Source organism: Acinetobacter sp. D009 (genome assembly GCF_038562025.1).
Classification (GTDB): domain Bacteria; phylum Pseudomonadota; class Gammaproteobacteria; order Pseudomonadales; family Moraxellaceae; genus Acinetobacter; species Acinetobacter pittii.
In genome coordinates this window covers 1,844,087-1,959,429 of the sequence record NZ_CP151886.1, presented here as the reverse complement: position 1 = coordinate 1,959,429, position 115,343 = coordinate 1,844,087, and the positions used below count along the sequence as shown (strand labels likewise).

Below are 115,343 nucleotides of genomic sequence, written 5' to 3'. Positions count from 1 at the left end.
TTTAATAAGGTGAGGGAAATTTCCGACCTTGCTTTGAGTTAAATTAAAGTTTTCTAGAGCACGTAATGTTTGAACTCCGTAGTAGTCGTTATTATTGATCTCTCTATAACCAATAAGATCCTTCTCAATACGGGTGGTAATTTCAGCGTTCATCATTAAACTTCGAATTAGTAAAGAAGATAATTCATATTAGATTTCGAAATGCTTCACTTCTAATGCATTTATCAAGTTAATTATGCATTTTTTGCATATCAATTTTTTAATTTTATAGTCAACTAACTAGGAGAGTTCATTTTTAACTATTAATTTAACTTTATAAATTAATAACTTAATATTGAGATGAAGTTGATTTCAAAATTTGCTTGATACAATGAATGGTCATCTAATTTTTGAAAGAAACCCATTGTAAAAATTAAGACTGATTAATTTAAATGAAATATCAACTTAATTATCTTTATTATTAGCTTTTAAAGTGAAGCTTATCTAACAAATTCATATAAAATGTGATGCATTTCACATAAAAAACACTATAATACGAAAAAATCTTAGTTTTAAGTTTATGTTAAAAGTCACAGCCGCATTAATTATTTTGGGAAGTTTTACATACTATGTGCTTTTCCACGGTGAAGAGAAAAGTGAGTCTAAAACTTCTCGTCTGCTTAAAGAAGCAGAGCAATCAATCGCTTCTGCTGAAACCTCGGTAAACAAGGCTAATAGTATTGTGCCCATATCTTACAAGTAGCCTCAGTTCTTAGGTTAACCATTCCATATTATCCATCAAAATATTGTTTTATCTAGATTTTCTTAGAATTTGGGTAAAAGACTGTATGTATAGAGACAAAATTCATGAGAATGAAGTTTATCGCCTATGATCCCAATTCTGGGGAAAAATTAAGCTTAAAAGAGCATATCCACCATATGGATAAATACACCACTTATATCTTTTTTAGTGATGAAAATGACAATATGGTGTTCAATCCCCAGAAAAAGCAAGTTTTTGAAATTACTCAATATACTTCTAATATGATGGTTGAAATTTCAAGAAAATTATATTACCTCATTGGCGAATATTAGAAATTCGGTTTTTATTCAATCTTAAGTTAAATACTTTAGTAGAATAGTCAGGTTTTATGGACTGAGCTATACTGCAAGCATATCTTCTGATTTAAATGAATTTATTGAGTCAGAGAGCTTAATTCCTGAAATAAGCTAGATAGTCATTTTCAGTTTTACAGTCCGTATTCTTCCCCAAGGTGCGGACTTTTTTTATAAAAAATAAAACATGAGTAAAGCATAGGATTATTTCTTTTTTTATTAACTTAAAACTTGTTATTTACTTGCGTTATATGCTCCTTACTTTTTGATTTAAAATAATTTTTAAAGTAATAATTTTATATTTGTATGAGTTGTTGAGTTAAATCAAAGTCTTTTATTCTCTTACGCTCTTTTCTATGTCAGAATTATTTAAATACTTACTTTTATTGTTTGGCTTTGCCAACCCTCCATCGCATTTTTGCAGGTACTCCCATGTTTTATAGTTTTTATTCATCTATTCAGTTATTTATTCAGCTTCCCAACCAGACAGATTAAGGACATAAATATAAAAAGGGAATGCATAAAATGAACTTAGAAGTACGTTGGGTAGAAGACCTTTTGACACTTGAGCGTGAGCGTTCTATTTCAAAAGCAGCCGAAAAACGATTTATTAGTCAATCCGCGTTTACGCGTAGAATTCAGCAAATAGAAGAGATGATCGGAGCTGAAGTTATTATTCGAAATAATAAAAATAATATTGAATTTACAGACATTGGGCGGATTATGCTGGTTATGTCTAAAAATATTGAAAAGCAGGTAGAAGAAACAGCAAAGCTGATTAAAAACATCAAAAATGAAACCGAATCTACGATTCGTTTCTGTGTTGTACACTCATTAGCCTCAGGTTTTTTAACCACTTTTTTAAAAAAATTCCCAACATTTATGCGCGATTTAAAAATCGAAATTGTCGCGACGAATAGTGGTGAAGGCTTATCTCTCTTAAAAGAAGGTGCCTGCGATTTTATGATTTGCTATGCAGATCGATCTAATATTAATCGAGTTGGCGATGATATTTTAAGTGGTATCAAGATCGCTGAAACAGAGATTGTTCCAGTGTCAGCTACCGAAGCAGATCATACGCCTAAGCATACAATTCAGAGTAATTTTTCATTACTTGCTTATAGTAAACATGCATATTTGCGCAAATTGGTCGATCAATTGATTGAAGGTAAACTGATCTATAAAACCTTATATGAAACTGACAATGCCACCAACTTGAAAGAGCTTGTATTACAAGGTTTAGGTGTAGCATGGATTCCAAAAATTAATGTAGAGGAAGATCTCGCTACCGGAAAATTGGTCATGTTGGACCATAACGAATATTGTCTGCCACAGGATATTTATATTTTTAAAAATAACTTGAGTGATAACAAATCAGTTCAGCAAATCTGGAAGGGCTTTCAAACTCAGCATGATTAAAATTTATCATGATATGTGATGTCTTAAAGGTATTTACATACAAAGTAATCAATTAAAGAGTTCATACCTTTGTCTTTATGATGAAAGGCTTTATAAAGCATTGCTCATGGTCTAGATTCTTTGTTAATTTAGACCATATATCAATAATTCAGAAATCTAGTGAGCATTTTTATATATGCTGTGCCTGATTTCATTCCTTTTGAATGGATTATTTGATCCAGACGGAGACAATTTTGTTTGATCTAGATAGTAGATTACTAAATATTTTTTATCATATTTATCGGTTTAAAAGTGTTTCAATGGCTGCTGATGCTATTGGCCTTACACAACCGAGTGTTAGTAATGGACTGAACAAAATCCGTCAGCATTTTAATGATCCACTTTTTATTCGTGTTGGGAATGAGATGATCCCAACCGAATTAGCAAAAGAGATTTTTCCACTCATTAGTGAAGTTATTGATAAAGTAGAAAGCATTAATAATTTTAGCGTGAATTTTGATCCGCTAACTTCAGATCAGCTTTTTACAATTGCCATGACAGATGTATCTCATCTGGTTTTATTACCGCAATTAACAAACTATTTAAAAGAGAAAGCACCTTTAATTCGCTTGAATATTAGGCCGATTACACCAGAAACCAGCTATCAAATGGCAAATGGTGAGATTGATCTTGCAATTGGTTTTTTACCCCAATTAGAAGAAGGCTTTTATCAACAAAAGTTTTTTAAACAGCATTATGTGGTGATTAGCTCTAAGAGTCATCCTCGTTTAGACCCAAATAATTTTACTTTAGATGATTATATGCGCGAGTATCATATCGACATTGATGCGGGAATCGGGCACTACCATATTAAAAATGAATTGCAGAACAAAGGTTTAGATCGAAATATTTTAATTCGATTACCGAGCTATCTTGGAGTGGGTTTAGTCGTTCAAGAAACAGATGCGATCGCAACGGTACCGTATTATTTAAGCCAAGTCTTATTGGTGAGAGAAAATTTACAGATTTTACCAGCACCTCTAGACTTCCCAACTTATGATGTTAAACAACATTGGCATATGTCTTGCCATCATAAAAGTAGCCATAAATGGTTCCGTCAAACCTGTTATGAACTTTTTAAAGTCTAAAAAAAGAAGATGTAAAAAGAATTCTTACATCTTCCGTGCACTTTAATTTTTAGATTTCAATTGCAACAGCTGTAGCTTCACCACCACCAATACATAATGCAGCAACACCTTTCTTCTTACCAAGGCGTTTTAAAGCATAGATAAGAGAAAGAATAATTCTTGAACCAGTTGCGCCAATTGGATGGCCTAAAGCACAAGCACCACCATGGACGTTTACTTTTGCCTCATCAATGCCGAGTTCATGAATTGGCGCCATTGCGACCATTGCAAAAGCTTCATTAATTTCCCAAGCATCTACCTCGTCAACTGACCAACCAGCGCGCTCAAGCACTTTTTGAATTGCACTAATTGGAGCAATGGTAAATTCGCTTGGATGCTGGGAGTGCGTAGAAGTTGCAACAATTTTTGCTAAAGTATTTAAACCATGGCTTTGAGCATATTCTTCAGTGGTGAGTACTAATGCAGCAGCGCCATCAGAAATTGAGCTTGAGTTAGCTGCTGTAATTGTACCGTCTTTACTAAAAGCAGGACGTAAAGTTGGAATTTTCTCAAGATTAGCTTTTAATGGCTGTTCATCTTGATCGATAACTTCAACACCTTTACGTGTTTTTACTTCAACAGGAACAATTTCTTCTTTGAAGTAACCTTCCGTAATCGCAGTTTGCGCTTTTTTAAGTGAAGAAATCGCAAAGTTATCCATTTGCTCACGGGTAAAGCCTTTGGTATTTGCCATGTCTTGAGCAAAAGAACCCATTAAGCGGCCTGTTTCTGCATCTTCAAGACCATCTAAAAACATATGGTCCTTAATTTCACCGTGACCCATACGGTAACCACCGCGAGCTTTAGGTAAAATATAAGGCGCATTGGTCATAGATTCCATACCGCCAGCTACAATAATATTGGCACCGCCTGCTTTTAGAGTATCAGATGCCATTAACACCGCTTTCATGGCAGAGCCACAAAGTTTATTAATGGTGACAGCGCCGACATGATCAGGTACACCAGCTTTACGCATCGCCTGACGAGCAGGACCTTGGCCTATGCCTGCACTCAATACACAACCAAAAATAACTTCATCTACTTGTTCAGGTGCAACACCTGCACGTTGGATCGATTCACGGATAACAGTAGCGCCAAGTTCTGGTGCAGTTAAAGCCGATAGGCTGCCTTGAAAACCGCCCATTGCAGTACGGCTACCTGAAACTATAACAATTGAACTCATCTTAATATCTCTTATTGATGTATTTGCTAAATTTGCCTTTAGCCGAAACTAAAGGCGCCAGTAAATTAAAAAGTAGGTGGGGTGTAGCTAAGTGTTCTTCCAAAGAACCATAATAAAAATAAAACTAACGGAAAATGCACAACGAGCTGAGTGACTGTAAAACCAATCACATCTTTTGCTTTTAGTTTTAAAATGCCTAACATTGGAAGCATAAAGAACGGATTGATTAAGTTCGGTAAAGCTTCGGCTGCATTATAAATTTGTACAGACCAGCCTAAATGAACTTTCAAATCATTTGCTGCTTGCATTACATATGGGGCTTCAATAATCCATTTTCCACCGCCAGATGGCACAAAGAACCCAAGGATGGCAGAGTAAATTCCCATCACAATTGCGAAGGTTTCTTTTGAGGCGATTGAAACGAAAAACTCAGCTATATAATGCGACAGCGATAAATCTTGACTGTTTAAAGCTTGCGTCATAATAAAAGCGATGCTTCCGTAAAGTGGAAACTGAATTAAGATTCCTGATACAGCCGGAACTGCCTTTGAAACAGCATTTAAAAAGTTTCGTGGTGTGCCATGCAATGCTAGTCCAAGCATTAAAAACACAAAGTTGTAGGTGTTAAGGCTTGAAATGGCAATGATTGGATTACTTTTTGAAAATTCAAAAAACATCCAGATTAAGCCTAATGCCACCACAATAATCGTTAAGATAGGCGAGTTTTCTAACCAATCACCTGGACGATTAGATTTCACATCATGTGGTTTATCTTCTTCAAACTGAACATCAAAACTATCAATCGTTTTAACATTATTACCTTTTGGAGCTGACCAATAAGCGATTGCGATTGAAACAATCACCAAAATAATGGTCATCGCAATTGATTGCCAAAGGAAAATCGTTTCAGTAAATGGAATAACGCCAGTTAAGTTATAAATTGACTCAGGTAAACTGGTTTTATTTGCCTGAAGCTGTGCTGCCGAAGAGCTAATCCCCAGTGCCCATGTTGCCCCCATACCAATAATTGCTGCCGCTGCCGCTGCACGGTAATCCATATTCAGCTCTTTACGTTTTGCTAATGCAATCACTAAAAGTGCAGTAAGAATCGTGCTTACTGCCCAATTGACCAGTGAAATTAACAAGCTGACGGTTGCAACTAGAACAATAGCACCACGTCCAGAATTTGGAATACGTGCCATTTTTTGGATTAGGAACTTTACGGGCTTAGATACAGAAACGACATAACCTACAATAATGAGCATCGTCATTTGCAGGGTAAAGGGAATAAGACTCCAGAAACCGTTACCGAAGGAAGTCGCGACATCGTGAATAGGTGCACCAATACCTAAAGCGGCAACTGAAACGATAATGACGCCAAGTAATGCAAAAATATATGAATCAGGAAACCATTTTTCAGACCAGTCACTAATCCGAAGAGCAAATCTTTCAAAAATTCCTTGCTGTTTTTCCATAGCTGAAAAAATCCTTCTCGTTCTTATTTATAGACAGCACATCCGGTGCTTAAAAGGGCTAAGACTTAAGCTCACTTTCTAACTTAAGTCTTATCTGGCTTACTAAAAATTAAAATTTAAGCGACTAAGGTTTTATAAAACTCAACACCTGTAGCAGCTTGAATCTGTTCAAGCGTGACATCTTTAGCAAGTTCAATCAGCTCTACGCCTTGTTGTGTAATGTCCATTACACCTAAGTCAGTAATGACGCGATGAACCACACCTTTACCTGTTAAAGGTAGGCTACAGTTTTTAACGATCTTTGGCGTACCATCTTTTGCACAGTGTTCCATAAGCACTACAACTTTTTGGACACCAACAACCAAGTCCATTGCACCACCCATACCTTTGACTTTCTTGCCAGGAATCATCCAGTTCGCCAAGTCACCATTTTCAGAAACTTCCATTGCACCTAAAATTGCAATGTTGACATGGCCACCGCGGATCATGGCAAAAGATTCTGAGCTTGAGAAAAAAGCAGCACCAGGGCGAGCAGTAACCGTTTGTTTCCCAGCATTAATTAAATCGGCATCGACAGTTTCTTCGGTTGGAAACTCACCAATACCTAATAGGCCATTTTCAGACTGAAGCCAAACATTAATATTTTCAGGAATATAATTAGCAACTAGAGTAGGTAAGCCAATACCTAAATTGACATAAAAACCGTCTTCAAGTTCTTTTGCAGCACGTTGTGCCATTTCATTACGCGACCAAGCCATTTTATACTGCCTCCGTGCTTAAAGTTTTATGCTCAATACGTTTTTCAGGTGACGCATTAAGTACAATGCGGTTTACATAGATACCCGCTAAATGGATCTCATCCGGATCTAATTCACCAATTTCAACAACCTGTTCAACTTCGGCGATTGTAATTTTTCCAGCCATTGCACATTCAGGGTTAAAATTCTGAGCAGTTTTACGGAACACTAAGTTACCAGCCTTGTCTGCCTTATAGGCCTTAACAAGAGCCACGTCTGCTGTTAAAGATTCCTCTAAAATGTAGTTTTTGCCATTAAAGGTACGTTCTTCTTTACCTTCGGCAATGAGTGTACCGACGCCAGTCTGAGTATAGAACGCAGGAATACCAGCACCGCCAGCACGTAACTTTTCAGCTAATGTACCTTGTGGAGTAAGTTCTACATCGAGTTCACCATTTAAATATTGGCGCTCAAATTCTTTGTTTTCACCAACATAAGAAGAGATCATTTTTTTGATCTGTTTTGTTTGAAGCAAAATACCTAAACCAAAATCATCTACACCTGCGTTATTTGAAATACATGTGAGACCAGTCACACCACTTTGCTTAACTGCAACAATCAGTTTTTCCGGAATTCCACATAAACCAAAACCGCCTACGGCAAGTGTTTGATTATCTGCAATAACATCTTTTAGTGCTGCCTCTGCATTGGCATAAACTTTATTCATTCTATTGTTATCCTATATCCCTTAGTAATCTTAGTTTTAGCATCACATTTTGCGTTATAGAAGTTAATTTTTTTAAATGATTAATAAGTATAATCAATGAATGGTTTCAAATCGTCTACAAAAGATCAGACGAACATAAAGCAAAATACTTTAAAAAACCACCTCATATCATTGAAAATTATTATAATTAATAATTTTAGCTTAAGCGTATGCTTAGCTCATCCTAAAAAGCAGTCTTTAATTTTTTAAAATTTATATTGAATCAAAGCTTCAATAAATTGAGTCGAAATATTTGAAATTTCAAAGTTCTTTTTATAAACAATTCCTACAGTCTTATGGATAGATTCATCCTTTAACTCAATGAGTACGTTATGTTCTTTATCAATGTGTTTAGCAAAATGTCTTGGAATTGCACTTACCCCAATTCCATAAGCCACAAAACTTGAAAGTGATGAAATTTGATGACATTCAACTTTCAAATCGAGCGTTATATTATTTCGCAAACAATTCTGCTCAACCAAATATCGAACAATTGAAGGTTTTTGCAATGTCACGAATGGATTTGAACAAAGCTCTTGCCATGTAATAGAAGATGATTGAGCAAGTGGGTGAGTCTTTGGTAATAGAGCTAAGAAATCTTCTTCAAATAGTGGTTTGAACTCTAGGCCTTCGGTGAGATCAGGTTCAAAGCAGATACCAAGCTCGAAAATACCATCTTGTACTTTTTCTATAATGGTTTCATTGGGAATATCGTGAATTGAAAAGTTAAGATTGGGATGAAGTTCTAAAAATTGATGAATCACCTCAGGCAAAATTGCATGGGTCACAAAGGGCATTGAAGCGATACTTAAGGTTCCACGATTGAGCTTAAAACGTTGTTTAACATCGTTTTCCATTTCATCCCAATTGGCGAGTAATTTTTTAGCATAGGGAATGAGGGATTTACCTTCTTGTGTAAGCTCAACACGGCGAGTATTACGGTTAAATAGTTTTCCGCCTAATTCTTCCTCTAAGCTTTTGATGGTGAGACTTAAAGCAGATTGGCTTAGATGTAGCTCTAAAGATGCATTGGCATAGTTGAGTGTACGCGCAAGGGCTAAAAAAGCTTTTAGTTGTTTAAGCGTCATTTCATTCCTTTAGATTGCCCAACTCACCTAGAAGGGTAATTTATACGAAAATTTGTCTAATATGATGTTTTTTTAAAAAAATTAAGAAAATAATTTGCCACAGTACAAACATCCCCAAAGGATATATTATAAATTTAATCCACATTATATTTTGTTTTCTTATCAATATCTTACATTGTTACTCTATTGAATAATTTAAATTAAATAAATGCTATTTTTAAAACTTTTAAAACACCATCGGGTGGTTTTTAACTTTCTGAGCTGTTAAATTTTAAACATTATTAAAATGGATAATTTCATGAAAAAGATTATTTTTTTAGGGTCGACAGTTTTATTGAATGGATGTGTAATCCCAACAACTCAAATCATTACTAATAAATTTAGTGAAGTACAACCATCAATACCATCGGTATCAGGTATGTGGACGTTTTCGATCCATCCCAATACATCAACAATAAGACTTGAAGCAGATGGCAATGGAATACTTTGTGATGATACGAGTGGACATGTTGTATTCAACAAAGTTAAGTATGCAAATAATATGATTTACATTGAAAATGGTATGGTTCTAGACGTTAAGATTCTGAATAAAGATATAATTGAAGCTAGAACAATTTTAAGTGCCTCTAGTTCAAATATGATCTACAAAGCTGATAATGACTTAAAGGCAGCTTCATTAAAGTGCGCTAAAGAAATATAGATACTACTTTCCGCATTTATAATTATATTTCTCCTCTCTTAGATTGGACTTCACCTAAATTCTCTATCATCTTAATACTCTCTTTATTTATATAGTGTTATTGATATATAATCGTTTTTTAATACCTTTAAAATATAAAAAATGAACTTAAAATATTTTTTCTATTGTTTCTCTATGCTCTTAGGTGTATGCACCGTAGGTATGATAATTGCTTTCAGTGCAAGCCATGTTCTTAACATAATGAATCCTTTTTTCATAGCTTTATTTGGAATAGTGGCACTGACTACTTCAGGTTATATTTTCACTGCTAAAGCAACTGAAAATAGGTATAAAAATGCTCTTTATGTTTCAATCATTCTTTCACTTATACTGGCGATATTTTCTGTAAGGAAAAATAATGATATTACTAGCATCTTTTCTAGTTTTATTGCTTTAGTAATAACACTCCAACTGGGTTCTCTTATTCATTATTTAATTCACCGTACTAAAAAATAGTTATTTAATTTTCTAAATCTTTCATAAGTCTCATGATGTAATTAATCATATTTTGTTGTTCTAAATTGAATGCAATCTATGTAACAGGGGTATTTATTGATAGAAGTTTACTATGGAATCATTCTATTAGCTGATTATTAATTAGGATTAACTGAAATTCATTATGAAAACTTTAATAAAATTTATCTTAAGCTTTTTATTCTGCTTTGAATTAAATACGTATGCACAAAAACCTGAAAGTTTTAAAGATTTACAATATCAAAAGGTTAAGTGGATTAAATCCCCAAGTATTAGCATCAGTAATGATGAGCTACAAGGATATGATAGAAATATTGTAATAGCAGCAGAAACTAATATAAGTGGTAAAATTACAGCTGTTAAATTGATACAAAGTAGTGGGATTAGGAGTTTAGATTTAAAGTTAATAAATGCAGTGGAAAACGCTAGATTTTCGCCATATCAGGAAAATGGGGTTTTCTATCCAGTCAGATTTGTACAACCATTTGAATTACAAGCATCGAGAGAGCCTGAATTTGAGGTTTATCCAGAAATAAAAGTAAATAATGAAAATCTAAATGGGAAGAATAGATCAGTATCTATTTTTACAGAAGCTAATGTGAATGGAACTATAATTAGAGCAGAAATTCAAAAAAGTAGTGGGCTGATGAAATTAGATAACTTTGTGCTTGATGAGTTCCGTAAAGGTGCAAAATTTTTTCCATTAAATGTTAATGGAAAACCTTATCCTATTCGTAAAACTATTACTTATTATTTTCCTCTATCTACATTCTCCTCAAGTGATGCAGAAAAATATAAAAAGTCATACCAACTAAAAATTTTAAAAGCTTGGAATGTTCCTCCTAACTCACAAGGAACAAGCGCAAGTGTTAAAGTTTTATTAACAGATAATGGTGAGATAGATCAAATAGTATTTTTGAATGAGGTATCTAAAGAATTTAAATTAAGTATTGAACAAGCGATTAAAAAGTCTACCCCATTTATTTTACCTGAAAATACCCATATTAGAGAAAGAGCAAGAAACCTAACAATTAGCTTTAGGGCTACATAGCTATAGTATGTTTCTTGAACTTTTAAATTTTACTAATTATTAAATTGCATACATTATGAAAAAAATTATTTTAACTAGCTTATTGTTTATTTTATTGGGATGTGCGAGTAAATCTATAGAAAGTTTAAATAGTAATTTAGCTCTTAAAATTCCACAAAAAATTGATTCAGAAAATTCTTACTATAGAGTTCCTGAAACTTTTAAAGTTTATTGGGTAAAAGCTCCATCACTCACTACTTCAAGTGCAGAGCTTGCAGGACGAAATAGACTTGTAATTTTAGATGTTAAAGCTGATGAGTGGGGAGTAATTACGGATGTTGTTTTAAATCGAAGCTCTGGGCTACCAAGTCTTGATAAAAAATCTATTGCTGCTGTTCAGTTGGCCAGGTTGAAACCTTATAAAATAAATGGGAAATATGTTCGTTTCAATGTAACTCTACCTCTGCTATTCACACTTTAAAATTATTCTAATATTGATAAATTTTCAAACGATATATTTCTTTATGTGACATTTAGTAACTATTTTGTTAAATTAAGTGAACTTTATAACAAAAGGTAAAAACCGTGAAGAAAGTATTGGCTACTACTTTAATTGCTTTAAGTTTAGTGGGATGTGCAACTTCAAGAGGTCTAATTGAAATACCCCAAGGCCAAAAACTAAATCAATCTCAAGAAATAGTAGCACAAGGCAAATCGATTATAGTCAATGTTGAAGATGATCGAAAATTTCAAGACAAGCCTGCATCTGCTGATATTCCATCTTTAAAAGGTGAGCAATCTCATGCTACAGCAGAAGAAAAAGCTCGAGCTGTTGCCCGTAAAAGAAATGGTTATGGAAAAGCTTTAGGGGATATCCTTTTAAAGGATGAGACTGTATCGCATTTGGTTGATAAACGTGTTTCTCAAGCATTGCAACAGTCTGGATATAAAGTTCTCGATAATAATACCAATAATGAAGCTAATGCTGATCTGATACTCAATATTAAAATTAATAAATTTTGGTCGTGGTTCCAACCTGGATTTGCTTCAATAAAAATTCATTCTGAAATTGATACCGAGATTTTAGATGCTAAACACCCTAACCGTCCGCCATTTAAAATCTATAGTAAGGTAACTAGATCAGCTCAAGTAGCGAACGAGTCAAAGTGGGTTGAGAATATTGACAACGTGCTCAATGACTACGAAAAGAAACTGATTGTCGAGCTTTCTAAACAAAGTCAGTAACTTTCATTAAGCATTTGATATTTCTTTAAATTAAAAAGCACCTTAGGGTGCTTTTTTGTATCTTAGTATTTTAATCCATAAGTGGTATTAATGTTAAGAGATGTAGAAAAGTGAGGTAAGAATTACAAACAACTTTTGTAATGAATTGTGGTAGATTTTTAATAATTAAGATTTTGATAATATTTTCGTATACCATTACTTGATTAAAAAATAATTAAAATTTCTCAGGTAAAATTGAATGAATAAGATAGCCGGAATTTTGATAGTTGCTCTTCTATTTTGTATTTTTGCTAACTGTGAAAGTTTCAAATTATTAAAATTTGATCAAAACACAAGTGCTAAAATTAACAAAACTCTTCCTAAAAACTAATCCATCTAAGGATATTTTTTTTATATCTTAAACCTTTAAATTTTATTTATTAATAATAAAGGGTAATTTCATGAGAACAACATTAATTGGAGCTTTATTCTTAACGTTTGGAGCCTCGGTAAGTGCCGCATCGAAAATTGAAAAAGAGGAAACAAAAAATTTTTCAACAATGAAGCAATGCATTGAATGGTTAGATTCTAAATATCCAAATAGTAAATGGCATGATAACAAAGGTACTTCTTGGAAATTAGAAAATAACAATTCAAATTTTTTATCTGGGTTTACTCATATTCCTAGTGAGGAAAATCAAAAACTTATACATTCGATTGCCATTTATTGCAAATTAAAAGAAACAAGCACCGACGGCCTATTCTATGAAGGAAAGTATATCGTTATAGAAGCTATTTAAACTCAAATTTTGATTGATTTAACCCACTCATCAAGTGGGTTTCTTATTATCTAGAATAAAGGTTGAAGCTGCGCGAAACTTGCGTATACATATAGATGCTCAAAGCTTTTAGGTTACTTAACTTATCAACTACTTCAGTAAATTTTCCCAACAGAGCACATCTGTGTTGTTAGCAAAAGTATGATAAGACTCAGTATCATCAGTACAAGTTGCAAATTTAAGTTAAGTAAGATTTAAGTTGCCAATTATTTTTAATCTAATAAAATCGTTTTTTTATTTTCTAATAGTATATATGTCTTATACAACAGTACATATGCGGCATACAAGTAGTGGGTCAAGTAGTTCTAGAGATGCCAAAGATGTATTTATAACTGATTGTCGTAATAATTTTGATTTTAGTCAAATTACTCCTGAAAAAATCAGTAAATTAAGTAAAGAAGATCAAAAGTATTTTTATAAATGTGATGATGCAATCAATAACAAATTAGCTTTAGATTCATTAATTTATTACTCATCATTTATTTTACCTATTATTTGTATCCTTATTTTTATAAGAATAGGTAAAAAGCATTATCGAATTGCTGAAGAAAAAATTAAGAATGCGAAATATCCTGTAATTTTTGCTAGAAAACCAGAAAATAATCCTTCTAATTCAATGGAGATCGCGCTAGTAATCGGCGGTGTATTAGCAGTGCTAATCTATATATTAATTTATATCGTTCATATTATTGTAGTAGAAATTAAATATTGAAATTACATAATAGAAATTTTTTAAAGAATTAAAAGTTACCGTTTATCAGTTTTTAATCAATCTTTTTATATGCTTAGTTATACTGTTTGCGCAAATAAAAAGGAAGATTACATGAATAAAATTATTTTGGGTTTATTAATCGGCAGTGGAATTTCAGTAAATACTTATGCTGCCTGTACTTATAGTTTTAATGCAACTCAGGCTCAAATCGATGCGGCAAATGCAGCAGGAGGAAGGTCGATTAAATTAATGTCTCCAATTAGTATTGCTGAGCAAAAAGGTACGGCAACAATTGGTTATATAGGAAGTACACCAGCTGACCAAGTTGTAACTTCGGGTAAAATGATAAGTCTACCTTCTATTCAGACTACTTTAGTTGATAAATCAGTAGGAGGAACAAATATTATAGCAGCAGAGTTTATATTTGATGTTTTAAATATTAAAAACATCACATTAGGAGATAGCCATGAAATTCAACAGCTAGCCTTCAATATATTAGGAGCTTCTAATTTAAAAAATGAAATTAGTTTAGATCTTGGTTATGGGTTAATTAATAAAGATGCAAATTATGCTGATGGAAGTTATGTGACACTCACGGGAGCAAGTACTAGAAGAGATAGTTCTGGTTCAGTAGTTGCAAAGGAGCTTGATCGAAAGGTAATCCCTGTTACTGTGCCAACAGATGGCAAAGTTAGAGTTGGGCTTTATTTTAATCAGGTTAGTAAACAAATGGGATATATCATCAATGGTACAAATTATGGATACCTTAACTTACTTACTGAAAACTCTTTAAAAAGTATTGGATTTAAAGGGGCGGGGATACAATCCCCAAATCCTAATTCTAAATTTCTAGGTAAAACTGTTTCAGTCCAGTTAATTACTAATAAAGCAAATATGCAGTTTACGTATCCAACAGGTACCACTGATATTTGTGGAAATGCGAGTTAAGAACGATTTTAAAAGGAAAAACCACTCCCATCTGAGTGGTTTTTTTATGGAGAAATTTATAGGGTGGAAGAGAAAGAAGCCGACTAGTTTTAGTCTAATGGCAATCACTTTAGATTGGGTAAGACAAGTAACTGTCAATCATATACAAGTTTTTACTGATATTGCTTAAAAAAAGGATTCAGTATCCAAATGCACCAGATCTTAAGGTTTCAAAAGCAGGTTTGTGGTGTCGAGTAACGATCGCTGATGGACCTATTCCTGTAGTTGGAGTTGCAGATAATCATTGTACTCGTCGCATTGGTAGGGCGGCCATTCAGAAAATAAAGAGTAAGTCAGGATTAAAAAAATTGTAATAACAATTGAAAAAACCTTTTGATGGTTTTTCGTTTTCTAAGATGTTAAATTTTACACATTATTAAAATGGATAATTTCATGAAAAAAATTATTTTTTTAGGATTAGTTCTTGGTTTATTTGGGTGTTCAACAGCTCCAGTTGTTTCGAATACAGCGAAACCAATACCTAATGAGAGAGTGTACAATCAGAACTACTTAAAGAAACAGACTCCTGAACAAGCAAAAGTTACATTCTTAAGAGATAAAGGTTTTCTAGGATCTGGCTGTACTCATGATATTTATGTAAATAACGAAAAAGCATTCTCAATTCGCTCAAACGAAATAGCTACCATTTATCTTGAGCCTAAATATTATATCTTTAGATTAGAAACTGGTGGCGGAATGTGTCCAAATATTGCAACTTCCCAAGAAACAGAAGTCAAATCAGGGGCAGAGATAGAATATCGCATTTTACTTCCATCCGACTTTAATTTAAGACTAACTCGAATGAAATAAGAAAGTAAGATCTTTTATCTAAAGCAAACAAGCAATATTAGATTTTAATTAAACCCACTCGTCATTAAGTGGGTTTTTCTTACTTACTAATAGATATTAATCTAAGCCAAGAAAATATTTATCAAATTATTTTAAAAAACATATTATTTAATTATCTTTATTAAATAATATGTTGGGTATTAATTTAATTTGCTCAACAATTAATAAGTTTTATAAAATAATAATAGCTTTTAAATAATAAAATTTTACCAACAAACCAACTTAAATATTTGTATTATATGTATATTTTAAAATTTAAATAAATTACATTGTTTTTAAATATTTTAGTGATATTTTATTTTTAAGCTCATTTACCTCTTACCACACATGGATATTGTGATTTTTATCATTATAGGTTTGGGATAACCTAAATATCTTTTGGTAATTTTATTGAACCTAATATCTATTCTTTAGGGAGAAGGAATATATGTGGGAATTATTTGTAATTCTACTTTCGCTTGGGCTGTTGATGTATACAGCTTACAAGGGTTTTTCAGTCATTCTCATGGCACCAATTTGTGCCTTACTCGCTGTTTTACTCATTAACCCAGCCAATGTCTTACCATTTTATTCGGGTGTATTTATGCCCAAAATGGTGAACTTTATTAAAGATTACTTTCTTGTATTTTTACTCGGAGCAATTTTCGGTAAAGTCGTTGAAATGTCAGGAATTGCTGAGTCTATTGCACGAACCATTGTGAGATGGATTGGAGCAAAAAAAGCAATTTTAACCGTTGTATTGTTAGGTGCAATTTTAACATATAGCGGTGTAAGTTTATTTGTTGCTGTATTTGCCATTTATCCTTTTGCAAACCAGCTTTTTAGACAAGCTAATATTCCAAAACGTTTAATTCCGGGAACTATCGCGCTTGGTGCATTTACATTTACTATGGATGCATTGCCGGGTACGCCACAAATTCAAAACGTAATTCCAACTACATTCTTTGGCACCAATATTTATGCTGCACCATTTCTAGGAATTATTGGCGCTATTTTTGTTTTATGCATGGGTTTGGCTTACTTAGAATGGCGTCGCCGAGCTGCTGCAAAAGCAGGCGAAGGGTACTCTGGTTTTGGCGCAGACAATACACAGCCTCAAGAAATTGAAGCCGATATGAACTTACAAAATAACGGAAGTACGGCGCGTCAGTTTTTAGCTTTTGTACCTCTTATTCTTGTTGCTGTAATGAACAAATATTTGTCTAAAGCAATCAAAGAGTGGTATCCAAATGGTTTTGATTTTGCCGCAGTTGGATTAGCGGATTACACCGTAGATGTTGCAAAAACTGGTGCGATCTGGGCAGTGGGTCTTGCGCTGATTGTTGGAATTATTTCTGCAATTTTATTTGATTATCAACGTGTAGTGACGAACTTCAAAGAGGGCATTAATGCCAGTATTGGAGGCTCACTTTTAGCAGTGATGAATACGGCTTCTGAGTATGGGTTCGGTGCAATTATTGCGTCATTACCGGGCTTTGCTCTGATTAGCCATGCAATGAGCAGTACCTTTACAAATCCATTAGTAAATGGGGCCGTAACGACAACCGTTTTAGCAGGTATTACCGGTTCAGCTTCAGGCGGTATGAGTATCGCTTTAAGTGCGATGGCTGAACAATATAACGCCGCGATTTTAGCTGCGGGTATTCCACCAGAAGTCATGCACCGTGTGGTTGCGATGGCGTCAGGCGGTATGGATACACTTCCGCATAATGGTGCTGTTATTACTTTACTGGCTGTTACTGGGTTAACCCATAAACAATCGTATAAAGATATTTTTGCGGTTACGGTAATTAAAACGTTAGCGGTATTTGTGGTGATTACAGTCTTTACCGTAACGGGTATTGTTTAAATCAGCGCGTTATAAGTATTAAGGAGTAAATAAATGACAAAACTTTTAGACGGTAAGGTCGCTTTTATTACAGGTTCTGCAAGTGGTATCGGTCTAGAGATTGCTAAGAAATTTGCTCAAGAAGGTGCCAAAGTTGTCATTTCTGATATGAATGCCGAAAAGTGCCAAGAAACAGCGAACTCACTTAAAGAGCAAGGTTTTGATGCATTATCTGCACCATGTGATGTAACCGATGAAGATGCTTATAAACAAGCCATTGAGCTTACTCAAAAGACTTTTGGTACGGTTGATATCTTAATTAATAATGCTGGTTTCCAACATGTTGCACCTATTGAAGAGTTTCCAATTGCTGTTTTTCAAAAGTTAGTTCAAGTCATGTTAACTGGGGCGTTTATTGGTATTAAACATGTTTTTCCAATTATGAAAGCTCAAAAATATGGTCGTATTATTAATATGGCCTCAATTAATGGCTTGATTGGTTTCGCTGGAAAGGCAGGTTATAACAGTGCTAAACACGGCGTAATTGGCCTAACAAAAGTTGCGGCATTAGAATGTGCACGCGATGGTATTACGGTAAATGCTCTATGCCCGGGTTATGTAGATACACCGTTGGTTCGTGGGCAAATTGCAGATTTGGCTAGAACCCGTAATGTAAGTTTAGACAGCGCACTTGAAGATGTGATTTTGGCAATGGTTCCTCAAAAGCGTTTGCTCTCTGTTGAAGAAATTGCTCACTATGCGATTTTCCTTGCGAGTAGCAAAGCAGGTGGGGTAACCGGCCAAGCTGTTGTTATGGATGGTGGTTACACCGCTCAATAATTTAAGTATTTTATAAAAGCCGCTTATTTAAAATAGGCGGTTTTTTTATTCATTAAAAATTTATGATAGTCTGCTGTTCAAAATAATGATTTATCTCTACTCTATTTCTTTATAAAAAATCTAATAAAATAAGTTTATTAAAGTATGAAATTATACTTTAAAGGTATTTAACTTATTTCTATTTTTAAAATTTAATAGAGTATGAGAAAGTAATCTTTACTCTCTTTCTTGATTCGATATTTTTCACGAAAACTCGTCAATTAAAGGATATTAATTGGCATACAAGTTGCTTTTTAAGCAATAAGTTATTTAGCTAGGTGAAAAGGATATGATATCACTCAGCCAACAGATGGAACTCAATCATTATTCACGCAAAGCTGAATTTGCGCAGAATTTGATGTCCACAATTTGTGGTGAACACCGTCTAGATACAATTTACAAAGACACTCTCGATTTTCACTATGACGGAATGCGTTTGCCTAATAAAAAAATGGCGATCGGAACAATCAGTTATGGTGCAAATGTTGCCATCAACATCTCAAATTTAAAAGCTTATAGCATTAGTTTGCCTATACAAGGTCGACAAGCTCTCAACATTCGTGGTGCTCATTATCAATCTGATGAAAACAGAGGCCTTATTGTTTCTAATAACGATCAGCAAGATTTGATTATTGATAAAGATTGTAGAAAATTTCAGGTGGTTATTCCTGAGCGAAGTATGCAGATTGTCCTTGCAGATCTACTCAATAAACCCGTAGAAGTACCTATTATTTTTAATCCTGAAATGCATTTGGACTCTGAGCAACTGATTGGTGCATGGTGGAAGAATATTCAAAATTTTTTACAGCTAAAATCGCAATATAGCAATTTTTATGGTTTGCAGATGTTATCTGAAGACTATGAAAATTTTGTAATTAAAGCCTTACTATTATCTCAAGAAAACAACTACTCGGAAGCCTTAAAGTCGCTGTCACATCAAGATGAGCCAGCTTATATACGTAAGGTTCGTAATTTTATTATTGAACATGCGCACGAGGAAATCTGTGCAGAAGATTTGCAGCGTTTGGCTGGGGTTTCAAAATCAAAATTGTATGATGAATTTCAACAATACTACGGCACCAGTCCAATGTCATATTTAAAAAAATATCGCCTCCAACAAATTTACAAAATCCTGAGTACCACAGGTGCAGATAGAAAGGTTTCTATTTCAAAGCTTGCGTATGACTGGGGCTTTAACCATTTAAGTCGTTTTTCTCAAGAATATCGTGAAGAGTTTGGTGAAAATCCAAGTGAGACCAAAGGCAAAATTTTCTGATATTTAATTTTCCCATTAAAAAAACTGATTTAGTTGCCTAAATCAGTTTTTTTATTTATCGATTGATATTTATAGACTTTCTTCTAGCTTTAACACTTGTTTGTTTTTAGATTTCTCATAAATCACTTTCAGGCTAAGTGCAATAAATGAGATGAAGGTTGGTAGTGCGAGAATAAAGAAAATACCGCTTAAGCTTAAGTTAAAAGTGAAAATGAGCGAGCCAAAGAAAGCGCCTAAAATTGCACCGATACGACCAATACCATGCATCCATGAAACACCAACTGCACGACACACTGCTGGATAGAACATAGCTGCAAGTGGCAGTAATGAAGATTGAGCGCCTGCGAGTAATGCACCAATTAAGAAAATAGTAAGACCTAATAATAAAATATTTGAGCTTACTAGACCTGCAACAATGAATAGGCCGAAGGCAATCAGATATGAATATTTAATGACTGTGGTTGGATTCAGTTTATCCATATACCACCCCATAATGGTTGCGCCAATCACACCACCAAAAGGGAAAATCGCAGCAATTAAACTAAACTGTTGAGTACTAAAACCTGCTGTTTTTAAAATCGTTGGCATCCAGCTTGTTAAAAGATAGAACACCAAAAGACTGGTAAAGCAGCAAAGCCAAAGCATGCTTGAACCCCACAGATATTTTCCTAAAACCACTTTAACCGGATTTTCATCTGATGCAGTTTCAGCTTGAGTTAAAACAAGTTTTACCGGCTCTTGAAAAGAATGACCTTGAATATTCTCTAATATACGCTGTGCTTTGTCTTGTTGATGACGTGTGATTAAGTATTGAGTTGATTCAGGTAATTTAAACAACAAAGCAACCACTAAAATTAAGGGAATGCTTCCGCCAATAATAATCACTTTGGCCCAGCCATAGCTTTCTAACAGATAAGCTGACAGGACACCGCCACAAGAAATACCCAGCATAAAACCACAGCCAGCAAGGCCTGTAAGGAATGCTTTACGTTTTACAGGCATATACTCAGAAACAATCGTACTGATGTTTGGCATGGCTGCACCTAAACCAACACCTGTAATAAAGCGATAAATCATTAAGTCTTGGGTTGAATTAGCAAAGCCACACAAAATCGTAAATATGGAAAATAAAAGGCTTGTAACAACAATAACGCCTTTACGGCCAAACTTATCGGATAGAGGCCCAGAAATAATTGCACCAATCGACATACCGACTAAAGCAGCACTTAAAACTGGAGCAAGCTGAGGCTTGGTAATTCCCCAATCATCGAGCAATGCTGGAGCAACAAAACCAATAATTCCTGTATCTAGACCATCACAGAAGAAGACAAAAAAGCCTAGGATAAAAACCATCCACTGTAATGGAGACAGTTTTTCGCGATTGATAATCGTGTTTGCATCTATCGTTTTCATAGGTATTCCTTATTCATTAAAATTTTTTGCTGTAATTGACGAAGAAACGGTTTTCTGAGAAATCGTTTCCATGCTTAACGTCGTAATTGATGAAGATGTACTGAAGAGCTAAACCTTTGAGAAAAGGCTGTTGAAGGGCATAATTGACAATAACGTTTGCTTCACTTTCTTTGTTTTTTAAGCCATCTGCTGTTTTGAAGTGATCGCCGTATACATACTTCAAAGTGGTATTTAGGCCCGGCACATGATCTTTAAAGTCATAGCCATAAATGAAGTGATAAGACTTTTCATCTTGTTTGAAGAAACCAGTCGTATTCCAGTTAATGAAATAAGTTTCAGGCAAGAAACCATCAGGTAGTGGGTAGGCAGACTCGCCAATAATTTGTTGATAACCCAAACCAAAGCTGTGATTTTTTATTTTGAGCGTTTCTAATAAACCTACATTTTGCGCATCGATGTCAAAAAGGTGTCCATTATCTTTGGCATTGAAATATTTGAATTTTGAATTAACTGAAAAATTAGAATTTTTCCATAGGTGGTCAATGCCGACATAATGTTTGTTATATAAATCCTCCATATTTCCAAAGTAATATTCACCCTTCAACGTAGGCGTAAATTGATAGCGAAGATCTATGTAGTTAAGTCCATCGGAGTAACCAGTCACACCTTTTGAAGTAAAAGAAAATCGATGAAAGTCTTCTTCATTTCGCGGTGATACTTTTTCAATACGGCCAATTTCTGCGAAAAGCTTATCGTTTAGCTGGCTCTTAAGATTAGCTCCCCAATAAGACGTCAGGAGTTGCCGACTTGCATCTACTGTGGTTACGGGTAAATCCAGCCATAGTTCACCAATGCTGAGTAGTGTCTTGTTATAGCCTAACTTTAAGGTCGCGCCATATTTTAGATAATCAGGTGCTTGTGATTGCGTGGCTTTATCAAAAGGTAATACCGTATCTGCAACATGTTTATCTTGGCTTAAACGAACCGCATATTGTGCTGAAGCATTTGCGCCAATTTGAATTGGGGTTCCACCAATTTCTAACGGCGTATCATGCATATTTGAGTTGTAAAATAGAGAAACTGATTGTGACCAGCTACCTGTGTCTTTTACATCTGGATTGTCATAGTTTCTGTCTATATATGCATTTTTTGATGTAAATTTCCATTCTTCATCCGCTGAATAAGCCTGAGTAGAAAATGCACTACAACATAAAATATTGATGAGCATTAACGTTTTTTGTTGTCCATAAATTGGCCATGGTCGATGCATAAATAAAACGCCTTAATTTAGAAAATGACTGGGCTTTTTTTATGTAATCAAACGAATTACATGACTTGATTGAACTATTTTTAGCCAATCGTCACTATCCAATAAGTCCTAATCTTCATCCATTTTTTCCAAATTAGATAAAAAGTATTAATTTAATTTTTTAATTTAAAGTTATGAAATTTATTAGTTTTATTATTTTTAGTGTTTTATCCATTTTTATTGATTTTGATAATTGCGCAGAGATTGGATAGTGCTTGCAGCTTTTGGACAGCCTAAAAAAATATTCGGATAGAAGATAAAGCCATAACAATGTCAGGAGTTGACACTATGGCTGGTCAAACCGTTCAAATTAAAACAGCATCTGGAAAGCAGTTCAGTGCATATCTAGCGACACCAGAAACAGGAAAAGGACCTGGAGTGGTGCTTTGTCAGGAAATCTTTGGGGTGAATGCGGCCATGCGAGAAAAAGCAGAATTTCTTGCAGAAGAAGGCTATACCGTTTTAGTTTCTGATTTATTTTGGCGTGTAGCACCTAATATAGAACTGGGTTACACACCAGAAGATTTTCAAAAGGCTTTCGAGCTTTATCAGCAATATGATGAAAATCTTGGGGTTGAAGACATTCAGGACAGCTTAGCTTTTTTAAAGACTCGACCAGAATGTGACACCTCTACAGGTCTCGGCGTAGTGGGCTATTGTTTAGGAGGAAAGCTTGCATATCTTGCAGGCTGTCGACTTTCTGAAGTGGCATGTGCCGTAGGTTATTACGGTGTAGGCATTGAAAAAGCCTTAGATGAGTTAGCCAACGTAAAGGGGCGTTTGGTTTTACATATTGCAGAACTGGACCAATTTACACCGCCAGATGCGAGGCAAGCGATTGTCAATGCAGCCAACCAATATTCAAATGTACAAGCCTATGTTTACGAAAGTGTTGATCATGCTTTTGCACGCCCAAAAAGCAATCATTATCACAAACCTTCAGCGCGCTTTGCCCACGAGCGTACAGTAACAGCTCTGCATGAAACGATTGGGCCGAAATATGACCTAGTTGCACTATGGGAAGAGCATATTCGGCATGAGTTCGATACGCGTGATGTCCCAGCAACCTTGGCAACGATGGTCGCAGAACCTTATGTCAACCATATTCCAACTTTAACTGGTGGTGTGGGTCAAAGCCAGCTTGCTCGTTTTTATCAATATCACTTTGTTCATCAAAACCCGAAAGATATGAAGATCACTTCGATCTCTCGTACGGTTGGCTCAACGCAAGTGGTAGACGAGTTCATTATGAGCTTTACCCACGACGCTGAAATTGACTGGTTATTACCTGGTGTAAAACCGACTGGTAAATACGTCGAAATTCCAATGTTAGGTGTAATTCAGTTCAGAGGTTCAAAGTTATGCCATGAGCATATTTACTGGGACCAAGCGTCGGTACTCGTTCAAATTGGTTTATTAGATCCGACAGGCTTACCAGTTGCAGGTGTCGAGACAGCACGAAAACTTCTTGATGAAGATCTTCCTTCAAATACGTTGATGCCATCTTGGTCAAGTAGTGAAGGCAAGCCAGTCAATTAAGGAGTATTTGCAATGAATATAGATTTAAAAGGAAAAGTCGCTGTGGTGAGCGGCGGCGCAACACTCATTGGTAAAGCTGTTGTACAAGCTTTGGTATGTGCTGGTGCTCATGTCGCTATCTTAGATATCGATGCCAAAGGCAAAGCGATTGCAGAAAGCTTTAACCATGACGTGATGTTTATTCAAACCGATTTAACCAGCGATGCGGCTATTCAACAAGCTGTGGCAGATATTCATCAACATTTAGGTGAAGTGAGTTACTTGGTGAATTTGGCATGTACCTATTTAGATGATGGTTTTAAATCTTCACGTCAGGACTGGTTACAAGCACTAGATATTAATTTGGTCTCTACAGTTGAGCTGAGCCGTGCTTTATACCATGACCTAAAAAAGCAGCAAGGTTCAATCGTTAATTTTACTTCAATCTCGGCCAAAGTGGCACAAACAGGGCGCTGGCTATATCCCGTGTCTAAAGCCGCGATACGTCAACTCACACAAAGCATGGCAATGGATTTTGCTGCCGATGGTATTCGCGTCAACTCCGTTTCACCGGGTTGGATATGGTCACGTGTCATTGCAGAAGTCAGTGGTAATAACCGTGAAAAAGCCGATAGCGTGGCAGCCGATTATCACTTGCTAGGCCGATTGGGTCATCCCGAAGAAGTCGCCAACGTGGTTTTGTTTTTAGTGTCACCCGCTGCGAGTTTTGTCACCGGAGCAGATTATGCGGTCGATGGCGGATATTCAGTGATGGGCCCTGAAGGATCACAGCCCGCTATTCCACGTTTAGCCGAATAGCACAGCGTTTTAAAAGCACATTTAGAAAATTATGGAGAAGATTATGCGCCGTATCGCAATTGTTGGAGCAGGACAGTCTGGTTTACAACTTGGTTTAGGCTTATTAGATACAGGCTATGACGTGACAATGATCACCAACCGAACTGCCAATGAAATCCGCCAAGGTAAAGTCATGTCAAGCCAGTGTATGTTTCATACCGCTTTACAAACTGAACGTGACTTGGGACTGAATTTTTGGGAAGAACAATGCCCAGCAGTAGAAGGCATTGGGCTGGCTTTAGTCAATCCTGAAAATGGTGGTAAAGCATTTGAATGGAGTGCTCGTCTTGAGCGTTACGCTCAATCGGTCGATCAACGCGTCAAAATGCCATATTGGATGGAAGAATTTGAACGCCGTGGCGGTCGATTGGTAATTCAGGATGTTGGAATAGAAGAGTTAGAACAACTCGCAAACGACTACGAGCTTGTATTACTCGCGGCTGGTAAAGGTGAAGTCGTTAAACAGTTTGAACGTGATGATGTGCGCAGTGTTTTTGATAAGCCTCAACGCGCTTTGGCTTTGACCTACGTCAAAAACATGAAGCCAATTTCACCTTATTCACGTGTGACTTTTAACATTATTCCTGAAGTCGGCGAATACTTTTCATTTCCAGCACTTACCGTTAATGGGCCTTGCGACATCATGGTGTTTGAAGGTATTCCAAACGGTCCAATGGACTGCTGGCAAGATGTCAAAACACCCGAACAGCATCTGCAATGCAGTTTGAATTTACTCAAGAAATTTGTGCCTTGGGAATATGAACGTTGCACAAATGTTGAGTTGACCGATGCAGGCGGATATTTGGCTGGACGTTTCCCACCGACCGTACGTAAACCCGTTTTGACATTACCGTCTGGCAAGAAAATTTTTGGGATGGCAGATGCCTTAGTGGTGAATGATCCGATTACAGGTCAGGGCTCAAACAATGCTGCTAAGTGTAGCAAAATCTATTTCGATGCCATTTTAGCCAATGATAATCAAAGTTTTAGCGAACAATGGATGGTTCAAACCTTTGAGCGTTATTGGGCCTATGCAGAAAAAGTCGTGGCTTGGACGAATAGCCTATTATTGCCACCACAGCCTCATGTTGTTGAACTATTAGCAGCCGCAAGCCAAAACCAGAGCATTGCTTCAATTATGGCCAATAACTTTGATGACCCGTGCTCTTTTGCCCCTTGGTGGTTTGATGCAGATCAAGCTCAAGCATTCTTGGCCTCAAAAACCGCAGCAAAAGTGGCTTAAGGTCAAAATATCAAAGGGAGAATTAAAAATGGACACAATTGAAACTTTAGCTTTACAAGAGATTAATGCTGAAAATCCAAGAGAAATCCGTAATTTACTTGGTCAGTTTGCAACTGGCGTTACCGTGATTACAACTCGTGGTAAAGATGGTCGAAAAATAGGAATGACCGCCAATTCATTTTCGTCGCTGTCTTTAGACCCACCATTAATTTTGTGGAGCCTTTCAAAAACAGCGCCAAGTTTGTCTGATTTTGTTGAAGCAGAATATTTTGCCATTCACATGTTGGCGCAGGAGCATCATCAGCTTTCGGGACATTTCGCTCGAGGTGCTGAAGACAAATTTGCAGGCATTGCACATCAACAATGCAATGCAGGCGTTCCAATTTTATCCGATGCACTCGCAACCTTGGTTTGCCGCAATGTAAATCAGTATGAAGGTGGAGATCACCTGATTTTTATTGGTCAAATTGAACAATACCAACAACGCCAAGGTGAACCATTGGTATTCCACGCAGGAAAGTATCGGATTGCCGCAGAGCATCCAGAATTAGCACATTAATTCACCACAATCACGATCAATCCGGTCGTGATTTTTTATAGGAAATAAGAAGATGAAAAGCACTTTAATTAAGCATGGATTTTTAGCAGGGACATTGTTGGGTTTGCCATGGGTTACACATGCCTATGATTTACCGACCGTAAACTTAGGTATGACCAGCTTTCTCGATGGTGGTTTACCCGCAGGGCCTGGCTGGTATGCTCAAACCTACTTTCAAAATTACGATAGCAATAAACTGATTGATGCCAATGGACAAAAATTAGGTTTACCTAAAACAGATTTAAATTATCAAGTACTGGTTGAGCAGATTAGTTATTTATCGAATGTCCGAGTAAAAGATAAAGCCAGTCTAGGTATGAATTTTTTAATTCCTTTTGTCAGTAAAATGGACATGGATGATGGCTTGAATAATGCTGCCATTAAGGCCCAAAGCGGCTTTGGGGACATTATGATCGGACCTTTTATTCAGTTCGATCCAGTCATGGGTGCACAAGGACCGAAGTTTGTACATCGTTTTGAGTTTCAGGTGAATTTACCTACGGGCGAATACGATCGGCAAAAAGATATTAACCCCAGTAATAACGCTGTTTCATTTGACCCTTATTGGGCTGCAACGTATTGGTTTAATCCTAAATGGACCGCATCCACACGTATCCATTACCTCTATAACTTTAAAAATGATGACCCAAGCTATGCATTTGCTGGAGCAAATGATATGCAGGCAGGGCAAGCAATTCATGCAAACTTCGCAACAGACTATGCCATTACTGAACAGTTCCGCTTAGGACTAAATGGTTATTGGCTAAAACAAGTCACGGACACCGAAGTTGATGGTGAAAAAGTCAAAGGCCGACGTGAACAAGTCTGGGCGATTGGTCTGGGTGCGATGTATAGTTTTTCTAAAAATGATCACTTGGTTGCAAATGCTTATTTTGAGCAAGATGCTGAAAATCGACCAGAGGGAACACGACTACAAGTTCGTTATGTCCATCATTTTTAATTCATAAAAAAGCCTTTTATATCAAAAATATAAAAGGCTTTTATCTATTTTAGTTTAAGAAAAAGTTGAAGTAATTAAGCCTTCACTGTGACCAGATCGGCGAGTAGACGAAGGTAACTCACCATAACGGCGTTTATATTCTTGAGAAAAACGGCCTAAATGGCTAAATCCCCATTTAAATGCAACGTCTGTGACCGATAGATTTTCATTGTGCATCAGCTCTAAATGGGCTTGCTCAAAGCGTAACTCTTTTAAATAAGACATTGGGGTTGTCCCCAAATAATTTTTAAAACCGGTAAATAGCGTTCTCACACTCACGCCTGCATGTTCAGCCAAAATTTCGACATTAAGCGGCTCATGTAAATGTTCTTTAATATAGGCTTCTGTGCGCTTTACGAAATAAGGAGAGACTGTTTTTTCTTTATGCTGGTCTATTTTATGCAACGCATTATTGGGTTGACCATAAATAAGTGCATTAAACAAATTTGACTCAAATTGTTTAAAGGCTAAAGGATGATGAAGCGGGTGTTGATCACAGGCTAAAGCATCCATCAAGGTTCTAACGAGCTGTAAAAAATAGGCTCCACTTTGTGTAGAAAAGTCTAATTTTGGGTCGAAAACGAGTAAGTTATTTTCTGAATCAGCAATATGCTGACGGCAATGATACGTAAAATCATCCTTTGAAACTTTTAGAATGAGCTGTGGTGAGTTCGCATGCCAGCGCATGCGTAAAGATTGCTGTGGAGAAATAAGCGAAGCAACTTGAGAATAAGAAATAAACTTTTGTGAACCAAACTCGATTTCTGCGTAGCCTTGAGTTGGAATTTGAATTAGGTAAAAGTTATCCAGATGATCTGGTTCAATAATGACATCCGCGCCATATTCCAAGCGACTAATAGACAATGCGCCTGTTTTAACATGGTGCATGGTTGCACTGAAATCTCGCTTCTGCTGAGAGATTTTAAGATCATGCGGTTTAAAAATTTGGCCTACATTTCGGCAAGTTTCGCTTAAATCGTGGTGATCAAACACCAGATTATGATTGGTAAAGATAGACTCATTTTGAAAATGACGCCCACTGAGTTCTGGGGAGTTGGCTTGGTTCATATTTATCCCTTTTGGCTCACTCCTGTATTTACTTGTATTGCGAAAGCTTTAAAACTTCGCTGCACAGCAAGTAAATACGGCACTTAAAAAATTAAGTTACTCGCAAATTACAATGAGATATAAGCAAAATACAGACCAATTTAACCGCTAGTTAATGTGATTTTCTCAAATTTTTACATCGGATTTTGTCCATCAATTTAGTAAATTCGAGAAATAGAATAGGGGGATATAAAAGGTGCTATAAGTTAATCTCATCATGATCTTATTCCTTAAGATCCATCAAAATTTATAGCAAATCCGAGCGAACTGGTCAATTTATTTTGTCGGAATTAATTATTTTATATTATTGATATATAAAAACTTTTAATTTAAATGCAAAAATTCAATATACCCCTTATAAGAGTATATTGAATGATTTCAGGTTTAGTGGTTTTTAAATTATTTTATACTTCAACGTGATGTATTGCTCTGTAAAAACTTCTCGCTGTAAATACGGTAGTTTTGCAGAGCTTGCTCATCCAACCAATTTTTCACAGCTTCAATCATTGGTGGTGGGCCACATAAATACATATCAAAAGCCTGTTCAGCCAGTTGATCCTTATTTAAGTGCTCATGGATATAACCAGCTTTACCTTGCCAAGCTTCCGTTGCCTTAGTCACAATCGGGTGATAACTAAAGTTGGGTAGCTGTTCTGCATAGGCATGTAAACGCTGTTGTTCACACAAGTCGGTTTCACTATTTACGCCGTAGTACAACTGAACTGCAGGTGAGTTAGGTTGATCAACTAAGTTATCAAGCATTCCCAAGAAAGCTGATAAACCAGTTCCACCTGCCACAAAAACCAGTGGTCGCTCTACTTCACGTAAATAAAAACTACCAAGCGGCGCTTCAATAAGTAGGCTTTGTCCAACCTGACAACGATCACGTAGGTAATTACTCATAACACCGTCTGGCAAGAGACGAATCAAGAATTGCAATTGATTGGTTGCGTTTGGTCTATTTGCAAAAGAATAAGAGCGCCAGTCTTCAGTATCTGGAATTTGCAAACGAGCATATTGACCCGGCAAAAACTGAAGCTGTTCAGCATGACTGCTCGCATCAAGATGTAAGATTGCTGTTGTTTCAGAAACCAGCTCAACCGCAGTCACTTTGGTTTCAATTTTTAAGGTATCACCAGCGTTACAGATAGCAGAATTATGATCGAAATAAAAAGCTGCATCTGATTTCACTCGTGTTTGGCAGGCTAACATTTTTCGCTCAGCCAAATCACGTTCACTTAATGCATCTTCATCGACATATTCTTGTTCATAAATTCCAGTTTCACACTGTCCCTGACAGGTACCACAAACACCTTCACGGCAGTCTAGCGGGAGGTTAATTCCTTGGCGAACCGCTGCATCAAGCAGCAATTCATCGTTATTTACCGAAATGAAAAAGGTTTTGCCATCGGCAAAGTTAAGTGCAACTGAATGTCCCATTTTCATTCCCCTTAAACGTGATAGAAGTCTAAAACGGAATCAATTTTGTCATTCAGCAAAATGCTATGCTGACGACGAATGCGGAAACCATCTGCTGTTTGGCGTAAAAGATAAGTAGCGTGTCCGTAAAAACAGCCTTCTAAACCTTGACGGTTATAAAGCGTTTGCCATGCAACTTTTGCTTCAATTAATCCATCATCCAGTGTTTTAACTCGAATGTTATTTATGCTGTGCAAAGTACGTGGTAAAGGTGTTGCCGAGGCTGCTTTTCCTGTACGAATACGGAATACACGGTCTTCGAGTCCAGTGCGGTCTGCATAATAAATATAAGACAAGCCCTGATTTGGATCTTGAACATAGTTATGGTCATCAATCCACTGTGGAATATGATATTCACTATCTTCATCGTAAAGCTCTAGATAGGCATCCCAGTCATAAGCATCACAAAGCTCTGCTTTTTTGTACAAAAACTGAGATACAGCAAAATATAGTTCTTGTGACATGGTTACACCTCATCCATTACAGTATTGTTTTCAAAAGTAATATCCTGCATTTTCAAGGCTTTCTTGTTTAAGCCGTCGAGCATTAGACGTTGCCAGTGCCCATGTTGATTTACATAGAGTCCTTCATGGGTAAACTCACGGCCAGTAATGACGGGTTGAATGCCTAAGTCTTGTGAGTTTTTGGTCGCGCCATATTCCCAAGATTGACAACCACGCGAAATATCGCTCCAACGTTCCAGCCGTGCCTGAAAACCTTTTTGCTGTTCACGGAATTCAACTAAATCGTCCGGTGTACCAAGGCCCGATACATTAAAGAAATCCTCGAACTGGCGAATACGGTTACGGCGCGCTTCTGCAGATTCACCTTTAACGCCAATACATTGACTAATGACTTCAGTTTTATTCCATGCCACAGGGCGAACAATACGAAGCTGAGAACTAATTTGGTCCATAAAGAATAGGCTAGGGTACAAGTTTAAGTTTCTTAAACGATGCATTGCCCACTCAGCATATTTGTCGCCATATTTTTCGACCATATACGGCATAACTGTGCTGTAACCCGGACGAACTGTTGGATTCGGCATATCACTAAACAATACGCTATGGCCATTTTTGAAGCTGAACCAACCATCGTCAGTTTCTGAGTCACCGGCACCTAACTTGCTGTAGTCAAGCGTATCGAGTTCTTCACCTTTTGATGCATTGACTTGTTGACGGTGTTGAACTGTAGAGACATAGTTATAGTGAACTGTGCTGACATGGTAGCCATCTAAGCCATTTTCATTTTGCAGCTTCCAGTTACCTGCAAAGGTATAAGATGACTTGCCTTGTAATACTTCGAGTTCACCTGTTGGCGACTGGTTAACCATTAAATCAAGGAACAGTTTTGCATCGCCCAAAAAGTCTTCAAGAGAATCTGTTGCTTGAGTATCAAGGCTGACAAATACGAAACCACGGTAGCTGGCAATACGACCTTGTTTTAAGCCACGGCTTGATTTATCAAAATCTTCACAATATTCGCTAGGTGCTTTGACTTTCACCAAACGACCATCTGACTTATAGCACCAAGCATGGAAGGGACAGGTAAATGTAGACTGATTGCCTTTAGCAACGCGTGTTAAGGTCGCACCGCGGTGTTCACAAGCATTAACCATGGCATGTAGTTCGCCTTTACCATCACGGCTCACAATAATCGGTTGACGACCAATTTGAACTGTTAGGAAATCATGATTATTTGGAATCTCACTTTCGTGACATGCATAAATCCAAACCTTTTCAAAAATAAGTTCCATTTCCAAGTCAAATAGCTCAGGCTCGGTAAACATATTTCGTGCAATACGAAACACGCCTTCGTTAGGACGGAAGTCGATACATCCATCTATAAAATCATTCCATTGTTTTAAATTAGATGAGGTCATTGCTCAATCCTCCAATCAATCAGCTTTTAACTGATTGAACCGCGATTAGACTTTGGCCTCTATCCGTTTTTTCCAGATCTTTATCCACTTTGTGCAGTTTTGATTTTTTAATAAGACTCTTTTTAAGAGCTAATCGAGATTTAAATTTGTATATGTCTTAGCTTGTTAAACTTCCCTATAATGTTAGCGAGCATAAAATAAACTTTTGTGAACTAAGTCTATGAAAGAACAAAACTTAAAATTACAAATTAGAATTCTTTTAGAGCAGAGCATTGCGTTCGGTCCGGGTAAGGCAGACTTACTTGAAGCAATTGAGAAAACGGGTTCGATCTCACAAGCTGCAAAATCTATGAATATGAGCTACCGCCGTGCATGGCAGTTGGTCGATACGATGAACCAGTGCTTTGAAACAGCTTTAGTTGAAACTCAAACAGGCGGAACACATGGCGGTGGGGCAGCCGTTACAGCTTTGGGCCAGAAAGTCTTACAGCATTACCGTCAAATGGAAATCAATGCTCGACAAGCTTTAGAACATGATTATCAAATTATGAGTAGCTATTTAAAGAAATAAGATGAGGAATACTTTATAAATCAAAGAATTTAAGCGCGAATCAGTTTTATCTACCAATAGTTTTCAGTTGCTCAGAAAAAATATCCATCTTTATAAATAATTTCTACTTTTCATCGTCTATGGTTATCGCTATATTCTTGGGTATATATCGCTGCAAAAAACGACAAAAAGGTAAAGCATAATGGTAAGTGATACGAAGATAAAAAAGTTGGCTTTAGCCTGTTCGGTGCTCAGCATAGGATTGGTCATTAATGTTCCCACTAAGGCTGAATCGGTTACCGTTTATGCAGCAGCGAGCTTAACGAATGCGATTAACGATTTAGAAAAAATTTACGAAAAACAAAATAAAGTAGAAGTAAAAACTTCATATGCGGGTTCATCAACCTTAGCGAAACAAATTGAAGCTGGGGCACCCGCCGATATTTTTATTTCAGCAGATACACAGTGGATGGATTATCTGCAAAACAAAAAATTAGTTGCAACAAATGATCGTATAAATTTATTAAGCAACCGTCTGGTTCTAATTACCCCTAAAGGGCAGTCACTAAATGTAAAACTAGACAAAACCAACGATCCAAACAAAGTGTTTACAGGCAAGATTTGTACAGGGGATACCAAAAGTGTGCCTGTAGGAAAATATGCTAAACAAGCTTTTACCAATTTAGGCTGGTGGAGCCGTATTAAGCCAAAGTTAGTTGAAACAGAAGATGTTCGAGCAGCACTAAACTTTGTTGCGCGTGGTGAATGTCAGGCTGGGATTGTCTATGCAACCGATGCGGCGATTAGCAAAGACGTGAAAGTAGCTGGTGTATTTCCAGAAAATACGCACTCACCAATTATTTATCCTGTAGGTTTGATTAAAAAGAATCCGAACTCAATAAAATTCTATCAATTTTTACAAAGCAACCAAGCTAAAGCTGTCTTTAAAAAATATGGCTTTAGCGTGTTGGCTCCAGCAAAACCATGATGTTTTCTTTAACTCCAGAAGAACTCAGCGTGCTACAACTTTCTTGTAAGGTTGCAGCAAGTTGTCTTGTGGTCAGTATTATTCCTGCGATTTGTGTGGGATGGTTTTTGGCACGTAAAGAGTTCTGGGGCAAGTCATTCATTGAAACATTGGTATTTTTACCTTTGGTGCTACCTCCTGTTGTACCTGGCTATTTGCTTTTACAAGTTTTTGGCAGCCGCGGTATCATTGGGCAATATTTGGCGCCACTCGGAATTGATTTTGCATTTAACTGGAAAGGCGCCGTTCTTGCTTCAGCAGTAATGGGTTTCCCGTTATTGGTGCAATCTATTCGACTAGCAATTGAACTGGTCGATCAGCGTTTAGAAATGGCAGCAAAGACATTAGGTGCCTCATCTTTAGGGGCATTTTTTCATGTCACTTTACCTCTTGCCAGTAGTGGTATTTTAATTGGTGCTATTTTATGTTTTTGTCGCAGTTTAGGTGAGTTTGGTGCCACCATTACCTTTGTGGGTAATATTTCAAATGAAACACGGACTTTGCCTTTGGCTATGTATAGCCTAATGCAACAACCTGATACAGAGACGGCTATTCAACGGCTTATTGTTTTATCGTTAAGTGTGGCTTTTTTAGCGCTATGGTTTGCACAGTGGTTTCATCGTTATCAAAAGAAGCGTTTAGGACGGTGAAATTATGTTGATTGATTGCCGTTTCCAGCTACAAATGGGCCAATTTCATATTGAACCTAGTTTTCAGTCAGATGCTTCTGTTATTGGATTATTTGGTGCCTCTGGGTCAGGTAAAACATCGATTTTACATGCCATTGCAGGGCTGAACACTCCGCGTAGTGGACTCATTAAAATACAGGGCCAAACATGGTTTGATTCAGATCAAAAAATTAATTTGAGCGTGCAAAAGCGGCACGTTGGATTGGTTTTTCAAGATGCTCAGCTTTTTCCCCATAAAACGGTAAAGCAAAACTTATTATTTGGTCTTAAGCATCTTTCCCAACAAGAATGTCACTTTGAAGCAGATTATATTATTGAGTTATTAAAGTTAGACCACTTATTACAACGTATGCCTATCAAACTATCAGGAGGGGAAAAACAGCGCGTGGCACTAGGTCGAGCATTGCTATATTCACCTAAGCTGTTACTACTTGATGAGCCATTATCAGCACTAGATGCGAATCATAAAGCTGAAATTATTCCTTTTTTTCAAAAAGTAAAACAGGAAATAAAAATTCCAATGATTTATGTGAGTCATGATATTCAAGAAATTAAACAACTGACTGAAACAATGTGGATTTTATAATTTTTCATTTTTTATATGCATTTCCAAACTTACAAGAGTCGGAGTTATAGAGAACTCATTCTGGGCCTGCGGGAGATTGAACCCTAAAAAGTTACTAGGTTTGATAAACCATAAATTTGATTCTAGCCGAATAAATCAAAACCTGCCTTATTGAAAATGATTATTAATAATAAAATATTCTTGACCTTTAAATTTAATAAAATCAATATAAAACAATATTTTAATTCACAATCCTAAGCTGTAACTCATTTGTATACGATCATAAATTAATCTTTTATCTTAATTTGCTCTTGATAAGAATGATAATTATTTGCAATTATATTTATAGATTTCTTTATAATATAAATTGGAGTATCCACATGCGCTCTACCATCGTGGTCACAGGTGCTGCAAGAGGGATAGGAGCGGCTATTGCCAAGCAACTACTAGATCAGGGCTATCATGTTATTGGTATTGACCGACAAGAAAATCCTAAACAATGGGATATCTGCAAAACAATGACGTCAGATCAATCTTCACAATGGCAAGGCATCTCACAAGACATTACCCATCAACAAGAAACACAAACTTTAATTTCAGGGCTGTTAGAAAAATACGAAATTACGGGGTTAGTAAATGCAGCAGGAGTATTAATTATGCGCTCCATGCTTGAAGCCAAAACGGAAGATTGGGAAACACTTTTTGCGGTCAATGTCATGGCGCCTATTGCGATCAGCCAACAAGTTGCTAAACATTTTTGTGCAAAAAGGCGGGGTAGCATTATCACTATTAGTTCAAATAGTGCGCGTATGCCACGTATGCAACTTGGTATGTACGCCACCACTAAGGCTGCACTAAGTCATTTTTGTCGCAATTTGGCACTTGAAATCGCACCTTATCAAGTCAGGCTGAATATCGTTTCACCTGGATCTACTCTCACTCAAATGCAGCAACAACTCTGGACTGATAATACACCTCCACCTGCAGTAATTGATGGTGATTTGAGTCAGTACCGAACAGGTATTCCTTTAAGAAAACTCGCGCAACCAGATGATATTGCCAATACCGTGAGCTTTTTACTTTCGGACCAAGCCGCCCAAATCACGATGCAAGAAATAGTGGTAGATGGGGGAGCTACACTTGGGGTCTAAAGATTACTTCCGCACAATAACCATCTGAAATTAAAAATATTTTGAAAGATAGAAAAGGAAAATACTAATGAGTATTCCAAAGATTGCAAGTTACAGTATGCCTCAAGCCCATGAATTTACTCCCAACAAAACAAATTGGCCATTGCATACCAGTCGAGCTGTTTTATTGGTTCATGATATGCAGCAATATTTTTTAGATTTCTATGACTTAACTCAGGAACCTATTCCAGAACTCATTAAAAACACCAAAGCATTAATTGATGCCGCTCGTCAATCTAATATTCCGGTTGTTTATACAGCACAACCGGGCAATCAATCACCTGAACATCGACAATTATTAACTGATTTTTGGGGACCTGGTTTAAAGAACGAGCCGAGCTTTACGCAGATTTTGCCAAAAATTTCACCTCAAAAAAATGATACGGTTCTTACCAAGTGGAGATATAGTGTTTTTAAATTTTCACCTCTCGAACAACTCATGCGAGAATCTGGTCGCGATCAACTGATTATCTGCGGGGTATATGCACATATTGGTTGTCTTATGAGTGCTGCTGAAGCTTTTATGCTAAACATCCAACCATTCTTATGTGGTGATGCACTAGCTGACTTTAGCCGCGAAGAGCACGATATGGCATTAAAATATGCCAGTACACGATGCGCTCAAGTCATGACAACACAACAAGTGATTCATGCATGGATGCAAGAACAAGATGCACTATCCTTAGCATAATAGTCATTTAACTTATTCTATTTAAAATATAAAAAGCAGATCATCGATCTGCTTTTTATATGGGTGGAAATGAATACTTATTTAGTAATATATAATGGTTATCATTATGTATTTGATAATTACTTAATATTGAATATTAAAACTTATATGTATATGATACACCGCTAAACACAAATGATAATATTTATCATGTGTTAATCATTATATATAATAAGGTCGAAAAATGACTTAATGAAGAGGGTCGCAATATGGTTCAGCTCAAGAATGCTTTTATTCGCCAAGCGCGTACATGTAGATAGTGAGGTAGGAATAATATTAAATTATTCAGAATCTTATAATCAGCTCAAAGCTTATTTATAGGGTAATAAGCTCTGATTTATACATCAAATCATTTCCATAATTTTCAAGTAAGTATAGACAAAATAATTTTAAAAAATTTCTATATTTTTTCAACATTAAGGTTAATTAATCATGACAGCAACTTCAAAATCATTATTAAATGGACTACCAATAAAAAAATCGAGAATACAGGTTTTTGAAATTTTAAATCAAAATCCACAAGGCTTAAGTGCTGTGAGTATTTATACGCAAATTAAAAATGAACATAAAATAACGCTAGGAACGATTTATCGAATCTTGTCAGAATTTGAAAACCGTAAACTCATCAAAAGAGTATTTCTAGGAAAAAGCAAAAGTATTTATAAGCTTAGAAAAGACAAGATGAGTTGTAACCTTATTTCGCTCAAAACCTCTGAAGCCTTGAACTTTGAACATGACAAAGTTAAAGAATTACTTCATGAGGTTACTGATATTATTTTTGCAAATACCGGAGTCGATATCAGTAGTGTTGAGCTCAATCTATATACCGAATAAAAATCTTTTAAACTGCCATAAAAAATAAAGGACAGCATCATACTGTCCTTTGATTCTCATTAAATCAGTTACTTAATAACTTTAATTCGAGTCGTAGCTGGAATAGTTAAAGGTGAATTGTTAGCAACATAAGTTTCAAGAGCATCAATATCTTGACCACCACCGACACGGTTTTGGCCTTCTTTTAATACCGTAAAGTTGTCACCACCATCTGCCAAGAAGCTATTTACCGTCACGCGATACACTTTAGTGTCAACTAACGGAGAACCAGCAACCATGATGTTACTTGCTCGTGGTGAAACAGATGTATTTGCCGCATATTGGTAACTCAACTCTTTAGATGGCTGTAAAATTCTAGGTGAATTTGCATTTGCACCAGACCATTGCTGTTCAAGCACATCTCTAATCTGTTTACCGGTTAAGCTCAACGTCACAATAGAGTTACCGAATGGTTGAACCGCAAAAACATCGCCAAAGGTAATCTGGTTACTACTATTAATAAGTAGATCAGCACGCACACCGCCTGGATTCATTAGCGTAAAGTCTGAGCCTTGATTACTTGCTTTTAAGGCAGCCGCTTGCTGAGCATCGGCAATCATAATACCTAGCGGACTTTCACCACTTTCGACCTGAGTACGGCTCACAACGGCAGTAGATGTACCAACCACACGACTTGAAATGGTGGTCACAGCTTGGCGGTATTTATCTAAGATTGCTTCAATGCTTGGGGTTTTGTTAAATTTTTGATAGAGATCGGTAAGGCTTACCGTGGTTGTACCGGATGTATATGCTTCACTTTGTACAGGAACCTGTTTCGCATCTTTTTTAATGACATCACCAGTTTTACCATCTAATTCAATCTTGATGTCAGTAATGAGCGTGCCATATTGTCCAGCTGAAGTAAGTAAGAATGGTTTAGCCGGATTTTTTGTTGCATAGTCACAAATATAAGATTGATGTGTGTGACCTGAAACAACAATATCAACTGCTGGATTAAGCTTATCCAAAATTCCTAAAATCGGACCACTTAAACCATCACATGTTTTTTGATTGAGCTTCGTACTTGGCGCTGCACCTTCATGGACAACGACTACAATAGCTTCAATTCCTTGTTTTTTTAATTCAGGAATCAACGCATTTACTGTATCTGCTTCATCACGGAATTCAACGTCTTTAATGCCTGCCGCAGAAACAATACTTGGCGTCGCTTTAAGAGTTAAACCAATAAATGCGACTGGAATTCCACCATAACTTTTGACTTTATAGGCTGGGAAGATCGTTTTACTGGTGTCATTTTTCATTGCGACGTTAGCAGCAAGGAAATCAAATTTTGCACCGCTAAAGTTTTTATTAATTTGACAAGGTGCAGTGCTGGTATATTGCTGACATCCACCATTTTTTAAACGGCGTAATTCGTCTGTACCCCGATCAAATTCATGGTTACCCACAGCATTAAAGTCAATTTGAATATCATTCATGACTTCAATGGTTGGTTCATCTAAAAATAAAGAAGAGGTGAGAGGAGAGGCGCTAATTAAATCACCTGCCGAAACCACAGCATTATTTGGATTTTCTGCTTTAAGTTTTTTAATTGCATCGGCAAAGTAACTCACTCCTCCCACAGGAATACGAACAGATTGAGCAGCATCATTTGGATTTGGTGCCTCGACATAACGCTTAGGTGGCTCAAGATTTCCATGAAAGTCATTAAAAGCTAAAATATTTACGGTTTGATTGCTTCTTTGGGCAGGTGGTGCTGTGTCATTATCATCATCGTCATTACATCCCGCCAATAATGCTACAGCCAGAGAAAGTGTTGTTACTTTAAAAAGTATTGTTAAATTTTTCATTTTTTTATCATTTGATCAATTAAGACGGATAAAAAATACGCTTTTAGTATGAATGTTTGATGAAAGACCCAATAAGTAAATATGTTCGAAATATTAAAATTTGGACAAAAAACACAATTATCGAACAATATCTTAGCTAGGGGTGGTCTACAAACCCAATTTTTTTATTTAGAATAAATTTTTAATTGCCTTATAAATCTTAATCAAGTGATTCATTTCATAAGATTAATATGAACCGGAGATAATTTATGCAATGGACTAAACCAGCTTTTACTGATTTACGCATTGGTTTTGAAGTTACAATGTACTTTGAAGCACGTTAATCAGTTTCATCAAATATGTCATAAGCCCTAGTCTTGTTCTAGGGCTTATCTCTTTCTAATAAGATATTAATTTTATGTATATTTATGTTTTAGGTTCAGCTGCCGGAGGCGGGTTTCCGCAGTGGAATTGTAATTGCCCGAATTGTCATGGTGTGCGCACAGGTACAATCCAAGCCAAAGCCCGTACTCAATCATCGATTGCTGTTTCTGAAAATGGAACAGACTGGGTTTTATTAAACGCGTCACCTGACATCCGTCAGCAACTCTTCGAATTTAAAGCAGCGCAACCAGCGCGTAAATTGCGTGATACAGGAATAACAAGCGTTATTTTAATGGACAGTCAGTTAGACCATACCACTGGGCTTTTAACCTTACGTGAAGGTTGCCCAATGAATGTATGGTGTACAGCAATGGTCCACCAAGATTTAACGAGCGGCTTTCCAGTATTTAATATGCTCAAACACTGGAATGGCGGTCTTCAATATAATGAAATTAATCCTAAACAAGCCTTTAAAATTGATGGTTTCGAAAATTTAGAATTTTTGCCTTTAATTATTAAAAGTGCAGCTCCACCATATTCACCGCATCGAAATGACCCACATGACGGCGACAATATCGCTTTAATTATCAAAGATCATAAAACACAAAAGCAGTTATTCTATGCACCGGGTCTTGGAAAAATTGACGATCAAATCATGCAGATTATGCAGAGTTCAGACTGCGTCATGATTGATGGTACGCTTTGGACAGACGATGAAATGCAACAAACAGGGGTTGGAACTAAAACTGGCCGTGAAATGGGGCATTTATATATTAGTGGTGAAGGTGGTTCACTGTCTTATTTAAACCAGCTGAGTACACCTAAAAAAGTGCTGATTCATATTAACAATACCAATCCAATTTTAAATGAAAACTCTAGTCAGTTTGCTGAGCTTAAAGCAAATGGTGTAGAAGTTGCCTATGATGGCATGCAGATTGAACTCTAAGGTGAAACATGACTCAAACACCTGAAGCTTTAACGACTGAACAATTCAAACAAGCCATTATCGATAAAGGCCAGTATTATCATATCTATCACCCATTTCACGTGATGATGTATGAAGGTAAAGCCACCCAGCAACAAATTCAGGCTTGGGTTGCAAACCGATATTACTATCAAATTAATATTCCGCTTAAAGATGCGGCGATTATGGCAAATTGCCCTGATCAACGAGTCCGTCAAGAATGGATTCAACGCATGATCGATCAAGATGGTGAATATCCAGATGGCGGTGGTCGGGAAGCATGGCTACGGTTAGCTGAAGCTGTGGGCTTGAGTCGTGAACAAGTTATTTCTGAAGAGTTAGTTTTACCGGGCGTTCGCTTCGCGGTAGATGCTTATGTAAACTTTGCACGCCGTGCTTCATGGCGTGAAGCAGCAAGCAGCTCTTTAACTGAACTTTTTGCTCCACAAATTCATCAATCAAGACTTGATTCATGGCCACAACATTACCCATGGATTGATGATAAAGGCTATGAGTATTTTCGTTCTCGTTTGAGTCAGGCACGCCGTGACGTTGAACATGGTCTAACGATTACGCTTGATTCATTTACAACTTTTGAGCAACAAGAACGAATGCTTGAAATATTGCAGTTTAAGCTGGATATTTTATGGAGCATTTTAGATGCTTTAACTTTGGCATATGTTCACAATGAAGCACCGTATCACAGCGTGACAAGCAAACGAGTTTGGCACAAAGGACTATTTAAATGAATAAAGAGCAGTTTGATTTAAACCTTGTGCCGACATGGCGACAAGGTTACCGTTTTCAGTTCGAGCCAGCTCAAAATGGTTTTGTGATTTTATATCCTGAAGGCATGATCAAGTTAAATGAAAGTGCAGGAGCAATCGGGCAATATATTGATGGGCAGCAAAATGTTTCTGCAATTATTGCTCAGTTAAAGCAAAAATTTGGTGATATTGCTGAGATTGATCAGGATGTAGTGGATTACATGCTGGTCGCAAAGCAGCAACACTGGATTGATTTAGTATGACAGAAGGTGTTGGTCTACCTTTATGGTTATTAGCGGAGTTAACTTATCGTTGTCCGCTACAGTGCCCATATTGCTCAAACCCCTTGGACTATGCTCAGCATAAAAATGAGCTAACCACCCAAGAGTGGTTTGACGTTTTTGATCAGGCACGTCAAATGGGTGCTGTTCAACTGGGTTTTTCTGGCGGTGAACCACTGGTACGTCAGGATTTAGAAAAACTCGTTGCACATGCTCATCAACAAGGGTTTTATACTAACTTGATTACCTCGGGTATGGGCCTTACCGAACAACGTATTGCGGATCTAAAACAAGCGGGCCTAGACCACATTCAAGTGAGCTTTCAAGCTAGCGATCCTGTGGTGAATGATGCCTTGGCAGGTTCAAAACATGCTTTTGAACAAAAATATGAAATGTGCCGACTGGTTAAAAAATATGATTACCCGATGGTGCTTAACTTTGTTATTCATCGACATAACATTGACCAGATTGAACAAATCATTGAACTTTGCCTTGAGCTCAATGCAGACACAGTTGAGTTGGCAATTTGTCAGTTTTATGGATGGGCTTTTCTAAACCGCCAAGGTTTATTACCCACACAAGAGCAACTGACACGAGCTGAACGGATTACCAATGAATATCGAGAAAAATTAAAAGCGCAAAATCACCCTTGCAAACTCATTTTTGTAGTGCCTGATTATTATGAAGAACGACCAAAAGCCTGTATGAATGGCTGGGGTAAAATCTTCTTTACGGTTGCTCCAGATGGTATGGCGCTACCTTGCCATGCAGCACGACAACTGCCCATTTCGTTTCCGAATGTCCGCGAACATAAATTGTCAGATATTTGGTACAAATCAACTGGATTTAATCATTTCCGTGGCGATGCGTGGATGCCAGAAGGGTGCCGTAGCTGTCCCGATAAAGATCGTGACTTTGCCGGATGTCGTTGTCAGGCCTATATGTTGACTGGAGATGCGGCTAATGCCGATCCTGTATGTGGGAAATCGCCGTATCATCAAATGATTGAACAAGCACGGGCAGAAAGTCAGTTGGTTGCACCTCTACAAAATTTAGTCTTCCGTAATAGTAGAAACTCTAAATCTTTAAGCGCCACACAAAATATTCCAGTCCACACAATTACAGATATATAGCAATTAACAGGAATACTTATGAAGCCTTGCCATATTCCAGTTTTTGATGGACATAATGACGCATTAACACGTTTATGGCTAAGTGACCATCCAGATCCTGTACATGCTTTTATTCATGAACGTTTAGTAGGCCATCTTGATTTAAAACGCTGTCAAGAAGCTGGTTTTATTGGTGGAATGTTTGCGATTTTTTTACCGCCATATAGCTATGTGCAACAGCATCATTCCAATAAATTATTTGATCCGAATGCTTCTGATTTTACGCAACAGCAAATTGAACAAATTTGCTTGGAACAACTTGATTTAGCTCACCAACTTGCTCAGTATTCTAAAAATATTAAAATTTGCACCTCGGTTCAAGATATTCAAGATTGCAGAGCAGAGAAAAAGCTAGCAATTGTATTGCATATGGAAGGTGCAGAAGCTTTACAACAAAATCTTGATTTACTCGATGTATTTTATGAAAGAGGCTTGCGTAGTATTGGCCCACTCTGGAATAGACCTAGCCGCTTTGGACATGGTTTAAATGCTAAGTTTCCGCACTCACCTGACACTGGAGCAGGTCTCACGAGTGATGGCAAAGACTTTATAAAACGCTGTGCCAATAAAAAGATGGTGATTGATGTTTCACATATGAATGAGAAAGCTTTTTGGAATACTGTAGATATATTGCAGCAGCCAATTGTAGCAACACACTCTAATTCACATGCTTTATGCCCTCAAGCTCGCAACTTAACTGACCCACAGCTTAAAGCAATACGCGAAAGTAAAGGGATGGTAGGGGTAAATTTCGATGTCGCTTTTTTACGGTCGGATGGACAACGCAATGCAGATACATCGATTGATGTAATTTTGGAACATTTAGAATATTTAATGGATCATTTGGGCGAAGAACATGTAGGTTTTGGTTCGGACTTTGACGGTGCACTTATTGGCAATGAACTTGAAGATGTAACGGGCCTACATCGCTTAATTGAACGTATGCAACAGCGTGGTTATTCTAAAACACTGATTGAAAATATATGTATTAATAATTGGGTGAGGGTGCTTTATAGAATTTTTGGTCAATAATGAATGACTAAACAGAGTTAATCTACAGAACCATAACTATTTTTTTATTGGCCGAAATGACTAAAAAAAATACAAATAGTTTAATTGTCAACCATTCGGTATATTCACTACACTCAACCTTACTGAATGTAAGAACATTTGGTATTTCAGGTCTTTTGTGGTTTTCACATCACCCATTTCTTTATGAGAAGTAGAAATGGGTTTTTTCTTATTTTAATTAAATAAACGTGACAATCATCACAATAATCACTAATTATTGGTAAAATACCTCAATCCCATCTTGACTAAAAGTTCTGCATTAAATACATTTGTAATGTATTTTTAAAGATAATAAGATTGCCTAAAGCGATTCATAATACTGCTTAATCCTGAAATACAGTGAAAAGCCTATTCTTTTTTAGAATAGGCTTTTTGCTTTGTATCAAAATTTATTTTTCGGGATGATTTTACTCTTTAATTAACATAAAAAATAAACACCTTACAAAAGCGGCGCAAATGAAAGCCGTTAAATAACAAATTTTGTGCTATTAATTTAAGTTAATTTCTCAAAAGTTACTCCGTTAATCGAAGAGGTGCAAAATGTTAAAGTCAATTATAGTATTGGGAACAGGTATCGCGATTGGGATGTGTATGTACAAGAAAAAGCAGAAAAATAGCAAAAGCTTTACCACAGATAGTGATACAGACTCATTGATTAGTAAAGACACTGCTGAAAATAAAGATGATGGTTCGCTGGATAACGCAGTACAAGTTTAGAATTAAATAAAAAGGGTTCAGTTAATGAACCCTTTAATTTTGATTAAAAGTAAATTTTTTAATAAGTAATATTTACATTGAATAGATTAACTTAAAAATAATATTTAAATTAAATAATCACTCAACTATTCATTTAATTATTACAAAAATATGATTAGAACAAAGAAAACACTTTCATTATTAAAATTTACATACTGTATCAGTGGAGTCTTTATTATTGTCGATGCGGATAATAAAAAAATGGAGACTAGTATGTCAAAACGCCATATCTTAAAAGAAGTGAATGCTAAAAGTATGTGTGGTATGGAAATCGTTGTCGAACAAATTTATGAAAATATCAATGAAAAAAACTTTGTAGACGTTGAACTGGAACAGAGCTGGTTACCACTTTCTAAAATTGTGATTTCGGATAAAGTCATCAATTTAGATCCAGATAATACCTTTGCTCATCCAAGAACAGGTAAAGTCTTTAAAGTCCTTAATTCTTAATCGTTTTCCTGTCAGTAGACTTTTCATATTTCTAAGTCATTGAGGCGAAACATAGATACGTTTTGCCTCAATGTATTTAACTAAGAATTAATTTTCTTTTTTGAAAATAGTTTCTCTGCGGCTCCCAACACAAAAATAAAGAACACGGGAACAAAAAAGATGGCCAAGATGGTGGCAGATATCATACCTCCAAATACCCCTGTACCTAATGCATGCTGAGTTTCCGAACTTGCTCCGGTTGCAATGACCAATGGGATAACACCACAAGTAAAGGCAAGGGAAGTCATCAAAATTGGGCGGAGGCGTAACTTTGCTGCTGCAACGGCTGCTTCAATTAAAGTCATGCCTTCTTCTTTGAGCATCTTTGCGAACTCAACAATTAAAATCGCATTTTTGGCAGATAAACCAATAATAGTGATGAGACCAATTTTGAAGAAAATATCGTTTGGCATTCCTCTTAATATAATGGCTAATATTGCACCAAAGATTCCTAAGGGAACAACAAGCATGACAGATAATGGAATTGACCAACTTTCATAAAGTGCAGCTAGAACTAAAAACACGACTAACATTGATAAAGCAATAAGGAATACCATTTGAGATTCAGATTGCTTTTCTTGTAGTGAAATACCTGTCCACTCATAACCAATACCTTGAGGAAGTTTAGCAATTAGCTTTTCCATTTCTCGCATCGCATCACCTGAAGATACCCCTATGTTAGGCACTCCAGCGATACTTAATGATGGTCGGCCATTGTAGCGGTTATATTGCTGTGGCAACTTATTCCACTGAGGAATCACGACCTCAGATAAAGACACCAGTTGTCCGTTTGCGCCTGCAACCTTCAAGTTCAAAATATCTTTTAAATGCATTCGTGATTTTGCATTGGCTTGAACAATAACTTGCTGCATTCTGCCTTGATTTGGAAAATCATTGATATACATCGATCCCATTGAAGTCGAAATAATATCCGAAACAGAAGCAAAGCTAACTCCTAGAGTGTTTAATTTCTCGCGGTCGATTTTCAAGCTAATATTGTCACCTTGAGGTAAACCTTCTGGGTAAACCATGTAAAACTTTTTGTTTTGTGCCGCCATTTCCATAAGCTTTTCTTGGGCCGAAATTAAAGCAGGCATTCCTAAATTTGCTTTGTCTTGTAAACGCAAACTAAAGCCTGAAGATGTACCCAATTCATCAATTGCTGGAGGAAGTACAGACATAGTTGTACCTTCTTTACTATTTGCCATTTCTGCATTTATGAAGTTGGTATAGTCAGTAGTAGATTTATCACGCTCACCAAAATCTTTTAAGGTTGTAAAAGCGAGTGCAACGTTTTGGCCAGCGCCACTAAAACCCCAACCCATAATTGAAATATTGCTTTTAACATCCGACTGCTCATTTAAATGGCCTTCAAAATCTTTCACAATTTTTGTCGTACGTTCAGCAGTCGCATCTGAAGGTAATTGGAACGACGTTAAAAACCAGCCTTGATCTTCCTCGGGCATAAAAGCAGTTGGCCAATATTTCATACCTGCAAAAGTTAAACCTGTAATCACCACAAAAATAATTAAAGTCGGAATAGTATGTTTAACGACTTTAAGTAAAATCGCTTCATATTTTTTTGTGACTTTATCAAAGCTACGATCAAACCATGCATAAAAACCTTTCTTTTGATGATTTGCATCAACTGGTTTTAATAAGGTTGCACAAAGTGCAGGGGTGAGTGTTAAAGCTAAAAATGCCGAGAATAAAATTGAGACTGACATCGTAATGGTAAATTGGCGGTAAATAATACCGACCGAACCACTTGCTAAAGCCATGGGTAAAAATACGGCTGCCAACACCAAGGTAATACCAATAATCGGGCTGGTAATCTCTGTCATGGCTTTGGAAGTCGCTTCTTTAGGAGATAGACCTTCGGTTGCCATAATTCGTTCTACATTCTCAACGACTACAATCGCGTCATCGACGATAATCCCGATCGCAAGCACCATGCCGAACATGGTTAATACATTAATTGAGTAACCAGTTAAAAGCATGATGGTAAATGTGCCAAGCAGGGCAATTGGAGCGACAATGGCAGGAATTAAGGTATAGCGAACATTATGAAGAAATAGATACATCACAATGAAGACCAAAACCATGGCTTCAATTAATGTATGAACTACCTTTTCTATCGAAATTTTAACAAAAGGTGCAGTATCGTAAGGAACGCTAAATTGCATGCCTTCAGGTAAATTTACTTTTAGTTCTTCGAGTTTCTGTTTTACCGCATCTGCTGTTTTTACTGCATTCGCACCAGGGCTCAACTGAATGGCCGCAGCTGTTGCAGGTTTACCATTTTCTAAAATCGCAAAATTATATGACTGAGCTCCCATTTCTACATCGGCTACATCCGACAGCTTAATAGTGGCACCACTAATATTGCTCTTTAGACTAATATTTTTGAACTGCTCTACATTTTCAAGCTGTCCCTGAGCGGATAAAGGTATGGTAATTAATTGACCATTAACTAGAGGGCGATCACCAAGTCGTCCTGGTGCAATATCGATATTATTGTTACGAATCGCATTATTTACATCACTAATCGATAGACCATAAGAAACTAATTTATTTGGATCTACCCAAATTCGCATCGCTTTTTCGGCACCAAAAGACTGAATTTTTCCGACACCTTCAACACGTTTAAGCTCTTCGACCACATTACGAACCAGATAATCGCTCAAATCGACTTCTGAATAACGATGGTTGGGTGAATTTAACCCCACAAGCATTAAGAAACCTGAGGACGATGCCTCTACAGCTAAGCCTTGTTGACGGACGACTTGGGGTAAGCGTGCTTCAACCGCTTTAATTTTGTTTTGTACGTCGACTTGTGCCATATCCACATCGGTACCGGGTTTAAATGTCGCGGTAATTTCAGCGGTTCCTGACGAATCCGTTGTAGCACTATAGTAGAGTAAGTTTTTTACTCCTGACATTTCGCGTTCAATGAGGGTAATCACACTATCATTAATCGTTTTTGGAGTAGCGCCAGGATAACTTGCTGTAATGTTCACTTCGGGTGGCGCAACACTCGGAAAGCGTGCAATAGGTAACTTTGGAATACTCAGTACACCAAATAGAATAATAAAAATTGCAATTACCCATGCAAAAACAGGACGGCGAATAAAGAATTGAGACATCATTTAGCATCTCCTTGCTTCACCGTATTTTTTGTTGAGGCTGCTTTCCATGCTGAAATTGCCAGTTTTTGGTTGGGTTGGATACGCTCTATGCCTTCAACAACAACTTTTTCGCCTGCTTTCAGCCCTTTATTGATGAGATAAAACTGCTCATATTGTTGCCCTAATTCTACTGAGCGAACATCTGCGCCACCTTTGGCATTCACTACATAAACTTGAGGATCGCCATTCATATTGCGCTGAATAGCTTGTTCTGGCACGAGTAAGGCCTGAGGAACCGAAGCACGCTCAATATTAACGCGGACATACATACCCGGCAGTAATTTTCTTTCAGGATTGGTCACTTCAATACGGATGGTGACATCCCCAGTTTCAGGGTCTACATTAATATCTTCAAACAGCATTTTTGCTGTAACGTTATAGGGCTGTCCCAAACTATTCAAAATCTGTACAGCTTTTTGATTGTTGGCAGATAACTCACCACTTTGAAGGGCCGCCTGTAGGCGCTCATATTCTCCAATAGACTGCTTTACATCGACATAAACGCGGTCAATTTGTTGAATGGTCGCCATAGTATTGCTATCAGCCTGACTAACCAAAGCGCCTTCGGTTATGAATGATTTACCAATACGCCCGGAAATCGGTGCTCGCACTGTCGCATACTGTAAATTAAGATTTTGACGAGCCAATAACGCTTTCATTTGAGCAACATCTGCAATCGCTTGTCGATATTGCGCTTCGACATTACTTACTTCTTGCTTACTAATCGCATTACTTGGTAAAAGTTGCTGGTAGCGCTCCAGTTGTATTTTTAGGCGGTTTACTTCTGCTTCAGCTTTATTTAAACCCGCTCGATTACTATTTACATCAGCCTCAAATGTTTCTGAGTTTATTTTGTATAGAGGTTGTCCAGCTTTAACTTCACTACCTTGAGCGAATAAAACTTTTTCGATAATACCGCCAACTTGAGGACGAATTTCGGCAGTTCTGAAAGCTTGAACACGCGCCGGTAGATTTTCACTAAAGTTAATAGACTGCGGTTGAATTGAAATAACGGTAACCTTAGCCGTAGATACTTGTGTTTGATCACTTACTTGTTCATTGCCACAGCCATGTAATACAAGACCGAAAGATAAAACGAATGGAACTAAAAAATGCTTTTGCACTTTTATAACACCTAATGGACTTCTAGATGCTGGCATTATTTTTGATGTGTGTGTAACCAAAATCACGAATATGTGGAAAAAGTGTGGAGATCTATCAAAAAATACGCGTATGATAAATCAAATTTTTCCCGCGTCTTATTGCTATGTTCGAGTCAACCTTTACGTTTAATTGTCAGGATAAGCTTATTCTTGTGGTAGAAGATGAGTATGATATTGGCGATATTATTGAACATTATCTTAAGCGTGAAGGTATGCGTGTTGTACGGGCCATGAATGGTAAGCAGGCAATTGAAATACACGCAGCGCAACCTATTGATCTGATGATTCTCGATATAAAAATGCCGGAACTGAGCGGGTGGGAAGTACTGAATAAAATTCGGCAAAAAGCAGCGACACCAGTCATTATGCTTACGGCTTTAGATCAAGAAATTGATAAAGTCATGGCTTTAAGAATTGGAGCAGACGACTTTGTCGTAAAACCCTTTAACCCAAATGAAGTGGTCGCACGTGTACAAGCAGTACTAAGACGTACTCAACAAAACCAGCAAACTCCTAACCGAAATCTGATTTATAAAAATATTGAGGTGAATACCGAAATTCATACTGCTTACATCCATTCGGGCGATCAAAAACAAACACTCAATTTAACTCTAACTGAGTACAAAATTTTATTACTGATGTTACCGCATCCTCATAAAGTCTTTACTCGTTCAGAGCTCATGAATCAGTGTCTACCAGATCGAGATGCATTAGAACGTACGGTCGATAGTCATGTCAGTAAGCTACGAAAGAAAATAGAAGATCTGGGTTTACGAAATATGCTCATCAATGTTCGTGGTGTAGGCTACAGGTTGGATCATCCACATGAAAAATAAAACGGGAATTAGTAAGCAACTGATTATTGCACTGAGCTTTACCAGCCTAAGTGTTACGCTGAGTTCGCTAATTTTAGGTTATGGCACCTACTATGTTGCAATTGAAGTAGGGCTTATATCTCTCGAAAAGCTGAAAGAAAGTGATGAGTTTTTCCACTATCTAGATGGTATATGGTTATTCGCCGTGCTTCTGTTTGGCACAGCATTATCAATTATTTTAGGCATCAAGCTTGCTCAACGTTTTATTGTGCCTATTAATCTATTAGCCGATGCAGCTAAGAAAATTAGTCATGGGGATTTAAGCGCACGAGTTGAAAAACCGATGCATAATTCTTCTGAAATTGGTGAGCTCATGGATAATTTTAATGATATGGCTCAAAAACTAGAGACTTCAGTTGAAAATGCTCATGTCTGGAATGCTGCAATTGCACATGAGTTAAGAACGCCAGTCACCATTTTGCAAGGTAGGTTGCAGGGGATTATTGATGGTGTTTTTGAAGCTGATCCTATTTTATTTAAAAACTTACTGAATCAAGTAGAAGGTCTTTCAAACCTAGTCGAAGATTTACGTACATTGAGTCTTTTTGAAAACCAACAGCTTAGACTTAACCTCGAAACGATTTGTTTTAATGAAACTGCTCATAAAGTCGTGCACATGTTTGAAGAAAAATTAGAAAAAGCTCAGCTTAAAGTCATTTTCGATATTGAAGCGCCAAAAGTTGAGTGTGATCAACGGCGAATTGAACAGATTTTAATTGCTTTACTGGATAACGCTACACGTTATGCAAATCCGGGAAAGTTAATTGTTTCAACGAGACAAGAACAAACTAACTGGATTCTTGAAATAGAAGATGAAGGACCTGGCATTTCAGCTGAGCATCGCAAAGATTTATTTAACCCTTTTTTCAGGTTAGAACAATCAAGAAATAAAGAGTTAGGCGGCACTGGGTTAGGTCTTTCGGTTGTACAAGCCCTTGTGATTGCCCATAAAGGTCAAGTCGATTATTTAAATCAACATTCACATAGTATTTTTAGAATAAGCATTCCCCAATAATGATCGCTTTTGTATAACCTTTAACGCTTTAATTAAGAGAAATTGCATTTCATGACTCGTGATTAACTAAAAAATAGGTTAATTTGTTTATAAAATTTTTAAGTAAATACTGATTTTTTATGATAATTGAGATAGAAACCCATCCACTTGAGCCATTTTTACCTGAGAATGCCCGTTTATTAATGCTAGGCAGTTTTCCACCACCACGTAATAAATGGAAGATGGATTTTTACTATCCGAATTTCCAAAATGATATGTGGCGTATTTTCGGTTTGATCTTTTTCCAAGACAAAACTTACTTTTTAAGTGAAAGCCAAAAAAATTTTAATGAAGAACGTATTCGAAACTTCTTGATTGAAACTGGTATTGCAATCTTTGATACCGCTTATCAAATTAAGCGGTTGAAAGGGAATGCCGCAGATAAATTTCTTGAAATAGTAACACCAACAGATCTTGCAGTTTTACTTCAGCAAATTCCTCTATGTCAAACCATTATGACCACAGGCGATAAAGCGACTGATACTTTAATTTCAGTTTTACCAGAGCACACCGAAAAACCGCTTATAGGAATGTCTACCTCGACTTACTTTGCAGGACGAAATATTAATTTATACCGTCTACCATCTTCTTCTAGAGCATATCCATTAGCGCTAGAGAAGAAAGCAGAGGCTTATCAAAAATTCTTTAAAGAGATTGGCATTTTATAAATAAACTTGAAATGCTGTTACATCATCCATTCAACTGGTAGATATGAAACAGCTTTAATCATGGTACGTTGGAAAAGGCTCGTATCTGGGTCTTTTTCATATTCAACAATCTTTCCATCCGACTGATAATCTAACCAAACAATTTTGCCTTCACTATTTAACTTAAGCTGGTAAGCAACTTGAGGTAAGTGCTGATCGAGCATGACTGAAATTTGCGCTTGTAATTGACTCGACTCAATAACCAGACCGACCTCAGTATTTAAGTAAGTCGAACGAGGATCAAAGTTAAACGAACCAATAAATACTTTACCGTCTACATCAAAAAACTTGGCATGTAAGCTCGATTTATTTTTACCTTTAGCAGGGATCACACTTCCAGTCACCACTTCATACCAAGTTCTGCGTCTGCGTTCTAAAAAGGGCTTAAACTCAAATAGTTCTACACCACTTTTAAGCATCTCAACTCGATATTGACTATAAAAGGCATGCACAATTGCTACATCATTTGCAGCAAATGAGTTGGTTAAAACCCTGACTTTAACACCTTGTACCTTGAGTTGCTTTAAATAGTAAGTGCCTTGTTGGGTAGGAACAAAATAAGCAGAAGCTAATTCGATATGCTGCTTTGGTTCACCCATAATCTTTAGGACTTGCCCATAAAGCATTTCTTCTTTAGCGGCCAGTCCTAAGATCTTTTTAGGTGAATCGGCAACAAAATATGCTTTTGACCACTGGATTGGATAGTGCTCTAAAAGTTCTTTTAAATAGCTTTGAGCATCGTAGAGTTTATCTTCGGTTTGAGTATGATTTTCACTTTCATGAATTAAATCATGGTAGTGCTGCCTTAGTGTTTGCAAATGGTGAACAGCACATGTTCCCACCAGCTCAGTAGCATTTTGACTTAAATCACTTTGCCAAAAATCATTAAAGACAGACTGTGCATGTTGTACGGTATGTCCATAAAATAAAATATCTAGATCTGTAAACTGAAATTTACTACTTGCATCAAAATACTCACTACTAATATTTCGACCGCCTGTTACCGCAATCACGCCATCTGCAATAATTAACTTATTATGCATGCGATGGTTTACTTTTTTGAACCGAAAAATATAGTCTAAAATTCTTAAATATCTAAACTTGTATGGATTAAACAATCGAATTTCAAAATTGGGGTGGTGGAGAAGGCTTCTAAGAACTCCATCCAGCTTTACTCCATTTTGATCATCAATAAGTAAGCGGATTTTTACGCCACGATCTGCCGCCGTTAGTAACTCGTGCAGCATTAAGTTTCCAACAAAATCATTGGTCCAAATATAATATTGTAAATCGATTTTTTCTTTTGCATTTCTAATTAGATACATACGAGAAGCGATACTGATAAAGGCATCATCTAATGCCACAAAAGCAGTCAGTCCTTGTTCTGTTTTTTTTGTAGCTTGCTCATCATTCAACCAATTAAAGCTATTCGTCACTATATCATTCTCATCAGGGTCGTATGTACCGTTATACGAAGGTGTATGTGTAAAGCCCCAAGCATTTAATGCCATACTACTATACTGCTGATAAATTTGATTAATCATGTAAGCTTTTAAAGTCGCATCCAAGATAAGCACATCACAGCATTTTTATATTCAATTTATATGTCAAAATTCATATTAAACGTTATAAATGCATTCTGCCAAGCCTCAACGCTAGCAATTCTTTATTTTTATAGAGATATATCTATTTAAAAATATAAAGTTAAATTTAACCCTTTTATGCCTAATGCTATATTCAACATTATTTTTTCAGGATACTTGAGATGAGTCACGTGGGTTCTTGTCTGTGCCATGAAGTCAAATTTTCAGTTACTAAGAAAATAAACACGGTCTATCACTGCCACTGTAGTCTCTGCCGTAAACAAACCGGAACCGGGGCAAACGCAGCAACATTAGTAAATAAGGATAAATTTGAGTGGTTATCAGGTTTAGAACTTGTCCGCACCTATAAAAAAGAAACAGGCTTCACATCTTCATTTTGTAGTCAATGTGGATCACCAGTACCTAACTTAGTAGGCACTACTGATTTTATGTGGATTCCATTAGGTTTATTAGACAAAGATATTGTTGTGCTAAAAAAGCTTAATTTTTGTATCGTTTCAAAGTCGAATTGGGTAAACACAGTAGATGCAGATGAATCTTACGATGAACTTCCAACTCTGAATGAACTAAACATATTGTTTGACTAAAGAATTTTTTAAAAATGAGACTTAGTTTGCATTAAATTTAATTTTTTCGGATGGTTATGCTTGCAGGTTTCACAAAAACACACTAATTACAATTGGCAGTACAACAATTACATTAGAAAACATGATATCTATCATACTTCCTTAAAGGGCTGAGTGAGTAGCTTAATAATAAAAGGGAGAAAATAGAGATGCCACAATATTTAATCATCGCTGAGAATGTATATAAAAAGATTGAGGACAAAAATTTATTTTCAGAAAGCTCGGCAGAACACTTAAATCAATTAGTTGGTGTAATTCGTAATGAAATTAAAGGCACCAAATTTAAACTTAAATACAATTTTATAGATTTTGAGGAATGCCTAACTAAGCCCTTAGAGGAGTGTGCCATTAAGTTAGACATGAGCCTTATGCCTAACTATAAAAATAAAGATGAATATATACTCTGGCTTGCAGGTTTTATTGAAAGAATTACAACAGGAGGTGAGGCAAAGCTTCCACCAATCTCAAAATTTATTCCTCCAGACTATAAGTTTAATTATGAGGAACCACCCAAAGTATCATCTTCTACACAAGATGGTGGAGAGATGATCATTAATTATTTCAAATCAGATGCATTTAATAAAATTATAAGCCAAGAAAAATAAGTACATAAAAAATATAGAAGTGATCGTCCACTACACTTCTATATCTCGCTGTAAATTCAGCAACCGCCTACTGGGGCGGTTTTTTAATTTTATCCACCTTATTCATAAAAAATATATTGTTATAACTTTTCACAAAAGTTTGCATAACGCACAGAATCAGTCTCATTGGCCTAAAAACAGATACAACCTTCAATGTTAATTTTAAATTTACTTAACTATCGTTTGGAGATAAGTATGTTCAAGGCTATGTTTTTCTTTAGTGCTGGTGCTGTTTTCGGATACTGCTGTAAACACAAGGAGGATAAAGCTAAAGAGGAAAACTCATCAAAATAAGCGAAGTGCATTCATAAAGAACTTACTAATGAGTTGGTTTTTTATAAGGAGGTGTCTATGCTCCATAACCTTAGACAGGTTTTCTGTATTCATGTCTGGGAATATGACTTTGATATTACTCATGACGAAATTAAAGAATGCAGAAAATGTGGGAAAATTCATAAAATCAAGAGTTTTCCCAAATTGACTTAAGATGTAAATTTTTACTTTTAGTCTTAAGTGAATATTAAAAATTAAATAGGCTCAAAATTTTAAATATTGAGCCTATTTAATATAAAATTTAATTAATTACACTTAAATGAGATTAAAGAATACCTACCAATTTAATCAGAATAAAACCCCAAATAAATCACATTTTAAAACAATAAAATAGTTATATTACACATAACTTATCAATAAAAATTAAAAATACAGAAACAATTTAATAAAAATTAAAAACTTATTTTTATAGCTTTCAACTTATACTTATATTTTACAAATAATTAATAAGGAGATAGAAATGCCAAAATACTTACTATTAGCAGAAAAAATTAATAAAAATATTAAAAGTTCTTATTCAAACAATCATTTTAGAAATTTAAATAATCTTATTGTAGAAATAAAAAAAGCTATTGCAGGCACTGAACTAAAGTTTTTATATAACTTTGTGAACTTCGAAGGTGTTGTTATTAGTGTAAAAAATGAACTTCCTATTAGGCTAGATATGAGTTTGATTCCAAAGCATAAAAGCGAAGATGACTTTATTTTATGGTTGGCAGATTTTATTGATCGAATCACTATCGATACAAGCAAAAATCTCTTTTGAAAGAAGCGATTGCAAACTCTCATCTTTAGAAAAATTTTTACACCAAACTACAATGGCTAAAGTATTTAAGGTTCTTGTCTAAGAGCTGAATTCATATCATGTCGAACTCTGCTGATATTTTCATAAATGACTTTACGCATTCGGTTTACTGCGCCTAATGGTCTATGCTCAGATAGGGCATGCCATGGTGTAAAAGACAGATTTTCACAAAACTTATTTTGCTCGGGTGTGTCAAAGTTCTGCTTGGGAATATGAATAGTTGCTACTTGATAGAAAGGAGCTGCTTTTTCATCCCATTCTGTCATTGAGTCCTCTACCAACATTTGATTTGAAGTTCGTGGTTGAATAAGAAATTCCATACAAGCATCTGTACTTTGCAAAGTTTTCTTTAAAGCTTCTCTTAAAAAATCATGACTAGGATTCTTGGGTAGATTGTTTGGCTGCATTGAACAAGCACGTACTGAATATTTAACTGCTTGTCGATCATTGCCAAGTCCTAACTGATAGGGAACCATAGACCAATAACGTGCGTATAATGGATTTGCAATTTGTGAATTACGTGCTCCAAGAGCATTCATTGTTCCCTTAAAACCTAACGCAAATGGAATGTGAAGTTTTCTGACCATATTATGGCTATTCACGTCATTCATAAAAGAAAGATATCGTTTAGCATCATTCGCAAAAAAGACTGGATGATTAATCATAATAAAATCTTGAGTAGTTGCTTGCTTTTCACTTTCTAAAATTTTCTGTCCAGACACACCTAAAATTTTTATTGCTATGCCACGTGCATCTTTTTTAATGTCGGCATTAGAGGCATCATTTGAAGCATTAGAAAATCGAATCCATGCTTGATAACTTCGATCTGGAATAAACATTCCTTTAGCAAACTGGGCAGGTATATTTTTTGAGACATGAAAATCGGCACGAACACAACCATGCGCCTTAGGATGTGCATCACGTAAAGCATTTCCAGCCGTATACTGTTCCCGAATTGACTTTTCAATGACTTGAGCTATGTTTTGAGCGAGCAACTCTTCGTTAGGCTGTATCTTTTCTCCTAATGCTGTGTCGATCTCTGGATAAGCGTTACTTTCCGAAAAGCTCTTTGCAGTTGACGTTGTGTTGGAATATACAGTTTCAGTACAACCTGATAATGCAAATACAAGAGGAGTAAATAAAAACAAACCTTTAAAATTTATAGGCTGTATAAAAGTTGCCATTTATTAACTCCTCAGTGTAAAAATATTTTAGGATAATATTAAGATTTCATGTTTAATTTTATTTTGAACTTTATGAAAAATATAAACTGTAAATAATTTAAACGTCATTGTTACTTATCTGAACAATAAAATAGGAATTATTATTTAATATAAAACCTCTTAATACATTAAGAGAATGTAGACATGATAACTAACTCACAAAATGTACAAAATAATACTAATACATCACCTCGCCCAATCACTCAGAATACACTTATTGATCGGTTTAGCCCTATTTATTGGAGAATAGACGGCCCGCAAACGATGTCTTTCGCCATTACGAACTATGGAAATGGTTTTGAAGCATCTTTTAGATCACGTATGACAAATGATTTGGTAGGAATTACTTGGGATTCTTATGACACTAAAGATCATAAATTTTTAGCGTATCAAACCAAATATAGCTATGCAGGGGTGGTTTGGGACTTCGATATTGAGCTATCTGCCACGATGCCAGTGCTTAACAATCCAAGTTTAACGCCCACTTTAACGGTGTACTACAATGAAAATGGCGTAAATAAAATTGCATATATTGTTCTATTTAATTACGCAAATAATCCTTCCTCGCGAACGGCGCATATTCGTATTAATTGGGATACAGTAAAATCAGGCTTCTCTGCTACAGATAGCTTTCCGGTAACCAATATTCAGCGAATCTCATTTTCTGGCTTTACCAGTGACTATAATGGTCAAACCGCTATACCATTAAGTCAACCAAAAGATGGCTACATTCGCCTCACTAACTCCGTTGTAACTGGAACAAATGCAAAGTTAAATTTGAGCCGTGTAGTTGTGCCACAGCATAATTATGGCATCTGCACCAGCTATGATGACCACTATGACTTAAACCCGCAACGCCTAGTCAACAATATGGTCGCTTTGGGATACCAGGGTTTCGTTAACCACTATTGTGGAATGTCGCATTATCCAGAAATGACATGGAAAAGCGATATTAATAAATGGCAAATACCTGATACGTTGGTGACAGGCGAGGCGGTCGTTAACTCATGCACTCGTAAATGGCATGAGAAATATGCTCAGGCTTTGCATAGTGCCAGTTTGCAACCCATTTTTGGGGTCAGCTTTGAAATGTATTCCTTGGGCGCCAATGAATATTGGGCACAGCGTGACTGGAACAGTAATTTAGGTAAAACAGGCTACCAACCACCGAGCTATTTTTTTAGTTTAAGTCACCAGAATGCTTTGGCATATCTACATAAAGTCTTTATTGAGTTTGCAGATGCAATGGTAGTGGGTGGATGCGATGTAAATATGCAGATTGGTGAACCTTGGTGGTGGTATAACACTGACACCAATCTACCTTGTGTGTATGACTACCCAACAAAATTGGCTTTTAATGCAGATACAGGATTATATGCACCAGATTTGGGAACAATCTATGAGGCAATGAATAAAACAGGAACGCCTTATGATGAGTTTAAAACATGGCTTAGAAATAAATTAGGACAAACCTGTCAAAACATTCGTACTGTGATCAAAGCAAAATATTCCAGTGCCAAAGTTAGTCCGCTCATTTTCTTTCCTTCCATTCAGTCCCCAATTCAGACATTAGCTACTTATATTAACTATCCAAGCCAACATTATTCATATCCTAATTTTGATTACATGATGACAGAAGCTTATGACTGGTTGCTAGAAGCTCGCTTAGACTTGGCACATCAGGCAGTTTCCCAAATACCTATACAAGGGTTAGGCTACCCTGCCAATAAAGTCATTTATTTATCTGGTTTTGTTCCCGATGCCTCTATTGCTTATATCTATGGTTTTGATAAAACTAAGCCATATCGAACACCTATTTGGCAACGAATTTTTGGTGACATGAAAAACAATGTTTCTTTAGGGTTAATGAAGCAATTTATCTGGGCATATCCACAAGTTATGTATGATTCAATTACGATTGATACCACTCAAGCCCCAAATGGCTTCTTTATTGAAAATACGCTTTACTCACCAATTAGTGATAACACACCATATCCACCAGATATTTACCTCTAAGTAAAAATAAGCTGCTTATAAGATAATGATTTGATAAGAAACCTCTTCAAGTAAGAGGTTTTCTACTTTTTTGAATGTAGGCTTGCTTAGATGTATTTGACTGGCTATGCTGTGATAGATTGTCATGAAAGCCAATTTTAATTTAAGCAAAATTAAGCTCTTGTATTATCAATATATAATCTATTTTGCTCGACTATAAATACCGAATGATTTAAAGGAAACCCAAAGATGAAATCTCGTGCAGCTGTCGCCTTTGCCCCAGGAAAACCTTTAGAAATTGTTGAAGTTGATGTTGCACCACCTCAAGCGGGTGAAGTTTTAATAAAAATTACCCATACAGGGGTATGTCATACCGATGCTTTTACATTATCTGGCGATGACCCAGAAGGTGTTTTTCCTGCTATCTTAGGTCATGAAGGCGCAGGTGTTGTGGTTGAAGTAGGTGAGGGCGTAACAAGCGTTCAACCAGGTGATCACGTGATTCCACTTTACACGGCTGAATGTAAAGAATGCTTATTCTGTAAATCTGGAAAAACCAACTTGTGTGTTGCGGTACGTGCTACTCAAGGTAAAGGTGTAATGCCAGATGGCACCACACGTTTTTCATATAACGGCGAACCAATTTACCACTACATGGGCTGCTCAACCTTTAGTGAATATACGGTAGTTGCAGAAGTCTCTTTGGCTAAAATCAATCCTGAAGCGAATCACGAACAAGTTTGTTTACTTGGATGTGGTGTGACAACTGGTATTGGCGCCGTGCATAACACAGCAAAAGTACAAAAAGGTGATTCTGTTGCTGTATTTGGTCTAGGCGGTATTGGTTTGGCGGTTGTACAAGGTGCACGTCAAGCTAAAGCAGGGCGCATTATTGTCGTAGATACAAACCCAGATAAATTTGAACTTGCTAAGCAGTTTGGTGCTACTGATTTCTTAAATCCAAAAGATTATGACCAACCGATTCAGCAAGTGATTGTAGAAATGACAGGCTGGGGTGTAGATCATTCATTTGAATGTATTGGCAACGTCAATGTTATGCGCTCGGCTCTAGAATGTGCACATCGTGGCTGGGGGCAATCTGTTATTATTGGTGTAGCTGGTGCAGGCCAAGAAATTTCGACACGCCCATTCCAGTTAGTGACGGGCCGTAAGTGGTTGGGTACTGCTTTTGGTGGGGTAAAAGGTCGTACACAACTTCCTAAAATGGTCGAAGATGCTATGAAAGGTGAGATTCAACTTGAGCCTTTTGTAACGCATACAATGCCTCTACAAGACATTAATACTGCTTTTGATTTAATGCATGAAGGTAAATCAATTCGTACTGTCATTCATTTCTAAATGAAAGAAAAAAGGGCTGTGATTCAGCCCTTCTTTATGACTTATAGTTTTATATCTTAAATTACATTACCACACATGTCAGTGGTACCCTGAGGGTAGTTAAACTGTAGCGCATTACGGTCAGTAATCAGTTCGTTCGACAACTCTTGTCCAAATAATTGTTCGGCATCTATTGATATATCACTTGAAACAAAAAAGCGTATATTCTCAAGTGGCGCAGGCAAAGTAGATTTATATCCTTGATCAACACCATTTATAATAAAGCCAACTTGCTTAGTGTTCTGATTAATATAAATACCTAATCTTTGGTATCCATTTGCATTATTTGTCATGTTTTGACCTTTAGAATATCGACTGTCAGGGCCAGTCTCATCACTAAGTCGGTAAGCTACAGAATAGCTTAATCTAGCAGGATTCTCACCAAAATCTGGATCATAAGTACCCATATTAAACCTAAAATTGGATCTGACTGTATAGCCATTATTTGTTACACCATTAAAACCAATGCCAGAAGAGTAATAAGCAGAATTACCAAGTGATGACCTCCCAAGAGCTGAGGTTGGGATCTTAAGCTCTATTTCAAATGCAATAATACCTGTGTGAGGTATTATTAAATCACCAATGTCATTAGTAGAATTAAGACTAGCTTTACTTCTAGCTACATACTCTACAGTACCATACTCATTTTCTGGCATAGGCTCTACTTTAAGACTAAATTTTTGGCCAATTATTAATGGGAATATTTTAATTGGCCAATAGTCAGTATGTTCATTGTTCCAGAGATCATAATCTTCTTGAGTCGCATCAAAATTATATTTACAGACTGGGGCAGAGGAATTAAGGGCGGTAGTTTTAGCCAAGAGGGTTTGAGACGCTAACTTTTCATTCTTTGTAGTGGACGAAATGCTTTTAGATGCTACTTTTTGGCTAGATTCATTCTGCGATACGGTAGTCGTATTATCAGAAGATACCTCATACATTGCCCAACATAATGTAATTGCACTAACAGCAACTATACCTATTTTTTTCATAAATATTCCTATTAAGTTAAGTATAAAATTCTTAGAAAGTAGTGATAAAACAAAATTTATTATTAATATTTAAAATTATTAGGTTTAAAAAACTATTGAATATGATTAATCATATTCAATAGTTACAGTAGCCATTGCACGGACCTTACCAGCAGTCACATTTGTTGCAGTTTGATAGTAGCGGGCAGTCATTGGTACGTTATATTGAATTGTCTGGTTAGAAGACAATGTACCTAAGGCTAATTTGTCACCTTTTTTGATGACCTGATTTTTATTTTGATAGTTCCAGAGTAACTGTACACCTACGCCGTTTGCTTTTTCAGATGTTGGAGCAGTATTTGCGAGTACCTGAGTGTTTGTTCCGTCTTGGGTAAAGTCATAAGTTAAACTAATGAGGTTTTTCTCTTCATAACCTGTTGGGTTGATACCACCATTACATAAGATATTCATATCAAAGGTTTGTTCGCCTTGAGTAGAACCAACGCCTTTGAATCCCGCCTTTGTAACGGTTGGAAGCTGTACAACTTTATTGATATTACCTTGAATTTCACATGAAGAAGAAGCAATGGTAATTGCATTACCATATACAGTACTTGTTAACCATGGAACAGCTGAATAACCAGAAGCATTATAAGTACTATAACGGCCAGGTACCAAGGTGCCAGAACCAGTCTGCGCAGCAGTTTTCACAATTTCGACAACAAAATATCCAGTTGCTAGCGTATATCTTGTGTTCCTTTGAGTGGCTGCTCGGTAAGGATAATAACCAGAGAAATTTGTAGCATTTTCTGCTTCACGATATAGGCGAATACCAATCCCAGGGATATTTGTTGAATAGACACTATTTCCTATGGGGCTGATAGCATAATTTTGTGTAAGATTAGCTTCTAAATATCCTCCATATGAATCACACCAGTAAGTTGAACCATTAGGAGTAATTGGGAAGGTAGCTTTTCTTAATACTTTTCCAACTTCATCAGTTGGACGAACTACCACACGTCCAACTGCCATAGGAATATCTACTGTCTTAAATACTTTGTTATATCCAGTTTCAGGGGTACAAGCGGCATTAGCTTCACCATATACACCAAGACCAGCCGTAAATAAGAAACCTGTTAATAATATTCTTTTCATTTGCAGACAGCCTCAGTCATTACCATGCTTTGTTGCTTATTTTGCAACTGATTACTGATGTTGTACTTAACTGAACAACGCTCATTGCTTTCGTCGCCCCATTTTACATAGAGACTATCTTGAGCAAGTGGGGTACGTAAGTAAATCATACTACCTTGCGCAACAATACCTACAGCTTCATCTTTTTGATTAAAGACTTGAGCTCCAAATGGTAAACTGTTGCCATCAGCAGTTTTACTATTAATGTAGACTGCATAACCTGTCTTGGTCGCAAAATCCACTTTCGCAATTGCACCAGCAAAAGGTGCGATACGTTGACTTGTTTCTTCTAATTCTACTTGGCTCGACATCTCTTGTGGGTCAAGCGTAATATCATTTAGGCGGTAAGGTGTTACATACGGGATAACCGCATAACCAGCCTTATTTACGCTTAAACCAACAGTATTATTAACTTTTGCTCCAGCTGCATCAGGTGCATGTACAAGTACCATTGTTTGGCCTTGCTCAGGTCCAAATAAAATACCATCTGAATGTGCAACCACACTACCACTTAAGCTAACCATTGCTTGTTGGTAAGAGTCAGCAATACTATAAGAGCCGCCAACAGTTGTATAGTTCGTACGATAACGACCATTAGCGTTAAACGTTGGGTTTGCATAGTCTTGATGTGAAACAGAGGCACCATAACTAAAGCGATCGCCAACCATCCCACTTGCACCAACAGTACGGCTGTCTTCAGAAGCAGTAACGTTGACGTTGACTGAATTCTTTTTAAAGTTAATTGGGAATGAAAGCGTCATTAGATATTCAGTATCATGCGTCGCATCATTTGAACCGTACTCAACCTTACGGTTAATTGCAGATAAACCATAAGTTAAACCATGGTAGTTATTGCTATAACCAATTTGGTACTGCTTAGTACTTTCGCTACGGTTCCAATAGTCAACCCACGAACCCACTACATAGAAGTTTCCCCAACCTTCAGGAAGTCCTTGGTTTAAAGTAATTTGGAATTCACTACGCTGGTGGCCCGCAGCCGCATAAGTGTTTACACCTTTTTCTTCTAAATCGCGAATAAGTAGAGCATCACGTAATTTATAGAAGTTTTCTGTCGAGTAACGATATGCAGCAAGAGTTAAGTTTGTGTTAGTCGGAGAAATTAACTTACTATAGCTTAAACGGAAACTTTGCCCAGATTGTGATGACTGTTTTTCAAAGTCAGCTTCTGAGTGCGTCACATCTAATGCAACAGCACCAATTGGTGTAGCAAAAGCAGCCCCCAACAATACAGCAGCATAATTTTCTGTAGCTTGTATGCCTGTATAACCTGTTAGGTAGTTGTTAATACCTTGTTGGTATTTACCTTGAATTACCCAAGGGTTAAGGTCGATATCCTGATCTCGGAACTGACCTACAGTTAAAGAATAACGGTTTACACCTGGACGCAACATTTGTACAACTGAAGCATATGGAACCGAAAATTTTTGTATTTGACCATTTGCTTCAATAATAGAAACTTCAATTTCCCCACCAAAACCAGTAGGGTAAAGGTCATTAATCTCAAAGTTACCTGGTGCAACAGTTGTTTGATAGATAAGTTGGCCTTGTTGACGAACTTCAACTTTTGCATTGGTTTTTGCGTTACCACGAATACGCGGGGCGTAACCTAACATACTATTTGGTAGCATTCGGTCATCACTTGAGAAATCGATACCACGATAACCAATAGAGTCAAATACTTCGCCGTTGGTAAAACTATCACCAAGCGTTAAAACACCACGGTATTTAGGGAAAGCTCTTTGTAAGTATGTACTTGTTTCTTGATAATCTGACTTAGATTGATTTTCAGCAGGGGTATCTTGCCATTGCCATTGACCATTATGACGTAATTGCCAACCAGCAATATTTAAACCAGCCGTAACGCCCATAAATGCGTTTGTTGTTTCACTTTGATCATTCGACTGATTAAATGTTTTATAAGCACTACCACTATAAGACAGAAAACCAGCATTGATACCACGATCCCATACGCTTGGGTCGACATAACCTTGCGCATTTTTTTGCAAAGCAACTTGCGGAATAGAAATATCTACACGTAAACGAGAGGTATCAAACTCATAGAATGCATTTTCAACCCACTCTTCAATTTTATAACAACTATTATTTTCTTTTTGAAGGGTAGTGTGTTTAGACAAAATGTCTTGTTTAACGCCGTACTCAAGCAGGTTTGTTCCTGTGAAACACGTTACTGCATTTTTATTAGGGTCTAATGCTTTAAAGACCATACGACGTTTGCCAAACCATTGACCATTTACATATACGTCAACGTTATATTCGCCTGGTAAAACAGGGTTTCCATATTTAAAACGAGAAATATCAACTTTTTGAGCATCCCCAATTAAAAAAGCAGAATCAAATTCAGCCTCTACTGGAGCACTCGTAGTTGTTTCTTCAGCATGCACGAATACAGGCATTGTCATTGTGACAACACCAGAAGCCAAGTAGTAACAAATATGGCGTTTTAATAATTTATAAGATTCTTGCCTTTTTTTTGGCATAGCTAAGTCCGCCTACACATATAGGTGCTTAAATTTATTAAAAAGATAAATCTGATTACTGAAGTTTTATCGGGTGCTCAACGCGACCACCGTAGTCATTGACGTTAATAAAACTCATATCTTGAAGGTTGCCATTCTTAAGCTGAACTGACGCTTCAGAGAAAGGCTTAATCATTAGCCCCTGAGGTAATAAATCTACTTTTTTATCACCTGCCTTTTGGTAAACAGAAGTCATTGTGATATGAAAAGGGGTAGGATTCTTTACCGTTAAATTTTGACCAGATTTAATCCATTGAAGCTTATCTGATGCTAAATTCGCATCTTCTTTAATCGATGAAGGACGATAGAAGAATTTAATACGTGAACGAATTGCAAGTTGTAAGAAATTATCAGGCGTCGTATCTTCACTTTTTGAAGTAGGTCTTGGTGGAATATCTAAAATATTCAACCACAGAACTGTTTCTTGCTTCTGATTTAACTGAGAAGCATTTGGTAAAGCTGTAATACGAAGAGTCTGACTTTTCGTTGCTTCAACACGAGAAATAGGAGGAGCAATCATAAAAGGAACTTTTGATTGGTCCGGTGTACTTTTTGGGTCACCTTCGTCAATCCAAGCTTGGACAAGTGCTGGCTTTGAACCGTTATTGCTAACTTGTAGCGTAACTTCTCTAGCATCTGACGGGTAAATTACACGAGTGCCATGAATTACAATTTCTGCTTGAGTAGCAGGTGCAATAACTGCTGAAGCAAATGCTAAACCTAACAAAAAATTATAACTGTTCAATTTCATTTTCGAGTTCTCAACCAAGAAAGATTCAGGAAAGCGTTACACAAAACAGGGTTTCCATGCGGACATAGAAACCCCGCTATCAATTAATTATTGATAGATAATTGTGTATTGAACAGAAGTAGTTACTTTACCAGCAGTAGAAGCGCCAGTTGCATAGTATTCAGCGTAGTAGTTAAGGTCAGCACCTGCGCCATCAGCTACGTCAACCCATTGAGAGTTAGCTTGAGCACCGTTTGCACCCGCAGCAAGTACTGGGATGAAGTTGTTGTTGCTACCTAAAAGTTGAACGTTAACGTTTTTAGCACCAGTAGCGTCTTGGTTAAGTAAGCGACCAGTATTAAAGTCAACAGTTGCACCTGGTTCGAAGTAAGTAGCTACTTTACCTTGTGAACAGTTAGCTAAGTTGATTTGGAAAGGAGTACGACCAGCAACATCCCCAGCAACAGCTAAAGTTTGTTTAGAAACAGTTGGAAGAGTAACTGTGAAGTCTTTACCAGCAGGGGTAACGATGTCACAAGTTTTGTCTGTAACTAAACCATTAATTGTAATTGTACCATCAGCAGCTTGAGCATTAGCAATCCCTACAACCGAAAGAGCAGCGATCAAAGCAAGTTTTTTCATAGTGTTTTCTCAAAAGTCTGGATAAAAGTTTATTTCCTTACTTTTCCAGTGTTTGACATCTTGAAAAGTAATGCGGCGATCTTAACACTTCTTAAACAAAATGCAAACTAGATCACATTATTTTTTCATAATTTTAATTAAATCACGTTTAGTATTTGAAGTTCAGGCCGACCATCAATAGCCTATATTATTGTTTATGAAAGTTTTTTTATTTTATAAAAAAGAAAAGCTATGAAGAGAAGAAAATTACATAAGAACACGATGTAAATAAAAAAGAATTAAACAAATTATGTGAAAAATAAGCTTAAATTCATAGAATATAATTATATAGAATAAATTATGCATATGTATACAGAAAAAATATACAAATAGTCATTTTTTATGAAAAAAGAGTGACTCATCAATTAATTGATCAAAAAATGCGGTCAATTCGACAAATCACTCTTTCATCAAACTTACTGCAGAAATAAGTTGGGATATTAATGGTAATTAATAAGCACGACTTTGTGGTTAGAACTTATGCTCTCAATGCTTGTGTCCATTTTCTCAGTATGTTGAGCTAATTTAAAAAGACTATCTTTATTTAAATATTCACTATCAAGTTTAATATTTAAATTATTTACCTCAACACATTCTATCTCGCTATGTTCTCTTGAACATGTATCTTCAACAATATTTCCTCTTATCATTATTGTGTTACTCGCATAACAAAATAGTGGGGAAGAGGAAAGCACCATCAAAACAAGAAGTTTAAATATATTATTTTTCATTTTATATACCTATTTATAAAATAGTTTATATATATGTGATACCTTATTTTTAATTTAAAAACAATCATTAAGCTTTAAATAATAAAAAATCATTAATTTATACGTGATATAAATCACATTAAATACTTTAAATAATGTAATAGTTATAATTTCTAAAAATTTATTAATAATAAAACCACTAAAACAATATTAAGTTATTGTTATTTATAAAAATTTATAAAATAATGATTAATAAAAAAACAGACTGCAAATTAAAACAGCATGATATACATTAAAATATTTAATAAAAATATAATTCATTTTTTAATTTATAATTTATATTTCAAAATTATTACTGAGAAATAAAATATAGATTTCAATAAAAATGTGACTAAATATACATTATTCAACCAATCTGTAATTAAATTTGCTTTATATTGCGGATTGGAGCATATCAGAGTTAATAAATTAGAATTTAGCATAGACTTTAAAGATTTTAGGAAAATGGTCTAGCGAAATATAGTTTTAATTTCTAGGAGCGCTAGGTAGAGAAAAAGCTCAATAAAAATCAAACAAGCGATTATTAGCCAAACCTAATCATAATTTCTATTTAATTAGATTTTATAAATCCTATTTATTATCTATCAATAGCAACGTCAGAAGATGCTAGTGCTGAATTTAATTAGAATAAAAATTCATTCCACATAGCTAAAAGTGCCGCAATAGCTAGAAAGAAATAAGCACTACAAACAAATGAAAGATAGCTACCAAGCTATGGGGCAATATTGAATTATACAACTGTTCGTATAATGTATATTATGTTAAATAAAAGATTTGGAAACCTACCATATATAAAGCTCTGGCTACTCTGCATTGTTACTACGCCGTTTATACTTCACTACACTAAATTATTAAAGGCTTCTTCAACTGCATCTGTTGCTCAAGCAACTTACTAAACGCCTAAGCTGGTTCTATTGGATGCTTATGTATTAAACCCTATTTCTAATCTTAACCAGAATAATTTTCTAGACAACTTCCTGTAAGTTGTCATTACACTTTTATATTTACCCTAGTGAGCTGAGCTACTTACAAGATGTATTTGCGACTACTGGCTGCTATACAGATTTCTTTTTCTAAATCTCCTTTTAAGCCTCAAAACTTTTAGCCTGTTAAAATTAAAAACCGAAACTCAAATTATTGTGTATATTATTGAAATTTAAATAAAATATATTAAAAACCTCTTTGCATGCTTGAAAAAAAGGTATAGTACGTGTATACAGCTGTTCTTTAAATTTAGCTCACTTTAGATCTCTATTCATATACAACATAGCCATACAATTAAAAAAATAAGGTGCTAATTAAGGCTACCTTTTGACCTTTTCTCTTTAAATTCTTATTTAAATGTCATATCTAATCTAAGCAAGATTCATAAAATAATTTTTATAATTTAAATAATGGACAATTAAATATGGATCGTTTTAAAACTATTTTACTTATTGCAAGCACATGTTTAACAACAACTATTTATGCCAAACGACAAGTCGTTTGTGTGTATGACCCAATTGGTAAATCGGGAGATGCTTTCGCTTTAGCCAAAGACTATGCACTTGAAGCTAAAAACTGGGGAGCTGATCTATCTTTAAAAGCATATGTAGATGAACGCATTGCGGCTGAAGATTTAAAAGTCGGTAAGTGTGATGGCGCTATTATTAGTGGTTTACGTGGCCGTCAGTTTAATAAATATACAGGATCTTTAGATGCAGTTGGCGCATTAACAAGTATGAAAACGGCAATTAATGCCTATAAGCTGTTGTCTTCACCAATGGCCGCAAAAAACATGGTGGTCGGTCCTTATGAAATTGCAGGTTTAGGCACAATTGGCCCTGCATATTTATTTGTAAATGATAGAAGTATCAATACACTCGCTAAAGCTGCCGGTAAAAAAATTGGGGTATTTAAATATGATGAAGCGCAACCAAAGCTTGTTCAACATGTTGGAGGTCAGGCTGTATCGGTAGACGTCACCAATGCCGGTGCGAAGTTTAATAATCATGAAATTGATATTGTGCCCGCTCCTATTGTGGCATTTAAACCTTTTGAACTACACAAAGGTTTAGGTGAGAAAGGAGCAATTGTTCGTTTTCCTTTAACTCAAATTTCAGCAAACTTTATTATTCGTAAAGACCAGTTTCCAGCAGGTTTTGGGCAAAAGTCGCGGACTTGGGTAGCCAGCCAACTAAATAGAACCTTTGGCATTATTGCCAAATATGAAAGTGATATTCCTTCAAAATATTGGATGGATATTCCTAAAAATGAGCAATTAAACTATATGAAAATGATGCGCGAGGCACGTATACAGCTAACCAAGGCAGGTATTTACGACCCTAAAATGATGAATTTTTTGAAAAAAGTAAGATGTAAAGAAAACCCAAGTAATTTTGAATGTGCATTAAACGATGAATGAAAACTCAAAAATATATGCACATCTTCTTTTAAGAAGCTCTACCCTCAGTTATTCATTTCCTCACGGGCTTGTTGTGGCGTTTTACCCGACCACTCTTTATAAGCCCGTGTAAATGGGCTGTGCTCGGCATAACCTAACAGTAAGGCTATTTCTACAATTTGTAGCCTTAGATCTTTTAAATACGATTTTGCTAATTCATAACGGACAGTATTTAATTCTTTCCGAAAATTTGTACCTGCCTCGGTTAAACGGCGTTGCAAGGTTCTACGTGAATAATTTAATCGCTCTGCAAGCTGTTCAATAGTTGGCTCGCCTTGATGAAGTAAGTAAGCAATTTGTTTACGGACTTGGTCTGTAATTTCATCAATATGTGGCAGGCTTGCCAGTAACTTGTCAGCATGTTTTTCTAGTATGGCAACTAAGGCCGCGTCGGAGTTTTTAAGCGGTAGACTTAAGATTTCCTTATCGAAACGCATAAGTGCCACAGGCTGTTCAAAAAGCACAGCACAACCAAAATACTCCTCATAAGGCTGAACATTTTCAGGCTGTTCATGAATGAAATGTATTTCTTTAAGTCTTTCTTTTCCTCTAATGAGACTACGGCAAAATTGAACTATAACGGTACGGCCAGTTTCGTCCGATAAAGGGCCGACTTGCTCACCTTTTGTATCCCATGAAAGCTCTACATATTCAGTATAAATACGCACAGTGGCTGGATAAACATCATAGACAAGCCGCTGATATCGCTCGAACCTATCTAAAACTGCCCCTAGATTTTCACAGGCAAGAAATACAGATCCCAAAACACCTAAATGCTGAGCTGTAATGGTTTGACCCACATGTAAACCAATAAAAGGGTCATTTAAATAATTTTTAGCAATACTGAGAAGATTTTCCCAATGGTCGATATCTACACCTTCTAAATGATTTGAATCTGCTTTAGGACACGGTTCACCCAGCACCTTTTCTGGGTCATGTCCTAGTTTTTCCAGATATTCAAATAATAACTGAACATAGATTTCAGAAATCCTTCTTCTATACAACGGTTTATTCAATCCATTCATTCCGTATAGTTCTAATTTGGCGCCAATTATCAATTAGTGTACTTAAAGCTTTTAAACAAAAGCAAATGACTAAACACACCTACTCAATCCAAATTTTGGCGCAAAGTGTCAAGCAATATGGCAGCTTTCATCAAGCCCTATCTCTTTATTTTTTAGAAGATAGCGTTATAGCCAATATTGAGAAAAATACGATGGGTAAAAGTCTAAATAATGTGACCCAAGCGCCAGTGGATGTTCATTTTGATTCAAATGGCATGAAATGCACTGCCTATTTATATCGTCCAGCGGCCGAAGCCACTACACCAATTATTGTGATGGCGCATGGTCTGGGTGGTACTCGAAGAATGCGTTTAACTGCTTTTGCAGAGCGCTTTGTGGCAGAGGGTTATGCTTGTTTAGTGTTTGATTATCGCTATTTTGGTGATAGCGAAGGACAACCTCGACAATTACTAGATATAAAAAGTCAGCTCGAAGACTGGAAAGCCGCTATTGCCTATGCACGTAGCCTAGAAAAAATTGATCCAAACCGCGTAGTTATATGGGGGACTTCTTTCGGTGGAGGCCATGTATTGGCAACAGCTGCTAATGATAATCGGCTTGCTGCTGTTATATCACAATGCCCCTTCACTGATGGTTTCTCATCTAGCATGGCAATGAACCCAATAACGACACTTAAGCTCACGGGACTCGCTTTAAAAGACAAGATTGGATCAATGTTCGCCGCCAAGCCAGTCATGGTGCCTCTTGCAGCTCCAACAGGACATACAGCATTAATGAATGCACCTGACGCTTATTCAGGTTATCTCGCACTCATGCCTTCAGGATCAAATATTCCAAACTATGTCGCTGCACGTTTTGTACTCGACATCATACGCTATTACCCGGGCCGTAAGACATCACGTATTCAAGCCCCCGTGTTGTTTTGTGTCTGCGATACCGACTCGGTGGCGCCTTCAAAAACAACATTGCGTCATGCGAGCCATACACCCAATCATGAAATTAAGCACTACGCCGATGGTCATTTTGAAATTTACGTTGGAGAAGCTTTTGAGCGTGTTGTTCGTGATCAGATCGACTTTCTTAAACGCATCGTTCCAGTCAAGTAACAGTAAATTTAAAATATTTGGAGAAAAACCATGAAATATGACCTTAACAAAAAAGTTGTTTTAATTACAGGAGCCGCTGGAGGAATTGGTGCAGCAACAGCCCGTGAATTTTATGCATTAGGTGCAAACATGGTACTCACCGATATGCAACAGGAAGCTGTAGATAAACTTGCATCTGAATTTGAGGCGTCTCGTGTTTTACCATTAACGCTAGACGTTACTGATGCAGTAGCCACAAAAGATGTAGTCCAGAAAACAATAAAACACTTTGGACACCTTGATATAGCTTTTGCCAATGCAGGTATCTCATGGCGTGATGGTGCTTCGACAATTGCTAGCTGTGATGAAGCTGAGTTCGATAAAATTGTTGAGGTTGATTTACTTGGTGTCTGGCGCACAGCCCGTGCTGCCTTACCAGAGGTGACTCGCAACAAAGGACAAATCCTCATAACCTCTTCTGTTTATTGCTTCGTTAATGGAATGGCAAATGCTCCATATGCGGCTTCAAAGGCGGCAGTAGAAATGCTTGGACGCTGTCTCCGTACAGAGATTGCATATACAGGTGCAACAGCCAGCGTTGTCTATCCAGGCTGGACAGCAACACCAATCGCCAAGGTTGCCTTTGGGGGGAATGCAACTGTAACGAAGATGATTGAAGCAGCATTTCCGGCATGGTTACGCAAACCTATTTCTCCGGAATATATGGCGCAAGCAATTGTAAAAGGTGTACAGCGCCGTCAGCCACGCATTTTTGCTCCAGTGCGTTGGGTTCCGTTTTCGATATTACGCGGACTGTTTAATGCAGGTAGTGATGCAATGGTTGTACGCCATAAGAAATTGCAGGGATTACTTCAACAACTTGAAAATGAATCTAAACCTGTCCAGAAATAATCCATTTCCTTAAAACTCATTTATAAAAATGTCTGGAAATCTGATATGTCTAAGTACAAATTAAAAGATAAAGTTGTGGTCATCACAGGTTCAACAGGTGGACTAGGACTTGCGATTGCTCAAGCATTACAAGCCAAAGGCGCAAAACTAGCACTCCTAGATTTAGACCTTAGCAAAGCCGAAAGTCAGGTAAAACAGCTAGGTGGAAAAAGCATTGCCGCAGGTTGGGTAGCCGATGTACGCTCTTTAGAAAGCCTAGAAACGGCTATGGCAAATGCAGCTCAACACTTCGGTAAAATTGATGTGGTAATTGCAAATGCTGGCATAGCTACAACAGAAGCATTAGAACATATGGCTCCTGAAACCTTTGAGCGAACCATCGATATTAACCTTACAGGGGTATTTCGTACTTTTCGCGCAGCTATACCGTATGTAAAACAAACTCAGGGATACTTACTGGCTGTATCTTCAATGGCAGCTTTCGTTCACTCCCCGTTAAACACTCACTATACTTCGAGTAAAGCAGGTGTTTGGGCACTTTGTGACAGTCTCCGCTTAGAATTAAAGTATTCAAATATAGATGTTGGTAGCCTTCATCCGACCTTCTTTAAGACCCCAATGATGGACAGTATTCAAAATGACCCAGCAGGTAAAGCTGTGTGGAAAGGTAACTCGGGTATTTGGAAATATGTATCTATTGAAGAAGTTGTCTCGGGTGTAGTTGAAAGCATAGAACGGCGTAAAGATATGACTGTTGTACCTAAAATCAATACCCCAATTGCCAAAGCACCCGCATTATTTAGAAATGTGATTGAGTTTCTAGGTTTTAATCGTAAGCAGCTTAAACAGACCATGCTCTTGGCAGAGAAAAAACATAGTTCATTTTAGGTCTTTTAAGACACGGATGTTGTCGAGATATCCGTGTTTATTTAACTAGCAGCAAAATTCTAATCATTGACTCAAACCATAAGTCTTATGCGCAGCTATTTTTTATTAAAATTTTCTTTTAACGCATCAATTAAGATATTTAATAAAGGTGCTTGCTCACGTCTATGGGGATAATATAAGTGATATGGTTCATAGCTATGTCGCCAGTCCTTCAGCGTTTCTTCCAGTTCACCACTTTCAATATAAGGCTGAACCATATCAATAGGTAGATAAGCGATTCCTACACCGCTCCTTACTGCTTGAAGCACTGGAGATAAGGTTGTAAAAACAACTTTAGCATTAACAGTAATTGTTTGTGTTTTACCTTGTTTGGTAAATTGCCAACGGTAGAGTTCACCATGTGTGGGTAATCTTAAATTAATGCACTGGTATTCCACTAAATCTTTTGGATGCTTTGGATGACCATAACGAGCTAAAAACTCTTTGGTTGCAACTGTTAGCATTTGTATTGGCTCACTCACCTGTAAAGCGATCATGTCTTTAGAAACTAAACCGCCTCTTCTAAGTCCTGCATCAAAACGCCCTTCTACAATATCGACAAGACCATAATCAGATATGATCTCTACTGAAATTTTTGGAAATTGTTGTATGACTTTTTCAACTGCTGGCCATAAAACACTTTGTATTCCATATTCATCTGCACTAATACGTAATGTTCCTGCTGGATCATTTTTTAAAGCACTAATTTGATTTATGCCATTTTCTATTTCTTCTATTGCAGGTTGAAGCAAATTCAGTAGATATTCACCTGCTTCTGTCGGTGCGACACTTCTGGTAGTTCTTGATAATAGTTTTATGCCAATTCGGTCTTCTAAATTACGGAGTGTTTGGCTAATGGCTGACTGTGACGTTCTGAGTTTTGCGGCTGCACGGGTAAAGCTTCGCTCTTGAGCAACGACCATAAAAGTATGCAAATCATTTAAATTTTCTTTCATTATTTATAAGTATTCAATATAAGTGCTATCTGATTATAGTGGATTATCATAATAAATCACTACGGTTATATTAATTTCATCGACCTAGTTCTTCTTTCGGAGAGAAGATGATGAAAACTGTAACTTTCAAAAATAAAAATATCGATGTTTCTGCAACTATTCGTTTTCCAAAAGATTTCGATGAAAACAAAACATATGCAGCCATTGTATGTGCGCATCCAATTAGTAGCTGTAAAGAACAAACTGCCGGCGCAATTTATGGTGAAAAACTCACTGAAGCTGGGTTTATTACTTTAGCATTTGATGCATCGTATCAAGGTGCTAGTGGTGGTGAACCTCGTTTTCTTGAAGACCCTGCAACACGTGTAGAAGATTTCCGCTGTGCAGCCGACTATTTAACAACGCTTGCTTATGTTGATGAAAACCGTATTGGTGTATTAGGTGTGTGTGGTGGCGGTGGTTATGCTGTTAATGCTGCTATGACTGAACGCCGTTTTAAAGCAGTCGCAACTGTGGTTGCAGCAAACTATGGTCGTTTAATGCGTGAAGGCGACCAAACACCTGAAGCTGCGATTAAAACTTTAGAAGCCATTGCTGCGCAGCGAACTGCGGAAGCGCGTGGTGCGGAACCATTTATTACCCAGTACATTCCAAACTCACAACAAGAGCGTGAGCAAGCTGGAATCAATGATATTGATATCAAAGAAGCGATTGATTACTACAAAACTCCGCGCGGTCAGGCAGAAGGTTCATCAAATAAACTTCGCTTTTCAGGTTTAGCTGCTGCTGTTGGGTTCGATGCATTTCATTTGGCAGAACACTTGCTCACTCAACCCTTACAAATTGTGATTGGTGATATAGCGGGTGGATTCGGTTCTTATCGCGATGGTTATGAGTTATATGGCAAAGCTGCTTCTAAAGATAAGAACCTTTTTGTGGTTAAAGGTGCAAGCCATTATGACTTATATGACCAACCTGAACCTATTGCTCAAGCCTTAGAAAAAATTATTCCATTTTTTCAAAAACATCTTTAATTCATAAATTGGAAAGTTTCCCAAGCGGGGAAACTTTCCCAACCTTGCCTTGATTATTCAATTTAGCAAAAACAATTAATAAACTTATATATTGATTTTAAATTTCAATAGTTAGAGAATCACGCATACTTATAAATAACTACAAGAGTTCTACATGCTTCCTAAGAAGAAAAAGAATATAGCCCTTTCCTACATTCTTCCTTTAATTTTAGTTATTGGCTTCTATGCCTTTTTTCGTGTATCGATTCTTCCTTATATTTATACCCAGCAAGCACAGCATCAACTTTTAACAGCAAATAATCAAACAACTGAGATTTATTGGAAAGGGCCAAACCTCTTAGCCGATAAAAAGTATCCAGCAATTATTTTCTTACATGGCATTCAGAAAGACAAACAAGGTGCTAAAGCCTTTGTACGCTCAGGCTTGTTAAATGAATATGCTAAAAAGAACTTTTTTAGTTTTGCTGTATCTATGAGTGGATATGGTGAGACCTCTGGAAAATCAGATTTTTGTGGTAAAGCTTCACAAAATAATCTTGTTCAAGCCATTAATTTTGCTCGATCACAACCTCATGTTGATCCAAACAAAGTTGCAGTGGTTGGAATTAGTTGTGGTGCTTCTATAGCGAATGTTGTGGCAAATTCTGGAAAGATAAACGCTTTGATTTTGGTATCTGGATTTTATGATTTTAAAGGTATGTATGCTCAGTGGAGTTCTAACACTAGAACGCTACCGTCAAATGTTATGAATGAGATAAATGAATCGATTGCTGCTGAAAAAAATATTGAAACTGCATCCACTGCAAGATCATCGCTACCGATTTCATCTCAATATCCACCTACTCTTATACTGGTTAGCGCCAAAGACCCTATTGTTGACCCAAAGCAAAGTATTCAGCTACATCAATTACTCGACAGTAAAGATATTTCAAATACCTTAGAACTTATTCAGGATGCTAAACATCCAGTGCCTGCTAATGTCTGGAAAACTAAAAGTGATTCATTTTTGGAAAAGACTTTGAATATGTAAATTAAGTGATAAATGGGCTGCTCTATAGATACCTTAGATCAGCCCTCAACCAAGCCTTTTATAATAAATAGCTGTGCCGTCATAGTTCCCGTTTGAACTTAATGCGAAAGAGGATCCCTCTTTTAGGGCCAATTGGTAATTAAAGACAAAAATATTTTTTAATATTTTTCTAATAAAACACTCTAAATTTTATATATCAATAGCTTGCATCAAAAAATGTATATCTATTTATTATGCAGTATATTAATTATACTGCAATCTTCTAATTAATATATAAAGGAGAAACATGAGCTCAAATCCAACAATTAAATCTCACCAAGAATTACTAAGTTTATCGGGTTATGAAGAAAACTTAACAATAACCCCATTAAACTTTTCTAAAGTGATTGCAGAATACGAAATAAGAGATGCAGAACTAAAATGTTGCTTAACTGATGAACATGGTAAATGTGGTCAAGGCCACTTCCATGGGTATGTAATCGCATTGAATGACGGTTCTTTAAGTATAATGGGCAAAGACTGCGCCCAGAATAAATTTCAAGCTCATGAAAATGTAATGAGTAGTATTAGGCTATTCAAGAAGACAAAAGAAGCTGAATCCAAATTAGGGCGAGTACAAGATTATCTTGATAGAAAAGATGAATATATCCAACGAATTAAAGATTTAGAGGAATTAATTAAGAGTGTACATAGTGGATATGCAAGATTAAATTTTGAATTGGGTGAAGATGTAATAAAAGAGCTAAATCGCCGTTATAAAGCACAAAAACCAAATATTTTAGTCAAAACATTTAGGGTAGAACTTGAAGAAGATGATGAAGAAAGATTAATTTACCAAGCAACCCATAAAATTGGACATATTCCCCATTTATCTCTTTTTGATAAAAGAGAGCTTGATATCCCTGATAGAAAAGTAAAATGGTTAAATGAAGCTTTAAGAGATGCAGTAAAACTTTTTGACCAAATAATCGATGGTCAGGAATTTAGTCCTGCTGAATTAAGACGAAAAACGGGAGCAATATTAGCTCAACTAGATTCACTGGATAGATTTGAAAATGATCTCAAACAAACACTTAAGGAGATTGAGAACTTTTTTACCACAGATCCAATAAGTTTATGTTATTTAACTGATGGGCATAGGATGCAATCACGTATGGCTGAATATACTATGCGTTTTAGAGGCATAAGCGATAGAACTTCTGCAGTATTCTTAAGACAAGTTGAAATTCATTTTTGCACTAAATTAAGATGTGACCGCATAAGAGCAGATGAAGCCGGAAGTTATTGGTAATTACTTTAAAAAATATTAAATAATTTCGAGTTTTATACAATAAAAAAGTTGGCCAATACTGCGTCATTTGGCCAACTTTAACTGACAGCTACAAAAGTAAATTCAAGGATATAAGCTAAGATAATAGTTTTTAATAAAAAGGTGGTATGAATTAAAGTACCATAAATCAGGATATTAATTTAGTTTTATGAAATCACAAATGAAAGAAATTGAAAAATATGTTGGATATTATTTGCTTGTATATATTTGTGTTCTTATAGTTTGCGGATTTTTTCAGTATATGACTATATGTCAAGGAAAGTCTTTACAATGCAATTTTAGTATAGATGGTATAAATAAAATTCTAACTATAACAGCAACTATTTTAACGCCTATCATTGCTATTATTGGTTTTTTATCATGGCGTAATCAGGAAACATATAAGAAGTCTCAACAACTTATAGAGTTAATTTTAGACAAAACACGTGAATTACATACCAGTTGGCATAAAAGCCGAGAATATGATGGGTTTAGCCTATTTCAACACTACTGTGCAAGGAGAATTATAGGAACTGATTATTCAGAAAACTTAGAATCTTTCCAAAAGATAATTAAAAAAAATGAAAAAAATATGCTTATTTTCAGTGACTTAATGTTCTTGATTGATAAGCTTTTTCATGAAACTAACTTAGACTTTTCAAAACTAGATAAAATAATTGAAAATGTGGGTATCACTTTAGAAAAAAACATTGAAGATTTATATGACTTTCAGCTTCATCTGGACCAAACTAAATATGGTGAAGACCCACTCTTGATAAAATCAGAAATTGAAATGCGTCAAATTTGCGACAAATTAGATAATTACTGCAATCACTTTATGGGAAGAAAAAAGGAAGAAACTAAATATGATTATACTAAAGAAATTAATGACACGATTTTGAAAATAAGTAGAGAAGTTATAAGACTTAAGAAAGAAATTTAAAGATAAAAGCCCTCCTTAGAGGGCTTTTATAGTTGGTTGAAGCCGCCTACTCAAAATTATTCCCCCTCACCCCATCCCCCTCAAAAACACCTCAGCTACACTCTCATCAACTTCACCCAAACTTAAAAGCTGCGTGATCGAGCCTTCGATTAAATATAAAAATAGTTTGGCATCGGTAAAAGAAACATCGGCGTTAAGTGCTCTAAGCAGGCTATAGATTTCGTTGGTGAGCCATGTTCTATATCGCACGGTGGTTTGGTAGGCTTTGGGATGAGTCAGTTTTGTTTCAAAAATGGCTTTAAATAATAAGTAATACAGCCCGTCTAGGTCGGTGTGTAAAAGATAGAGCTTTTTGAGTTTATCGATTGCGTTTGTGCTGCGGTCATATTCAACCACTGAAACCACTTTTTCTTTTAAGCGCTCTTTTTGCACAATCAAGCAAATTTCAATCAACCGTTCTTTAGAGTGAAAGTAGTTATAGAAAGTCGCTTTGGTCACTTCACACTCTTTCACAAGTCTGTCGATGCCTACCAGATGAAATCCGTTGTAGTGAAATAACTCAATTGATTTATTTACGACTTGTACTGCACGTGTTGGGAGAACTATTTTTGGCATATTTTTACCGCTATAAAAATTATTGTTGTATATAAATGAGATATAAAAACCGCTGCCTTTTGGGAGAAAAAAGGCATAGCAAAGCCGTAAAGACTGTGCGCAGCACATCTCAAGGTTTAATTGTCTAAGTTTTAAGTAATAACGAGCTAAAGCCTGAAAAAGCCTTACGGCGATCAAGCTGCGTTAAATGTTTTAAGCTGTGTTGTTATAGCTTTTGGCAATGGTTGCCAAGAAATGATGAATGTACAAAGCCAACTCCTTATATATGGAGTTCTGCCAAGACATTAGAATTATGGTGGCAGAACGAAAGAGGGTTGACAGACTGGTAGGACTCCAGCACACACAAAGGTGTCCCTCTCCCGTCCTACCGCTACGGGAGGGAACGAGAAGTACACACAAAACTATTCCTCGGAAGGAATAATCCCGATGCGGTCCTATAGCAGTCTGTCAAAACTGCCTGGCAATGTAGGCCAGAAGCCAAATGTTAATCTTCAATATTTAAGGTGTCAATGTGAAATTGGCTAGAAATTATTTAAATAATTATTGTTTTTCATTTAATTACATAATTAAGGAAATTCTTAAGTAATATTTTTAATCTACCCTTATATCATTAAGTTAAAGTTTAAAATTTCAAAAACTTAAAGTCTGAATTGTCCTATTTCAACTAAAAATAAATCAATAAAAAGAGACACTACTGTTATTAAGGGATGTTTTTAAGAGTCGCTATCCAGTATAAAATTATGACTTAAGCGTCCCATCTCACAAATTAGGCCGCGTCATATACTTAAAGTGATAAGAGCAAAAAATGACTCAAAATAAAGTTGAACTCGCAGAGAAATTATCAAAAGAATCGCATCAAGGTCAAAAGTATGGTCCTCATGATTACTTTGATTACCATATTAAAGGTGTGGTCAATTCATTAATTGAGCACCAATTTTCAGAAGTTTATATTATTACAGCCCTTCTACACGATAGCGTTGAGGACACACCTCTTACCCTAGCCAAAATCGAAAGTTTATTTGGAAAAGAAGTCCGTGATGCCGTTGATGCATTAACTAAACGAGAAACTGAAACACGCGAAGAATATTTAATTCGTTGTGGTTTGAATCCGATCGCTCGAGTCGTGAAACTTCATGACGCAGCCTTTAATGCGCATAACTCACATAAAGAAAATAATCAATCACGTGTAGATTATTATCTTCAAACCATGTTAGCTGTTTCAACGGCTCAAGATAGGTTGAGGTAGGTAAAAGACAACGAAATGAATCCGTTGCCTTTTTATTTTTAAGATTGTGCAAATGCCCAAATATCTTTTGAGGCAACCGTGTCAGATACGAGTCTAAAACTCATAGGCTCTAAGTCTTCATCTACCACAACATAACCTTTCGAATTATTTTTTAGCGCATCACACTTGTTATCGGTCAGTTGATAATTTGCAGTGTTCGCTAAAGCACTTTCAGTAATAACACCTGTAAACACACAATTTGGGTCTTTCGAGACAATTTTGCCTTGTGCATTGACCTCGGCATTTACCGTTGTTCCATCTGGAAAAGATAAATCGTAATTGCCGACCAATTGATTCAGCGTAATTTTCTGATCATCAATTTTTTCATAATGTGCCAATTCAACGGTCATTGATTGATTAGACTGATTGCTCTGCCAAGCTTTGGTTTTTGCGTCATAGCTCATCACAATCTTGGCACGATTTTCGTCATCATCTAAAACCAATAATTTAGAACCATCTGCGCCAGAATAGTATTTACCCGCCATTGGTAACTCTTGATCAGTTTCGGTACTAATAATATAAGTACCGACGTCTAAGCTCGGAGCCAGTGCAGGTTTTTCAGTGGAGACTTGGTCATCATGATCATTGTCATTACAAGCCGCCAATCCAAGCCCAAGGAGTAGAACCAATAAACAACGTTTCATGGTCTTTCCCCTTACTTGTTAAATAAGCTTTTTAAACGGATTTTAAGCCATTCTTGACCTGCTGGTCGTTGGTCATAAGCAACTTGCATGGCAGTCACAGCAATTTTGCTTTGCATGACGGCGCTTTCATCCGACATTTGAGCGGCAGTTGGTGCCGATGGTGCCGCATCTATTCCTAAGCCAAATTGATTGTTGCCTTTATTATCTTTGGTCACTTGGAACTTCAGTTTATATAAGTCATATGTCCCAATCTTTGAAAAAGCAAACGGCGTGCTGGTTGTTAAATTTTTAGGGAAATTCACATTTAGGGTGATGCCTTTTGGCAACAACTGGCCCTTGCCTGCCTTAGCTTGTAATTCTTTTAATAACACTACAGTTTGTTTTGCCACAATTGCAGAGTTAGGGTTGTTTAAGGTTTTGTCATCTACCGTGTTTGTATCGGCGCTTAAGGCAATAGACGGAATGCCACGTCCTGCTGAAAACTGTACATTGCCAATCGTGCCAGAGTGCACAACGACTTTTCCGACATTTTGGCCTTCATTCGGGCCAGATAAAACTAAGTCTGGCGCTTTACCCCAACGCTTTGGCGCAACTACATCTAGACCATAAACTGTTGCCATGACTGGTGTACCATGCGCGTAGTTCCAGTCACCATTGGTATAACCCGCTTTGGTAAAGGTTCCAGCCGCAGGTGCGCCAATGGGTGCAGCGCCGTTGTGACAACCATTTTCAGCCGCAATTTGCTTATCGTTATCTGCGGTAATCGTCGTTGAGCTGTACATCACGATTGCGCCACCGCGACCACTTTGTGGTGAACAAGACACAGACACCAGCACGCTATGACCATTTGCTTTTAATTCATCATAGAGCGCTTTGACATTGCTGGTTAGACCGTCATCGTTAACCAATAAAATATTTAAAGCAAAAGCTGGAGTTGTACACAAAGACAGAATAAGGCCGCCCAATAAACTTTTTTTCATCACTTAACTACCATGTTCTTAAATTTCGATTTGTATAGTAGTTGCGCTATATGTACGTTTAGTGACTACGCATCAATAAAAATTAAAATACTTTTCCATTAAAAATTAAATAATTATATTATAAATTATTGCTAAGTTTTCTTTTATAAACTGATCTTAAACTTCCTCGCTCATCTTCAAAATGACAAAACCCACTCTCGTGGGCTTCATTCAAAATGTCATTTCAAGCTTTAAATACGTCCGACCTCTAAATATGGAATCAGGTTTTTATCAAAATGTGGTCTTGGGTCGCCCTCATAACTAATAAAACCATGCATACCCGTTAAGCGTTCACCTTTATAAAACTGGTTTAACTGATAGCGCGGGTCTTTATGTGAAAGCGTAAAACTCACCACGCCAATACCCTGCTGTTTTGACTTGTTATAGGCATCTTCGAGCATTTTATGATGCAAAGCCAAATCTTCGGGATGGCACATAAGCGTATGTAGCACGTGGTATTGAATAGAATCACCGAGTTTAGGCAAACGCATGCCTTTGGTTAGTGGAGTCAACAAGTTATAAATGGGTCTAAAAACTCCAATGACTGAACTGTAGTGCAAGATTTTGGTTTGCTTAATACTGTGCTGATCCCACAAACCAAACATGCCTACCAGCTTTTCACCTTTAAAATAAAGTGAAAAGTCTGAGAGTTTTATCCCTGAAAAATACTGATGACCTTGGGCCAGTTCTTCAAAGTTATAGGCTGGAATAAAGTTATAAAACTCTGCCATGTCACTAATAAAGTGGTTCATCGCTTTTACATGCTGAGCTTCAGCAACACATGTACGAATCTCTTGAATGTCACTCTGTTTATCAACCTGCTTTAAAAAAGCCGTGATTTTTCGTTTTGCGCCTGTACTCGTCAGACTGAGTGTTTCTATAAGCCCTTCATCATAATAATCAGGCATTCCCGTTTTACCCGTTTGGATGGCAGCGCGCGCGGCGTGGTTATCATCAAAAATAATCATTTGGCTATAGTTCGGTTCATGCATGGTTTGTTTTACATGCTTTGCTAAAACCTTAACCAGTGATTTCCCGCGATAGTTGTGATCTACCCGCAAATCCCCCGCATAGCGTAAGTTTTGAATGTTCCGATCGACATAACACGGGCGGTAACCATTGCTATAACAAGCGAGCCTCTTTTGGCTTTCAGTGTCTTCAATCACGACATGTAATTTATGTCGATAGACAATGTCAGACGCTCTAAAATAGCTCGGTTCGCGCTGAAAGCTAATTTGTATGCCTTTGGTGGTCATGGGTACGGCGATTAAGTCTCTTAAAGCCTGATCATCGGCCAAAGTTGCTTCTCGGGTAATCAGCGTATTGTCAGCAAGTGGTGGATTTGTTTTATTCATTATTCACCTGTTGTGCGGTCTGTGTGGGAACCAAGTTATTTAAACGACCCATTTGGTCGAGTAGCTGATAGACAAACACCACTTCGTCTTGGTCATTCACGGTTTTTTGGGTTTGGACATCGAGTAACTTTTGCTCTGTATTGAGCAAATCAAACGTGGTTTTGGTGCCAACATCAAACTCTTTACGTGTGTAAACAAAAGCAATAGACGCAGCCTCTATAGCATTTGCCAGTGCTTCTTTATTTTGTCGAATGGTTTGAAGCTGCGCATAGGTGGTACGGGTACGCTTATTTAAGTCTAGTTCAAGACTTCGCGTTTTTTGGTTAGCTAAATCGATATCGGCCTGCGCTTTTTTAACATTGGCCCGATTTAAGCCGTTGTCATAGAGCGGTACATTGAGCTGCACCCCAACCATATAGTTATTACTTTCAGAACCAATATAGCTTGCCTCATCTTGCTTTCCGGCACGACTGGTGAGCATCACCGTAGGCCACAGTTCCCGCTTAGTTAAAGCATATTGTTTCTCGGCGGCCTGCTTTTCGTATTTACTACGCATTAAAGCTGGATGGTTTTTGGTTTGCGTCAATATTTCATCCAAGCTCGCGGGAATAGCAGGTAGCTGTTTAATCGCAACAAGATTTTCAGGCGTTACACCCGTTACTTGATAAAACTGGGCTTCGCTTACAGTCAAGTTAGATTGAGCTTGTGTGATATCGGCTTGGCCTTGAGCAACTTGCGCCAAAACCTGAGCTAAGTCTGCACGGGTAATCATGCCCACGTCAAAACGGCGCTTTGATTCATATAAAGACCGTTGCAAATTTGCCATGGTCTTTTGTCTGAGCTCTAAAATGGCTTTCTTTTTTAATACGTCGGTATAGACCATTACGGTATTTAAAATGGTTTCCGATCTTTGATCTGACAAACCTTGGTTTTGGGCAGAAAGCTGACTTTCGGCAATATCTATTCCTAAACGGTGTCGTCCAGACGTATAAATCGGATAATCTGCCTGCAACTGCAAACTTCGGCCTTTACGGTTTCCTTCGGTTGGAAACAAGACGTGTGAAGGCGTATCTATTCTTTCATAGTCCAGTTGACCAACTAAATTGACTTTGAGTCCATCACGTTGCTTGGCCTGTTCAAGCACAGCGGTGGATTGATTTACACTTAAACGGCTCACTTCAAGCTGACTTTCATGTCTTAAACTGGCAGATAAAGCCTCATCTAAAGTCATGGCGTGTGTGTTCGACACAACCAACACGCCTAAATACAAGGCGTGTCGAAGTGTTAAAAAACGAGAGTTAAATGGCTTCATCCCTTTCATAGTTGTTCCAAACTATTGAGGGTGACTTTTTTGAGTGGCTCAGGTTTGATATTGCCTTCGATAATGCCATCAAACATGACTAGTTTCTTGTACGCATTCCAACCATTATTGGCCTGACGGATTTGAGGCTGGTCGAGCTGTCCTAAGTTTCGTGCAAGTTCATAATGGAAGTTTTGACGCAAAATACTGTCGATATATTCATTGTTAATGCTGTGATGAATGTCACCTTCAAAAAGCACGCAATAAAATGGTTTAACTTGTTGTTGGGTATCAATCGCCAGTAAAGAAATCGCTTTTGACTCGGTTTCATTCAACTGAGACAACAACTGTTGAGCTGTTTCAGGTGCAAGTTTCTCACCAACCAGATCTACCCCAAAACGGCGACCTTGGAACTCAAAACACGGAATTTGCTCTATAAAGCCAGTAACGAGTAAGCAATCATCCAAACAGTAGCGAAGTAAGCCATTACCCGAAGTAATGAGCGGGCTGACCACATCACCTTGTTTAAGCTGCCATGATGGAACGATTTGACCTTGTTTATCGCCTTCTAAATACTCAAATTCATAGAAGTGACTTTGATATGCGAGTGGGTATTGGTCGTTGTAGGGAATGGTGACTACACCTTCCGTCGCCCATAGTCCTTTGCCTTCAAACTGAACACTGGGTAATTTCTCTTTTAATTTTTCGGCCCAAGCTTTTGAACCTGCGGTATCCCAACTCGACACTAAGCTTAACTTTGGCCAGAGCTTTTTAAAGTCGATTTGTTCACCGTTTGAACTTGCAATTAAGGCTTGAGCACTTTCAGGGCTATGCGGAGCAGTGACTTCTTTTAATGAAGCCTGACGGTTGCCCCATGAACCACTTTGTAAAACCTCAATCACATCTTGTTGCAGCAACTCCAAACGTTCCAGCAATTGCAGCGCAAACGTTGGGCTCCATACCGAAATCATGGCTAAGTTACGGTTTGCGACCAAATAGCAAATGGTGGCAAACAGTGCGTCATCGGCATTGGCGGCAAAGGCAACATTACTTGGAACCGCTTGAGTAAACTTAGATAAAATTCGCTTACCTACACCAAGTAGCGCACTATCGTCATTTAGGTTTTTGTCCTTTAAAACTTCACGCTGGCTTTCAGGTAACCACGACACCGACCAATAATGCGTACCCGAACTCAGCTGTGGGCATTTACGATATAAACTTGCCATCCACGGCGCAATCGCATGGTCAAGCTCATCTAAAAACAGCTTGGTGTATGGAATAAACTTGATTTGCTCACTCGAACCACTGGTCGGCTGAAAACGAACCAGTTTACTGCTCGAGAGTAAAAGCTTTTGTTCACGGTAACGCTGAATATCTTCACGCCATGCACCGTAACGTGTCGCAGAGAATGATTTTACAAACTGTTCATAGTTTTGAACCTTTTTATCTTGGGCAAAGGTTGAGGTCTGTAATATCGAATGCAAAATTTGACGTTGTGTGGTCTCTAAGGCATTAAACTGTTTTTGAAAATTACGGTCAGATGCATCACACCATTTTTTTAAAATCAGATGCGAGCCAAGAGTTAGCCATTCATTAGATTTCATTGGATGGCCTCTCTACGTTTTGTTTTATGTGTTACGCATGCTTCAAACTTTCCTTTACTGGTCGGTTTAGTCATCAGCTTTACGGGGAAACGGGCTATGTCTTTCCAACCAAGACGGCCAATACACGGTAGTTCTGTGCCAGCTTTCCATGTCGGATTTTTTTGCTCAAAGAAATGAATATTTGGGTTTTTCTCTCTCATTTCGGCAGTAATTGGTGCGACTTCACCTTTTAATGGTTGATAGTCATCGCCAAAATTTAAAAGGCCAGCTTCACGGTCGTAGTACTCCCCAAAGAATTTTTCACAGTAGTGCTCAACGACTTCCGAAAGATGCTGGTTTTCGTCTTTAATATTTGGGTAATAAACATAGTAGTTATTGGCGAGCAGTAAGTAGGTTTTATAACCTTTAGAAATGAGGAGCCAATAGAGTTCGTTAAATGGATATTTGATTCGAAGCTTAATCATGAGCTTGAGCATGGTACTTTGCAGACTACGCGTACCCCAAAACTTCTTCAAAATGACCGTATCACCGCTAAATAACACGGTGTAGTCTTTACCGTTTAAGTAGAAATGCTGCACCACCACAGTCGAAAAACCAACAATCTCATTTGTTTCCGAATCAAAAATTAAGATCGCACCGCTTTTATTTTGGAAATCATCTACAAAAATAGAAAATCTCGTATTTTCATAATACTGTTCGTAAATGGAATACATCACTTTTAATCGCTCAGTATCGATTTGCTCTTTTTCAAAATATTGACCATAAGTCGTGTTTTTCAGGTTCAATTTTGAAATTAGTTTATACGTTGTATTAATCATAATCCTTTAACCTTCCACCTCTAATTTGTGAGTTCCCCGATCTCATCAACCGATTTTTAGAAAACTCAGATCAATGTTCTTTTTCTATGAAGGGATACGTTTTGATATGCCCTATTGTTTTTCATTCTTTGAAAGCTGCCTTTATTTTTTAATATCTACATATTCATTTTCTTCCCCCGATCCATAAAGATGGTTAAAAATGCGGTCACAAACATGATGATTGCGAGCATGCGTAATAGATCATTAAAGCTAGAGGTCAGTGCCTGAAAATGAATGTCGCGATAAATCACACTCAGCGCAATTTGCTGAGCATTTGCACCGACTTCCTGATATTGCGCCGTGAGTTGGTCGAGTCTTTCTGTAAAAATCCAGTTTTGCGGTGTCATCCCCTGATTAATCTGGGTAACATGAAGCGCAGTCAGCCAATCTAAAGATGAGTTAATGAGAGCTAGTCCAACCGCGCCGCCAATATTACGCATCAGGTTATAAATACCGCTAGCATCAGCTACTTTGCTGAGAGGCAAGGTGCTCATGGCTAAATGCGAAACCACAATCAGGCAGATCATGAGACCAATACCACGGTAAATTTGCGGCCAAAACATAAAGTCGTAATCGCTATGAATGCTGAGGTGCGAATTGAGCCAAACACCAAAGCCAGCCAAAATCATTCCAACAAATACGGTTTTTCGGGTATCAAAATTGGGAATAAGCCACGCAAGGAACGGCGCAAAGCAGAACATGACAATGCCTGTCACCATCATGACGTGACCAATTTGGCTACTGTTCATTTCACGGACTTGCCCAAGAAACACGGGAATCATATAACCCAAGCCATACAGCGCCATGCCAATCACAAAAGTTGTGATAGCACTTAAGGTAAAGTTTTTGTTTTTAAATACGGATAAATCGAGCAAAGGCTTAGGCTGGGTAAAGCTTCTAGAGAAGAAAATCATGCCACCCACAATGCAGATCATAAACGCAATCCGAACGCCTGTGTCTGCAAGCCAGTCATGCCGTGCGCCTTCATCAAGGAAATACTCAAGCCCACCCAAAAACATGGCCATACCGACCAGACTAAACCAGTCCATACTTTTGATGAGTAAATAGTTGGCACGATCGATATTAGGGCCTGAGTAAATGACCGTAGCAATGATGATGCCCGGAATAATATTGATCAGGAACATCCAGTGCCATGAGAAGTTATTGGTGAGCCAACCGCCAATGGTGGGGCCAATCGCTGGCCCCAAAGTACTGATCATTCCAAACATCACCAAAGGCAATGAACGTTTTGGTTCTGGAAAAAGTAAATACAACGCCGTCATGGAAGTCGGAATCATGCCGCCGCCCATAAAACCTTGAATGCCACGGAACACTAATAAACTTTCTAAGTTCCATGCCAAGGCACAAAGTAAAGAACTCACCGTAAAACCAATTGCACAGATGGTGTAATACACCCGTGTTGAAAGCACCCGCGAGACAATACTCGACATTGGAATTGCAATAATCTCGGCAATTAAATAAACCGTTTGCACCCAAGTAACTTCATAACGACTTGCACTCATACCAGCTTGAACTTCGTTTAGAGAACTCGCCACAATCTGAATATCAAGAATCGCCATGAAGTTGCCAAAAATCATGGCAGCAAAAATTGCCCATGCAGTTTTTGCTGAGAATCTCCACTCGGCCTCAAGGTGCTTATTCATTGGTTATTACCTAAAATTTTCTTATTAAGTTCTTAGGTCAACGGTGGCACTCACCGACATTCCAGGTTTTATCAAATCAATATGTGGGCTTGAATCTATGGCAATACGCACAGGAATACGCTGAACAACCTTGTTAAAGTTACCAGTTGCATTGTCTGGTGGCATAAGTGAGAAAGTCGCGCCTGAAGCTGGTGAAAAGCTCTCAATTTTTCCGCTATAGGTCAGGCTTGGGTAAGCATCAAGTTTTAATTTAACTTTCTGCCCAATATGCATTTTTTCGATTTGGGTTTCTTTGAAGTTCGCTTGTACATACAAACTATTTTCAGGAATGATCGCCATTAAGCGAGTTTGCGGAGAAACACGTGAGCCTTTCTGGATTGCAAGGCTACCGATTTTACCGTTTACAGGACTGACCACTTTTGATGAAGCCAAATCGACCTGATACAGATTTAAGTTTGCATTGGCACTTTGAATATCTGCTAGAAGCTGCGCTCGACTGGCTTGTAAACTCCCCAACTGAGCTTCTGCCGCATTTACGGCGGCTTGCGCTTTGCTGAGTTGAGCTTGGGCCGTTAAATATTGAGACTGAACCCCTTCAAAGTTTTGTCGGGTAATCACCCCATCTTTTAATAAATCTTGATAACGCTCAAACTCTTTTCTTAAACGAATTAAATCAGCTTGTGCTGCCACTACGCCACTATGAGCTTCAATAATTGAAGATTTGGCAGACTTTTCATTTTGCTGCTGTACACCCAGTGCAGCTTCTTTCAAGCTGACTACTGAACGAGCTTGGTCATAACGAGCTTGATAATCGCGGTGATCTAATAGCGCTAAAGTTTCCCCTTTTTTTACCACCTGATTATCGTTAATTAATAACTCCATCACTTCGCCCGAAATCTTTGGCATCACCCAAGTGACATCGGCTTGCACATAAGCATTATCGGTAGATTGATAGAAACGATATACAAAAAAATAATATAATATGCCAGCAAATAAAAATAACAGTAGGACACTAAAAACACCCCAAGTTATTTTCTTTCGGCTTTGGAAATTAGTATCAGTTTCTAGCTGAGCTACGTTATCCATATTCATTCCGCTTATTTGTAATATTCGATTTTTTATTTAAGCCAATAAAATTATTGGTTTCTTTTTTACGTAACTTTTCACTTGGTTTTATACAATGAATCGTGACAGCGTAAAATTTGGTGCAAATTATGGTTCTTAAGTGAATTAAATATCATTGACCTATTTGCCAGATCTTTTTTCTATTTATGTCAATAAAACATATTATATAAACTATATTAAAAAATTATGTAATTCTAATTTTTGGTTTAAAAAATCCCAAAAAACAAATATAAGTATTTGTTAATAAATAATTTATAAGAATAGTAACAAATAGAGATATATGTTTGAATAGAGTGATTTATTTCACTAACATTAAGAATAAGTTTTATTGTGTAATCATTAAGTATTATTAATTAAAACAATATTTAATTTAAAAATGAGTTAACAATCAAAGTTGTTATACTTATAAACATAAAATATATATAAGTTATAAATATTATATTTTTAAAAAATAACAATATCCATAAAACAAATAAACGATATTTTTGATAAATAAGCCATCCTGATGACTAAAATAACTTATATTTTCCAGATAAAAAATAATTTCAAACTCTTTATTTAAAAGCCGAACAAACCTTTAAAAATAGTGGTTTAAGTGATCTTTTACTTATATAAACCCTTAAAAATTTCTTCTAAAGTTATTCCAAATGAAAACCCACTCATTGAGTGGGCTTTTTATTACTAACCGTTTTGCCTGAGGTGATCTTGGAACTCTTGGTCGTGTATTTTGTTGTAATTAACAGGGTCGTAAACGCATCCAGCTAAAACAACAATTACAGTAAGTACAGCAACCAATTTTTTCATTGAGACAGCCTTTCCTTTAACGCAAAAGATTTGCTTTAAGTATACTCCTCAATAGCCATTTTGATTGGACATAATTAAGGCAAACAATTGTTATTTTTAAATTATTGCCGTGCTTTAGCATATCATTTGATTTTTTTAGCAAGACAAATCAACGGTTAATACAAAACTTAAGCCTCAGTCGCTAAATACCAGTTTTTCCAAGAACTGGTTCCTCTGGTTTCAATAGGGACCGTTGGAATGAGTTTTTCTTTTAATATTTCAGTTTGTTCAACTGCTTTTGCAAGTCTTGCTTTAACGGAATGAATACACTCACGGTCACCAAATTCGCAGCGGTCTAAAGTTGTACCGCCACAAGGCCCGTTGGCTAAACCTTTTGGACACGTTTCAGGGCAAATATATAAAGTATCGCTTAGGCGACACTGACCACAGCTTTCACAACCGACTAAGCTATGTTTACTCAGCACTTCTGTTTTAATTAATACTTTGGCGACTAAAGAGTTTTCCCAAAATGACGCTTTAAAAATAAACCGTCCAACGCCTTTGGCAATTTTTGATCCAAACATTGCTTCATGCATAACATGTAGCTGACGATATTTAATTAATTGTTTAGAGGTTGGCTGACGTGAAAAATACGTAATTTCAGGTGAAAACTCTTTGCCTGACGTGACTTGCCAAAGTGAATTCCAAAGCTCTTCTAAGGCTTTAAGCTCCAGATGTCTGTATTGCTCAATGTAGCTTTCAAGCAACATTTGCTCTTCTGGCTTATGACAGGCAGATAAATGAATTCCTGAAAATCCTAAGTGTTTACATATCAAAATCTGTAAAGCACAGCGTAAATAAACGCGGTCTGTATGCCCTGCCTGTTTTTCTTCTGCCAAGACTTTTAACATGTGCGGGGTAATCACAATACCTGCGACTTTATGCTTCACCATAAAATTGGCTCGGCCTAAAGTCAGAGGCATCACACAAGCCAGTATTTGCTGCGAATAATCATGCTTGGTTAAAAATGATTTGGCTTGTTTTAAGGCTTCAATGTCATAACCCAATTGGGTAATGATAAAGTCAGCACCTGCTTTAATCTTCTTATGCAGTTTTAAATACTGTGCATCACGCTCAGCTTCGACATATTTAAATGGATTAAAAGCAACCCCAATGCGAAATCCGCCATGTTGTTTGGCAGCCATTACGGCGTTTACCGACTCTAGGTATCGGCTACGAGGTTGTCCATCTCGACCATTATGGTGTTCTTTGAGTTTATCGCCTGTAAGCAATAACAAATTTTGAATATTGGCTGCTTGAGCTTGTTCTAAAAAGCGCTCAAAGTCTTGTATGTCTCGGGCCTTACCTGAAAAGTGTAAAACTTTATCGATTGAGTCAGGGTAACTTTTGCTGGCTTCAAGCGGCGCGATATCATAATCTGAATGTACGCGATCAGCCAATGTCATTGCAGCCGGATATCCTGCAATCTCATGTTTCACAGGATAAATTTCATGCAGTGAAGTGAGATATTCCACCAACACAAAAAACTGGTTTTGCTGGAAGCAGGGAGAAACGTGTGACATAGGCAAAGTGCTGATCAAAACATGACATCAATCATAAGCGCGGCATTATAAATCAAAGTGCATCAAGATGCGCTAGTCAGAAAGCTCATTGTTTTGCTTATCTTCACCCTCTTTATTTCTAGGTAATTCGAGTGAGCGAGGAAATATAAAATCGAAAGAATCGAGTGCATAGCGGTAAAGCTGAGCTGGTCGTTTGCCCACAATTTTACTGTGGTTGGTTTCTTCAACTGCACCCGCTTCTATCATACGGCGTCTAAACGCTTTTTTATCTAAGGATTGCCCAAGAATAATTTCATAAATGGTTTGTAGCTCAGTTAGCGTAAATAATTCAGACATCAGACTAGCTGGTAATGCGGTATAGCGGGTTTTATTGGTTAAACGCTCTAAAGCTAAGCTAAGCAGTTCATTATGATCAAACGCCAACGTTAAATCTTGTGCTTTTGTTACGGACACCCATTCGCTGTATTCAGCCAAAGCTTGATGTTGATAGGCATTAAAATCAATTAAAGCAAAATACAAAATGGTTACGGCCCAACCACGCGGGTCACGTTTAGCATTACCTACAGAGGCAACTTGTTCCAAGTAAGGTGAAGCAATTCCTGTTTTTTCGACCAGCTTACGATAAGCCGTGGCCATTAAGTCTTGATCATGGGTTAAATCGGCAAAACCACCCGGTAAAGCCCATTGGCCTTTGGCTGGAAAGTTGGGGCGCTTAATGAGTAATACCTGCAACTGACCATTAAATACCGAGAAAATAGCCATATCTACTGTGAGTAAAGGTGCGTCATAATCTCGGCGATCATAACTGGCAAGGAATTCTTGTTCAGTTTGAATAGTCACGTTCAGCCTCTCAATAAAAATGATGAGCCGATACCCATGTAACGACTCATCTAAACTCAGTTATGCGATGGATAAACGCTCACGAATTTGATCCAAAGTACACTCATATTGAAGTTTACCATTTTCAAAGACGGTTTTTAGTGCTCCGCCTTGTTCTTGTTCGGCTGTTTGCTCATCAAACAAGGTAAAACCATTTTCACTTTCTTCAATGCGTAATAGACCTTTCGCAGATTTTTTCACACCTGAGTCAGTAATTGGGTCTTTGAACAGCTCTCGGCCTACACCATTCACTTGTCCCCAAGTCGCTTTAACAGCAAACCCAAAAGTATCGCGAGTTAAGTAGTTATAGGTAAAACTGCCTATACCAAATACCAAGTTGTTTGAAGCAAAACCTTTGGCTTCTAGTCCTTCTAAAATACGCTGTGCACGGTCTAGGGTAATCGAGTCACCATAAATTAAGCCGACACGCTCATTAAGTACTTTATAGCCTTGCTCAGTTGTTGTACCACCAAACACTTCCCATAAACATTCAACTGCGCCTTTATAAGCTGGGCTGCCAACTCCAGCGTCTGGGTCACCACAAATAATTTTAACTGGGTCGCCAGAGTCTGGACGAAAAACCAATTTAGCTAAGCCTAAAGCATTGGGTTGTCTTGCCAGAATTTCAGGTTTTAAAGCTACCGTAAACTCGGTAATCACTCGCCAAAAGTCCCAAGTGTCAGACACAACACTAACCACACCAGACGGATAAAGCTCACAGATTAAACGCTTAAAGGTTTCTAGCTCGCTGTTTTCTGTGCCCATACACATCACACTGTGTTCGGTTGCTGGTACAGATACACCAATCACACCTGTTGCATTGTAATATTCTTCTGCGTAGTCGATTGAAGCGACCGAGTCTGTTCCAATAAAACTAGTTAAGTGACCCACACCAGACTGAGCAGCATCATAAATTCCGCTCATACCACGGCTACTAAAATCGTGTCCTTGCACAGGTACAAAATCAAGCGGTGCGCCAGTTTTTACAGCATATTGCGTTAATAAGCGTTTGTACTCATAGGCAATTGTGGCCGTAGTACAGCTTTTCCAAAGCTCAGCACTTAAAACCGTTTCAATATAGTTAGTTAACCAAAAGAAACGTGGATCGGTATTAATTACAGTAAGCACAGGTACACGCATATTGACGCGGCTGCCTTCTGACAAGGCTTTAATGCGTAATGGTAAATAGCCCAAATCGTGTAACGCTTCAATGTGATCAACAGGTACTGCACCTTCACCTAATGAACTATCCATACGGCGTTTATAAGCAGCCACTACCTTGTCTTTAGGTTGCTTGAAAAAGCCTTCATTCCATGTATCGATTAGAAAGTGTTTGATAAAACCCTGAAGACCAAAGAACACCACTTTATCGTCAAAGTCCGGTAGCATTTTTGCGAGTCGAGATGAACGCGGCGTAAAGTTTGCGTATACATACTCTGTACCTGCTGGATACTGACGTCTGTGATCGGCTTTATAAAAATCGATAGCGTTTAATGGATTAAGTTTAATAGTCATCTTTATTCTCTTTATTTTGCTGCAAAAGCAATTACTGAAATTTTGTCTGATGGTTGTTGTGGGAAGCTGTCCGAGGTAAATAGCTGGTCAAGCAGTCCATCAAAAACCTCTATTCCTTTACTAAAAATACCGTGGGTCACATATAGAACGACCTTGTGACAATTAAGGCGACGGAGTTCTTTGGCAATACCAATAAAAGTTGCACCGCCGTCACAAATGTCATCGGTAATGACCGCTGTTAGACCTGATAAATCAGTCGCATGTACATGCGTACCTAAAATTTTGCCAGTCACAGGGTCACGTTTTTTATCACACTGAACAACAGTAATTGGTTGTTTGCGCTCAACATTAAAAGCATCTGCAACCATTTGTGTGCGTGCTTTTGCACCTTTGTCTGGGCAAATCAGTACTGTTTTTTCATCTTTTAATAATGTATTTAGCGCTTCACTCTTTGCGATGATGTCGACTGAACTGATGTTTACAACTTCACTAAAAGAAGTATTGGCAGCAAGTAATGCTGTTGTTACTTCACTATGGCAGTCCCAAACAGTCACCTTGCCTTGTTTGCCCGCTTTTTTGTCAGCATTGATGTTGAGTAACTTGGTCATCACATCGAGTGAGAACGCTTGGCCTACTGCACAAATACGGTCCTGACGGGCGTATGGAAAATATGGAATTTCTAAGTCAATGGTTAAGCCTTGATTTAGCAATATATTTTCAAGTAACAAATAGTCCATCACATCATGACTTGAGGTCATTTTGGCGCGAACCAATACGTTGCCAGATAGTGAGTTCAATGTTTTCTCATCAATTTGAACATGACGCTCGCCACCAGAAAACTGCGTGAATTTCACTGGAATTTCATTTCTTGCCGCATCTAAAAGCTGGATAGCCATATCATTCTCTTTTTGTCTGATGACCTTCGATGAATATATAGTGGCATAAAGCCACTATATATTTCAAGTCTAATTTTTAAACTTTTTCCAACGCCCTTTAAGACATAAAATTTGCAGTTTTAGAACATTTAGAGATTCGACATTTAAGAAAAATTATTCTTTAACCAATTGAAATAAAAAATTAATTCACAAAAAACATGATGAGTACAACTATTATTAAAAGTAGCGGATACAACTTTGCCCGCCATAAATCAGGTAGTTTTGAAATAAATTTTTCTGAAAAATATAGCCCGATCCATGTTCCAGCAACCAAGAATAAAGCAGCTTCAAACCAGATTAGACCGATAAATCCACTAGGTGCCCATTCAGATTGCCAAATTGACAATACACAATAGGTCAGCGTTGCAGTTAAAGATAAAGGCAACGTGAGAATATTTGCAATAGCCGCGGCCTCTGCCATATAACTACCCCGCCGCCGTAATAAAGGAACCGTCATTACGCTTCCTCCAACACCTAGAAGTGCTGCAACCCAGCCGATAACTCCGCCTTTAATGAGTTCGCTGTTCTGCCCATAATTTTGCTGTTGCCTTGATGTCACAATAAACCCTGGTCGGTAATAACAATCAATAATCGTTATGAACACATAACCCATAAATATCCAGCGAAGCCAGCTGCCATTAAACAATGAGGCCATTACCGCACCGACAATTCCGCCAAATGCGATACCACCCCATAAAAAGCGGATCTTTTGCCAATCTATATATCCAGAACGATAGTGCCGAAAGGTTGCAAAACTTGCCGAGCACAGCATGACAAAAGCTGATGTAGCTACGGCGATTTGCATGGCATGTATGCCGACACTACTTTCACTGCTCCACTTTTGAATAATGACTGTATAAAGCAAAGGCACAGCAACAAATCCGCCGCCAAAGCCAAATAACCAAGTGGTTATGCCTGACAGTAGTCCAAATAAAAATAGCTCATATAGCATCGTTATCTTCCTCATATTTATAGAGGCATGATATAAAATAGCCTTATGGCAAACTAACGTAGAAAAGCCATCTTTTTATTTATTTCAGCCAAAAATATATGCGTAATATTCCAATTATCGATGTAGATCATCTACCGCAAGTGGTTCTAGCGTTAGGGTCAGACTATCCTGCTGATACTTTGTTAGATACGCATAGCCATCGTCGTGCTCAGTTCTTATATGCACCCGAAGGACTCATGAAAGTTGAAACTGAAGATGGTCAATGGCTCGTTTTACCATACAGCGGTGTATGGATACCCGCAGGCAAACCACATCGGGTATGGCTATCTAAAGTCAGTACTTATAGTTTGTATATAGAAGCGGGCCATGCGCCAAGACAGGCAACATATTGCGAGGTTATCCAAGTCTCGCCTTTGTTACATCAACTGCTCATTCAGGCAAATCAGCTACCTATTGACTACCAACGTGCAGGCCGAGAAGGCGCTCTTATCGATTTATTGTTATATGAATTAGAAGCTGCACCAGCCCTACCTCTGTTTATTCCTCTGCCTCACAACACATTGTTATCTAAACACTGTGCTGAGTTTATGCAGCATCCTGATATTCATAGCAGCCCTAAAAATTGGGCACATGACCACAATAAAAGTGAACGGACTTTTCATCGTTGGTTTAAGTCTGAAACTGGCATGTCCTTTCAGGCTTGGCGTAATAGAGTCTGCATCATCTATGCTTTAAATGCCTTAAAAGAAAATATCTCGATTACTGAAATTGCTTTTAGTTTGGGCTATGAACACTCGGCAGCTTTTACCGCAATGTTCAGTAAAATTATGGGTTATCCGCCTACCCATTTTCAAAAAAGATTTCATACGCATGATAAAGCGCTATAAAGATTTACTCATGTGAATGGTGTCATACGTATCAATCCATTCCCGTTGAATAATCTCAAAACCTTGTAGAGTCCAAAACTCTTCAGCCGCCGGTAAAAATGGATGAGTATGCAAATAGAAACTAGTAATAGCATGGTTTTTGGCATGGCTAAACAACATGTTGCATAGTTGGGTTGCGATGCCATTACGTCGGTATTCAGGCAATACAAATAACTTAACCACCTCAACCGTATTAAGCGGCAAATCTAAATCAAAGCGATGGTCATAAGCTCGATAAGCAATCGTGCCAATAATGCGGTTTTGGTCTCTTACCGTAATAAAACAACCCAATGGATCATGGACATAAAATTGTTCAAAATTTTTTAAATCTTTGGGGACTTGCCCATGATAAATTTCTGGAAATAAGAGCTGCCTTGTATAAAGCGCAAACTCTACCGCAGGCTCATAGTCTGTTTTTCCAACCACCTGATAATTCAACATATTCATAGCCACGAATGATCAGGAATCACAATGGTTTTGTCTTGAATCATGGCTTCATGAAACTCAACATCATAAACACTTTTTAAAAACTTCGGATCAGTTATTCGTGTTTTAGACCCAGGCTTAACCACCTCATGTTGGCGCATAAAAAACAGATGATTTGCAAATAAAAAAGCTAAATTGGGATCATGCATAATCGCAATCACCGTAAAATTTTGCCGCGACAACTGACGCAATTTTTTCATTAAATAAGACTGATAATAAACATCGAGATGGTTGGTTGGTTCATCGAGCAAAATAACTTTTGGGGCTTGCACTAAAATACGGGCAATCATGACCAATTGTCTTTCGCCACCCGATAGCTCGGTATAAGGTCGGTCACGTAAATGCTCAATGTCTAAATCAAGCAAAGCTTGGTCTACACGTTCCCAGTCTGATTTTGAAGGACGATATCGGCTAAAAGCAGCACGTCCGGTAATCACTACATCTTTAACCAAAAATGGGAATACGGTTTTATGAAACTGCGGTAAAAAGCCGAGCAATGCAGCCCGATCTTTCCCTTTAAAGTCCGATAGTAGTTTTCCAGAGTAACGAATCAAGCCATCTTTTACAGGTTCTAGGCCAGCCATCAATTTAAAAAGTGTCGATTTTCCACAACCATTACGCCCTAAAATGACGGAAAACTGATTTTCAGGAAACTCCAGATGAATGTTTTTGAGAACCTGTTTGTGCCCATAGGCATAATTTAACTGATCAATTTGAATCATGCCCAATGAGTCCTCTGTGTTTTCATTAATAATAAGAAAAATGGTGCGCCAAGTAGCATGGTAAAAATACCAATCGGTATTTCAAACGTCAGTAAAACCCGAGAAAAGTTATCAATCATGAGTAGAAAACTACCGCCCAACACCATATTGGCAGGAATGCTGTAGCGGTGATCTGGCCCAACCAACATTCTCACAATATGCGGCATAAAGAGCCCATATAGACTAATAATACCTGCCGCAGCCACAGAAGTTGAGGTACATACAGTCACTAGCGCAATTAAAAGAAGTTGTTCCCACCTTGGGTTAACACCCACGGCCTGCGCTTCTTCAGCACCGAGTGCCATTAGGTTTAGGCGCCAACGCATCGCAAATAATCCAGCAAGACCAATACAAATAGGCAGCACGGCATATTGAACCTTTTGCCAAGACGCCTGATGTAAGTTGCCCATGGTCCATTGCACGATCGCTTGTAATTTAAATGGATCACTTAAATATTGAATAATCGTGAGACCTGCTAAAAACAGCCCCGAAACAATCATGCCCGATAAAATTACCATGACTAAAGACGTCTGGCTTTCGTGTTTTTGATGCGCAAATAAATATGTTAAGCCAACAGCACACACACCAAAAATAAAGGCTGATAGATTTGGCGAAAGCCAACTTAAAGAAAGTGCTAAAGCTGCACCAAACGCCGCACCAGATGAAATACCGAGTACATATGAGTCAACTAAAGGATTACGAAACAATGCCTGTAAACCATTTCCCGCAGTTGCTAACGCAGCTCCCACCATAAAGGTCAGTAAAATTCTGGGTAATCTCACATTTACGAGAATGTTTTGCATCAGTCTAAATTGCTCAGCATCAAAATATGGCGTACCAAACACCGCTTGCACACCCCACCGCAAATAATCCCATGCACTCAATGTTTGAGTTGGCCCAATAAGCAGCGAGATAAAAATCATGAGGAAAGGTAAAGGGTAAAACCAATAATATTTCAGTTTTTCCATTTTTATTGCACCAACGCTTTGGCAAGGTGTTCACTATACAACTTGGTTAAAATACGCTGTTGTAAAGCACTTACAGGTAAATCGGACTGTTCGGGATAAATACTGTGATTCAAATAAATCGCCGTAATAATAATTTTGATGGTGTGTGGGTTATATATAAATGCAGGACTCAAATTAAATACCTTTCGGTTTTGCACAGCACTTAAACCCTGTAATTCTTTTCGTTCATAAATTAGTTGGGGGTTGGTATTCCAAAGCACAATATTGTCGGGGTTCCATTCAATTAAAGTCTCGGGATTTACATTGGGTTGATTCGTATTGGTCTGAACAATGTTGTAAGCACCCGCCAGCTCAATAAAGTCATTGGTAATCGACTGACGTCCCGAGGTAGAAAAAATTCGGCCACCAGACCAAGCATAGTAAATCGATTGTTTATTTGGCTGACGTGCCGTTTTGGCTGCAACCTCCGCCACAATTTCATCAGAGAAATTTAAAATTTCCTGAGCTCGCTTTTGGGCACCGCTCAGAATAGCAATTTCAGAAAGTTCTTCTTTCACTTGCTGGTAAGTACTGGACTCCATGACATATACAGCAATGCCAAACTGCCGTAACAGCTCAATTGTTTGAGTCTGCCCGCTCCCTACAATCACCAGATCAGGTTTTAACAACACAAGACTTTCAATATTGGTTGCATTTGCTCCTTGTGAAGGCGTCGCAAGCTGCTTATTGGCAATACGCTTATCTATTTTTGAATAGGCATTAAACAATAAAGGTTGGATGTATACTTCGGCCGGTATGCCAATCACTTTATGACCTTGCCCTAGCATATATAAGCCATCTAAACCCGACTCAAACAAAGAAACAATTCTTTGGGCAGGTTTGGCTACACAGACTTTTGTATTTGTACTATCAAAGACACATATCGAATGGGCCGCTAACTTTTCTTGCGCTTTACCACTTTGTTCAGATGAAGAACATCCACATAGAATGAGTAAAGATAGTAATGAAGCTAATAACTTCATTACGGCATGCCTTGCACAAATATAGTGCAAAATAAAAAGACGTGTCTATTTGGTGCATTTTTCATGTAAAAAAACACCATAAGGGAGCAAGACGGTTTGAATTATCATTTATACAACAATCAAATAAAGTATGTTAGATAAGGTCTTAGATAGTAAGCAAAAAAAACGCCAAATTTACCAAGCAATAAAAACTATTTAATTATTGGCTTAAAAAGTGCACATCAGAGCTATTTAAATAATTTAATAATGGCTACAGCTCAATCAACATTAAAATAAATAACTCGTTATAATCCAGCCCAAAATCTGATAGACATTATCTTCCGATGCTGACCCACTCATCTTTCTGGCGTAGTCTTTACCGTTTAATTCATATTTATGCCGGTATTTTTATTGCACCATTTATCTTGTTCGCAGCAATCACTGGTTTACTCTATGCAATTACACCACAATTTGAACAAACCATTTATAAAGATGTTCTATATGTTGAGCCACTGAATCAAACACCACATAAGCTGAGCCAGCAAATTGAAGCTGCAAAGCAAGTAATGCCAAAGTCTGCACAGGTAATTGAAGTTAGGCCAGCCCCAAGCTCTGATCAGACAACACGTGTAATTTTTTCAGACCCTATCCACGATTTTACAAGTGAAGCCGTTTTTATTGATCCTTTTACACTTAAAGCTCAAGGTCATCTAGCGGTTTATGGTACGAGCGGGGTTCTACCGTTTCGAACTACGCTCGACCAGTTACATAGTAATTTATTACTAGGAAAATGGGGCCGCTTTTATAGTGAACTGGCAGCAAGCTGGTTAGCCATTTTGACTTTAACTGGACTGTATAATTGGTGGAAACGGCGTCAAAATCTTAAAATCAGGCAAACACAAAAAAATAGATTATTAAGATGGCATAGCACGTTGGGTTTAACTTTATTTCCTCTCTTATTAATAATCGCCGTTACAGGTCTTACATGGTCTGAATGGGCTGGCGATAATATTCGAGTTGCTCGTCAGTGGCTTAACTGGCAAACCCCAACTTTAGCAACTTCTCTTCAAACAGATAATTTACCTACAGTGATGCACCATGAACATCACGAGATGCCTCATAGTGAAAATCTTAATTTAAATATTGTCTCTACTGAGTACGATACTGCTCTTTCAATCGCCAGAGCACAGGGCATTGATGCAGCACAGATACAAATCAAACCACCGACTAGTGGAAATCAAGCTTGGACTATAGCCGAAATTCAGCGTAAATGGCCAACTCAAGCAGACAGTATCGCCATTGATATGGAACAACACAAAGTTATAGATCAACTTGCGTTTAAAGACTACTCACTGGTGGCAAAGCTCACTCGTTGGGGAGTTGATGCGCATATTGGTGTTTTATTTGGTTGGATAAATCAATTGGTACTGGCACTTTATGCTTTCACACTGTGTATTATGATTATTTATGCATATAAAGCTGCGTTTAAAAACTCGAATTTAAAACTCATGACAACCCATTTTGTTGGTCAAAGCTTATTGATTTGGAACCGCGCAACTGGGCCACAAAAAATATGGTTAATATTGCTGAGTTTCGTGTTAGGTCTTAGCTTACCTGTTTTTGGTTTTAGTATTTTATTTACACTGTTTATCTTTGCTATGCGTAAATATATTCCGTCTAAATCGTAAATAAAATTTCAATAACCACTAATTATTTTTCTTATTACAAAATCTAAGCATCAACCATAAAAAAAGCGGTACTTGATTATGTCTATTCATCAAGTACCGCTAAATTTAAAGCAATTTCACACTGGGTTCATTCGCTCAAGTTCACGAATTAAACCAGAATGGTCAAGTTCACCGTCTCCGGCAGCAAGCATATTTTCAAATAATTGGCTGACTTGTTGGGCAACAGGTAAATTCAATTCTAGTGATTTAGCATAGCTAACGGCTGTATGAATATCTTTATGCTGGTTTCGAGCAGTGCCTCCCGGTTTAAAATTTCTACTTAGCATACGCTCGCCATGTTGCTGTAAAATTGGAGAATCTGCAAAACCTCCTGTAAGTGCTTGTTTGAGCTTAATAGGATCAGCTCCAGCTTTAATGGCAAGCAATAAGCCCTCGCTTACAGTTGCAATGGTAGTTGCTACTATCATTTGATTGACAAGTTTTGCGAGCATTCCACAGCCAGCCCCGCCCACTAAAATTGGGCGTCCCATTGCACTTAAAATAGTTTCAGCCTGTGAAAATGTTTTAGCGTCACCGCCAACCATAATCGCTAGACTTGCATTTTTGGCACCTTTTTCGCCTCCAGAGACTGGAGCATCTAAATATTTAAACCCTCTTTCTCTGCATTTTTCACTTTGTGCTTGTGCAACTTCAACGGGTATTGAACTCATGACAATGACCGTACTTTCAGGTTTTAGCTTCGAAGTCGCGCCGTGTTCTTTAAACAGTATTTCATCACAGGTTTTTCCATCGCTAAGCATACAGATTAGAAACTCTACATCTTTCCCGACTTGTTCAAGGTCAAAGCAAACTTGGGCACCAGCTTCTTTTAAACTATCTGCTTTAGATAAAGTTCTATTCCAAACCTTAATTTGATGGCCTGCTTTGAGTAAATGCATAGCCATCGGTAGTCCCATAATGCCTGTCCCCACAAATCCAATGGTCGCCATTATTTCATCTCCGTAGCAGTTCGAACTTTAAGTTGCTGCTGTTCTACTTTTAAACTATTTGATTTTAACTTTGCTAATAACAATAAGCCCAAACCACCCATTGCTACAAAGCCAGCAATAGCAAGGAATGCCACTGTATAAGTGCCTGTGGTGGTATATAAATATCCAGTTAAATATGGACCAGTAAAACCACTTAAATTACCTACCGAATTAATTAATCCAATTCCAGCTGCGGCACCAACACCCGTTAGAGTTTGCCCAGGAATAGTCCAGAAAATGTTAATTGCGCTAAATACACCAATCGCAAGAAGAATAAAGCCGACAATAATGGCCCATGGTTGATTTACAATCAGTGCAATCGCAATGGCTAATGCCGCCATAAGTGCAGCACAAGCACCGTGTTTATAACGTTCTTGTTTACGGTCAGAACGGCGGCTCCATAGCACCATTCCAACAGCTGCAAATGCATATGGAATTGCGGTAAGTAAACCATTTTGAATAAGGCTAATTTGCATACCAAATGTGTTACGGAATGACTCTAAAACACTTGGTAAGAAGAAGAACATTGCATTTGAACCGGAAGTAATTCCAAAATAAACAACCGCCATAATCCAAACTAAAGGATTTTTAAATACTTGTTTAATGAGTTCACCTTTAGTTAAAGCAGCATCGGCAGATTGCTCTTTTTCTCTTTCTTCACGTTCAAGCGTATTCATGAGCCATTGACGCTGCTCAGCTGTTAACCACTCTGCTTCTTTTGGGTTATTGGTTAAATATTTAAGGCAGATTAGTCCTAAAATAATGGATGGGATCCCTTCTAGCACATACATCAAACGCCAGCCTTCATAGCCAATGGTATTGCCCCATTGCATAAGACCAACTGAAATTGGTGCTCCAATAATTTGAGCAATTGGCAATCCAAGATAAAACGTGGCAAAAACACGGGCACGATATTTTGCAGGAAACCATAAGGTTAAATAAAAGATCACGCCTGGAAAGAAACCCGCTTCAGCAATACCGAGTAAAAACCGTAAAACAATAAATTGCGTGCCGCTATGAATAAAGCCCATTAGTGCTGCAATGATTCCCCAAGTAATCATGATTCGGGCAATCCAGATCCGCGCTCCAAACCGATGAAGTAAAATATTACTCGGTACTTCTGCAATAAAATAACCTAGAAAAAATACACCCGCACCTAAACCAAAAATGGTTTGAGTAATTCCAAGTGCATCATTCATATGTAACGCAGCAAAACCAATATTGGTCCTGTCTAGAAATGCCATAATGAATAGAATAATGAGAAACGGGATAATTCGGTTCGAAATACGTTTAATTGTCTGCTCTTCGAGAGCAGTTACATTCTTGATATCTTCCATAATAACTCTCACATCAACTGGCGATCACTGCCATTAATTTTGGGTATCTTCTATATGTGCCTGAATCACGCTTTCAAAATTTTTATCTGCTTGGAAACCTAAAGATTCGGCATATTCAGCTTTCACCTGAACAGGCCAACTTTGAACAATACGTTGAATGGTTTTGTCTTCTTGCCATTGCACCAAATCAGTTGCTTGTTTGCCCGCAACTTTTTCAAGCGCTTCCAGCATTTCTTTAACCGTAACTGTTAATCCCGGTAAAGGAATGATTCGGTTATCTTGAAGTACATCTGAAGAAATTGACGCCGCTTTAATCATCGACTCAACACAACGTCGCGGTGAAGTAACAAAGACTGGAGTATCTGACGGTACTGGGCAAACGGCCGTTTCGCCTTTTAACGGTTCGCGAATAATTGAACTAAAAAATGTCGATGCCGCTTTATTAGGTTTACCGGGACGAACCACAATAGTCGGTAGTCTTAAAATACGGCCATCAATAAAGCCTTTTCTTGAGTAATCCGATACAAGCAATTCTCCTACTGCCTTTTGCATGCCGTAAGAAGACTTTGGTGTAACCACAGTCTCATCTGTCACAATCTCTGGCAACTGTCCGCCAAATACAGCACAGCCACTGGCAAAAATGACTCGAGGCGTAGTTTGTTTCTTTCTTAATTCTTCTAATAAATTTAAGAGTCCATACAGATTAACATCCATACCTAAATCAAAATCAGCCTCCGCTGCCGAGCTCACCACAGCAGCCAAATGCCAAACGACATCAATATTTTCTGTAATATGAGCAACTGTAGTTTTATCGGTAATATCACCGACAATCACTTCAATTCTCGGATCTTGCGGCAAATCATCGCCTGCAAATGCATCAAACAGAATAATTTTATCGATGGGCTCAGGTTTATTGTTATCTAAATTCAAACTGCCAGTTTTTAAGATCTCTTTGGCAATTTGTTTTCCAATAAAACCTGTTCCACCAGTGATTAGCACATTCATACAGAGGTCCTTTCCTAGTTTTTATTCACTTAAAAACTTTTGTAATTGTCGTGAATTAAACGATAAGGAGTCCTTTCAATAATTTCCAATGAATAATTTCTAAATATTGATAACTTTTTAATATCAGTTTTGTGTTTATAAATTTACTCAATAAAGCAAGTTGTCTTTCAACTTGAAAACCTCAAACCGCTCCTTGGCTTGAGGCTGAATACTTTATTTACGTTTCGCATTTTTAAGTAAGATATTAATAAATGCTGCTGCAATATCAGAAACTGGTTCATCTTTACGCGTCAAAATTCCATAATCCTGCGCATCTAAAATTAGATCTGTTTCTAAAATCTGCAATTGCCCTTCTTTTACCTGATCGATCACCATGGCTTCGGGCAACATTCCTACCATAGGCGCACCTTTTAAGATCTGCAAAAAGGTCTGCATCGACATGGTATTGACTGTATTTAAGGGAATTTTAACTTTAGCTCGGGCAAATGCGCCTTCCATACGTTGTCGAATTGGCGTGCCTTTAGGATAAAGTACCCACGGCCAATTTAATAATTCTTCTAATGTACAAAACTTTTTCTTTGCACATGGATGAGCATTATTTACAACAATACAAAACGGCTCTGGGCCTAAAGGTTGAAAATCAAAAAACTGACTTTGTGTCACATCGGTAAAACGGCCAATAGCTAAATCTAAAGTATGCTCACTTAGCATTTCCATTAAATGGTCACTGGTCTGCTCAACAACATCAATAGAAAGTAGCGGCCATTGTTTCTTAATCTCAATAATTGAGTTTGGAATCACCACAGCGGTTGCAGCAAAAATACCCCCTACTTTTAAAAAACCGTGACCACCTAATCGTAAAATTTCAATGTCTTCGACAAAATGCTTTGCATCATTTAACACACGCTGGGCATATCGAATTACATGTTCACCCAAGGCTGTTACTGGCATATTTCTAGGCAGCCGCTCAAAGACCTGAAACCCAAGCAGACCCTCAATTTCCTTTAGCATTTTACTAACAGCAGGTTGACTTAAATTCATCTGCTCGGCAGCTAAATGCATGTTATTGGTTCTCGCCAAAGTTTCCAACAACACCAAGTGTTTAAATTTCAACCAATTATTTAAACTTGTGTAAGTCAAATCTGCCATTTATAAAAATCCTTTTCGATAACTTTTCGTTATTAATAATTAAATTATTACGATTGGTGTTTATTAAATAAGAAACATATCATGATTTCAAATAAAAGAAGGATGCTTTAAATGAACTTTACGTTAAATTCCCAGAACTCATTACCAGACGACGCTACCCAAGGATGTTTAATTGGTCGCGCGTGGATTCCAAATCAAATTTCCGGTCCATCTCCAATTCTTTTAAAAGGTGATCAGGTTTTTGATATTTCTGAAAAGTTCCACACGATTTCCCAGTTACTTGAAAGTTCAGATCCTTTAAAAGCTTTATCTGAAATTGAAGGAAAATTAGTTGGATCAATTGATGAGTTGTTTGCCAACACAGTCGCTGAACCAGATACCAACAAGGCATATTTTTTAGCCCCTATTGATCTGCAAGTGATTAAAGCGGCAGGTGTTACTTTTGCCGCAAGCATGTTAGAACGCGTGATTGAAGAGCAAGCAGGTGGCGATGCACAAAAAGCCCAATCCATCCGTGAAATTGTACAAGGGGTAATCGGCGATAATTTAAAAACAATTGAACCCGGTTCTGATAAAGCGCTGCAACTCAAAGAATATTTAATTGAACAAAAAATGTGGTCTCAATATCTTGAGGTGGGTATTGGTACAGATGCCGAGATTTTTACTAAAGCCCCTGTTTTAGCAGCCGTAGGAACGGGTCAAAATATTGGTATTCACCCAAAGTCTGAGTGGAATAATCCAGAACCAGAAGTCGTATTAGTTGCCAATAGCCAAGGTAAAATTTTAGGTGCGACTTTAGGTAACGATGTGAATTTACGGGACTTTGAAGGCCGTAGCGCCCTACTGTTGAGTAAAGCAAAAGATAACAATGCTTCGTGTGCAATCGGCCCCTTTATTCGCCTTTTTGACCATACTTTTACTTTAAATGATATCCGCGCTTGCGATGTTGAACTGAAAATTGAAGGGACAGATAACTTTGTGCTTAATGGGGTGAGCTCTATGTCTCAGATTAGCCGTGACCCGGAAGATTTAATTCAACAAACCCTCAATGAAAACCACCAATATCCAGACGGTTTTGTTTTGTTCTTAGGTACTTTATTTGCACCGACTCAAGATCGAGAACAAGCTGGGGCTGGCTTTACCCATAAAGTTGGAGATGTGGTCCGTATTCATTCACCTAAACTCGGCACTCTATACAACACGGTCATGACCAGTGACAAAGCAACGCCGTGGAATTTTGGAATAAATGCTTTGATGCGTAACTTGAAGCAACGTGAATTACTATAATTTTCACGTATTATCGACTGGTTCAATCGTAATATTCAGCACTTGAAAAATTAAATTACTGAGCAAGATCAGTAGAAGGATCTAAAAATGAATGATCAAGATAAACGGATTTTTTTACGTAGCCAAGAATGGTTTGATGATCCTACACATGCTGACATGACAGCACTCTATGTCGAGCGTTACATGAATTATGGCCTGACCCGTGCCGAGCTACAATCCGGCCGCCCGATTATTGGGATTGCACAAACTGGCAGTGATTTAACCCCATGTAACCGTCACCACAAAGAACTTGCTGAACGCGTTAAAGCGGGTATTCGAGATGCGGGTGGTATTCCCATGGAATTTCCCGTTCACCCAATTGCTGAACAGTCTCGACGCCCTACTGCTGCACTCGATAGAAATTTAGCTTACTTAGGTCTAGTTGAAATCTTACATGGCTATCCACTTGATGGTGTGGTACTAACAACGGGCTGCGATAAAACGACACCTGCATGTTTAATGGCAGCCGCAACAACAGATATACCGGCAATCGTGTTATCTGGTGGGCCAATGTTAGATGGTCATTTTAAAGGTGAGTTAATTGGCTCAGGCACGGTACTTTGGCATGCAAGAAATTTACTTGCCACAGGTGAAATCGACTATGAAGGCTTCATGGAAATGACCACTTCAGCATCGCCTTCGGTCGGGCATTGCAACACCATGGGCACTGCACTTTCTATGAATGCTTTGGCAGAAGCGTTGGGTATGTCTTTACCGACATGTGCAAGTATTCCGGCGCCGTATCGTGAACGTGGGCAAATGGCCTATATGACAGGCAAAAGAATTTGTGAAATGGTTCTAGAAGATTTACGCCCTTCTAAAATCATGAACAAACAATCATTTGAAAATGCCATTGCGGTAGCCTCAGCATTAGGCGCATCAAGTAACTGCCCTCCTCATTTAATTGCAATTGCTCGTCATATGGGGATTGAGCTGAGTTTAGAAGACTGGCAACGTGTTGGAGAAAGCATCCCGCTCATTGTGAACTGCATGCCGGCGGGCAAATATTTGGGTGAAGGTTTCCACCGTGCCGGTGGTGTTCCTGCTGTATTACATGAATTACAAAAAGCAGGTGTTTTACATGAAGACTGTGCATCAGTCAGCGGTAAAACGATTGGGGAAATTGCTAAAAATGCAAAAACCTCAAATGCAGATGTAATCTTCCCTTATGAACAACCATTGAAACATGGCGCAGGTTTTATCGTGCTGAGTGGTAATTTCTTTGACAGTGCCATTATGAAAATGTCTGTCGTTGGTGAGGCATTTAAGAAAACCTATTTATCTGACCCAAATAGTGAAAATAGCTTTGAAGCACGTGCGATCGTTTTTGAAGGACCAGAGGATTACCACGCCCGAATTAATGATCCAGCTTTAAAAATTGATGAACATTGTATTTTGGTCATCCGTGGCGCTGGCACTGTTGGTTATCCGGGCAGTGCGGAAGTTGTAAATATGGCCCCACCCGCAGAGTTAATTAAAAAAGGGATTGATTCACTGCCTTGCTTAGGAGATGGCCGCCAAAGTGGAACTTCTGCCAGCCCATCTATTCTCAATATGTCACCCGAAGCGGCTGTAGGGGGCGGCATTGCTTTATTAAAAACCAATGATCGTTTACGTATTGATTTAAATAAACGTTCAGTCAACGTACTCATTTCTGACGAAGAGTTAGAACAACGCCGCCGTGAATGGAAACCGATGGTCTCTGCATCTCAAACACCTTGGCAAGAAATGTATCGCAACATGGTAGGTCAATTATCTACTGGTGGTTGTTTGGAACCCGCAACTTTATACATGCGAGTCGTAAACCAAGACAACCTTCCAAGACACTCTCATTAATTTCAGGATATTTGTTATGACCATTATCGGACACAACTTTATTGGTGGTTCACGCAGCACACAAAGTTCAACTTTACTAAAAAGTGTGAATGCAACAACTGGCGAAGCTTTGCCTTATGAATTTCGCCATGCAACCGAACAAGAGGTGAATCAAGCCTGTGAAGCTGCAAGTCAAGCGTTTAAGACTTACCGCCATACATCACCTGAACAGCGTGCTACTTTTTTAGAAAATATTGCCGATGAGCTTGATGCTTTGGGTACAGATTTCCTAGAAATCGTCTCACAGGAAACCGCTTTGCCACTTGCACGCTTACAAGGTGAACGTGGCCGTACCAGTGGGCAAATGCGTTTATTTGCCAAAGTGTTGCGCCGTGGTGACTTTTTAGGTGCTCGTATTGATACCGCTTTACCTGAGCGTCAGCCTTTGCCTCGTCCAGACTTGCGTCAGATTAAAATCGGTGTTGGCCCTGTTGCGGTCTTTGGGGCAAGTAACTTTCCTTTAGCATTCTCAACCGCAGGTGGTGACACTGCTTCGGCACTGGCCGCAGGTTGTTCTGTAGTGGTAAAAGCCCACAGTGGGCATATGACGACAGCAGACTTTGTAGCTCAGGCAATCGAACGTGCCGTAGAAAAATCAAATATGCCAAAAGGTGTATTTAACATGATCTACGGTAATGGCGTGGGTGAACCTTTAGTGAAACACCCTTTAATTCAGGCTGTTGGTTTTACAGGTTCACTTCGTGGTGGTCGCGCTTTATGCGACATGGCCGCAGCCCGCCCACAACCGATTCCGGTATTTGCTGAAATGAGCAGCATTAACCCGATGCTGATGTTGCCAGAAGCCTTAAAAAATCGTGGTGAAAAAATTGCACAGGATTTGGCAGATTCAGTAGTGCTCGGCTGTGGTCAGTTCTGTACCAGTCCAGGATTAATTTTGGGAATTAAATCAGCCGAGTTTACTCAGCTCATTAGTAACCTAACCGAAATTATGGGTGGTAAACCTGCGCAGACTATGCTGAATACCGGCACCTTAAAAAGCTATACCGCTGGTCTTGAGCATTTAACCCAGCATCAAGGTATTGAACACTTGGCAGGCAATACTCAACAAGGCAATCAGGCGCAACCGCAACTGTTTAAAGCTGATGTTGACTTATTGTTGGCAGGCGACCAACTTCTGCAAGAAGAAATCTTTGGGCCAACTACGGTCATCATTGAAGTGGCAGATAAAGCCCAACTGATTCAGGCACTAAAAAGCATGAATGGTCAGCTGACTGCGACTTTAATTGCTGATGAGGCAGACTTAACCGAGTTTGCAGATGTAGTTCCAGTGTTAGAAGAAAAAGCCGGTCGATTACTTTTAAACGGTTACCCAACGGGTGTGGAAGTGTGTGATGCGATGGTGCACGGCGGACCATATCCAGCAACTTCAGATGCAAGAGGTACTTCAGTTGGAACCTTAGCTATTGATCGTTACTTAAGACCTGTGTGTTATCAAAACTATCCGCAGAGTTTATTGCCAGAAGCTTTAAAAGACAGCAATCCATTGCAGGTTTTAAGGTTGGTGAATGGTGAGATGACCAAAGAAGCGATCTAATCAATTAAAAAAAGAGACCACAAAATGGTCTCTTTTTAATTTCCACATCCAGAGCTTATAGATAGAATAAAATCCCCTAAATTAATTTGGTTTGTAATTGATATTTTTTAAAAACAAATCAACCGCATACTCAACCCAAGTACTAATTTCATTCTCTGATATTAAATAATCAGGATGCGTCAAACATTTTAGATGAGCATCACTTCTTAATAACGATAAAAATATATTCGCAGCAACTTCTGAAGAAGAGCTTAATTCAATTTCGCCCTGTTTAACGGATTTTTCTAGATATCCTGCAATGATATTTGCTAGACGCTGTGGACCCAACTCAAAGAATTTTTCAGATAACTCAGGGAATCTTACCGCTTCTGCAATACAGACCCTAAAAAAAGCCAAACCTGAATGCGATAATATAAAACACAGATAGGTCTTCCCAATTTCAGTTAGAGCTGAGCGTAAATTGTCAGCTTTTGTCTCAACTAAAATAATTTGTTTTTGCATGTTGGTACATTGACGTTCAATCACCGCTGCAAACATCGCTTCTTTATTCTTATAGCAACCATACATTGTTGCTTTTGAAACCCCCGCTTCCTTTTGAATCATGTCTGTCGTTGTGCCACTAAAGCCGTGGATCAAAAAAAACTTTGTTGCTGCATCCAGAATTTTTTGATCTTTTTCATGAGCTTTTGTTGAACCAGACATATTGACCTTATAAAAATTTTAGCGATTTCGTTCTAAGTGTAACTCATCGAAAAGTTCAAAATCGAGAATTGACGGAAATTTAATTAAAGAGTAGAGTACCGATCGGTACAGTACAGTAAATATCTACTCCGTGCAATGAATTGATGTTTAAGATTTAAGGTAAAAGATGAATACAAAGCCACTCATCGGTTTAGCAGGTGCAATATTTGCTGCAATGACTGTTGAATTTAATAACCGAATTACCAGCATTACTTTAGTCGACATTCGAGGTGCAATGGGCATTAGTGTCGACTCGGGTTATTGGGTTAACAGTATTTACGCAAGTGCAATGATTATTGGAATGATCCTGTCTACGAGTTGGGCAGTCATTTTTTCTATGCGCAGAGTTCTTCTTTTTGCCATAGGACTTTGCCTTGTTTCTAGCGTTTTAATTCCTTTTAGTCCAAATATCGAAATCTTTTATCTATTACGTGGCTTACAAGGGCTCGCCAATGGTTTAACCATTCCTTTGCTCATGGCCTGTGCGCTTAGATTTTTAGGACCTGATATTCGACTATGGGGTCTCGCCTGCTATGCATTAACTGCGACGTTCTTTCCCAACTTAAGTGCTGCACTCTCAGCTTTTTACTTAGATGTAATTGGATGGAAAATGATATTTTTCCAAACCATTCCTTTTTGTGCGCTAAGCGCTGCACTGGTGTATTTTGGTATTCCCCAAGATCCATTGAATTATTCAAGAATAAAAAATTACGATTGGATGGGTGCCATTTTAGCGATTATTAGCTTAGCGAGCCTGAGCACAATGTTGTTGCATGGCAACCATTTAGACTGGTTCCATTCCCAATTAATTTGTGTATTAGCCTTAATTAGTGCGATTACTTTACCTTGGTTTTTCATACATGAGTGGCGTTATCCGTCACCACTCATTAAACCGCAAATGCTCGAAATCAGAAATTTTGCTTATGCTGTTTTCGCACTCTTTTGCTTTGTCATTATTGGTATGTCCACCAGCACATTACCACTCAATTACTTAAGTGCAGTGCATGGCTATAAACCCACTCAGACCATGTGGATTGGCTTACAAATTGCAGCATTGCAATTTATCTATATTCCTATTGTTGTGAAGCTTTTAAATCAAGCTTGGGTGGATAGCCGATATGTACACGGGTTTGGTTTACTTCTGGTCATTGCGGGTTGCCTAGGTGCAAGCCAACTTGATACCACATGGAATCAAGATCAGTTTTATTTTTGGCATGCAATCTCATGTCTGGGGCAAACCTGTGTCGTGCTCTCGCTCTTAATGATGGGGACAAACAGTGTTCACCCAACTATGGCAATTTATGCATCCCCTATGATTAATACCCCGCGTGCTATTAGCGGTGTACTGGGTGTTTGTATTTTAGACTGGATCAGTCGAGTACGCGGTGAATACCATTCAACACGACTGATTGAAAATACAGCCCAACATGTTTTCCAAAATATTCAAGGCCCTGTTATTAATCCACTTACTCCACCTGTGCTCACCGCAAATGGTGCAGATCGTGTTTCAGGTGGTTTATCTGCCCTAAATTCTGCGATTCAAGCGCAACAATCAGTTTTAGTTATTAGCGATCAATATCTCATCTTAGCTGGCCTTACCGCTATTTTATTCATCGTGATGTTGATTTTGCCAGTTCGAACTTATCCGCCACGTATTGCTCTCATTAAGTTAATGAATAGTCATAACTCAGGAAAATCTTTATGAGTACTCTCGAAGCCCAAGACACC

At 37.6% G+C, this 115,343-nt stretch carries 108 protein-coding genes and 1 pseudogene (2 of these 109 running past the window's edge); 59 read left to right on the top strand and 50 right to left on the bottom strand.

All coding sequences use genetic code 11. The features are described from left to right. Window positions 1–156 carry the start of an aspartate ammonia-lyase gene (locus tag AAC388_RS09285; RefSeq protein ID WP_017399577.1) on the bottom strand. The gene continues 1,263 nt to the left of window position 1, outside the view, so only the first 156 of its 1,419 coding nucleotides appear in the window; the start codon lies at window positions 154–156; its stop codon lies off the left edge, out of view. Window positions 157–559: 403 nt separating this feature from the next. Here AAC388_RS09285 and AAC388_RS09280 point away from each other — a divergent pair, with 403 nt between their 5' ends. The 4 genes from AAC388_RS09280 (at window position 560) to AAC388_RS09265 (ending at window position 3,641) form a co-directional block, all read left to right on the top strand. Next, entirely contained in the window at window positions 560–742 is a 183-nt protein-coding gene (locus AAC388_RS09280) for a hypothetical protein (RefSeq protein WP_002113649.1), read from the top strand. A 110-nt stretch (window positions 743–852) separates the two neighbouring features. Further along, window positions 853–1,074, top strand: coding sequence for a hypothetical protein (locus tag AAC388_RS09275; RefSeq protein ID WP_014206692.1), 222 nt, complete (start codon window positions 853–855; stop codon window positions 1,072–1,074). A 546-nt stretch (window positions 1,075–1,620) separates the two neighbouring features. Then, complete coding sequence (locus AAC388_RS09270; RefSeq protein WP_002113716.1) at window positions 1,621–2,514, top strand: LysR substrate-binding domain-containing protein; 894 nt, start codon at window positions 1,621–1,623, stop codon at window positions 2,512–2,514. A gap of 233 nt (window positions 2,515–2,747) precedes the next feature. Further along, a complete protein-coding gene (locus tag AAC388_RS09265) occupies window positions 2,748–3,641 on the top strand; it encodes a LysR family transcriptional regulator (protein WP_003651675.1) in 894 nt (297 codons plus the stop codon). Between the two features lie 49 nt (window positions 3,642–3,690). Here the strand turns inward: AAC388_RS09265 and AAC388_RS09260 are convergent, their stop codons facing one another. The 5 genes from AAC388_RS09260 to AAC388_RS09240 form a co-directional block, all read right to left on the bottom strand. Next, complete coding sequence (locus AAC388_RS09260; RefSeq protein WP_342370497.1) at window positions 3,691–4,863, bottom strand: thiolase family protein; 1,173 nt, start codon at window positions 4,861–4,863, stop codon at window positions 3,691–3,693. A 65-nt stretch (window positions 4,864–4,928) separates the two neighbouring features. Then, window positions 4,929–6,338 (bottom strand): TIGR00366 family protein, encoded by a 1,410-nt coding sequence (locus tag AAC388_RS09255; RefSeq protein WP_069030506.1) that lies wholly within the window; start codon window positions 6,336–6,338, stop codon window positions 4,929–4,931. A 116-nt stretch (window positions 6,339–6,454) separates the two neighbouring features. After that, the gene (locus tag AAC388_RS09250) at window positions 6,455–7,096 is read right to left on the bottom strand and encodes a 3-oxoacid CoA-transferase subunit B (RefSeq protein ID WP_063098795.1); all 642 of its coding nucleotides are present in this window, start codon (window positions 7,094–7,096) and stop codon (window positions 6,455–6,457) included. Between the two features lies 1 nt (window position 7,097). Then, window positions 7,098–7,802 (bottom strand): CoA transferase subunit A, encoded by a 705-nt coding sequence (locus AAC388_RS09245; protein ID WP_002113873.1) that lies wholly within the window; start codon window positions 7,800–7,802, stop codon window positions 7,098–7,100. Window positions 7,803–8,047: 245 nt separating this feature from the next. After that, window positions 8,048–8,929 carry a LysR family transcriptional regulator gene (locus AAC388_RS09240; RefSeq protein WP_014206698.1) on the bottom strand — a complete coding sequence of 294 codons (882 nt, stop codon included), beginning with the start codon at window positions 8,927–8,929 and terminating at the stop codon, window positions 8,048–8,050. Window positions 8,930–9,227: 298 nt separating this feature from the next. Here AAC388_RS09240 and AAC388_RS09235 point away from each other — a divergent pair, with 298 nt between their 5' ends. The 11 genes from AAC388_RS09235 (at window position 9,228) to AAC388_RS09185 (ending at window position 19,766) form a co-directional block, all read left to right on the top strand. Next, window positions 9,228–9,629, top strand: a complete 402-nt coding sequence (locus tag AAC388_RS09235) for a J517_1871 family lipoprotein (protein WP_064784140.1) — start codon at window positions 9,228–9,230, stop codon at window positions 9,627–9,629. A 658-nt stretch (window positions 9,630–10,287) separates the two neighbouring features. Beyond that, entirely contained in the window at window positions 10,288–11,193 is a 906-nt protein-coding gene (locus tag AAC388_RS09230; RefSeq protein ID WP_342370496.1) for a TonB family protein, read from the top strand. A 55-nt stretch (window positions 11,194–11,248) separates the two neighbouring features. Then, window positions 11,249–11,653, top strand: a complete 405-nt coding sequence (locus tag AAC388_RS09225) for an energy transducer TonB (RefSeq protein WP_064784142.1) — start codon at window positions 11,249–11,251, stop codon at window positions 11,651–11,653. A gap of 104 nt (window positions 11,654–11,757) precedes the next feature. Further along, window positions 11,758–12,417, top strand: coding sequence for a YajG family lipoprotein (locus AAC388_RS09220; RefSeq protein ID WP_064784143.1), 660 nt, complete (start codon window positions 11,758–11,760; stop codon window positions 12,415–12,417). Window positions 12,418–12,857: 440 nt separating this feature from the next. Next, the gene (locus AAC388_RS09215) at window positions 12,858–13,196 is read left to right on the top strand and encodes a hypothetical protein (protein WP_069030449.1); all 339 of its coding nucleotides are present in this window, start codon (window positions 12,858–12,860) and stop codon (window positions 13,194–13,196) included. 238 nt (window positions 13,197–13,434) lie between these two features. Further along, window positions 13,435–13,947, top strand: coding sequence for a hypothetical protein (locus tag AAC388_RS09210; RefSeq protein ID WP_064784145.1), 513 nt, complete (start codon window positions 13,435–13,437; stop codon window positions 13,945–13,947). A gap of 111 nt (window positions 13,948–14,058) precedes the next feature. Continuing rightward, complete coding sequence (locus AAC388_RS09205; RefSeq protein ID WP_098713190.1) at window positions 14,059–14,895, top strand: DUF4882 family protein; 837 nt, start codon at window positions 14,059–14,061, stop codon at window positions 14,893–14,895. A 432-nt stretch (window positions 14,896–15,327) separates the two neighbouring features. Next, window positions 15,328–15,744, top strand: coding sequence for a hypothetical protein (locus tag AAC388_RS09200; protein ID WP_064784148.1), 417 nt, complete (start codon window positions 15,328–15,330; stop codon window positions 15,742–15,744). Window positions 15,745–16,210: 466 nt separating this feature from the next. Continuing rightward, window positions 16,211–17,632, top strand: a complete 1,422-nt coding sequence (locus AAC388_RS09195) for a GntP family permease (RefSeq protein ID WP_057076942.1) — start codon at window positions 16,211–16,213, stop codon at window positions 17,630–17,632. 33 nt (window positions 17,633–17,665) lie between these two features. After that, window positions 17,666–18,451 carry a 3-hydroxybutyrate dehydrogenase gene (locus AAC388_RS09190; protein WP_342370495.1) on the top strand — a complete coding sequence of 262 codons (786 nt, stop codon included), beginning with the start codon at window positions 17,666–17,668 and terminating at the stop codon, window positions 18,449–18,451. 328 nt (window positions 18,452–18,779) lie between these two features. After that, window positions 18,780–19,766, top strand: coding sequence for an AraC family transcriptional regulator (locus tag AAC388_RS09185; RefSeq protein WP_032006173.1), 987 nt, complete (start codon window positions 18,780–18,782; stop codon window positions 19,764–19,766). A gap of 69 nt (window positions 19,767–19,835) precedes the next feature. Here AAC388_RS09185 and AAC388_RS09180 read toward each other — a convergent pair whose 3' ends face one another. Together AAC388_RS09180 and AAC388_RS09175 are read right to left on the bottom strand one after the other, a co-directional pair. Next, window positions 19,836–21,179, bottom strand: coding sequence for an MFS transporter (locus AAC388_RS09180; protein WP_108010508.1), 1,344 nt, complete (start codon window positions 21,177–21,179; stop codon window positions 19,836–19,838). Between the two features lie 16 nt (window positions 21,180–21,195). Next, window positions 21,196–22,449 (bottom strand): OprD family outer membrane porin, encoded by a 1,254-nt coding sequence (locus AAC388_RS09175; RefSeq protein WP_342370494.1) that lies wholly within the window; start codon window positions 22,447–22,449, stop codon window positions 21,196–21,198. 327 nt (window positions 22,450–22,776) lie between these two features. Between AAC388_RS09175 and AAC388_RS09170 the strand changes: the two genes are divergently transcribed. From AAC388_RS09170 to AAC388_RS09150, 5 genes are read left to right on the top strand one after another with little or no spacing between them, the layout of a single operon-like run. Then, on the top strand, window positions 22,777–24,027 hold the full coding sequence (locus AAC388_RS09170) for a dienelactone hydrolase family protein (protein WP_342370493.1): 1,251 nt from the start codon (window positions 22,777–22,779) through the stop codon (window positions 24,025–24,027). A gap of 12 nt (window positions 24,028–24,039) precedes the next feature. Further along, a complete protein-coding gene (locus AAC388_RS09165) occupies window positions 24,040–24,825 on the top strand; it encodes an SDR family oxidoreductase (protein WP_342370492.1) in 786 nt (261 codons plus the stop codon). 43 nt (window positions 24,826–24,868) lie between these two features. After that, window positions 24,869–26,107, top strand: coding sequence for a styrene monooxygenase/indole monooxygenase family protein (locus AAC388_RS09160; protein WP_342370491.1), 1,239 nt, complete (start codon window positions 24,869–24,871; stop codon window positions 26,105–26,107). A gap of 28 nt (window positions 26,108–26,135) precedes the next feature. Beyond that, on the top strand, window positions 26,136–26,666 hold the full coding sequence (locus AAC388_RS09155; protein WP_342370490.1) for a flavin reductase family protein: 531 nt from the start codon (window positions 26,136–26,138) through the stop codon (window positions 26,664–26,666). 52 nt (window positions 26,667–26,718) lie between these two features. Then, complete coding sequence (locus AAC388_RS09150) at window positions 26,719–27,666, top strand: transporter (RefSeq protein ID WP_342370489.1); 948 nt, start codon at window positions 26,719–26,721, stop codon at window positions 27,664–27,666. A gap of 54 nt (window positions 27,667–27,720) precedes the next feature. On the opposite strand, the gene AAC388_RS09145 is transcribed toward AAC388_RS09150, so the two are convergent. From AAC388_RS09145 to antA, 4 genes are all read right to left on the bottom strand, one after another. Then, entirely contained in the window at window positions 27,721–28,773 is a 1,053-nt protein-coding gene (locus AAC388_RS09145; RefSeq protein WP_078220804.1) for an AraC family transcriptional regulator, read from the bottom strand. A gap of 450 nt (window positions 28,774–29,223) precedes the next feature. Further along, window positions 29,224–30,258, bottom strand: a complete 1,035-nt coding sequence (antC, locus tag AAC388_RS09140) for an anthranilate 1,2-dioxygenase electron transfer component AntC (protein WP_342370488.1) — start codon at window positions 30,256–30,258, stop codon at window positions 29,224–29,226. 5 nt (window positions 30,259–30,263) lie between these two features. Beyond that, on the bottom strand, window positions 30,264–30,755 hold the full coding sequence (gene antB, locus AAC388_RS09135) for an anthranilate 1,2-dioxygenase small subunit (RefSeq protein ID WP_100290068.1): 492 nt from the start codon (window positions 30,753–30,755) through the stop codon (window positions 30,264–30,266). A 2-nt stretch (window positions 30,756–30,757) separates the two neighbouring features. Then, window positions 30,758–32,173, bottom strand: a complete 1,416-nt coding sequence (gene antA, locus AAC388_RS09130; protein ID WP_342370487.1) for an anthranilate 1,2-dioxygenase large subunit — start codon at window positions 32,171–32,173, stop codon at window positions 30,758–30,760. Window positions 32,174–32,393: 220 nt separating this feature from the next. Between antA and AAC388_RS09125 the strand changes: the two genes are divergently transcribed. The 7 genes from AAC388_RS09125 (at window position 32,394) to AAC388_RS09095 (ending at window position 37,758) form a co-directional block, all read left to right on the top strand. Then, window positions 32,394–32,744: a LysR family transcriptional regulator gene (locus tag AAC388_RS09125; RefSeq protein ID WP_342370486.1), complete on the top strand. Its 351-nt coding sequence runs from the start codon at window positions 32,394–32,396 to the stop codon at window positions 32,742–32,744. Window positions 32,745–32,925: 181 nt separating this feature from the next. Next, entirely contained in the window at window positions 32,926–33,711 is a 786-nt protein-coding gene (modA, locus tag AAC388_RS09120) for a molybdate ABC transporter substrate-binding protein (protein WP_342370485.1), read from the top strand. Further along, entirely contained in the window at window positions 33,708–34,400 is a 693-nt protein-coding gene (modB, locus tag AAC388_RS09115; protein WP_068929874.1) for a molybdate ABC transporter permease subunit, read from the top strand. Before modA ends, modB begins: the two co-directional genes overlap by 4 nt. A gap of 4 nt (window positions 34,401–34,404) precedes the next feature. Further along, entirely contained in the window at window positions 34,405–35,025 is a 621-nt protein-coding gene (locus AAC388_RS09110) for an ATP-binding cassette domain-containing protein (RefSeq protein ID WP_342370484.1), read from the top strand. A gap of 359 nt (window positions 35,026–35,384) precedes the next feature. Continuing rightward, window positions 35,385–36,155, top strand: a complete 771-nt coding sequence (locus AAC388_RS09105) for an SDR family oxidoreductase (RefSeq protein ID WP_342370483.1) — start codon at window positions 35,385–35,387, stop codon at window positions 36,153–36,155. A gap of 67 nt (window positions 36,156–36,222) precedes the next feature. After that, window positions 36,223–36,885 (top strand): isochorismatase family protein, encoded by a 663-nt coding sequence (locus AAC388_RS09100; protein WP_342370482.1) that lies wholly within the window; start codon window positions 36,223–36,225, stop codon window positions 36,883–36,885. A gap of 471 nt (window positions 36,886–37,356) precedes the next feature. Further along, window positions 37,357–37,758 carry a transcriptional repressor gene (locus tag AAC388_RS09095; protein ID WP_005069251.1) on the top strand — a complete coding sequence of 134 codons (402 nt, stop codon included), beginning with the start codon at window positions 37,357–37,359 and terminating at the stop codon, window positions 37,756–37,758. Window positions 37,759–37,826: 68 nt separating this feature from the next. Here AAC388_RS09095 and AAC388_RS09090 read toward each other — a convergent pair whose 3' ends face one another. Continuing rightward, on the bottom strand, window positions 37,827–39,608 hold the full coding sequence (locus AAC388_RS09090; RefSeq protein WP_342371549.1) for a bifunctional metallophosphatase/5'-nucleotidase: 1,782 nt from the start codon (window positions 39,606–39,608) through the stop codon (window positions 37,827–37,829). A gap of 248 nt (window positions 39,609–39,856) precedes the next feature. On the opposite strand from AAC388_RS09090, the gene pqqA reads away from it, so the two are divergent. The 8 genes from pqqA to AAC388_RS09050 all read left to right on the top strand — a co-directional run bounded on the left by pqqA (window position 39,857) and on the right by AAC388_RS09050 (window position 45,432). Further along, on the top strand, window positions 39,857–39,931 hold the full coding sequence (pqqA, locus tag AAC388_RS09085) for a pyrroloquinoline quinone precursor peptide PqqA (RefSeq protein WP_001982218.1): 75 nt from the start codon (window positions 39,857–39,859) through the stop codon (window positions 39,929–39,931). A 74-nt stretch (window positions 39,932–40,005) separates the two neighbouring features. Continuing rightward, on the top strand, window positions 40,006–40,917 hold the full coding sequence (gene pqqB / locus AAC388_RS09080; protein ID WP_199984274.1) for a pyrroloquinoline quinone biosynthesis protein PqqB: 912 nt from the start codon (window positions 40,006–40,008) through the stop codon (window positions 40,915–40,917). Window positions 40,918–40,925: 8 nt separating this feature from the next. Then, window positions 40,926–41,684 carry a pyrroloquinoline-quinone synthase PqqC gene (gene pqqC / locus AAC388_RS09075; RefSeq protein ID WP_002113690.1) on the top strand — a complete coding sequence of 253 codons (759 nt, stop codon included), beginning with the start codon at window positions 40,926–40,928 and terminating at the stop codon, window positions 41,682–41,684. Beyond that, on the top strand, window positions 41,681–41,965 hold the full coding sequence (gene pqqD, locus AAC388_RS09070; RefSeq protein WP_004792407.1) for a pyrroloquinoline quinone biosynthesis peptide chaperone PqqD: 285 nt from the start codon (window positions 41,681–41,683) through the stop codon (window positions 41,963–41,965). The genes pqqC and pqqD overlap by 4 nt, the downstream gene beginning before the upstream one ends. Then, a complete protein-coding gene (gene pqqE / locus AAC388_RS09065; protein WP_284090855.1) occupies window positions 41,962–43,116 on the top strand; it encodes a pyrroloquinoline quinone biosynthesis protein PqqE in 1,155 nt (384 codons plus the stop codon). Before pqqD ends, pqqE begins: the two co-directional genes overlap by 4 nt. Window positions 43,117–43,134: 18 nt before the next feature. Then, on the top strand, window positions 43,135–44,187 hold the full coding sequence (locus tag AAC388_RS09060) for a dipeptidase (RefSeq protein ID WP_342371548.1): 1,053 nt from the start codon (window positions 43,135–43,137) through the stop codon (window positions 44,185–44,187). Window positions 44,188–44,766: 579 nt separating this feature from the next. Further along, window positions 44,767–44,943: a hypothetical protein gene (locus AAC388_RS09055; protein ID WP_342371547.1), complete on the top strand. Its 177-nt coding sequence runs from the start codon at window positions 44,767–44,769 to the stop codon at window positions 44,941–44,943. Between the two features lie 252 nt (window positions 44,944–45,195). Further along, entirely contained in the window at window positions 45,196–45,432 is a 237-nt protein-coding gene (locus AAC388_RS09050; RefSeq protein ID WP_342371546.1) for a hypothetical protein, read from the top strand. A gap of 80 nt (window positions 45,433–45,512) precedes the next feature. On the opposite strand, the gene AAC388_RS09045 is transcribed toward AAC388_RS09050, so the two are convergent. Together AAC388_RS09045 and AAC388_RS09040 are read right to left on the bottom strand one after the other, a co-directional pair. Continuing rightward, the gene (locus tag AAC388_RS09045; protein WP_342371545.1) at window positions 45,513–48,620 is read right to left on the bottom strand and encodes an efflux RND transporter permease subunit; all 3,108 of its coding nucleotides are present in this window, start codon (window positions 48,618–48,620) and stop codon (window positions 45,513–45,515) included. Then, window positions 48,617–49,783 carry an efflux RND transporter periplasmic adaptor subunit gene (locus AAC388_RS09040; protein WP_342371544.1) on the bottom strand — a complete coding sequence of 389 codons (1,167 nt, stop codon included), beginning with the start codon at window positions 49,781–49,783 and terminating at the stop codon, window positions 48,617–48,619. The genes AAC388_RS09045 and AAC388_RS09040 overlap by 4 nt, the downstream gene beginning before the upstream one ends. Before the next feature lie 143 nt (window positions 49,784–49,926). On the opposite strand from AAC388_RS09040, the gene adeR reads away from it, so the two are divergent. The 3 genes from adeR (at window position 49,927) to AAC388_RS09025 (ending at window position 52,419) form a co-directional block, all read left to right on the top strand. After that, complete coding sequence (gene adeR, locus AAC388_RS09035) at window positions 49,927–50,658, top strand: efflux system response regulator transcription factor AdeR (RefSeq protein WP_060465637.1); 732 nt, start codon at window positions 49,927–49,929, stop codon at window positions 50,656–50,658. After that, complete coding sequence (gene adeS, locus AAC388_RS09030; protein WP_086399033.1) at window positions 50,648–51,712, top strand: two-component sensor histidine kinase AdeS; 1,065 nt, start codon at window positions 50,648–50,650, stop codon at window positions 51,710–51,712. Before adeR ends, adeS begins: the two co-directional genes overlap by 11 nt. Window positions 51,713–51,831: 119 nt before the next feature. Then, window positions 51,832–52,419: a DNA glycosylase gene (locus tag AAC388_RS09025; protein ID WP_017386949.1), complete on the top strand. Its 588-nt coding sequence runs from the start codon at window positions 51,832–51,834 to the stop codon at window positions 52,417–52,419. Window positions 52,420–52,436: 17 nt separating this feature from the next. Here AAC388_RS09025 and AAC388_RS09020 read toward each other — a convergent pair whose 3' ends face one another. Then, entirely contained in the window at window positions 52,437–54,026 is a 1,590-nt protein-coding gene (locus AAC388_RS09020; RefSeq protein WP_017403222.1) for a phospholipase D family protein, read from the bottom strand. A gap of 188 nt (window positions 54,027–54,214) precedes the next feature. On the opposite strand from AAC388_RS09020, the gene AAC388_RS09015 reads away from it, so the two are divergent. From AAC388_RS09015 to AAC388_RS09005, 3 genes are all read left to right on the top strand, one after another. Beyond that, entirely contained in the window at window positions 54,215–54,649 is a 435-nt protein-coding gene (locus tag AAC388_RS09015) for a GFA family protein (RefSeq protein ID WP_081309288.1), read from the top strand. A 188-nt stretch (window positions 54,650–54,837) separates the two neighbouring features. Then, window positions 54,838–55,293 (top strand): hypothetical protein, encoded by a 456-nt coding sequence (locus AAC388_RS09010; protein WP_032063031.1) that lies wholly within the window; start codon window positions 54,838–54,840, stop codon window positions 55,291–55,293. 832 nt (window positions 55,294–56,125) lie between these two features. Then, window positions 56,126–56,431 (top strand): hypothetical protein, encoded by a 306-nt coding sequence (locus AAC388_RS09005; RefSeq protein ID WP_342371543.1) that lies wholly within the window; start codon window positions 56,126–56,128, stop codon window positions 56,429–56,431. Between the two features lie 65 nt (window positions 56,432–56,496). Here the strand turns inward: AAC388_RS09005 and AAC388_RS09000 are convergent, their stop codons facing one another. Further along, window positions 56,497–57,654, bottom strand: a complete 1,158-nt coding sequence (locus AAC388_RS09000; RefSeq protein ID WP_342371542.1) for a catalase family protein — start codon at window positions 57,652–57,654, stop codon at window positions 56,497–56,499. 183 nt (window positions 57,655–57,837) lie between these two features. Between AAC388_RS09000 and AAC388_RS08995 the strand changes: the two genes are divergently transcribed. Further along, window positions 57,838–59,709: a phage capsid protein gene (locus AAC388_RS08995; protein WP_342371541.1), complete on the top strand. Its 1,872-nt coding sequence runs from the start codon at window positions 57,838–57,840 to the stop codon at window positions 59,707–59,709. A gap of 228 nt (window positions 59,710–59,937) precedes the next feature. Then, a complete protein-coding gene (locus AAC388_RS08990; RefSeq protein ID WP_262729749.1) occupies window positions 59,938–61,047 on the top strand; it encodes an S-(hydroxymethyl)glutathione dehydrogenase/class III alcohol dehydrogenase in 1,110 nt (369 codons plus the stop codon). A gap of 56 nt (window positions 61,048–61,103) precedes the next feature. On the opposite strand, the gene AAC388_RS08985 is transcribed toward AAC388_RS08990, so the two are convergent. From AAC388_RS08985 to AAC388_RS08960, 6 genes are all read right to left on the bottom strand, one after another. Then, a complete protein-coding gene (locus AAC388_RS08985) occupies window positions 61,104–62,078 on the bottom strand; it encodes a DUF4882 family protein (protein ID WP_342371540.1) in 975 nt (324 codons plus the stop codon). A gap of 105 nt (window positions 62,079–62,183) precedes the next feature. Next, the gene (locus AAC388_RS08980; protein ID WP_342371539.1) at window positions 62,184–63,212 is read right to left on the bottom strand and encodes a fimbrial protein; all 1,029 of its coding nucleotides are present in this window, start codon (window positions 63,210–63,212) and stop codon (window positions 62,184–62,186) included. Next, complete coding sequence (locus AAC388_RS08975) at window positions 63,209–65,770, bottom strand: fimbria/pilus outer membrane usher protein (RefSeq protein ID WP_342371538.1); 2,562 nt, start codon at window positions 65,768–65,770, stop codon at window positions 63,209–63,211. The genes AAC388_RS08980 and AAC388_RS08975 overlap by 4 nt, the downstream gene beginning before the upstream one ends. Before the next feature lie 55 nt (window positions 65,771–65,825). Beyond that, window positions 65,826–66,560 (bottom strand): fimbria/pilus periplasmic chaperone, encoded by a 735-nt coding sequence (locus tag AAC388_RS08970; protein ID WP_017398844.1) that lies wholly within the window; start codon window positions 66,558–66,560, stop codon window positions 65,826–65,828. Window positions 66,561–66,647: 87 nt separating this feature from the next. After that, on the bottom strand, window positions 66,648–67,181 hold the full coding sequence (locus AAC388_RS08965; protein WP_002113678.1) for a fimbrial protein: 534 nt from the start codon (window positions 67,179–67,181) through the stop codon (window positions 66,648–66,650). A 479-nt stretch (window positions 67,182–67,660) separates the two neighbouring features. Further along, window positions 67,661–67,951: a hypothetical protein gene (locus AAC388_RS08960; RefSeq protein WP_005069200.1), complete on the bottom strand. Its 291-nt coding sequence runs from the start codon at window positions 67,949–67,951 to the stop codon at window positions 67,661–67,663. A 1,447-nt stretch (window positions 67,952–69,398) separates the two neighbouring features. On the opposite strand from AAC388_RS08960, the gene adeT1 reads away from it, so the two are divergent. Then, entirely contained in the window at window positions 69,399–70,394 is a 996-nt protein-coding gene (adeT1, locus tag AAC388_RS08955) for a putative multidrug efflux protein AdeT1 (RefSeq protein WP_342371537.1), read from the top strand. A 44-nt stretch (window positions 70,395–70,438) separates the two neighbouring features. On the opposite strand, the gene AAC388_RS08950 is transcribed toward adeT1, so the two are convergent. Beyond that, window positions 70,439–71,458 carry an AraC family transcriptional regulator gene (locus tag AAC388_RS08950; protein ID WP_342371536.1) on the bottom strand — a complete coding sequence of 340 codons (1,020 nt, stop codon included), beginning with the start codon at window positions 71,456–71,458 and terminating at the stop codon, window positions 70,439–70,441. 191 nt (window positions 71,459–71,649) lie between these two features. On the opposite strand from AAC388_RS08950, the gene AAC388_RS08945 reads away from it, so the two are divergent. From AAC388_RS08945 to AAC388_RS08935, 3 genes are read left to right on the top strand one after another with little or no spacing between them, the layout of a single operon-like run. After that, on the top strand, window positions 71,650–72,564 hold the full coding sequence (locus AAC388_RS08945; protein ID WP_342371568.1) for an alpha/beta fold hydrolase: 915 nt from the start codon (window positions 71,650–71,652) through the stop codon (window positions 72,562–72,564). 30 nt (window positions 72,565–72,594) lie between these two features. Further along, window positions 72,595–73,455 carry an SDR family NAD(P)-dependent oxidoreductase gene (locus AAC388_RS08940; RefSeq protein WP_342371535.1) on the top strand — a complete coding sequence of 287 codons (861 nt, stop codon included), beginning with the start codon at window positions 72,595–72,597 and terminating at the stop codon, window positions 73,453–73,455. A gap of 45 nt (window positions 73,456–73,500) precedes the next feature. Next, window positions 73,501–74,343, top strand: a complete 843-nt coding sequence (locus AAC388_RS08935; RefSeq protein ID WP_342371534.1) for an SDR family NAD(P)-dependent oxidoreductase — start codon at window positions 73,501–73,503, stop codon at window positions 74,341–74,343. A gap of 95 nt (window positions 74,344–74,438) precedes the next feature. On the opposite strand, the gene AAC388_RS08930 is transcribed toward AAC388_RS08935, so the two are convergent. Continuing rightward, a complete protein-coding gene (locus tag AAC388_RS08930; protein ID WP_130120734.1) occupies window positions 74,439–75,338 on the bottom strand; it encodes a LysR family transcriptional regulator in 900 nt (299 codons plus the stop codon). Window positions 75,339–75,448: 110 nt separating this feature from the next. On the opposite strand from AAC388_RS08930, the gene AAC388_RS08925 reads away from it, so the two are divergent. Both AAC388_RS08925 and AAC388_RS08920 read left to right on the top strand, forming a co-directional pair. Further along, window positions 75,449–76,372 carry an alpha/beta hydrolase gene (locus AAC388_RS08925; RefSeq protein ID WP_342371567.1) on the top strand — a complete coding sequence of 308 codons (924 nt, stop codon included), beginning with the start codon at window positions 75,449–75,451 and terminating at the stop codon, window positions 76,370–76,372. A 154-nt stretch (window positions 76,373–76,526) separates the two neighbouring features. Then, complete coding sequence (locus AAC388_RS08920) at window positions 76,527–77,402, top strand: prolyl oligopeptidase family serine peptidase (protein WP_342371533.1); 876 nt, start codon at window positions 76,527–76,529, stop codon at window positions 77,400–77,402. A 45-nt stretch (window positions 77,403–77,447) separates the two neighbouring features. On the opposite strand, the pseudogene AAC388_RS08915 reads toward AAC388_RS08920, so the two are convergent. Further along, a pseudogene (locus AAC388_RS08915) lies at window positions 77,448–77,513 on the bottom strand (GNAT family N-acetyltransferase); the annotation flags it as partial. A gap of 175 nt (window positions 77,514–77,688) precedes the next feature. Here AAC388_RS08915 and AAC388_RS08910 point away from each other — a divergent pair. Further along, window positions 77,689–78,693 carry a hypothetical protein gene (locus tag AAC388_RS08910; protein ID WP_342371532.1) on the top strand — a complete coding sequence of 335 codons (1,005 nt, stop codon included), beginning with the start codon at window positions 77,689–77,691 and terminating at the stop codon, window positions 78,691–78,693. 199 nt (window positions 78,694–78,892) lie between these two features. Beyond that, a complete protein-coding gene (locus AAC388_RS08905; RefSeq protein WP_227063727.1) occupies window positions 78,893–79,654 on the top strand; it encodes a hypothetical protein in 762 nt (253 codons plus the stop codon). Window positions 79,655–79,720: 66 nt separating this feature from the next. Here AAC388_RS08905 and AAC388_RS08900 read toward each other — a convergent pair whose 3' ends face one another. Next, window positions 79,721–80,269, bottom strand: a complete 549-nt coding sequence (locus AAC388_RS08900) for a TetR/AcrR family transcriptional regulator (protein ID WP_342371531.1) — start codon at window positions 80,267–80,269, stop codon at window positions 79,721–79,723. Between the two features lie 805 nt (window positions 80,270–81,074). Between AAC388_RS08900 and AAC388_RS08895 the strand changes: the two genes are divergently transcribed. Further along, on the top strand, window positions 81,075–81,515 hold the full coding sequence (locus AAC388_RS08895) for an HD domain-containing protein (protein WP_342371530.1): 441 nt from the start codon (window positions 81,075–81,077) through the stop codon (window positions 81,513–81,515). 38 nt (window positions 81,516–81,553) lie between these two features. On the opposite strand, the gene AAC388_RS08890 is transcribed toward AAC388_RS08895, so the two are convergent. From AAC388_RS08890 to AAC388_RS08825, 14 genes are all read right to left on the bottom strand, one after another. Beyond that, window positions 81,554–82,198: a hypothetical protein gene (locus AAC388_RS08890; RefSeq protein WP_033850097.1), complete on the bottom strand. Its 645-nt coding sequence runs from the start codon at window positions 82,196–82,198 to the stop codon at window positions 81,554–81,556. Window positions 82,199–82,209: 11 nt separating this feature from the next. Beyond that, entirely contained in the window at window positions 82,210–83,181 is a 972-nt protein-coding gene (locus tag AAC388_RS08885; RefSeq protein WP_342371529.1) for a 5'/3'-nucleotidase SurE, read from the bottom strand. Between the two features lie 227 nt (window positions 83,182–83,408). Then, on the bottom strand, window positions 83,409–84,572 hold the full coding sequence (locus AAC388_RS08880) for a hypothetical protein (RefSeq protein ID WP_342371528.1): 1,164 nt from the start codon (window positions 84,570–84,572) through the stop codon (window positions 83,409–83,411). Further along, complete coding sequence (locus tag AAC388_RS08875; RefSeq protein ID WP_342371527.1) at window positions 84,565–85,893, bottom strand: TolC family protein; 1,329 nt, start codon at window positions 85,891–85,893, stop codon at window positions 84,565–84,567. Before AAC388_RS08875 ends, AAC388_RS08880 begins: the two co-directional genes overlap by 8 nt. Next, on the bottom strand, window positions 85,890–87,476 hold the full coding sequence (locus AAC388_RS08870; RefSeq protein ID WP_337078061.1) for a GH3 auxin-responsive promoter family protein: 1,587 nt from the start codon (window positions 87,474–87,476) through the stop codon (window positions 85,890–85,892). Before AAC388_RS08870 ends, AAC388_RS08875 begins: the two co-directional genes overlap by 4 nt. Continuing rightward, a complete protein-coding gene (locus AAC388_RS08865; protein ID WP_171071499.1) occupies window positions 87,473–88,261 on the bottom strand; it encodes a hypothetical protein in 789 nt (262 codons plus the stop codon). Before AAC388_RS08865 ends, AAC388_RS08870 begins: the two co-directional genes overlap by 4 nt. Before the next feature lie 188 nt (window positions 88,262–88,449). Then, window positions 88,450–89,997 (bottom strand): DHA2 family efflux MFS transporter permease subunit, encoded by a 1,548-nt coding sequence (locus tag AAC388_RS08860; protein WP_057085606.1) that lies wholly within the window; start codon window positions 89,995–89,997, stop codon window positions 88,450–88,452. A 24-nt stretch (window positions 89,998–90,021) separates the two neighbouring features. After that, window positions 90,022–91,083, bottom strand: a complete 1,062-nt coding sequence (locus AAC388_RS08855; RefSeq protein ID WP_057085607.1) for an HlyD family secretion protein — start codon at window positions 91,081–91,083, stop codon at window positions 90,022–90,024. A 720-nt stretch (window positions 91,084–91,803) separates the two neighbouring features. Further along, a complete protein-coding gene (locus tag AAC388_RS08850; protein WP_266097222.1) occupies window positions 91,804–91,926 on the bottom strand; it encodes a hypothetical protein in 123 nt (40 codons plus the stop codon). A gap of 167 nt (window positions 91,927–92,093) precedes the next feature. Continuing rightward, complete coding sequence (locus AAC388_RS08845) at window positions 92,094–93,488, bottom strand: methylenetetrahydrofolate reductase C-terminal domain-containing protein (protein WP_342371526.1); 1,395 nt, start codon at window positions 93,486–93,488, stop codon at window positions 92,094–92,096. A 72-nt stretch (window positions 93,489–93,560) separates the two neighbouring features. Continuing rightward, window positions 93,561–94,328: an NUDIX domain-containing protein gene (locus AAC388_RS08840; RefSeq protein ID WP_342371525.1), complete on the bottom strand. Its 768-nt coding sequence runs from the start codon at window positions 94,326–94,328 to the stop codon at window positions 93,561–93,563. Between the two features lie 60 nt (window positions 94,329–94,388). After that, the gene (locus AAC388_RS08835) at window positions 94,389–95,882 is read right to left on the bottom strand and encodes a nicotinate phosphoribosyltransferase (protein WP_342371524.1); all 1,494 of its coding nucleotides are present in this window, start codon (window positions 95,880–95,882) and stop codon (window positions 94,389–94,391) included. An 11-nt stretch (window positions 95,883–95,893) separates the two neighbouring features. Continuing rightward, the gene (locus AAC388_RS08830) at window positions 95,894–96,778 is read right to left on the bottom strand and encodes a phosphoribosyltransferase family protein (protein WP_342371523.1); all 885 of its coding nucleotides are present in this window, start codon (window positions 96,776–96,778) and stop codon (window positions 95,894–95,896) included. Between the two features lie 181 nt (window positions 96,779–96,959). Next, entirely contained in the window at window positions 96,960–97,769 is an 810-nt protein-coding gene (locus AAC388_RS08825) for a sulfite exporter TauE/SafE family protein (RefSeq protein ID WP_342371522.1), read from the bottom strand. Between the two features lie 98 nt (window positions 97,770–97,867). Here AAC388_RS08825 and AAC388_RS08820 point away from each other — a divergent pair, with 98 nt between their 5' ends. Beyond that, a complete protein-coding gene (locus AAC388_RS08820; protein WP_017481102.1) occupies window positions 97,868–98,656 on the top strand; it encodes a helix-turn-helix transcriptional regulator in 789 nt (262 codons plus the stop codon). On the opposite strand, the gene AAC388_RS08815 is transcribed toward AAC388_RS08820, so the two are convergent. From AAC388_RS08815 to AAC388_RS08800, 4 genes are read right to left on the bottom strand one after another with little or no spacing between them, the layout of a single operon-like run. After that, window positions 98,651–99,142 carry a GNAT family N-acetyltransferase gene (locus AAC388_RS08815; RefSeq protein WP_311079788.1) on the bottom strand — a complete coding sequence of 164 codons (492 nt, stop codon included), beginning with the start codon at window positions 99,140–99,142 and terminating at the stop codon, window positions 98,651–98,653. The genes AAC388_RS08820 and AAC388_RS08815 overlap by 6 nt on opposite strands. Then, window positions 99,139–99,903: an ABC transporter ATP-binding protein gene (locus AAC388_RS08810; RefSeq protein ID WP_311079786.1), complete on the bottom strand. Its 765-nt coding sequence runs from the start codon at window positions 99,901–99,903 to the stop codon at window positions 99,139–99,141. Before AAC388_RS08810 ends, AAC388_RS08815 begins: the two co-directional genes overlap by 4 nt. After that, window positions 99,900–100,910: an iron ABC transporter permease gene (locus tag AAC388_RS08805; RefSeq protein WP_081312750.1), complete on the bottom strand. Its 1,011-nt coding sequence runs from the start codon at window positions 100,908–100,910 to the stop codon at window positions 99,900–99,902. Before AAC388_RS08805 ends, AAC388_RS08810 begins: the two co-directional genes overlap by 4 nt. Window positions 100,911–100,912: 2 nt before the next feature. Further along, window positions 100,913–101,932 (bottom strand): ABC transporter substrate-binding protein, encoded by a 1,020-nt coding sequence (locus tag AAC388_RS08800; RefSeq protein WP_342371521.1) that lies wholly within the window; start codon window positions 101,930–101,932, stop codon window positions 100,913–100,915. A gap of 323 nt (window positions 101,933–102,255) precedes the next feature. On the opposite strand from AAC388_RS08800, the gene AAC388_RS08795 reads away from it, so the two are divergent. Further along, entirely contained in the window at window positions 102,256–103,599 is a 1,344-nt protein-coding gene (locus tag AAC388_RS08795) for a PepSY-associated TM helix domain-containing protein (RefSeq protein ID WP_233732761.1), read from the top strand. A 116-nt stretch (window positions 103,600–103,715) separates the two neighbouring features. Here AAC388_RS08795 and AAC388_RS08790 read toward each other — a convergent pair whose 3' ends face one another. From AAC388_RS08790 to AAC388_RS08775, 4 genes are all read right to left on the bottom strand, one after another. Continuing rightward, window positions 103,716–104,588, bottom strand: coding sequence for an NAD(P)-dependent oxidoreductase (locus AAC388_RS08790; RefSeq protein ID WP_032003680.1), 873 nt, complete (start codon window positions 104,586–104,588; stop codon window positions 103,716–103,718). Beyond that, the gene (locus AAC388_RS08785; protein ID WP_032003681.1) at window positions 104,588–105,964 is read right to left on the bottom strand and encodes an MFS transporter; all 1,377 of its coding nucleotides are present in this window, start codon (window positions 105,962–105,964) and stop codon (window positions 104,588–104,590) included. Before AAC388_RS08785 ends, AAC388_RS08790 begins: the two co-directional genes overlap by 1 nt. A gap of 33 nt (window positions 105,965–105,997) precedes the next feature. Next, window positions 105,998–106,969 carry a D-erythronate dehydrogenase gene (denD, locus tag AAC388_RS08780; protein WP_233732766.1) on the bottom strand — a complete coding sequence of 324 codons (972 nt, stop codon included), beginning with the start codon at window positions 106,967–106,969 and terminating at the stop codon, window positions 105,998–106,000. A gap of 213 nt (window positions 106,970–107,182) precedes the next feature. Continuing rightward, window positions 107,183–108,118: a LysR family transcriptional regulator gene (locus AAC388_RS08775; protein ID WP_086376248.1), complete on the bottom strand. Its 936-nt coding sequence runs from the start codon at window positions 108,116–108,118 to the stop codon at window positions 107,183–107,185. Window positions 108,119–108,229: 111 nt separating this feature from the next. On the opposite strand from AAC388_RS08775, the gene AAC388_RS08770 reads away from it, so the two are divergent. The 3 genes from AAC388_RS08770 to AAC388_RS08760 all read left to right on the top strand — a co-directional run bounded on the left by AAC388_RS08770 (window position 108,230) and on the right by AAC388_RS08760 (window position 112,874). Continuing rightward, window positions 108,230–109,405, top strand: a complete 1,176-nt coding sequence (locus AAC388_RS08770; protein ID WP_233732769.1) for a fumarylacetoacetate hydrolase family protein — start codon at window positions 108,230–108,232, stop codon at window positions 109,403–109,405. 87 nt (window positions 109,406–109,492) lie between these two features. Beyond that, complete coding sequence (locus AAC388_RS08765) at window positions 109,493–111,280, top strand: IlvD/Edd family dehydratase (protein WP_342371520.1); 1,788 nt, start codon at window positions 109,493–109,495, stop codon at window positions 111,278–111,280. A 16-nt stretch (window positions 111,281–111,296) separates the two neighbouring features. Next, on the top strand, window positions 111,297–112,874 hold the full coding sequence (locus AAC388_RS08760) for an aldehyde dehydrogenase (NADP(+)) (protein WP_342371519.1): 1,578 nt from the start codon (window positions 111,297–111,299) through the stop codon (window positions 112,872–112,874). A gap of 81 nt (window positions 112,875–112,955) precedes the next feature. Here AAC388_RS08760 and AAC388_RS08755 read toward each other — a convergent pair whose 3' ends face one another. Beyond that, on the bottom strand, window positions 112,956–113,576 hold the full coding sequence (locus tag AAC388_RS08755) for a TetR/AcrR family transcriptional regulator (RefSeq protein WP_342371518.1): 621 nt from the start codon (window positions 113,574–113,576) through the stop codon (window positions 112,956–112,958). Window positions 113,577–113,742: 166 nt separating this feature from the next. Here AAC388_RS08755 and AAC388_RS08750 point away from each other — a divergent pair, with 166 nt between their 5' ends. Together AAC388_RS08750 and AAC388_RS08745 are read left to right on the top strand one after the other, a co-directional pair. Continuing rightward, a complete protein-coding gene (locus AAC388_RS08750) occupies window positions 113,743–115,320 on the top strand; it encodes an MFS transporter (RefSeq protein WP_342371517.1) in 1,578 nt (525 codons plus the stop codon). Then, window positions 115,317–115,343 carry the beginning of an HlyD family secretion protein gene (locus tag AAC388_RS08745; RefSeq protein ID WP_032003689.1) on the top strand. It continues 1,059 nt past the right edge of the window, so only the first 27 of its 1,086 coding nucleotides appear in the window; its start codon is at window positions 115,317–115,319; its stop codon lies beyond the right edge, outside the window. Before AAC388_RS08750 ends, AAC388_RS08745 begins: the two co-directional genes overlap by 4 nt.

Bases quoted from the DNA above. Each gene is read 5' to 3' on its own strand.
- AAC388_RS09240 (WP_014206698.1), bottom strand. From the start codon at position 8,929: ATGACGCTTAAACAACTAAAAGCTTTTTTAGCCCTTGCGCGTACACTC.
- AAC388_RS08845 (WP_342371526.1), bottom strand. From the start codon at position 93,488: ATGTCACACGTTTCTCCCTGCTTCCAGCAAAACCAGTTTTTTGTGTTG.
- AAC388_RS09270 (WP_002113716.1), top strand. From the start codon at position 1,621: ATGAACTTAGAAGTACGTTGGGTAGAAGACCTTTTGACACTTGAGCGT.
- AAC388_RS08905 (WP_227063727.1), top strand. From the start codon at position 78,893: ATGAAAGAAATTGAAAAATATGTTGGATATTATTTGCTTGTATATATT.
- AAC388_RS08810 (WP_311079786.1), bottom strand. From the start codon at position 99,903: ATGATTCAAATTGATCAGTTAAATTATGCCTATGGGCACAAACAGGTT.
- AAC388_RS09215 (WP_069030449.1), top strand. From the start codon at position 12,858: ATGAGAACAACATTAATTGGAGCTTTATTCTTAACGTTTGGAGCCTCG.
- AAC388_RS08755 (WP_342371518.1), bottom strand. From the start codon at position 113,576: ATGTCTGGTTCAACAAAAGCTCATGAAAAAGATCAAAAAATTCTGGAT.
- AAC388_RS08945 (WP_342371568.1), top strand. From the start codon at position 71,650: ATGGGTAAAAGTCTAAATAATGTGACCCAAGCGCCAGTGGATGTTCAT.
- AAC388_RS09045 (WP_342371545.1), bottom strand. From the start codon at position 48,620: ATGATGTCTCAATTCTTTATTCGCCGTCCTGTTTTTGCATGGGTAATT.
- AAC388_RS08750 (WP_342371517.1), top strand. From the start codon at position 113,743: ATGAATACAAAGCCACTCATCGGTTTAGCAGGTGCAATATTTGCTGCA.
- AAC388_RS08950 (WP_342371536.1), bottom strand. From the start codon at position 71,458: ATGAATGGATTGAATAAACCGTTGTATAGAAGAAGGATTTCTGAAATC.
- AAC388_RS09110 (WP_342370484.1), top strand. From the start codon at position 34,405: ATGTTGATTGATTGCCGTTTCCAGCTACAAATGGGCCAATTTCATATT.
- AAC388_RS09145 (WP_078220804.1), bottom strand. From the start codon at position 28,773: ATGAACCAAGCCAACTCCCCAGAACTCAGTGGGCGTCATTTTCAAAAT.
- AAC388_RS09100 (WP_342370482.1), top strand. From the start codon at position 36,223: ATGAGTATTCCAAAGATTGCAAGTTACAGTATGCCTCAAGCCCATGAA.
- AAC388_RS09170 (WP_342370493.1), top strand. From the start codon at position 22,777: ATGGCTGGTCAAACCGTTCAAATTAAAACAGCATCTGGAAAGCAGTTC.
- AAC388_RS08995 (WP_342371541.1), top strand. From the start codon at position 57,838: ATGATAACTAACTCACAAAATGTACAAAATAATACTAATACATCACCT.
- antB (WP_100290068.1), bottom strand. From the start codon at position 30,755: ATGTCACAAGAACTATATTTTGCTGTATCTCAGTTTTTGTACAAAAAA.
- AAC388_RS08970 (WP_017398844.1), bottom strand. From the start codon at position 66,560: ATGAAATTGAACAGTTATAATTTTTTGTTAGGTTTAGCATTTGCTTCA.
- pqqC (WP_002113690.1), top strand. From the start codon at position 40,926: ATGACTCAAACACCTGAAGCTTTAACGACTGAACAATTCAAACAAGCC.
- AAC388_RS08900 (WP_342371531.1), bottom strand. From the start codon at position 80,269: ATGCCAAAAATAGTTCTCCCAACACGTGCAGTACAAGTCGTAAATAAA.
- AAC388_RS08870 (WP_337078061.1), bottom strand. From the start codon at position 87,476: ATGAAATCTAATGAATGGCTAACTCTTGGCTCGCATCTGATTTTAAAA.
- AAC388_RS09165 (WP_342370492.1), top strand. From the start codon at position 24,040: ATGAATATAGATTTAAAAGGAAAAGTCGCTGTGGTGAGCGGCGGCGCA.
- AAC388_RS09125 (WP_342370486.1), top strand. From the start codon at position 32,394: ATGAAAGAACAAAACTTAAAATTACAAATTAGAATTCTTTTAGAGCAG.
- AAC388_RS09275 (WP_014206692.1), top strand. From the start codon at position 853: ATGAAGTTTATCGCCTATGATCCCAATTCTGGGGAAAAATTAAGCTTA.
- AAC388_RS09055 (WP_342371547.1), top strand. From the start codon at position 44,767: ATGTTAAAGTCAATTATAGTATTGGGAACAGGTATCGCGATTGGGATG.
- AAC388_RS09175 (WP_342370494.1), bottom strand. From the start codon at position 22,449: ATGCATCGACCATGGCCAATTTATGGACAACAAAAAACGTTAATGCTC.
- AAC388_RS09255 (WP_069030506.1), bottom strand. From the start codon at position 6,338: ATGGAAAAACAGCAAGGAATTTTTGAAAGATTTGCTCTTCGGATTAGT.
- AAC388_RS08980 (WP_342371539.1), bottom strand. From the start codon at position 63,212: ATGAAAAGAATATTATTAACAGGTTTCTTATTTACGGCTGGTCTTGGT.
- pqqD (WP_004792407.1), top strand. From the start codon at position 41,681: ATGAATAAAGAGCAGTTTGATTTAAACCTTGTGCCGACATGGCGACAA.
- AAC388_RS09225 (WP_064784142.1), top strand. From the start codon at position 11,249: ATGAAAAAAATTATTTTAACTAGCTTATTGTTTATTTTATTGGGATGT.
- AAC388_RS09060 (WP_342371548.1), top strand. From the start codon at position 43,135: ATGAAGCCTTGCCATATTCCAGTTTTTGATGGACATAATGACGCATTA.
- AAC388_RS08785 (WP_032003681.1), bottom strand. From the start codon at position 105,964: ATGGAAGATATCAAGAATGTAACTGCTCTCGAAGAGCAGACAATTAAA.
- AAC388_RS08805 (WP_081312750.1), bottom strand. From the start codon at position 100,910: ATGGAAAAACTGAAATATTATTGGTTTTACCCTTTACCTTTCCTCATG.
- AAC388_RS08985 (WP_342371540.1), bottom strand. From the start codon at position 62,078: ATGAAAAAAATAGGTATAGTTGCTGTTAGTGCAATTACATTATGTTGG.
- AAC388_RS09180 (WP_108010508.1), bottom strand. From the start codon at position 21,179: ATGAAAACGATAGATGCAAACACGATTATCAATCGCGAAAAACTGTCT.
- AAC388_RS08940 (WP_342371535.1), top strand. From the start codon at position 72,595: ATGAAATATGACCTTAACAAAAAAGTTGTTTTAATTACAGGAGCCGCT.
- AAC388_RS09155 (WP_342370490.1), top strand. From the start codon at position 26,136: ATGGACACAATTGAAACTTTAGCTTTACAAGAGATTAATGCTGAAAAT.
- AAC388_RS08820 (WP_017481102.1), top strand. From the start codon at position 97,868: ATGCGTAATATTCCAATTATCGATGTAGATCATCTACCGCAAGTGGTT.
- AAC388_RS08850 (WP_266097222.1), bottom strand. From the start codon at position 91,926: ATGAAAAAATTGGTTGCTGTACTTACTGTAATTGTTGTTTTAGCTGGA.
- AAC388_RS08860 (WP_057085606.1), bottom strand. From the start codon at position 89,997: ATGAATAAGCACCTTGAGGCCGAGTGGAGATTCTCAGCAAAAACTGCA.
- AAC388_RS08830 (WP_342371523.1), bottom strand. From the start codon at position 96,778: ATGGCTATCCAGCTTTTAGATGCGGCAAGAAATGAAATTCCAGTGAAA.
- pqqE (WP_284090855.1), top strand. From the start codon at position 41,962: ATGACAGAAGGTGTTGGTCTACCTTTATGGTTATTAGCGGAGTTAACT.
- AAC388_RS09095 (WP_005069251.1), top strand. From the start codon at position 37,357: ATGACAGCAACTTCAAAATCATTATTAAATGGACTACCAATAAAAAAA.
- AAC388_RS08960 (WP_005069200.1), bottom strand. From the start codon at position 67,951: ATGAAAAATAATATATTTAAACTTCTTGTTTTGATGGTGCTTTCCTCT.
- AAC388_RS08880 (WP_342371528.1), bottom strand. From the start codon at position 84,572: ATGAATAAAACAAATCCACCACTTGCTGACAATACGCTGATTACCCGA.
- AAC388_RS08935 (WP_342371534.1), top strand. From the start codon at position 73,501: ATGTCTAAGTACAAATTAAAAGATAAAGTTGTGGTCATCACAGGTTCA.
- AAC388_RS08815 (WP_311079788.1), bottom strand. From the start codon at position 99,142: ATGAATATGTTGAATTATCAGGTGGTTGGAAAAACAGACTATGAGCCT.
- AAC388_RS09250 (WP_063098795.1), bottom strand. From the start codon at position 7,096: ATGGCTTGGTCGCGTAATGAAATGGCACAACGTGCTGCAAAAGAACTT.
- AAC388_RS08765 (WP_342371520.1), top strand. From the start codon at position 109,493: ATGAATGATCAAGATAAACGGATTTTTTTACGTAGCCAAGAATGGTTT.
- AAC388_RS08925 (WP_342371567.1), top strand. From the start codon at position 75,449: ATGAAAACTGTAACTTTCAAAAATAAAAATATCGATGTTTCTGCAACT.
- AAC388_RS08875 (WP_342371527.1), bottom strand. From the start codon at position 85,893: ATGAAAGGGATGAAGCCATTTAACTCTCGTTTTTTAACACTTCGACAC.
- AAC388_RS09050 (WP_342371546.1), top strand. From the start codon at position 45,196: ATGTCAAAACGCCATATCTTAAAAGAAGTGAATGCTAAAAGTATGTGT.
- AAC388_RS09090 (WP_342371549.1), bottom strand. From the start codon at position 39,608: ATGAAAAATTTAACAATACTTTTTAAAGTAACAACACTTTCTCTGGCT.
- AAC388_RS09230 (WP_342370496.1), top strand. From the start codon at position 10,288: ATGAAAACTTTAATAAAATTTATCTTAAGCTTTTTATTCTGCTTTGAA.
- AAC388_RS09010 (WP_032063031.1), top strand. From the start codon at position 54,838: ATGCCACAATATTTAATCATCGCTGAGAATGTATATAAAAAGATTGAG.
- AAC388_RS08990 (WP_262729749.1), top strand. From the start codon at position 59,938: ATGAAATCTCGTGCAGCTGTCGCCTTTGCCCCAGGAAAACCTTTAGAA.
- AAC388_RS09200 (WP_064784148.1), top strand. From the start codon at position 15,328: ATGAAAAAAATTATTTTTTTAGGATTAGTTCTTGGTTTATTTGGGTGT.
- AAC388_RS09190 (WP_342370495.1), top strand. From the start codon at position 17,666: ATGACAAAACTTTTAGACGGTAAGGTCGCTTTTATTACAGGTTCTGCA.
- AAC388_RS09150 (WP_342370489.1), top strand. From the start codon at position 26,719: ATGAAAAGCACTTTAATTAAGCATGGATTTTTAGCAGGGACATTGTTG.
- antC (WP_342370488.1), bottom strand. From the start codon at position 30,258: ATGAAAATGGGACATTCAGTTGCACTTAACTTTGCCGATGGCAAAACC.
- AAC388_RS09260 (WP_342370497.1), bottom strand. From the start codon at position 4,863: ATGAGTTCAATTGTTATAGTTTCAGGTAGCCGTACTGCAATGGGCGGT.
- modB (WP_068929874.1), top strand. From the start codon at position 33,708: ATGATGTTTTCTTTAACTCCAGAAGAACTCAGCGTGCTACAACTTTCT.
- AAC388_RS08835 (WP_342371524.1), bottom strand. From the start codon at position 95,882: ATGACTATTAAACTTAATCCATTAAACGCTATCGATTTTTATAAAGCC.
- AAC388_RS08825 (WP_342371522.1), bottom strand. From the start codon at position 97,769: ATGCTATATGAGCTATTTTTATTTGGACTACTGTCAGGCATAACCACT.
- AAC388_RS09235 (WP_064784140.1), top strand. From the start codon at position 9,228: ATGAAAAAGATTATTTTTTTAGGGTCGACAGTTTTATTGAATGGATGT.
- AAC388_RS09245 (WP_002113873.1), bottom strand. From the start codon at position 7,802: ATGAATAAAGTTTATGCCAATGCAGAGGCAGCACTAAAAGATGTTATT.
- antA (WP_342370487.1), bottom strand. From the start codon at position 32,173: ATGACCTCATCTAATTTAAAACAATGGAATGATTTTATAGATGGATGT.
- AAC388_RS08855 (WP_057085607.1), bottom strand. From the start codon at position 91,083: ATGGATAACGTAGCTCAGCTAGAAACTGATACTAATTTCCAAAGCCGA.
- AAC388_RS08790 (WP_032003680.1), bottom strand. From the start codon at position 104,588: ATGGCGACCATTGGATTTGTGGGGACAGGCATTATGGGACTACCGATG.
- AAC388_RS09005 (WP_342371543.1), top strand. From the start codon at position 56,126: ATGCCAAAATACTTACTATTAGCAGAAAAAATTAATAAAAATATTAAA.
- AAC388_RS08760 (WP_342371519.1), top strand. From the start codon at position 111,297: ATGACCATTATCGGACACAACTTTATTGGTGGTTCACGCAGCACACAA.
- modA (WP_342370485.1), top strand. From the start codon at position 32,926: ATGGTAAGTGATACGAAGATAAAAAAGTTGGCTTTAGCCTGTTCGGTG.
- AAC388_RS08975 (WP_342371538.1), bottom strand. From the start codon at position 65,770: ATGCCAAAAAAAAGGCAAGAATCTTATAAATTATTAAAACGCCATATT.
- AAC388_RS09000 (WP_342371542.1), bottom strand. From the start codon at position 57,654: ATGGCAACTTTTATACAGCCTATAAATTTTAAAGGTTTGTTTTTATTT.
- AAC388_RS08930 (WP_130120734.1), bottom strand. From the start codon at position 75,338: ATGAAAGAAAATTTAAATGATTTGCATACTTTTATGGTCGTTGCTCAA.
- AAC388_RS08800 (WP_342371521.1), bottom strand. From the start codon at position 101,932: ATGAAGTTATTAGCTTCATTACTATCTTTACTCATTCTATGTGGATGT.
- AAC388_RS09205 (WP_098713190.1), top strand. From the start codon at position 14,059: ATGAATAAAATTATTTTGGGTTTATTAATCGGCAGTGGAATTTCAGTA.
- AAC388_RS08890 (WP_033850097.1), bottom strand. From the start codon at position 82,198: ATGAAACGTTGTTTATTGGTTCTACTCCTTGGGCTTGGATTGGCGGCT.
- AAC388_RS09160 (WP_342370491.1), top strand. From the start codon at position 24,869: ATGCGCCGTATCGCAATTGTTGGAGCAGGACAGTCTGGTTTACAACTT.
- AAC388_RS08775 (WP_086376248.1), bottom strand. From the start codon at position 108,118: ATGGCAGATTTGACTTACACAAGTTTAAATAATTGGTTGAAATTTAAA.
- AAC388_RS09185 (WP_032006173.1), top strand. From the start codon at position 18,780: ATGATATCACTCAGCCAACAGATGGAACTCAATCATTATTCACGCAAA.
- AAC388_RS08965 (WP_002113678.1), bottom strand. From the start codon at position 67,181: ATGAAAAAACTTGCTTTGATCGCTGCTCTTTCGGTTGTAGGGATTGCT.
- AAC388_RS08910 (WP_342371532.1), top strand. From the start codon at position 77,689: ATGAGCTCAAATCCAACAATTAAATCTCACCAAGAATTACTAAGTTTA.
- AAC388_RS08795 (WP_233732761.1), top strand. From the start codon at position 102,256: ATGCTGACCCACTCATCTTTCTGGCGTAGTCTTTACCGTTTAATTCAT.
- adeS (WP_086399033.1), top strand. From the start codon at position 50,648: ATGAAAAATAAAACGGGAATTAGTAAGCAACTGATTATTGCACTGAGC.
- adeR (WP_060465637.1), top strand. From the start codon at position 49,927: ATGTTCGAGTCAACCTTTACGTTTAATTGTCAGGATAAGCTTATTCTT.
- denD (WP_233732766.1), bottom strand. From the start codon at position 106,969: ATGAATGTGCTAATCACTGGTGGAACAGGTTTTATTGGAAAACAAATT.
- AAC388_RS08895 (WP_342371530.1), top strand. From the start codon at position 81,075: ATGACTCAAAATAAAGTTGAACTCGCAGAGAAATTATCAAAAGAATCG.
- AAC388_RS08920 (WP_342371533.1), top strand. From the start codon at position 76,527: ATGCTTCCTAAGAAGAAAAAGAATATAGCCCTTTCCTACATTCTTCCT.
- AAC388_RS09105 (WP_342370483.1), top strand. From the start codon at position 35,385: ATGCGCTCTACCATCGTGGTCACAGGTGCTGCAAGAGGGATAGGAGCG.
- AAC388_RS08770 (WP_233732769.1), top strand. From the start codon at position 108,230: ATGAACTTTACGTTAAATTCCCAGAACTCATTACCAGACGACGCTACC.
- AAC388_RS09280 (WP_002113649.1), top strand. From the start codon at position 560: ATGTTAAAAGTCACAGCCGCATTAATTATTTTGGGAAGTTTTACATAC.
- AAC388_RS09195 (WP_057076942.1), top strand. From the start codon at position 16,211: ATGTGGGAATTATTTGTAATTCTACTTTCGCTTGGGCTGTTGATGTAT.
- AAC388_RS09025 (WP_017386949.1), top strand. From the start codon at position 51,832: ATGATAATTGAGATAGAAACCCATCCACTTGAGCCATTTTTACCTGAG.
- pqqB (WP_199984274.1), top strand. From the start codon at position 40,006: ATGTATATTTATGTTTTAGGTTCAGCTGCCGGAGGCGGGTTTCCGCAG.
- adeT1 (WP_342371537.1), top strand. From the start codon at position 69,399: ATGGATCGTTTTAAAACTATTTTACTTATTGCAAGCACATGTTTAACA.